Consider the following 113669-nt stretch of genomic DNA (forward strand, 5'->3'; position numbering starts at 1 on the left):
TGCAGAGGAGCTCCATGAGCGATCACGACACCACCCGGCTGCTGCGCACGTTCGTCGACGCCCTCACCGAGGCCGTGCCCCCCGTCGCGGTGTGGGCGCACGGGTCGCTGGCGCTCGGCGACTACCAGGAGGGCCGCAGCGACCTCGACCTGCTCGCGGTGCTGGCGAGCGCGCCCGGCGACGAGGAGAGCGGCAGGCTGCGCGCCCTGCACGAGAAGCTGGACGCCGCCGACCCGCTCGCCGCGAGACTGCACTGCTCCTACCTGGTCGCGGGCGAACTGGCCGACGCGCGGGTGCGGCATCTGACCTGGGCGCACCGCGAGGTGATGCACCGCCAGGTCACCGCCGTGACCAGACGCGAACTTCACCTCGGCGGCCTGACCCTGTACGGCCGCGCGCCCGGTGGCCTGCTGCCCGAGGTGCCCGACGCCGACCTGGCGGACTTCGTCCGGACCGAACTGCGGACGTTCTGGCTGCCCGCGACCGCCAAGACCGCCAACTGGCTGCAGGACGTCTGGGTGGACCTCGGCGTGCTCACCGTGGCCAGGGCCGACGTCACCCTGCGCCACGGCCGCCTGATCTCCAAGCGGGAGGCGCTGGACGTGGCCGCCGACCTGGGCGCGCCGCAGGAGGTCCTGGACGACATCAGACGCCGAAGGTACGGCCACGCCGAGCCCACGACACCCGGCTGGGCGGCACGGCGGGCCGAACTGACCCTCGCCTACCTGCCCGCCGCCATCGAGGCGACCGCCGCGCTCAGCCCAGCAACGCCACCAGTGTCTTCGGCGCCACCACCCGATAGGCGTCGGTGACGATCTCCTTGACCTCGGCCCAGTCCACCGGCACGTCCAGGTAGACGCCGAGCCAGCCCCGGTGCCCGACGTACGGCGGCCGGAAGAACCTCTCCGGCGCCTCGGCCACCAGCGCCTCCTGCACGCCCGGCGCGGCCGCGCACCAGAAGCCGAGCCGATCGTCGTGGTGATGATCGGCGTACATGACGAACGTCTTCTTCCCCCGTACGAACCAGGTCGGCTCGCCGTGGCTCAGCCGCTCGGTCGTCTCGGGCAACGCCAGGCACAACCGCCGCAACTCCTCAAGCGCGTCCATGACGACACGCTACGGCAATCCCCACGATCGGCCCCACGTCCGGCCCCACGTCCGGCCGCCCGCCGAGCCGCGACACGAACGGCTCAGCGCGGTTCGAGCGCCTCCGCGATGAGCTCGTCGAGGCGGCCCACGTCGGCGGGGCGTGCCGCGACCGCCTCGGCGAAGCGGCCGAGCAGCGCGGCCAGGCTCTCGCGGTCCGCCTCGGGCCACTCGTCGAGCAGGCCCTCCAGGTAGGCCCGGCGATACCTGGTGACGGCGTCGAGCACGCGCCGCCCCTGGGCGCTGACCACGAGCCTGACCCGGCGCGCATCGACGGCCGAGGCCTCGCGTACGACGAAACCGGCCCCGATGGCGTCGTTGACCAGCCGGGAGGCCGTCGAGGGATCGACGTCGAGGCGTTCGGCGACGGCCCCGATCGTCACCTCCTCGCAGCAGCGGCCGAGCGCGTCGACGGCGTGCACCACCATGACGTTGGACATGTGGACCGGCCGGTCGCCGCGGGTGCGCAACGGCCTGGCCCACATCCGGCGCAGCCGCAGCAGCGACACGTCGATCGTGGCACTGAGCGAACCGTCCATCAGCCCGAGAGCCTGACCGGGTTGACCAGGTCGGCGTACATGAGCAGACCGGCCATGATGATCATCATGAAGGCCAGCGCGTAGGTCAGCGGGAGCACCTTGGCGATGTCGACATAGGCGGGCTCCGGCTTGCGCCTGACCTTGGCGTAGGCCCGCTTGAGCCCCTCCCACAACCCGCCCGCGATGTGCCCGCCGTCCAGCGGCAGCAGCGGGATGAGGTTGAACATGCCGATCGCCAGGTTGAACCCGGCCAGCAGTTGCAGCAGCGTCGCCACCTTGTTCTCGGTGGGCGCGTCGGAGGCGGCGATCTCACCGCCGATCCGGCCCGCGCCGATGACGCCGATCGGCCCGTTGACGTCGCGCTCCTCGCCGGAGAAGGCGGCGTGCCAGACGCCGACCATCTTCTGCGGCAGGTTGAGCAGCGAGGCGGCCACCTTGCCGACCAGGTCGCCCATGTGCGTGAACACATAGCCGACGCTCTGGCGCTCGATGGCGACCGTGGGCCCGACGCCGAGGAAGCCGACGTTCTTCTCCACGCGCCTGGGGTCGTCGAGCGCGGGCCGGTCCTGGGCGATGAGCGTGACGGCGAGCGTCATGGGCTGCCCGGCGCGCTCGATGCCGATCTGGACCGGCCCGGCGCCGTTGGACCTGATCCGGGTGGTGAGGTCCTCCCAGGAGGTGATCTTCACGCCGTTGAACGCGACGATGGTGTCACCGGCCTGCATCTTGGCCTGGGCGGCGGGGGTGAGCTGGTCGCCGGGCGCGCAGGCGTCGCGCTGCGCGCTGACGGGGATCACGCACTTCTGCGTCTCGGGCGAGACGACCGGCTTGAGCACCTGCACGCCGAAGCCCATGAGCACGATCGCGAACAGGATGAAGGCCAGCACGAAGTTCATCGCCGGGCCGCCGGCCATGATGATGACCTTCTGCCACCACTTCTTGCGGTAGAAGACCCGGTCGGCGTCCTGCGGCCCGACCTCCTCCTGCGCCACGTCGCGCGCCTGGTCGATCAGGCCTTGGAAGGGACCGGTCGAGGCGCTGCGCAGCTTGCCCGGCTCGTCGCCCGGCCTCGGGGGCAGCATGCCGATCATGCGGATGTAGCCGCCGAGCGGGATCCACTTGATGCCGTATTCGGTCTCGCCCTTTCTGCGCGACCACATCGTCGAGCCGAAACCGACCATGTACTGGGTCACGCGGACGCCGAAGATCTTCGCGGGCACGAGGTGCCCGATCTCGTGCAGGGCGATGGAGGCCATGAGTCCGAGGAGGAACACCACGATCCCCACAAGGAAAAGCCAGCTCACTTTGTAGTCTCCCGGCAGGCGAGACGGTCCGGACTGCTCCAGGTTACGCGAAGTCTCAGGCACCGAACGGCTTGCGCGCCCTTTGCCGAATCGAGAGACTGCGTTGACAGTACGGAGTCATCCGATCACCCTGGGACATAAGGGTACGTAGGAGGGAGCGTCTTGATCCGGATCCTGGTTGCCGAGCACCTGCCGTTGGTCAGGCGGGGGCTGGTCGCATCACTCGACGCGGAGGCCGATCTGTCGGTCGTGGCCGACGTCGGTTCCGGTGAGGACATCCTTCCCGCCGCGCTCCTGCACGAGCCGCACGCCGCCGTGATCGACCTCGACCTGCCCGGCGTCGACGGCCTCTCGGCCTCGGCCAGGCTGCACGAGAAGGTGCCGCTGTGCCGCGTGCTCATCCTTTCGGCTCAACCCAATCCCGGCCAGGTACGGCGGGCGTTCGGCGTGCACGCGCTGGGGTTCATGAGCCTCGACGTGCCCACCGAGACGCTGGCCGAGGGGCTGCGCAGGGTCGCGACCGGTCATCGGGCCGTCGACTCCGACCTGGCGGTGGCGGCCATGGAGGCGGCGGCCAACCCGCTCACGCGCCGCGAGCTCGACGTGCTGCGCATCGCGGCGGGCGGCGCCAGGTCGACGGAGATCGCCGACGAGCTGTTCCTCTCGGTCGGCACCGTGCGCAACCACCTGTCGCGCATCATGTGCAAGACCGGCGCCCGCAACCGTCTCGACGCCGTGCGCATCGCCAGCGACTCCGGCTGGCTGTGATCCCCACGGTGCCCCTGCAGCGCCTCCGTAGCCCCCGTGCCGCACTCAGGCGCTCCAGTGCCCGACCAGGTCGCGGTAGAGCTCCGAGCGGGCCAGCAGGCTCTCGTGGTCGCCCTCCACCGCCCGCGCGCCGTCGAGCACGAGCACCCGCCTGGCCCGCAGCGCCGAGCTCATCCGATGGGCGATCACCACGAGCGTGCCCGGCCGCTCGGCGAAGGCCAGTTCGGCCCGCGCCTCGGCCGCCGGGTCCAGGTGGCAGGTCGCCTCGTCCAGCACGACCAGCCGGGCGGGTGACAGGTAGGCCCTGGCCAGTGCGACGAGCTGACGCCTGGCCGGTGAGGTGGCCGCCGGGTCGATCCAGGCGTCGAAGTCGGTGTCTGGGAGGCCGATCGCGCGCGCCGCCTCCCAGACCATGTCCTCGGTGGCGTGCGGGCGCAGGTATCTCAGGTTGTCGCGCAGGCTGGCCCCGAAGACGTGGGCCTCCTGCGGGACCAGCACCCGTCGCCTGTTGAGCACGACCGGGTCGAACGTCGCCAGCGGCGCCCCGGCCAGCGTCACCTCCCCCCTGCCGGGCTGCAGCACTCCGGTCAGCAGGGCGGCGAGCGTCGACTTGCCGATGCCGCTCGGTCCCACGACGGCCAGGTGCTCGCCGTCGGGCACCTCGATCGACAGCTCGCGCACGACCGGCTCGGAGCCGGGCCCGTAGGCGAAGGTCAGGCCGCTGACCACCACGTCGTTGCCGTGCCGCCACACCTCACGCGGGCCCCAGCCCGGCTGCGCCGCGTGTTCGACCGGCGTGGCGTCCAGCAGCCCGCGCACGGCGACCACGAAACCGGCCCCGGAGCCGCCCAGACCGTGCACGAGGGTGCGCAGGGCCGGTTGCACGCCGTACAGGACGAAGACGGTGGCGCCGAGCAGGGCGCCCGTGGTGACGCCGCCGCGCAGCAGCGAGGGGCTCGCGAGCAGCAGCAGGAGCACGGGCAGCCAGCCGCCGACGGCCAGGCAGACGGCCGAGAAGGAGTTCAGCCTGACCACCGCCCTGGCAGCCCTGGCGTGCGCCTCGACGCCGGCGTCCGCCATGGCGGCGACGCCCTCGTCGGCCCCGGCCGCCACCACATCGCGCACACCCGCCACGACACCGGCCGAGGCGGTCGCGACGTTGTCCTCGCACCGCAGCAGGGCCCGCCGCCTGGGCGTCAGTGCGACGAGCAGCCAGGCGAACAGCGCCACGGCCACCGCCACCGGCGCCACGACCAGCGGCGTCACGATCGGCGCCAGGGTCGCCAGGCCGATCACCGCGCCCAGCGTCGTGAACGCGAACGCGCGTACCACCATGATCAGACCGGCGAAGGAGTCGCGGACCAGCTCCACCTGCTGGGTCAGCCGCGCCACCATCGCGGCCCCGCCGATCTCCCTCGCCGGAGTTCCGGCCCCCGTCGTAGCGGCGTGCAGCGTGCCGCCGACCACCCTGCGAACCAGGGCGTCACGCAACGGCTCGACGATCGCGCCCACGCGCGGCACGACCCGGCCTGCCGCCAGCGCCCCGCACACCACCGCCGCCGCGAACACCGCGAGCCACGCCAGTCCCGCCACCGGCGCCCCCACGAGGAACCCGTCGTCCAGCGCCCTGGCCGCGGCATGTCCCGAGACGAACGCGGGCAACGCCTCCACCACCGACCACCACAGCAGCGCCACGTAGTGCCGCCTGTCCCGCCTGACGGAGGCGCCGACCAGCCCGGCCACCGGCCCCCGCGTCACGGGCACCCCCCTTCGGGTACGGCCAGCCGCCGCCGCGCCTGCCCTCTGGGCGTCACGCGTACGGCCGCGAACGGGACGGTGGGCGCCTCCGCCTGGTGCTCGGGCACGGGCGGCGCCGGGCGCGGCGGTGTGGGGACGGTGTCGCCCGGCGGGTCGAACACCGCACGGTAGGCGGGGTCAGACCACAACGTACGGTGCTCGGACAGGGCGTGCAGCCTGCCGTCGCGCAGCCAGGCCACCAGGTCGGCACGCGCCGCCGTCGCCGTCCTGCCGGCGACGATGAGCCGGGTGCGTCCCTTGAGCTCCTCGGTGATCGCCCTGCTGACCTGCAGCTCCGTCGCCGTGTCCAGGTTCGAGACGGCGTCGTCGAAGATCACTACCCGTCCGGGGTGCGCGAACGCCCTGGCCAGGCCGAGGCGCTGGATCTCGCCGCCCGACAGGTGAGCACGCGCGGGCGGCGTGGCGTAGCCGTCGGGCAGCCGCCTGATGAACGCATCCGCCCTGGCCGCACGTGCCGCAGCGCGCACCCCCTCGTCCGGCAGCGCCCGCCCGTCCGGGCCCAGCGCGATGAGGTCGTAGAGAGTACGGCCGAGCAGCGCCGGCCGGTCGAACGCATAGCCGACCGCCCCGCGCAACGCCTCACGCGACAGCTCCGCGATCGGCACGCCGTCCAGCAGGACGCGTCCGGCATCGGGCTCGGCCAGTCGTCCCGCCATCGCCGCGAGCAGGGAGCCGCCCGCGCCGACGACCGCCACGCTCAGCCCGCTGGGCACGGTGAGCGTCACACCGTCGAGCTCGCCGCCCCTCACCCCGGCGAACTCCAGCCTGCCGAGCGCCAGCCGTACGGGGGTGGGGTTGTTGCGGATCGGCCACACGCGGCGGCCGGGCAGCGGGTCGACGGGGGTGTCTGGCAGGTCGCGCGTGCCGTAGGCGATGCGGGGATGGGCCAGCACCTCGGCCGTGCGGGCGACGGCCTTCCTGGCCCCGGTCAGGCGGCCGAGCAGGACGAGCACGGCGCCGAGCCCGGCCCCCACGACGGCGTAGCGCGTGGCGGCCACCAGATCGCCCGGCGAGATCGCCGAGCCGGCGAGCAGCACACCCGCGACGGCGACCACGGCGAACGGCGTGAGCGGACGCAGCAGCGCCGTCCGCACCGCGGCACCGGTGCCCGCCCGCCACCTGCCGTCGCCGTGCCTGCGCAACTCGGGAAGCACGGCCAGCACACGGGCGCGTTCCTCGGCCTGGGTGCCGCAGGCGGCGATGGTCCTGGCGCCCGCGAGCGCCTCGGTCAGCCGCAGGGCGAGCACGCCTTCCACCCGCCGGTAGTGCTCGGCGGCATCCGGGCTCTCGCGTACCAGTGCCCTGCGCAGCAGCGCCGTCGCCAGGCTGCCCGCCAGGAACGCCAGGCCGAGCCGTACGTCGAGGGCGGACAGCATCGCCGTACTGCCGAGCGGCAGGGCGAGCGAGGTCAGGGCGAGCACGGCGGCGGGGGGCGCGTGGCCCGCCTCGTCGGTGTCGCCGGTCATGCGGGTGATCAGGTCCCCGGCGCCGAACCGTCGAAGCGCAGACGGTCCGGCGCCGAGGACATGTCGGATCAGCCGGTGCCGCAGCTCGGCGATGACGCTCACCCGGCTGATCCCAGCGCTGAGGTCGGTCGCGACCTCCCCCACCACCGCCAGGACGACCACCAGCGCGCACACCGCGAACCATCGCGGGTCGGCTGCGCCGGCGATCACGCTGTCGAATGCGGCCCCGAGCGTCAGCGGTAACGCGAGCTCGGCCGCGGCCGTGGTCAGCGAGGCCACGGCCAGTAAGGACGTCCAGCCGCCGGCCCGCCGGACGAGTCCGGCCAGAAGGCGATCGGCGTCCCGCATGTCAGCCTTTCTTGGGGTCGGCCTTTCCAGGGGTTCGGCAAGCAGGGTGCATGGCCGAGTCCCGAGCGAACCGCGCCGCTCACCCGGGACCCGGGTCACACGGGCTTCAGCAGCGCAGCGGGCCCGGTCGGCCCGCTCCACCGCCGTCGCCACAACACCGGCCGCGACAGCTGTCGAAGCCGCCGTAGCCGCCAGGGGTCTCGGCCTTCCTCGCCCGCGGGTCGAGAATCGCCATCCCTACACCTCCACCGGTGAGAACTCCCGCGCCAGGAAAGGCGCGGATCCGTGTGCCGCCGCCATGCCGAGGAAGGGCAGCGTGGCCTCCTCCTCGTGCAGGGCCGCGCCGACCGCCAGCAGCACACCCGCCGTGCCGGTCGCCAGGTCCATGGACAGGCGCAGCAAGCGCTCGCCGGGGAAGGCCAGATGAGCCTGGTACCTGAGCGCGTGCCAGCCCAGCGCGCCGAACTGCCCCTCCGCACGCGGGTCGGCCTCACCCCAGCCGCCCGCCCGATCCCGGCACAGGTAGGCGAGGATGCCCGCCCTGCCGGTGAACAGCCCCGAGTGCGGACAGAACGGCGAGCCTGCGGCCAGGTCGAGCGCCTTGCGCGCGATGGCGAGCTCCTCGTCGGGACGGTGCCTGAGGTAGTACGACAACACCCAGGCCAGGCCGACGCCGCCGCCACCGAGGCAGGGAGTGGCCCGGCCGCCCTCGTCGACCTGCAGCGAGCCGTCCTCCTGTGTGACGCATCGGCGCAGGTCCTGGCGCAGGGCCAGCTCGGCCAGGTCGAGCAGCCGGGTGTCGCCGAGCCGTTCGAACAGCCGCAGGAACAGCAGCGCGGGCCCCGACGAGCCGTGCATGAGGCCCGCGCGCGGCACGTCGCCGACGCCGCCGAGCCGGGATGCGACCGTCTCGGCGACCTGGAGCGCGGAGATCATCATCTGCCTGTCGCCGTACAGCTCCGACAGGTGCGCCAGGTTGAGCCCGATGCCGGCGAGGCCGCCGTGCAGGTCGGTGCCGAGCCGCTCCCAGCGCCCGCGCGAGGCGACGTCGGCCAGCTCCAGCGCCTCCTCCCGCCGCCCCAGATGGGCGAGAGCGTAGGCGATGCCGTGCAGGCCGTCGTAGAAGCCGAGCCTGCTGCCCTCCCGCGGCCTGCGCACGCGTTCGATCAGCCATTGCTCGTGTTCGGGGTATCGGCCGCAGCCGGTCGTCTCCAGCGCGTAGAGCACGCCGGCCGCGCCGTGGGCCAGGTTGAGCCCGCCGGAGGCGAACTGGGCGATGTCGCCGGGGAACAGGCGGTCGTCGCGTTCGGGTGTGGCCGAGGCCAGGATCGCCATCGACATCGACCTGCGCAGCCGGTGCCAGCGTTCGGGGTCGGGCAGGGTCGAGGAGTACCACGCCGGGATGTGCGCGCCCGGCACCCGCTTGGCCCGCCTGCCACCGGTGATGACCTGGACGGCCTCGTCGAGGAAGGCGTCGGGCACGGGAAAGGCGTCTCGGATCGTGTCGGCGAGCTCGGCCGCCTTGTACCTGTCGATGAGCAGCAGCTCCGTCACCGGCAGGAACACGGCCAGACGCAGGCAGGCCAGCGCGTGCCTGTCGATGTCGGTCCCCGTGACGCCCTTGGGCGCGGCGAACCCCGGACGGGCACGCCCGCTCGGCGTCGCCCCCTCGGTCGGGGCCGCCACGCCGAAGCCGACAAGGGCGACGCGACCGTCCGGGCGCACGATCAGGCCTGCCGGGTGCACGTCGCCGAACACATAGCCGCGTTCGTGCAGCTGCGCGAGCGCCTGCTCGGCCTCCGCGCACACGCGCATCGCCCAGTCGGCGTATCCCGCGCGCTCCTGCTTCGGCCGTCGCACCGCCTGCGCGTACCGCTCGGCGAGCATCCGGTCGAGCGGTACGCCTTCGATGTGCTCCATGGCCAGGAAGTGCCGCCCGCCCACGCCGTGCCTGCCGATCAGCCTGGGTACGACGTCCAGCCCGTCGAGCGCGGCCAGGACGTCACGCTCCCGGCCGTGCCCCGCGTCCTTGAGCACCACACGCCCGCCGGTGCGCTCGTCGGTGGCCAGGTAGACGGCACCGCTCGCGTGGGGGAGGACGCTGGTGATGGAGTACGGCAGGGCGGGGGCGGCTTTGGCTGCGGCTTCGGCCTCAGGCGCGGCTACGGCTTCGGCCAGGGCTTCAGCTGCGGGAACGGCCTTGGCTTCGGATGCGACTACGGCCTTGAGATCAACCGTGGTCACGGAACGGGCCTTGACGTCAACCGTGGTCACTGAACGGATGCGCAGGAATCCGGGCGCATCAACGGCGACTCCCTCACGCTCGGGGTCGGCGACGCCGCCGTAGCGGACGCGGAGTACGCCGTGCCCGATGCGCAGGTCGCCCAGCACGCACGGCTCCGCCTCGGGATCGAGTAGGCCACCGAGCTCGGTGAGCGTGCGCTCGAACCGCTGCTCGTCCGGAAATATCGCGACAAGCTCGCCCCCGACCTCCCCGGCCTTCCCGGCCTCCCGGTCGACGCCTCCCGCATTACGTACATGCAGAACGTGCTTTCCTCGGAGAAAAGCGAAAGCAATCCCCTGGCTGCCGCAATAACGCCAGACCTCGTCGACAATTCGCTCGGCCGCGCCGGGAGCAGCCGAGACACGAATCGTCCAGCCCAGCTCAGGAAGCGTTACATCGAGCGGCCGATGCACGACCCAGTCGCCGCACTCACCCCTGCTCCAGCCTGCGGCCTGCGCCCGGCCTGCCTGCTCGAAGTCGAGCCCGGCAGCGGCTCCCTCACGCTGCCCCGGCTGACGAACAAGCGGCGAGTCATAGAAGAGCGGATCGGCAAGACAGTAGAGTTCGTACTGTTTATCCACGATATTTCTACTCCTTTCCGCTCGTGTACGGAGCTCTTCGGATTTCTTGCGGTTGGCTGTATTGAGAATCGCAGGCCACCACCACCGTCGCCAGTGAGCACCTTCACGACAAGTACATGAACGACTACACAGGGTCACCCATGTGATTCGTCACGATCCGCACACCGGCCCGCACAACCGCGCAGGCCCCAAGGCCGACCGGCAGGAGAAGGCGTCAGGGACGCCAGATGAGAACGAGCGCACAGTCGTCGTTGTGCCCGGCCGACATCGAGTTGACCAGCGCACGAGCCCCGTCGCGGAACCCGGACGGCAGCAGACGCTCGGCCTCGCCGAGCAGCCGGTCGAGGCCGGCGTCGATGTCACGGCCGGGCTGCTCGATCAGGCCGTCGGTGTAGAGCATCAGCGCGTCGCCCTTGCGCAGCACACCGCTGTCGGGCTCGCAGTGCAGGTCGGGCACCACGCCGAGCACGACGCCCTTGGCCGTGGCGATCTGCCAGTTGCCCGTGCCCGAGTCGAACTTCACCACCGGCGGATGCCCAGCCGAGGTGATCGTGTAGTCGCCCGTCCGCAGATTGAGCCTGACGTGCACGGCCGTGACGAACCCCTCGTCGCCGCGCTGCCTGTGCAGGTACGTGTTGCAGGCGGGCAGGAAGTCGTCGACCGAGCCGAGCAGCCCGCCGAACGTGCCCGACAGCAACAACGCCCTGGTGCCCGCGTCGACGCCCTTGCCTGACACGTCGACGAGGGCGATCTCCACCATCTCCTCCTGGCGCATCGACACCAGGAAGTCGCCGCCGAAGGAGGAGCCGCCCGCCTGCTTGAGCACCACCTTGGCGCCCCAGTCCTTGGGCAGCGGCGGGAGCTCGCCCTGACTCTTGAGCCGATCGCGCAACTCCAGCAGCATCGCGTCGCCGCGCAACCCCTGCACGCCCAGCTTGCCCCGGGTACGCGCCATGAGCACGGCCAGCACGGTGGTGAACCCGATCGTCACCATCAGTCCCACGCCGATCGCGCCCAGTCCTCGGACCGCTCCAACGTAGACGAGTGCGACGATCACCGCCACGAGCAGTTTGGCCAGGCTGCGCAGCCGTAACTGCAGGCCACCCACAAGGGTCACCAGGACGAGCAGCGAAGGCGAGAACCACTCGATGTCCACGCGCGCCCCGAGCCCGCCGATGAGCAGGGCGAGCAGGCTGAGCGTGATGAGCAGATTGCGGTCGCGGGCCAGCGGCCCTCTGCGCAGGAACCTGACGACGGGCACGAGACCCGGCACCCGTACCAAGAGCGCACGGAGCCCCGGAGGGATCAGCGGCGCCGGACGGGAACTCATGATGGCCCCGACTGTATCGGTCTATCCCGCCTTTGGGCAGCCCACTTGACCAACGCCTTGATCATTAAACAGGGATATTGGATGGCCGTTCCCCTTTGCCCGCTCCTACCCTGGAGGGATGACCTACCCGATCCGTCCGATCTCGACCGATGAGTGGCCTGCTTACAGCGCGGTACTCGGCGAAGCCTTCAACTGGACCCTGGCCCCCGAACAGAACGAACGCCACAAGGCGGGCACCGAGTACGACCGCACCCTGGCCGCCTTCGACGGCGACCTCATCGTCGGCGTCACCGGCATCGACACCTTCAGGATGGCCGTGCCCGGCGGCCCCATCCCGGTCGCGGGCGTCACGGCGGTCAGCGTCCTGCCCTCACACCGTCGGCGCGGCATCCTGTCGTCGCTGATGCGCCGCCAGCTCTCCGACATCCGCGAACGCGGCGAGTCCATCGCCGCCCTCTACGCCTCGGAAGCCGGCATTTACGGACGCTTCGGGTACGGCAGAGCCGCCGACGAGCTGTCCTTCCGCATCCCCAAGCACGGCTCGGCCTTCGTCAGGAACGCCCCGCACGACCCCGCCCTCCGGCTGCGCGTGGTCAAACCGGCCGACGCCAGAGCCGAGTACGAGGCGCTGTTCGCCGCCGTCGCCGCCGACAGGCCCGGCCGCTACGAGCGCAACAAGGGCTTCTGGGACGCCGTGCTCGGCGACGCCGAATACGACCAGCACGGCAACGGCAACCTCCGCTCGATCCTCGCCGAAGACGACCAGGGCGTACGCGGCTACGCCCTGTTCCGCGTCAAGCCCGGCTGGGACGAGAACGGCGTGCCCAACGGCGAACTCAAACTCAACGAGCTGCACGCCAAGGATCCCGCCGCATACGCCGCCCTGTGGCGCAGCGTCCTGGACCGCGACCTCGTCTCGCTCATCACCGCGGGCAGCCGTCCCGTCGACGACCCCCTGCTCGACCTTCTCGCCGAACCTCGCCAGGTCAACGCCCGATGGGGCGACGAACTGTGGATCCGAGTCGTCGACGTCGAGCAAGGCCTGGCCGCGAGGTCCTACGCCGCCCCCGTGGACGTGGTCCTGGAACTCGACGACGACATCTGCCCCTGGAACACCGGCCGCTGGCGCCTGTCCGCCGACACGACATCGGCAACCTGCAAGCGAACCGAGGAGCCCGCCGACATCTCCCTGCCCGTGAGCGCCCTCGGCGCCGCCTACCTCGGACGGGCCGGTCTGGGCGCCGTCCAGGCGGCCGGGCTGCTCCAGGAGCACACCGAGGGCGCCGTGCGCACCCTGGACACAGCCATGACCTGGAACCCGAAGCCTTGGGCGGGGTTGGTGTTCTGACACCTGGCGACGGTGCCCGAGAACGCCGCCGACTCCCCTGCGCGGGCGCGGCGCTGACGACTGTCGTCATTTGCCGGGCGCTCTGAAGGCCCTTCTCACGGAATGCGCCACTCCTCCAACGACACCTCGCATCACGAACGCGTGGCCGTGGTTGACGTCTGCCGCATTCCGTTGGTCGCTTCATGAGTCCCCAGCGGAATGAGCAGCCCCGCCATCGCCCCTTCGCGCGACCTGAACGAACGTGGCGCTGCGCCTGACGCTCACCGCATTCCGTTGGGCTGCTGAACGAGTTCCCAGCGGGATGGGGGCCGCCCGCCCAATGACAACGGCTCGCGCGGTGCCTGCGCGAGTGCGGCTCTGTGGTTGACGCATGGTTCCGGGTACTCAAAGGCAGAGCGACTGGGGAGGGGCGTTTCGGGCGAGGGTGTTCTAGGGTGACGGTATGGCACTGCAGAGCTTGCAGATCACGGCGATCACCGCGATGCGCGCACGCGACGTCTCCCGCCCAACCGTGGAGCAGCAGGACGCCGCCGACCGCCGTCCCTTGCGCGACGAGTCCCCCAAACGCGACCCCAAGCCCAAGCCCCTCCCCCACCGCGACCGCCCCACGCCTCCCCCACCGTGCCCTCGACCCGCACCGCCGCCTTCGTAGGGCACGGGTGTCGTCGTAGGGAGTTGTGTCGTCGTAGGGGGTTAGGGAGTCGCCGCCGGGTCAGGCGGCGGCCGTCCGGGCTCGCGACGCGCGCCTGGGGCTTATCGTGCTGGCCCCAGGAATTGTCCGCTTCCGGACATCACCTGTCTCGGGCCTTCATCGTCCACGTCCGCAAGCCGTGCGCTTCCGAAAGCCGCCCACATCCGGGCCTTCACAGCCCGGCCGATGCGGCGTCGTCGCCCTGGCCTTTTCCTCAAGCCCCCATCGTTTTCCTCAAGCCCCCATCGCATGACACATCGCCGCCCCTCGGACTCCTCGCACCGACCGCACGATGCGCCCTCCTGATCCCCTCAGGCCCGGATGCGTGACACGCCGCCCTGGTCTCGCCAAGCCCGACCGCAGAACACGCCGCTTTCGTCTCGCCAAGCCCGATCACCTAACGCGTCGACGCCTCGGGTTCTCACACCCGACCACACTCCACGCCCCCACACCCCCGACGTCCCCCCGCCCAGCCGAAGTCCCGCTGGAGAAGCGTGATGGACGGCGGCCAGGCGGTGACCACGGTGGGCTGGGGATGGCCTGCCGTGAAGGAACGTAAAGGAGGGCTACAGCGGGGGAAGCTGGCCGATGGTTTCGTAGGTTTCCAGTTGGGCGATGCGGCGGCTGTGGCGGGCGGCACCGGAGTACGGGGTGGCGAGGAAGACGGAGACGAAGCGGGTGGCGTCGTCCTGGGGGTGCATGCGGGCGCCGAGGGAGATGATGTTGGCGTTGTTGTGTTCGCGGGCGAGTTGGGCGGTTTCGTCGCTCCAGGCGAGGGCGGCACGGATGCCCTTGACCTTGTTCGCGGCGATCTGCTCGCCGTTGCCCGAGCCGCCGATGACGATTCCCAGGCTGCCGGAGTCGCCCGCGACGCCCTCGGCGGCGCGCAGGACGAAGGCGGGATAGTCGTCCTCGGCGTCGTAGACGAAGGGACCGGAGTCGATGACCTCGTGGCCTTGGTCCTTCAACCAGGTGACGAGGTGGTTCTTCAGCTCATAGCCGGCATGGTCGGCACCGATGTAGACGCGCACGACCCCAGTTTCGCAGGTCTTGATGGCACGATGGACCGCGACCCGGGATAAAGTAATGGGCGCAAATCCTTACCAGCCCTTACATCACGTCGAGGAGAAGAGCGCTCATGCGTGAGATCCGATTCATCGGCGACCCGGTTCTGCGCACGCCCGCCGAGCCCGTCGCCGAGTTCGACCGCGATCTGCGCCGCCTGATCGACGAGATGTTCACGCACATGTACAACGCCGACGGCGTCGGTCTGGCCGGCCCGCAGATCGGCGTGTCGCGACGGCTGTTCGTCTACGACTGCAGCGGGCGCAAGGGGCACGTGGTCAACCCCACGCTGACCGTCGACGACGACGCGGTCGTGCTCGACGAGGAGGGCTGCCTGTCGGTGCCCTCGCGCGAGACCATGCGCCCGCTGTACGCGCCCACGCCCAGGGCGGCGGGCGTGAGCGTCACCGGGTTCGACAAGCTGGGACGCCCGGTCAGGCTGAAGGCGCGCGGCCTGCTCGCCCGCTGCTTCCAGCACGAGGTCGACCACCTCGACGGCATGTTGTACGTCGACAGGCTGGCCAAGGACGCCGCACGTCAGGTCCTCCTGCAGACCCCCTGAACCGCGGCGGACCCCTGAACCGCGGAAGGCTCACAGCTGCAGGGACTTGACCTCCTGGTACTCCCGCAGGCCGTGCTCGCCGAGCTCTCTGCCGACGCCGGACTGCTTGTACCCGCCGAAGGGCGCCATCGGGTTGAACGCACCCCCGTTGATCGCCACCTGGCCGGTGCGCAGCCGTTTGGCCACCGCGACGGCCCGTTCGGCGCTCCCCGCCCACACCGCGCCGGACAGGCCGTACCTGGTGCCGTTGGCGATGCGCACGGCGTCGTCCTCGCGGGTGTAGGGGATCATCACGAGCACGGGGCCGAATATCTCCTCCTGCTCGATCGCCATGCCGTGCTCGACCCCGGCGAACACGGTCGGCTCGACGTAGTACCCGCGTTCGTGCGGCCGGTCGGTGCCGCCCACGATGAGCCTGGCGCCTTCCTCCTGCCCCCTGTTGACGAAGCGCACGACACGCTCGCGCTGGGCGGCCGACACCAGCGGGCCGAGCCTGGTGGCGGCGTCGAAGGGGTCGCCCACGACGTACTCGCGCGCGGCCTGGCCCGCCAGGCGCACGGCCTCGTCGTACTGGTCGCGGTGCACGATCATGCGGCTGAGCGCCGAGCAGGTCTGACCGCTGTTGAGGAAGGCGCCCGCCACGCCCGCCCTGACGGCCGCCTCCAGATCGGCGTCGGGCAGCACGAGCGCCGCGGACTTGCCGCCGAGTTCGAGCGTCAGCCGCTTGACGCTCTCGGCCGCCAGCGCGGCGACCCTGCGCCCGGCCTTGGTGGAGCCGCTGAAGGAGACCATGTCCACCTCGGGATGAGCCGCGATGGCCTCCCCGACGACCGGCCCGTTGCCGCTGACCAGGTTGAACACCCCGGGCGGCAGCCCGATCTCGTGCAGGACCTCGGCCAGCGCGTAGGCGGCGAGCGGCGCGATCTCGCTGGGTTTGAGCACGACCGTGCACCCGGCGGCCAGGGCCGGAGCCACCTTGCAGACGATCTGGTGCAGCGGGTAGTTCCACGGCGTGATCGCCCCGACCACCCCGACCGGCTCCTTGAGCACGACCGAGTTGCCGACACGGCTCTCGCGCGGATGGCTCTCGGCGAGCTGGGCGTATGAGGTGAGCACACCGATCGGCATCAGCGTGTGCACGTCGAGCGCGAACGCGATCGGCGCTCCCATGTCGGTGGCGATGGTCGCCGCGATCTGGTTGGCCCGCTCGGTCAGCAGCCCGGCGGCGGCGGCGAGGAACTTGCCCCGCTCGGCCGGAGCCGTGCCCGACCAGGCCTCGAAGGCGCCCCGCGCGGCCGCGACCGCCGCCTCCACATCGCCCGGCGAACCTGCGGGCACCCTGTCCACGACCTCTTCGGTCGCGGGATTGACGACGTCGACCCCTTCACGCGATACCGAAGCCGTCCACGCCCCGTTGACGTACAGCTGGCGCATGTCCCCCATCCTTGCGCGCCTGCCGGTCACCTGACGAGGGCACGGCGCATGACACGGTGGGCCTGCTCGACCGCCCGCACGTCGCTCTCGGTGCGTACGTGCGCCACCGCGGTGGCCAGGACCCGATCACCTTCTGCCAGAAGGGTACGGCGAAGCGCCGCCGTTAGCGGGAGATGCCCCAAATCCTGAAAAACTCGAAGGATTCTCACAAGCACCGCCGCATTGTCCTGAGCCGAAAGCCTGATCGTCGCGAACGAACGCTCGGCGAGCGCCGCCGTGTCGGTGCGCCAGGTGACCAGCCGTAGCCGCCCACGCCTGTCGAGATGCCCTTCGGCCGCCTCCGGAATGGGAATGAGCAACCGGAATGCCTCGCCGAGCCATTCGACACAGGCCAGTCCGGTATTGGTGTCGTTGATGGCCGCCGACATGGCCCGCAGGGCGATCTCCACAATGCGATTGACCGGCCCGATCACCGTCGATCCGGTGCGCGGCAACGGGCACAGCGTGATCCACCGGTCGAAGGCCCTGACCTCGCGCCTGCCGAGCGTCACGACCTCCGGCCGGCCCGGCCCGGCGCACACGGTGGCGATCGGCGTGCCCTGGATGACGAAGGAGCCGGGCTGCCTGGCCAGGGTGACGACGACGTCCCGCCTGGCCGCCCATCGCACGAGGCGTCCGGCCGACACACGGTCCAGGTACCCGGTCCTGGCGGCGAGCACGGGCACACCCGGCCTGGCGGGGGCCTCGACCGGCACGCCTTCGAAGTCGCGGTGCAGCAGTTGGGAGGTCTCGCGGATGAGTCTGGGCAGCACGACCGGGATGCGTACCTCGCTCACCACGGCCTGGACGAACAGCACCAGCATGACCAGGCAGGCCCCGGTGAGCAATTGCGTGACCAGCAGGCCGAGCGCGGGGGTGTAGACGCCCCTGCTCATCGAGCTGACCATGCGGTTGCCGAAGATCCAGGTGCCCAGATAGAGGCCGATGGTGAGCTGGACCACCCGGTTGCGCAGGAAGTCGCCGATGAGGCGTGGACCGAGCTGGGAGGAGGCGAGCTGGACGGCGACGAGTGTGAGCGACAGCAGCAGGGCGATCGTGGCGATGAGCGCGCTGGTCAGGGTGGACAGGCTGCTCTTGACGCCGTCCTTGAAGTCGGCGAGCTCCTCGGGATCGGCCGGAAGGTCGAGCTCCCTGAGCTCGTCGGTCGTGAACAGCTCGTACAGGCCGCTGGTCTGCAGCCACTGTTCGAGGTCCTCCGTCAGCCTGGCCGCCACGTAGGCGAGCAGCATCATCAGCAGCGGGACGAACCAGATGGTGTCCCGCATCCGCTCGCCGCGCGGCTTCAGCGACAGGTAGGCGCCGATCCCCCCGAATTGCCCCACCGGGGGGATCTACCCACGTCAGAGGCCTAGTCGAACATCGGCGGCCGGGAACGCGAGCGCTTGAGCTCGAAGAAGGAGTCGAAGCTGGCCACGGTCTTGACGCCGTCCCAGAGCCGCCCGGCGTCCTCGCCCTTGGGCGCGGGGGTGAGCACGGGCCCGAAGAACGCGACGCCCTCGACGGCGATCACCGGGGTGCCGACCTCCTGGCCGACCCGGTCGATGCCGTCGTTGTGGGAGGCGCGCACGGCGGCGTCGTACTCCTCCGACTCCATGGCCGAGACGAGGCCGCGGTCGAGGCCCGCGGCTTCGAGGGCGTCGGCGACCGTGCCTTCGAGGTCGTCGAGCCGCTGGATGGCGCCCTGGGTGTGGAAGCGGGTGCCGAGTTCGGTGTAGAGACGCCCCACGACCTCGTCTCCGTACTTGTCGGCCGCCGCGGCGACGACGCGGACCGGGCCGATCGCCCTGGCGATCAGCTCACGGTAGGCCTCGGGGACCTCCTTGTCCTCGTTGAGCACGTTCAGGCTCATGATGTGCCAGCGCGGCGTGATGGGCCGGACCTTCTCCACTTCCAGCAGCCAGCGGGAAGTGATCCAGGCATAGGGGCAGAACGGGTCGAACCAGAGGTCTACGGGTGTGCGCTCTGTCATATGTCGGCTTCCTCATTCGTGACGACCTTGCCGTGGGCCATAACCTGGGTGAGAGTCATGCCTATTCCGGGAAACGAAATCGGTTTGCCCGGACATGGGAGGATTTGGTCATCCCCGACGTTGTGGTTGATAGGAGCGGATCTTGGCAGGGAACCTGACCCGTGACGAGGCTCGTGAGCGGGCCCGGCTGTTGAAGGTCGAGTCGTACGCGGTCGAACTTGATCTCACCGAGGGTGACGAACAGTTCGAAAGCGTGACGACCGTCCGCTTCAGCGCCACGGAGCCGGGCGCGACGACCTTCATCGATCTGCACGGCGCACACGTGCGGTCGGTGACGCTCAACGGCGCCGAGCTCGACGTCACGACCTACGACGAGGCGAAGGGGCGCTTCCCGCTGCCCGGCCTCGCCGCCGACAACGAGCTACGGGTCGACGCCGACGCCGCCTACATGCGCACCGGCGAGGGCCTGCACCGTTTCGTCGACCCGGTCGACCAGAAGGTGTACCTGCACAGCCAGTTCGAGACCGCCGACGCGCACCGCATGTACGCGTGCTTCGACCAGCCCGACCTCAAGGCCACCTTCGAGCTCACCGTGCTCGCCCCGGCCGAGTGGGAGGTCGTCTCCAACGCCGCGCCCGACACCGTCGACGAGCTGGAGGCGCACGAGGGCAGGCACGGCCTGCTCCAGGCGGCCAAGCGCTGGCACTTCCCCGCCACGCCGGTCATCTCCACCTACATCACCGCACTCGTCGCCGGCCCGTACTTCAAGGTCACCGCCGAGCACGACGGCATCCCGCTGGGGGTGTACTGCCGGGCCTCGCTCGGGGAGTACCTCGACGCCGACAACATCCTGGAGATCACCAGGCAGGGCTTCGACTTCTTCCACAAGGTGTTCGGCGTCCGCTACCCGTTCGGCAAGTACGACCAGCTGTTCGTGCCGGAGTTCAACGCGGGCGCGATGGAGAACGCCGGATGCGTGACCTTCCTCGAGGACTACGTCTTCCGCTCCCGCGTGACCGACGCCGTCGTCGAGCGCAGGGCCGAGACGATCCTGCACGAGATGGCGCACATGTGGTTCGGCGACCTGGTCACCATGCGCTGGTGGGACGACCTGTGGCTCAACGAGTCGTTCGCCACCTACGCCTCCGTGCTGTGCCAGGCCGAGGCCACCCGCTGGGGTCAGGGCTCGTGGACGACGTTCGCCAATGTGGAGAAGGCCTGGGCCTACCGCCAGGACCAGCTGCCCTCCACCCACCCGATCGCCGCCGACATCCCCGACATGCAGGCCGTCGAGGTCAACTTCGACGGCATCACCTACGCCAAGGGCGCGAGCGTGCTCAAGCAGCTCGTCGCCTATGTGGGCCTGGACAACTTCCTGGCCGGCGTACGCGACTACTTCAACGAGCACGCCTGGGGCAACACCGAGCTCAAGGACCTGCTCACCGCACTTGAGCGCACCTCGGGCCGCGACCTGTCGTCGTGGTCGAAGGAGTGGCTGGAGACCTCCTGGGTCAACACGCTGCGCCCGTCGTTCACCCTCGACGCCGACGGCCGCTTCGCCTCGTTCGAGGTGCTGCAGGAGGCGCCCGCCGACTACCCGACCCTGCGCTCGCACCGCATCGCGATCGGCCTGTACTCGCGGGTCGACGGTGTGCTGCGCCGTACCAAGCGGGTCGAACTGGACGTCGTGGGAGCGCGCACTGCGGTCACCGCGCTGGTCGGCGAGACGCAGCCGGACCTCGTACTGATCAACGACGACGACCTGACCTACGCCAAGATCCGGCTGGACGAGCGCTCGCTGGCCACGCTGGTCGACGGCGGCATCACCGAGTTCGAGGACTCGCTGCCGCGTGCGCTGTGCTGGTCGGCCGCCTGGGACATGACGCGTGACGCCGAGCTCGCCACGCGCGACTACGTCAAGCTCGTGGCCTCGGGCATCGGCTCGGTCTCCGACATCACCGTCACCCAGACCGTGCTGCGCCAGGCCCGTCAGGCGCTGCAGCAGTACGCCGACCCGGCCTGGCGCCCGCAGGGCTTCGCGCTGCTGTCGGCGACGCTGCGCGAGCTTCTCGGCTCGGCCGAGGCCGGGTCGGACCACCAGCTCGCCTATGTCAACGCCTTCGCCGCCGGCGCGACGACGGCCGAGGACCTGTCGCTGGTCAAGGCCATCCTGGACGGCGAGGCCGTGCCGCAGGGCCTCAGCGTCGACACCGACCTGCGCTGGACGCTGACCCACGCGCTGGTCTCGGGCGGTGTGCTCGGCGGCGCCGACATCGACGCCGAGCTCGCCCGCGACGCCACCGCGGGCGGCGAGCGCTCGGCGGCCATGTGCAGGGCGGCCATCCCGACCGCCGAGGGCAAGGAGGCGGCCTGGGCCGCGATCACCGGCGGCAAGCTGGCCAACGCCATCTTCCGTGCGACGATCGGCGGCTTCCAGGACGCCCACCACGTCAACCTGCTGCAGCCGTTCAAGGAGCGCTACTTCGCCGAGGTCGGCCGCGTCTACAAGGAGTGGACGTTCGACGCGGCGCAGAGCTTCGCCGTCGGGTGCTACCCCTCGCTGGTCATCGACCCGCTGACGGTCGCCGAGACGCAGGACCTGATCGCGGCCTCGCAGCCGCCGCAGGCCCTGCGCAGGATGTTGCTCGAAGGGGCGGACGGCATCGGCCGTGCGCTCAGGGCCAGGGCCAAGGACGCCTCGCACGCCTAGCCCCCGCAGCTCTCGGCAAGCCCCCGCAGGGCCGGTCCCCGCGGGGGCTTGCCGCGTTTACCGTCACGCCTTGTCATGTTCACACGGTGTAACGTCGTGGTCACAGATTTGTGTCATCCACCCCTCGGTCCCGAAGCCCCGGTGTTAGCCTCGACCAAGGGCCTAGCCAGGGGGTTTGCAGGTGCTCGATGCGGGGACCAGGCTCAACGACCGCTACCTGCTGCAGGGCAGGCTCGGCGGCGGCGGCATGGGCGAGGTGTGGCGGGCCGAGGACACCGTGCTCGGTCGCACGGTCGCGGTCAAGGTGCTGCTCGCGGCCCTGATGGAGGACCCCAGGTTCGCACTCAGGTTCCAGCACGAGGCACGTGCGATGGCCACCCTGCGCCACCGGGGCGTCGTCGACGTCTACGACTACGGGTCGTGCTCGCTCGGCGAGGGGCGCGAGGTCAGCTTCCTGGTCATGGAGTATGTCGAGGGCGACTCGCTCGACCGGCTGCTGCGCGACGATGTGCTCGCTCCCACGGCCACCATGCGACTGGTCGCCGATGTGGCCGACGCCCTGGCCGCCGCACACGCGCAGGGCATCGTGCACCGTGACGTCAAACCGGCCAATCTGATGGTCAGGGCGGGCGGCGGGGTGGCGCTGACCGACTTCGGCATCTCGCGCTCGGTCGCGGGCGACCAGCTCACCGCGACCGGCATGATGGTGTGCACGGTCGGCTACTGCGCGCCCGAGCAGGCCACGGCCGGTGAGCCGAGCGCCGCCGTCGACGTCTACGCGCTCGGCGTCGTCGCCTACCAGTGCCTGACCGGACGGCTGCCCTTCGACGGCGACACGCCGATCCAGATCATCTACAAGCATCTCAACGCCCCGCTTCCGCCGCTGCCGCCCGAGGTGCCGGCCGCCGTGCGCCATGTCGTGGCCAAGGCGCTGGAGAAGGACCCGCACAAGCGGTGGGAGTCGGCCGCGCTGATGGCGCAGGCGGCCAGGCAGGCCGTCGAGTCGCCCGAGGTCGCGCCCGGCGCCGAGCGCTCCTTCCGGGTGCGGCGCCGTGCGCTCACGGTGTCGGTGAGCGTGGTCGTCGCCGTGCTGGCGACCGTGGCCGCCCTGGTCGTCGTGCTGGTCAGGCCCGAGATCATCACGGTCATCGTGCCCGGTCAGCGCGCCGTGCAGCCGATCGCCGAGACCAGCGTGCCCACGGCGGGCACGACCGAGCCCGGCGCCAGGCCCGGCCGACCGGTGCAGCCGCAGCAGATCGGCGTCTCGGCCGCGCCGAGCGCCGGGCAGACGAAGGGCCCGGCGCCGACGACCTCGCCCCGCGGTCCGAAGGCGACGCCGTCGGCGAGTCCCACTCCGGCGCCGAGCGAGCCGCCGACGAAGGAGCCCGCGCACGGCACCCCTTCGCCTCAGCAGCCCTCGCCCGATCCGGCCGAGCCCACGCCCGAGCCGCCCACCCAGGAGCCGACGCCCGAGCCCACCGTGTCACCGGCGTCGGCCGAAGGTTGAGGGGCGTCCGTCACTCGTGGGTGATCACCAGGATGGGAGCGTGCTCACCGGTCTCGGACGAGGCGAACCTCTTCCAGCCGAAGGTGTCCTTCTCGTCGCTCGCCCTGATGCCGACATAGCCGGTCTGGGCCCTGGTGTCGGCCCAGGCCTGCACCACCTCGCGCAGGTCGGCCTCCACCCAGCCGTCGGCGCAGCCCTCGCCGTACCCTGTGGTGGCGTCGGAGACCTCGTGCGGGTCGGTGAGCGCCGGGCCGGGCCAGCGGGTGGCGGAGGAGACCTGGGCGGTCGTCCAGACCTGCCAGGCGCGGGGCTGACACGACCAGGAGTGGTGGTTCCACAGCTTGAGCGTGGCCGAGGTGATCTTCTTGCCGGCGAGCGCGGTGGTGTCCCACGCCAGGAAGGAGCGGAGCACGTTCTCCCCGTTGAAGCCGATCTTCAGCTCGCGGGCGGTGGAGTGGTCCCTCGTGCTCCCTTCCTGGACGAAGGCGTCGTAGGTCGGCCTCAGCTCGACGGTGCTGTCCACGGGAGCGAGCAGCGCCAGGGCCGCGAGCGCAGTGATCATCATGAGCCGAGCGTAGGCACACGGTCACGGGGACGATATCGGCAGACACACCGGCTTTCCCTCGCCGTGAGCTCGTCGTGAGAGAGTGATCACGTGGAATCGACCCGCGACCTGTACGTCGCCCTCGCCCGCAGGTACGCGTTCGCCGACCTCGGCGCGCTCGCACCGACCGAGGAGGTGGCGCTGGTGTGCGAGTTCGGCCAGCGGGTGCTGTCGCTCGACGCCGAGGACTTCGCCGCCGAGGCCAAGGCCGTGCCGAGCGACATCAAGCGCAGGGCACGCGCGTGCAGCATGCCGCAGACCCCGCGCGAGCAGCCGCGCGGGGCCCTGGAGTCGCTCAGGCCCGCCTACGCGCTGCTTCTTGAGGTGATCGCCATCCGGTGGCACCGCAGGGAGCTCAGCCCGATGATCGCGGCCGTGCACATCGCCAGCGAGTACCTCCCGCTGCTCGCCTTCGAGCCGCAGCTCGGCCATGCGGGCGACCCGGCGCGCTGGCCCGCCGGGCTCAGCGCCGAAGGCAGCAGGTTCGGCGTCATCGGCGAGCGCGAGTGCGACCACACCAAGTCCGAGCAGTCGGCCACCAACCGCACGCTCAGGGTCGCCGGTGAGCCCGCCGAAGGCTGGCGCGCCTACTTCGACCGCCAGCACAGCCAGGTCGCCGGAGCCCTGGCCGTCTGCGTGGCCACCTGCCGTACCCCGTGCACCGCCATGGACTGGATCCCCGCCGACCCCCGCGCCCGCCTCGGCGTCCGCGCCCGCACGGCCCTGGCCTTCGCCGAGACCCCCCTGGTACGGCTACGCCACGCGGCCCCCGTCGGCCACGGATTCGGCGTGCCCTCGCCCGAGGAGGTGCTCGACGCCTGGCAGCGCAGCCGTTCGGCGCTCGACAAGAACCCGGTGGGCGCCAAGGCACGGGTGGAAGACGGGTTCCCGCTGCCCGGTCTGGCCTCGCTGTTCTCCGCCGTCGCCGACGCGCCGATCGCGCCGTCCGCCCTGCTCGCCGACATCAGCGCGCACGTCGCCAAGCTCCTGCTGGAGACCTGAACCTCCTCACGCGGTCGATGCGCGCGCCTGTCCCACCAGGGCGGCGATGCCGTGCAGCAGGCCGCCGACGAGGTCGCCCGAGCTGAACGCGGTGGCCATCGACATGGCGGCCAGCCTGCACGCGCCGTCGGGCAGCCTGCGCCTCGCGCCCTCGCCGGTGACGAGTTCGAGCGCCCTGCTCGACGGGTCCACATAGACCAGCACCGCGTGCGCGGACTCCTCGTCCATCGCCGCGTGCAGCCGTTCGGCGTAGTGCCGTCTGGGACCGGGCGGCGGGCCGACATAGACGGCGAAACGCAGGCCCGTACGGCGTTCGGCGCGTAGCAGTGCGGCCCTGATCTCGTCGGCCTGGCCCGGGGTCATCGTGCGCATCGCGGTCACCATCCCCCCGAGGCGCCGCCGGTGTGCCCGCCCGGTTCGGCGGTCGCCGCCCGCTCGGGCCAGTCGACGTCGGGCACACGCGCCCAGTGCGCCCTGCGCTCGGTCAGGACCAGGCGCGAGGTGCTCACGCCGTGCTCGCTGCGGCCCGGACCGCCGAGCCAGACCACACCGGAGGGCGTTTCGCCCGCTCCGTCCCCGCCTCTGCGGCCCGGCAGCAGGACGAACAGGGCGATCAGCAGCGACAGGCCCACCGCCGCCCCGACGAGCAGGCCGAGAATCTCCAGCGCGCTGTCCACACCAGGAACGTAAACCCGCATTCCGCGCTCGGCCAGACCTCAATGCGCTTTCACCACACAGCAGGCCGTCGTTCGCGGGCCGGCAGCGTGGCCTCCTCGGGCCTTCACCACACAGCAGGCCGTCGTTCGCCCCAGAAGCCGCCACACGCGGCCTCGATCTGGGCCGAGAGCTCGATCAGGGTGGCCTCGCCGCCCATCCGGCCGGCCAGCATGACGCCGATCGGCAGGCCTTCGTCGCTCCAGTGCAGGGGCAGGTTCACGGCGGGCTGGCCGGTGATGTTGTACATCGCGGGGAAGGGCGCGAACTCCTTCATGCGCTCGAACGTCTCCGACGGGTCCCGGACGTCCTCGAACCAGCCGACGGGGACAGGCGGCCGTGTGACGGTCGGGGTGAGCACGGCGTCGTAGGCGTCGGTCACCAGCAGGGCGAAGCGCGTGGCCAGTTGCAGCGCCGACTGGGCCTGCAGGAAGGTCGGCGCGGGCGTGGCGAACCCGCGTTCGCGCAGCCAGGCGGTGAGCGGGCGCAGCCGGTCCTGCCGGTCGAGCGCGACCGGGTGCATGCAGGAGAAGGCGAACCACAGGTGCTCGAACTGCGGCACCAGGTCGGCGCCGAACGGCGGGTCGATCTCCTCGACGTCGTGGCCGAGCGACTCCAGCGTCTTGGTCGCGTACTCGTAGGCGGCCAGCACGTCCGGATGCAGGGCGCTGCCCTCGACGACGGGACGGCTGTAGCGCGCCACACGCAGCCGGCCGGGGTCCCTGCCGACGTGCTCGCGGAAGGTGCCCTCGTGCCGGGGCGCGAGGTAGAGGTCGCCCGGGTTGTTGTGCGCCATGACGTCGAGCAGTGCGGCGGCGTCGGCGACGGTCCTGGCCAGCGGCCCGTTGGTGGACAGTCCGGCGAGGTCGGGGATGACCGGGGCGAAGCTGATCCTGCCCCTGCTCGGCTTGATCCCGAACAGGCCGCAGACCGAGGCGGGGATGCGGATGGAGCCGGCGCCGTCGCTGCCCTGCGCCGCGGGCGCCAGCCCGGCCGCCACCGCGGCTGCGGCCCCGCCGCTCGACCCGCCCGCCGAGCGCGTCAGGTCCCACGGGGTACGCGTGGGAGGCGCGATCGCGGTCTCGGTGTAGCACGGCATGCCGAACTCGGGTGTCGCGGTCTTGCCGAGCATGATCGTGCCGGCGTCGCGCAGCCGTTCCACGACGCTGTCGTCGACCGGTGCGACGAAGCCGTCGTAGGTGGCCGAGCCGAACGAGATCGGCACGCCTTTGACCAGGTTGAGATCCTTGATCGGGATCGGCACGCCGTACAGGGGGCCCTCGGGGGTGCCGCGTTCGAGGTCGCGGGCCTGGGCCAGGGCGCGGTCGGCGGTGACGGTGACGTACGCGCCGATCTCGGGGTCGAGGCTTTCGATGCGGCTCAGATAGTGCTGGGTGATCTCGACGGGTGACAGTTCCCCGCGTCGCACGGCTTCCGCCTGGTCACATGCGGTGAGATCATGAATTTGCGCCACTCACGCCACAGTAGCCCGAGTTATCTAGAGAGGAAAGGAATAGATACCCGAAAATGGGGCGGGCACACCGATGGGCTGGGCCATAAAAGTATGGACTACCTAACACTAGGCATCCCCGGAAAAGCTCAGCTACCGTGAGTCACGTGGACTCCGGGCAGCAGCGCGAAGACGGTAACAACGCGTCACCGATCTGGGTGAGCGACAGGCCAGAGGTGACCGAAGAGGAGCGCCATGAGCGCCCCTCCCCCGCCGCGACCTCGTCCTACGCCCCGATCGAACGCGCCAACCTGCGCGCCCTCGTGATGGAGCCGAAGTATCGGCATCTGCGGGTGCGGGCGCTGATCGCCGTGGCCGGAGGCATCCTGGCCGGCATTCTGCTGTCGGACGTGCGCTGGGGTCTGACCGGCGCGGTGCTGGCGGCCATCGCCGACACGGTCTACCGCAACCGCTCCTCCTCCACCGTGCCCGCGTGGCGGCGTTCCTCGGTGGCCGAGCGGCGCACCGAGCAGCAGCTCAGGAAGTTGCAGCGCAGCGGTTACCGCACCCTGCACGCGCGTGCCATTCCCGGCAGCGAGGCGCAGATCGACCATCTCGTCATCGGCCCGACCGGTGTCTACGCGGTCGACTCCGAGAAGTGGGACAAGCGCCTGCCCGTGCGCGTCGTGTCGGGCAAGAAGCTCTTCCACGGCCCGTTTGACATGAAGGGCCGCCTCACCGAGGCGCGCTGGGAAGCCGCGCAGGCCAGCGAGCTGATGACCAAGGCGTTCGGCCGTGAGGTCACGGTCGTGCCTTCGCTGGCCATCTACGGGCCGCAGGTGCCGTGGAAGATCATGACGATCCGCGAGGTCGACGTCTACGACGGCGCCCGCGCCCGCAAGTGGATCACCAAGCGCGAGCGGGCGCTGACCGAGGAAGAGATCGACAAGCTCTACGACATCGCCGCCCAGGTCCTGCCGCCGCGCTACGGCGAGAGCGACTGACCGCCCGTCAGGCCGGTTCCCTGACGCCCGCGCACCAGGCCGGCTCCTGACGCCGGTCGGCATGGGTGCCGCAGAAGCCGAGTTCGACCGGCTGGCGCCCGTTCTCGATGCGCAGCACGGTCACCGGCTTGTTGAGCGGCACCTGGCGTGACAGGTCGCCGCCGAAGTCCACCACGCCCGTCGCGCCTTCGAGCGCGCCCTGGCCCTGCAGCGTGGTCAGCTGACGCCACACCGCGCCCGGCGAGACCGGCACCGGGTGCGAGCCGCCGCGCAGCCGCTGCACGGCGGTGATCATCGTCCTGGTCGCGTCGTGGGCGAGCGCCGCGTGCCCGTCGAGCGAGCGCCCCTGCCCGTTCGTCCGGCACTCGAAGGGGAACAGGCGATACAGCGGCCCGTAGAAGGCGTCGGGCACGTCGGCGCTGCACCGCTCGGGCGCCACCGCGAACGACTGGAACGAGAACGACACCTTCGGAATCCTGCTCACCAGCTGCCGATCGGCGACGTACCTGGTCACGTCATCACCCCCCAGGATGTACGGCTCCGCCGCCGAGCACGTGTCGGCCACACCGGACAGGAAGTCCTTGAAGTCCGGAATGCCGCGCCCGGCGAAGTACACGAGCCCGCCGAACCCGCAGGCGTCGCGCCCGGCCGCCTTCGCATCGCCCACGACCGGGCCGGCCAGCTCCTTGACCGGGCCGGACGGCCGGAAGGCGCTCTCCTCGACGCTCCAGCCCGCCTCGGTGAAGGAGGCGGCCACGTCCTGTCTGAGGTTGTCGGCGTACTCGTCCTCGGCGTCGCCCGAGAAGTACACGTGCACCGCCTTGTCCGACAGGCCGGCCTGGCCCTTGGCGTACAGGTCCTGGGCGAAGGCCGCCGCGACCTTGGCCTGACGGGCGTTCTGCGGGGCCACCTGGTAGAACAGCGGCGACTGGGCGATCAGCGTGTCGGCCGACAGCGTCGAGGCCACCATGGGCCAGCCCGCCCTGCCCAGGGCCACGACGGCGTCCATCGTGGGCTTCCTGCTCTGGTCGAGGCCGACGATGCCGACCAGCGGCGCCTCGCCCTCACGGTAGCGTTCGAGCAGCGGCGGCAGGTCGTCGCCGTACTGCATCTGGCCGCCGCCGTTGGCGATGATGATGCGCACGATGGGCTCGGTCTGCGCGGTCTCCTCCAGCTGGCGGCGCTGGGCGACGGCGACGCCCTCCAGGCCCTCGCGTGCCGCCGACAGGTCGTCCTCTCGCGTCTGCGACGACAGCGCGGCCACATAGGCGATGGTGACGTAGGGGCGTTCGGCGTCACTTTCGTGCAGGCTGCCGGCGAGCCGGTTCTGCTCGTGGATGACGGCCTGGACCTGGGCCATCGTCCGGTTGTCCGCCTGGAAGCTGAAGTGCTCGTCGCCGATGCCCACGCACTCGCCGTCCAGCAGTTCCCTGCCGCTGTCGGCCCACGGCGTCCACAGGCCGCTCGCGCAGTGGTCGCGGTTCCAGGCGTGGGTCTGGCCCAGGTAGGAGGCGACGCCGCACACGAGGAGCAGCATGAGCAGCGCCGCGGCCGGTCTGGTCGACCACAGCGGCACGCGCCTGGCCGGAGGCACCCACGGCCGGTGCGACACCGGGTCGAGCTCGCCGATCGTCTCGGGAAGCGCGGGCGCCTGGAGCACGACGGGTGTCTCCAGCACCTCCAGCGGGTCCTTGGCCGACACCAGTGCCCTGCGCCATCGGATGACCGCCCAGAGCTGGCCGCCGCTGAGATCGGCCACACCGGGCACGGCGCCGTACCTGGCCACCACCAGCGGCACGAACCTGCCGTGCCCGGCCCGCCTGCGCTCGACGAGCAGCTCGCTCAGCCGCTCCCCCGTGTCGTCGAGCAGCACCAGCGGGTAGAAGATGCGACTGCCGCCCAGCAGGAACGGAAAGCGCCTGCGATAGGCCCTGCGCAGGTCGTCACAGAAGGCGTCGACAAGCAGCCTGTCCGCGTACGGCGCCGCCGCGTTCATCAGGTGCGCACGCTGGGCCAGGGACCTGATCCGGCCGAGCTCCGGCTGGTCGGCCGTCGCCCTGCGCAGCCATCGGAACCTGCCGCCGATGCCGGGCACCAGGCCGGACATGCGCATCGCGTGCAGCAGGCCGGGCAGCAGGCGCAGCACCCACAGCAGCGGTCCTGGCAGCGGCGATCCGCCTTCGGCCGCGCCCTGCGTGCCGCCGACGAACCTGCTCCAGCCGGGATCGGCCGAGCGCAGCAGCTCACGTGCGGCCTGCGCGCTCCACTGCCCGCCGTACGGGGGCTCGTGCGGGTCGGTGCCCGCCTCCCACGGCGTGCGGCGCAGCACCGACTGGGCCAGCCACAGGCGCGGGAAGCGTATGCCCTGGCGTTCGAGGTCGGCGGCGACGAGCGCGAGCAGGTCGGCGACGGAGGCGTCGGCGGGGGGCGAGGGGTGCGAGCGCGGGATGCCGGGCGAGATGACGCCCTTGGCCCGGTCGGCCAGGACCTCGGGCCAGCCTCGCGCGTCCTTGACGTAGACGGTCGGCAGGCCCTGGCGGCGGCTGTGCTCACGGCTGTCCCTGGGCACGTGCGGCGAGTCCTGCACGCCTTCTCCACGGGCCGGGCGGCGGCAGAGCCGGTCGACGGTGTGGATGAAGTTGCCGACGCCGTCGCTGACCGGCTCCCAGCCGTGGTCGTGCATGTGACCGTTGGGCATGGCAGATCTGTAGCAGGACATAACGGATCTTGTCAGTGCCTTGACCGGAAATCCGTACTACCGGAAGTCCGCCGACTGGACAGCTGTCTCAGCTGCCGGGCGATGGTCGTACCATGGGAAGCTCATCGATGATGGGAGAACCTCATGCCCGCCCTCAGGTCACGCACGGTCACGCACGGCAGGAACATGGCCGGAGCCCGCGCCCTCCTCCGCGCGACCGGCGTAGCGGGCGGCGACTTCGGCAAACCCATTATCGCGGTGGCCAACAGCTTCACCCAGTTCGTCCCGGGCCATGTGCACCTGCGGGAGGTGGGCGACGTCGTCGCGGGCGCGATCCGCGAGGCGGGTGCGATCCCGCGTGAGTTCAACACGATCGCCGTCGACGACGGGATCGCGATGGGCCACGGCGGCATGCTCTACTCGCTGCCCAGCCGCGAGCTCATCGCCGACTCGGTCGAGTACATGGTCAACGCGCACTGCGCCGACGCGCTCATCTGCGTGTCCAACTGTGACAAGATCACGCCGGGCATGCTGCTGGCCGCCTTCAGGCTCAACATCCCCACCGTGTTCGTCTCGGGCGGGCCGATGGAGGCGGGCAAGACGCCGACGAGGAAGCTCGACCTCGTCGACCCGATGATCGCCGCGGCCGACGACTCCGTCTCCGACGCCGAGCTGCTGGAGATGGAGGAGAACGCCTGTCCGACCTGCGGCTCCTGCTCGGGCATGTTCACCGCCAACTCGATGAACTGCCTGGTCGAGGCCATGGGCCTGGGACTTCCCGGCAACGGCACGATCCTGGCCACGCACAAGCGCCGCAAGCAGCTCTTCCAGGACGCCGGTCGTCAGCTGGTCGAGATCACCAAGCGCTACTACGAGCAGGACGACGAGTCGGTGCTGCCGCGCTCGATCGGCACCCGTGAGGCGTTCGAGAACGCGATGGCGCTCGACGTGGCGATGGGCGGCTCGACCAACACGATCCTGCACATCCTGGCCGCCGCCCGTGAGGCCGAGGTCGACTTCGGGCTCAAGGAGATCAACGAGATCTCGCTGCGCGTGCCGTGCCTGTGCAAGGTGGCGCCGGCCACGGCGAAGTACCACATCGAGGACGTGCACCGGGCGGGCGGCATCCCCGCCATCCTGGGCGAGCTCGCCCGCGCCGGAGTGCTGCACACCTCCCTGCCCACGGTCAGCGGCGGCACGCTCGGCGAGGTCATCGCCGCATGGGACCCCAAGTCGCCGACCGTGCTGCCCGAGGCGCTCGACCTCTGGCACGCCGCTCCCGGCAACATCCGCACCATCAAGCCGTACTCCCAGGACAACCGCTGGGACGACCTCGACCTGGACCGCGAGCAGGGCTGCATCCGCGACCTGGCGCACGCCTACACCGCCGACGGCGGCCTGGCCGTGCTCTACGGCAACATGGCCCGCGACGGCGCCGTGGTGAAGACGGCCGGCGTCGAGGAGGAGATCTGGACCTTCAGCGGCCCCGCCGTGGTCTTCGAGTCGCAGGAGGACGCCGTCGAGGGCATCCTCGGCAACAAGGTCAAGGCGGGCGACGTGGTGGTGATCCGCTACGAGGGTCCCAAGGGCGGGCCCGGCATGCAGGAGATGCTCTACCCGACCTCCTTCCTCAAGGGCAAGGGCCTGGGCAAGGTCTGCGCGCTGATCACCGACGGGCGTTTCTCGGGCGGCACCTCCGGGCTGTCGATCGGTCACGCCTCGCCCGAGGCGGCCGAAGGCGGTGTCATCGCCCTCGTCGAGGACGGCGACGTCATCGACATCGACATCCCCAACCGCGGCCTTGAGCTGCGCGTGCCCGAGGCCGAGCTGGCGGCCAGACGTGAGCGCCTGCTCGCCGACGTCGGCGGCCACCGCCCCCGCGAGCGCAACCGCCCGGTGACGGCGGCGCTGCAGGCCTATGCCGCGATGACCACCTCGGCCTCCACCGGGGCGTCGAGGGACCTGTCGCAGCTGTCGCGCTAGCGACGTCCGGCCCCCTGCGCGTCGCGGCGTGCGGGGGGCCGTCTGACCATGAAGACGTCGATCTCGTCCTCGGTCTCCACGACGAAGCCGTGCCGTTCGTACAGTCGCCGGGCCTGGCTACCTGCCAGCACGTTCAGCCGCACGGTGAGCGCGCGGGCGTCGGTGTCGTCGAGCAGGGCGCGCAGCACGGCCGAGCCGAGACCTCGGCCCTGGTGGCCGGGCGACAGGAAGAAGTGTTCCAGCCAGTGCTCGCTCTCGGCCGGTCGCACGGCCACGCATCCGGCGAAGCCGCCGCCGGATGTGATGATCGACATGTGCTCGATCCCGGCCCGGCGCACGCGCTGCCTGACGTGGTGCTCGTCGTAGCGGCCCAGGCGTTCGAGGTCCTCGCGCAGCACCACGGCGCGCAGCTCGGCGATCGCGTCCATGTCGCCGGGCACGGCCGGTCGCAGGCTCCACGCCTCTGTCGAACACCTGTTCTCTTCACGGTAGCCTGACATGGGCGACAGCATGCCAGGCGACCTGGCCCTACAGGTCACCGGGGTATGTTCAGGCACTCACGTCACAGGACGAACTCCCGTACAGGCATTCGAAAAATGTCGGTGCCGGAGGCTATGGTTGGGGTATGGCTACAGTCGTGAAGCCCCTCGCCACAGCTCCGCTGAAGACCGCACCGCTGACGACCGCCGAGATCGCCGCACTCGCCCTGTCCCTGGCTCATCTGGGATCGGGCCCCCAGGCCGTCACCGCACGCCGAGGCCTGCGCCACGCCTTCGCACATCTGGACCTCGACGACGACGTCGTCGCGGGCACACTCGCCACCCTGACCGACCCCCTGCCCGCCGACGTCGCCTCCCGGGCCAGGGTGATCGCCGATGCCATCACCAGCCGCCTGGTCATCCGTCTGCACTACCGTGACGCGGGCGGCCGGGTCACCACGCGTGACGTCGAGCCGGTGACCTGCCTGGTCCACCGCGAGTTCTGGTATCTCGTGGGCATCTGCCGCCTGCGGGGCGCCATCCGGGCCTTCCGCTTCGACCGTGTGGTCGCGGTCGAGCCCACCCTCACCCCCAGCCGTCCGCATCTGGCCGAGCGTTTCCTGCCGTTCCAGCGCCGCAAGGCCGCCTGACCTCGTCCGGCGGGGGAGGCGCCTCCCCCGCCAAGCTTGACCCGGGCTCGACGATCTCTCGAACGGCTCTGTACGGCGGGGCTGACAGGCTCCGCTCATGCGTGCTCGGGGGTTGTCTCTCATCGTCGTGCCGGTCGTGGCCACCACCCTGGCCGGGTCCGGTTGTGCCCAGGTCAGGGCCAGGAACGCACCGGCCAGGCCGCCCGTGCCCAGTCCGTCGTCGGCGTCGGCCTCGGCGGTTTCGGTGTCACGCGCGGCCGTGGGAGGCGCCTCCCCGGCCCCCTCCCCGGCGGCGCAGCCCGCACGCGCCGAGTCGTTCCCGCCCGCCGCCAAGGCCAGGCTCGACCGGGCGATCGGCGCGTACCTGTCCACCAGGCACGGCCGCGCCGCGGTCGCCGTGTACGACAGGGCGACATCGGCGCGTTACGCCTCCAGGCCGGGCGGGCACTTCCTGCTGGCCAGTGTCGCCAAGGTGGACATCCTGCTGGCCGTCATGCTGAAGGCCCAGCACGAAGGCAGGGCGCTGAGCGGCGCCGAGAAGCGCCTGGCCGGGCCGATGATCAGATCGAGCGACAACGGCTGCGCGCACGCCCTCTACCGCTCGATCGGCGGCAAGCGCGGCCTGACCAGGACCCTGCGCTCGCTCGGCGTGGCCGACACCTGGCCGGGCACGGCGCCGTACTGGGGATCGACGAGGAGCAGGCCGTCCGAGCAGGTCGAGGTGCTCCAGCGGCTGACCGACCCCTCGGGCCCGCTGACGGCGGCGCACCGGCACTACGCGCTCAAGCTGATGGGCTCGGTCGACCCCGGTCAGGCGTGGGGCGTGAGCGCGGCGGGCGCGGGCGGCAGGGTGGCGTTGAAGAACGGCTGGATCCCGTTCCGGGTGCACGGCGGGCTGTGGACGGTCAACAGCATCGGCCGGATCCAGGTGAAGGGGCACGACCTGCTGATCGCCGTCCTCTCGGAGCACAGCAGGTCGATGCGGGGCGGCATCACGACGGTCGAGCGGGTGGCCAGGCTCGCCGTCGAGGAGTTCACCGGCGCGGCGTAGCGCCTCAGCCGCAGCAGCCTCCGCCGCAGCACCCGCCGCCACCGCCGCCGCTGGGCACGGCGGGCGCGGAGGAGCCGCCGGTCATCGCGACCGTGGACAGCAGCTTGACGGTGTCGTCGTGACCTTCGGGGCAGGACGCCGGGTCACCTGAGGCGGCCATCGGCCGGGTGAGCTCGAAGGTGGAGCCACAGGCACGGCAGCGGTAATCGTAGCGAGGCATGCAGCCAGAATACGACGCTACTCGGGATCGAACGTCAGATGCGCGTAGTCCCCGACCGGCTCGAAGCCGATCGACCGGTACACCGCATTGCTCGTCGCATTCGCCAGGTCGCTGAACAGCACGACCTGCTCGCACCGTTCGCTCAGCGCCGTGCTGCTCGCCAGGGCCGTCACCGCGGCGCCGTACCCCTTGCGGCGCCGTTCGGGTGGCGTGTAGACCGGGCCGATCCGGCACACTCCGGCGGCGGGGGTGGAGACGGCCGCCATCGAGACCGGCTCCTGGTCCGCCTCCCAGAGCACGACGTCGCCGTGCTCCAGCCTGCGCCTGACATGCGCCTCCAGGTCGGGGTGCAGGTCGCCGCGCGCCTCGTCGGCGAAGGCGAGGAACCACGCGGTCACCACGGCGGTGTCGTCGGCCCCGGCGACGCGTCCGGCGCCCGAGGTCTGCGGGGTCCTGAGCTCGCCGAGACGGTACAACCGCTCCGAACGCACGTGCGCCAGGTCGAGCGGCCACAGTGCGGCGAACTCCTCGGTCAGGGCGAGCGGCCCCATGAGCTCGGGCACGTCGATCTCGTCGGCGTGCAGGGCGTCGACGAGGTCGCCGACCGCCTCGACCGGCATCCTGGTCATGGCCAGCGGGTAGGACGGCGTGAGGCAGACCGCGCCGCGGACACGGCCGTCGCGCCTCCACCAGCCGAACGTGGAGGGGCTGATCTGCAGTCCGGCCCGCACGTTGGCCAGCACGGTGAGCGGCACCGTGTTGCGCACCGGATCCTCGGCCAGGAACGGCTCGACGGCCGCTGCGTACTGCTCAAGGTCGGTGCTGAAGGTCCACATGGTTGGCATCTTGCCAGGTCGCACCCCTCGCATCCCTCAGCGCACCCGGCGGCGCGGCCGCGGGACCCGATGGGAACGGGCCCCGCGCCCGCGCGTGCTCAGGCCGCGGCGGCGTTGAGGTACGGCGCCCACTGGGGGTCGCCGACGAGCTGCGCGCCGATGAGCCGCCAATGGGCCCCTCTCGGTACGGCGGGCGCGACGCGGAGCGTCCACCCCAGCTCTTCCAGGAACTTGTCCGCCTTCCTGTGATTGCACGGCGTGCAGGACGCCACGCAGTTCTCCCATGTGTGCGTGCCGCCCTTGGACCTCGGGACGACATGGTCGATGGTCTCCGCCTTGAGGCCGCAGTAGGCGCATCGATAGTCGTCACGGCGCATCAGGGCGGCCCGGGTCAACGGGATCCGCGAACGATAGGGGATACGGACATATCGGCGAAGCCGGATGACCGACGGCACATCGACCGTGCAGGAGGCGGAGCGCAGCACCGCTCCCCTGCCGTCTCGGTGGACGACGTCCGCCTTCTCGCACATCACCAGGATGACGGCCCGGTGCAGCGAGAGAGTGGTCAGCGGCTCGTAGGTGGCATTGAGCAGAAGGACTTGGCGCATCAGGAGGCCACCTCCCGTGCACAGGTCAGTTGAAGGGACATGCCGTGGCATGTCCCGGTTTGCGGCCCCTCCTGGGGCCCGGACGCTTCCGTCACGAGGACCTCCGCCGGACGGCCCAGCGGATGGTCACCACGGCACCGTCCTTCACCAAGCATGGCGTTACCTTCGCGCTCCCCGCCACCCCATAACTGACGGGAGGGACGCACGGTACGTCTTATGCCCGCTTCACCGCGGCTTTACGCTTACGGAGCCGTAACGTCGTAAGGTCGAGTCATGACGCGACCGCCGTACCCGACTGCCCGCCGTGACGAGATCGTCGACGACCTGCACGGCACTCCCGTGCCCGACCCCTACCGCTGGCTCGAGGACGGCGACTCCCCCGAGACCAAGGGGTGGCTGCATGCGCAGGAGGAGCTGTTCAGGGCCCAGGCGGAGCCCCAGTTGTTCAAGGCGCGTGTCGCCGAGCTGATGCGTTCGGGCTCGATCGGCGCGCCGATCTGGCGGGGCGAGCGGCGTTTCTTCATGCGGCGCACGCCCGACCAGGAGCACGCCGTTCTCTACGTGGTCGACGCCGACGGGAGCGAGCGCGCGCTCGTCGACCCGATGGCGCTCGACCCCTCCGGCCTGACCACGCTCGACTCCTGGCAGCCCGACAAGGAGGGCAGGCTGCTGGCCTACCAGATCTCGGTGGGCGGCGACGAGGAGTCGGTGCTGTACGTGATCGACGTGGCCACCGGCGCCCGGGTCGAAGGACCGATCGACCGCTGCAGGTACACCCCGGTCGCCTGGATGCCGGGCGGCGAGTCGTACTACTTCGTGCGCAGGCTGCCGAGCACCGAGGTGCCCGAGGACGAGCGGCAGTTCCACCGCAGGGTCTACCTGCACCGGGTCGGCTCCTCCACCGAGGAGGACGAGCTGATCTTCGGCGAGGGCCTGGAGAAGACCAACTACTACGGCGTCTCGGTCTCGCGCGACGGCCGGTGGCTGACCGTCTCGGCCTCCAGGGGCACCGCGCCGCGCAACGACCTGTGGCTGGCCGACCTGCACGCCTCCTCGCCCGAGCGGCCCGACCTGCTCGTCGTGCAGGAGGCCGCCGACGACGCCCAGAGCGGGCTGGTGATCGGCCGCGACGGCAGGCTCTACGTGCACACCGACAGGGACGCCCCGCGCGGCCGCGTCTGTGTGAGCGACCCCGAAGCTCCGGGCGTCGACGGCTGGCGCGACCTGATCCCGCAGGACCCCGAGGCCGTGCTGTCGGACTTCGCCATCCTCGACGACCTGGAGCGCCCGGTCATCCTGGTCGGCTGGACCCGGCATGCCATCAGCGAGATCACCGTGCACGACCTGGCCACGGGCGAGCGCGTCGGCGAGGTGCCCACGCCCGGCCTCGGCACGATCGGCGCCCTCATCGAGCGGCCCGAAGGCGGCCACGAGGCGTGGTTCGGCTACACCGACAACACCACGCCGCCGAGCATCCAGCGCTACGACGCCCGCACCGGCGAGACCTCGCTGTGGGCCGCCTCGCCCGGCGCCGTCGAGGTGCCGCCCGTGCGCACCGAGCAGGTGGTGTACTCCTCCAAGGACGGCACCCAGGTCCACATGCTGGTCATCTCGCCCGTCGACGGCGAAGGGCCGAGGCCGACGATCCTCAACGGATACGGCGGCTTCGGCATCTCGATGACGCCCGGCTACTCCGCCTCGATCCTGACCTGGGTGGAGGCCGGAGGCAGCTACGCCATCGCCCAGCTGCGCGGCGGCGGCGAGCAGGGCGAGCAGTGGCACCGCGACGGCATGCTCGGCCACAAGCAGAACGTCTTCGACGACTTCCACGCCGCCGCCGAGCACCTCGTCGCCACCGGCGTGACGACCTCGCGGCAGCTGGCCATCTCGGGCGGCTCCAACGGCGGCCTGCTGGTCGGCGCCGCGCTCACCCAGCGCCCCGAGCTCTACGCCGCCGTCGCCTGCTCGGCCCCGCTGCTGGACATGGTCCGCTACGAGCTGTTCGGGCTGGGCGCCACCTGGAACGTGGAGTACGGCTCGGCCGAGGTCGCCGAGGAGTTCGGCTGGCTGCACGGCTACTCGCCCTACCACCACGTGCGTGCGGGCACGGCCTACCCGGCCACGCTGTTCACCGTCTTCCAGTCCGACAGCCGGGTGCACCCGCTGCACGCCTGGAAGATGTGCGCGGCGCTGCAGCACGCCCAGAGCGCCGACCGGCCGATCCTGCTGCGCAACGAGGCCGAGGTGGGCCACGGCGCCCGTTCGGTCAGCCGCACCCTCGATCTGGCGGCCGACCAGCTCACCTTCCTGGCCAGGAACACCGGCCTCGTATAGTCGAAGGCGTGCGGACCAGCGGCCTGACGATGACGGAGGTCGAGCCCGAAGCCGGGCTCGGGCCGTACGTCAGGTCGCTGTGCGCCTATCGGGAGCACTACGGCGGGCCGCTGGTGCGGCCCGAGTTCCCCGGGGCCGGGGTGGTGCTGATCCTCGGGTTCGGCGGGCCGATGGTCGTGGACGGCGCGCGGGTGACGTCGTTCACCGGCGGCATGTCCGACAGGCCGGTCCAGACCCGCACCGACGGCATGTGCGAGGGCGTGCAGGTCGATCTCACACCGCTCGGGGCACGACGGCTGTTCGGCCTGCCGATGGACGAGCTGACCAATCTCACCGTGCCCGTCGAGGACGTCCTGGGCGGCTGGGGCACGCTGGTCGTGCAGCGGCTCGGCGACGTGCCCGGGTGGGGCGAGCGGCTGGCGCTGCTGCAGGAGCTGCTCGGGCGGCGCCTGGCCGAGAGCGACGAGCTCGGGCCGCAGGTGCCGTGGGCGTGGCGTCGGCTGCTCGACTCGGGCGGCGCGGTGAGCGTCGCGGAGCTGGCCGAGCGGCTCGGCTGGAGCCACCGGCATCTGGTGACCAGGTTCAGGGACGAGGTCGGGCTGACGCCGAAGACGGCGGCGCGGGTGATCAGGTTCGAGCGGGCCAGGCGGCTGCTGGGCGCGGGCGTCGGGCTGGCCGACGTGGCCGCGCGGTGCGGCTTCTACGACCAGGCGCACATGAACCGCGAGTTCAGAGCCCTGGGCGGCGCCACGCCCGGTCAGATTCGTCCAATACCTTTCGCCGCGACCGCGCCAGACTTGGCCCCATGAAACGCACCGTGTATCCGCTGGTCCGCTATCCCGATCTGCCCTCCGGCCTGGAGTTCCTGACCACGGCCTTCGGCTTCGTCGTGCACGAGGCCTCCAAGAACGACCAGGGCGTGCTCAGCCATGCCGAGGTCCTGGTCGAGGACGACATGATCATGCTCGGCGAGGGCAAGGCCGGAGGCCCCGGCATCTACGTCGCCGTCGACGACCCCGACGCCCACCACGACCGTGCCAAGGCCGCGGGGGCCACGATCACGATGGAGCTCGTCGACCAGCCCTACGGGTCGCGCGAGTACGCCTGCACCGATCCGCAGGGCAACTCCTGGTTCTTCGGCACCTACCGCGCCTGAGCACCCGGCCGACGGGGCTAGCGGGGGAAGACGATCGTCTTGTGGCCGTCGAGCACGACGCGCTGCTCGGCGTGCCACTTGACGGCCCTGGCCAGCGCCACGCACTCCACGTCACGGCCGAGTGCGACCAGGTCGGCGGGCGAGTGGCTGTGGTTGACCCTGGCCACCTCCTGCTCGATGATCGGCCCTTCGTCCAGGTCGGAGGTGACGTAGTGCGCGGTGGCGCCGATGAGCTTGACGCCCCTGGCATGGGCCTGGTGGTAGGGCTTGGCGCCCTTGAACGACGGCAGGAACGAGTGGTGGATGTTGATCGCCCGTCCGGCCAGCTTGGCGCAGAGCTCCTCCGAGAGCACCTGCATGTAGCGGGCCAGCACCACGAGGTCGACCTGGTAGTGCTCGACCAGGGCCAGGATCTCGGCTTCCTGACGTGGCTTGGTCGCGGGCGTGACCGGCAGGTGGTGGTAGTCGATGCCGTAGGACTGGGTGAGCGGGCGCAGGTCGGGGTGGTTGGAGGCGACCGCGACGATCTCGATGTCGAGCAGGCCTGAGCGCACCCGGTAGAGCAGGTCGTTGAGGCAGTGGTCGAACCTGCTGACCATGATCAGCACCCGCGGCTTGACCGCGACGTCGCGCAGCGTGAACTCCATCCCGAACTCGGGCACCAGCGCGGCGAAGGCCGCCGACAGCTCGTCCGACGACAGCGGACCGCTGAACTGCACGCGCATGAAGAAGCGCTCGCCGTCCTGGTCGCCGAACTGCTGGCTCTCGCTGATGTTGCAACCGTGGCCCGCCAGCAGACCGGAGACGGCGGCGACGACGCCCGGCCGATCGGGGCAGGACAGGGTCAGAACATACTCGGCAGAACTCATGCCTTCACTCTCGACGAGGCCGGGTCGTACGGCGCCTTCAGGCTGACCTGGGCAGAGTACATCTCCCCGGCCACATCGACGTCGACCTTCCCAAGGGCTGGACCGGTGAGAAAGCCGAGTGCGACCGCACGACCGAGCTCCGGGCTGTGGGCGGCCGAGGTGACCCGCCCCGCCACGACCCCATCGGCCAGCAGCGACTCCCCTCCCCACAGCCGGGCGCCGGGGTCGTCGAGCACGATCGAGACCACACGCCTGGCCGGTTCGGCCGTCGGCATGCGCTCCCGCTTGCAGGTGAAGGCGAGCCCGGCCTCGGCGGGCGTGACGCCGGGGCCGAGCTCGGCGCCCCAGGCCCGATGGCCCCTCTCGATCCGCATGGTCTCGGCGGCGTAGTGCCCGGCCTGGGTGAGCGCGCCGGTCGCCATCAGCGTCTCGTACACGGTGACGGCCTGTTCGGCGGGGACGCAGAGCTCCCAGCCGGGCTCGCCGACGGAGGTGATCCTTGAGGCGCGTACGGTCGCGTGGCCGATGCCGACCATGCGGGAGGCGGCGAGCGGGAAGGCGGTGAGGTCGGCCGTCGACACCGAGGCGAGCACCTCGCGCGAGCGCGGTCCCACGACGTCGAACAGCGCGTAGGCGCCGGTGACGTCCACCACGACGGCCCGCTCCTCGCCCACGGCCCTGGTCAGCACGTCGAGGTCGCGCGTGCTCTGCGCCGGTCCGCTGACGACGAGGTACTCGCCCGCCGCCACCCTGGTCACCGTCATGTCGCTCTCGTAGCCGCCGCGGTCGTTGAGCAGGCCGGTGCGCACGACCGTGCCGACCGGCACGTCCACGTCGGCCGCGCAGACCCGCTGCAGCACCCGGCAGGCGTCAGGCCCCTTGAGCGTGAACTTCGCCAGCGGCGTCCGGTCCAGCAGCGCAGCCCCCGCCCGGCACGCGCGCACCTCGGCGTCCACGACGTCCTGCCACCCCGGCCTGCCGAACGTGTACGGCACGGCGGGCCCGAAGTGGTTCACCCGCTCCCAGCCCATCACCGACCCGAAGCACGCCCCCGAAGCGGCCAGCAGGTGATGGACGGGCGAGCGGCGCAGCGGCCTGGCGCTGTCCGGCTCGCGGCCCGGCCAGGCCATGGCGTAGTGCAGGCCGAGCGTCTCCTTGACCCGGTCGCGCAGCCAGGAGGCGTTGCCCGCCCAGGGGGCGAAGCGGCGGATGTCGACCGGCCACAGGTCGCTCGTGGGCGAGCCCTCGACGATCCACTCGGCCAGCGCCCTGCCCGCCCCTCCGGCCGACGCGATGCCCGCCGAGTTGAACCCGGCCCCGACGAAGTACCCGCCGACCTCGGGCGCCTCGCCGAGCAGGAACATGTTGTCCGGCGTGAAGCTCTCCGGCCCGTTGTAGAGCTTGCGCACCCCGGTCGTGTCCAGCGCGGGCACCCGGTGGATCGCGCTCTCCATGAGCACGGCGAAGTGCTCCCAGTCCTCCTCCAGCAGCTGGAACTCGAACGGGTCCGGGATGCCGTCCATGCCCCACGGCTTGGCGTCGGGCTCGAACCCGCCCACGACCAGGCCGCCGACCTCCTCCTTGAAGTAGGTGAAGCCGTCGGGGTCGCGCAGGACGGGCAGGTCAGGCCGTACGCCTTCGATGCGTTCGGTGACGGCGTAGAAGTGCTCGGCCGAGTGCAGCGGAACGGTCACACCGGACAGCAGGCCGAGCTCCCTGGCCCATTGCCCGGCGCAGTTGACGACGATCTCGGCCTCGATGAGGCCTTCGGCCGTGCGCACACCGGTGACCCTGCCGTCCTTGACCGGGACGCCGATGACGCGCACGCCCTCCAGGACCAGGACGCCGCGTCGCTGCGCCCCTCTGGCCAGGGCCTGGGTGAGGTCGGCCGGATTGGCCTTGCCGTCGCCCGGCAGCCACACAGCGCCCACGAGGTCGTCGGTGCGCATGAGCGGCCACAGCTCGGCCGCCTCCCCTGGGCCGATGAGCTCGGCCGTGACGCCGAATCCCCGTGCGGTGGCCGCGGTGCGCCGTAGCTGGGTCATGCGCTCGGGGGTACGCGCCACGCTGATGCTGCCGCACTGCTTCCAGCCGGTGCCGAAGCCGGTCTCGGCCTCCAGGCGGGCATACAGGTCGGTGCTGTACTGGATCAGCCTGGTCATGCTCTCGGTGCTGCGCAGCTGGCCGACGAGCCCGGCGGCGTGCCAGGTGGTGCCGCACGACAACCGGCCCTGCTCCAGCAGCACGACGTCGCTCCAGCCGAGTTCGGCCAGGTGGTAGGCCACACTGCAGCCGACGATGCCGCCGCCGATGACGACGGCCCTCGCCCGTGCGGGCTGCGCCTTGCTCACGAGATGCTCCTGAGACGATTGATGCCCGGCCACCCGCGCACGGTGCGCAGCATGGCGATGAAAGCCTGTTCGGCCGGTCCGAGCAGCCGGTCCCTGCGATGGGCCAGCACGATCGGCCGGGGCTGCGGAGCGGGCGCCACCTCGACGGCGGTGAGCCTGCCGTCGGCGATCTCCTGCTCGACGCAGTGCTCGGAGACCAGCGAGACGCCGAGCCCCGCCGCGACCGCCTGCTTGATGGTCTCCGGCCCCCAGATCTCCGTACGGCCGGCCTCCGCCAGCCCCCAGCTCTCCAGGGCCTCCACCTGCAGCTCACGGGTGGAGGAGCCGGGCTCCCTGATGAGGAAGAGCTCACCGGCGAGCTCGGCGGGCTCGGCCGTGCCGCAGTCGGACAGGCGGTGACCCGGCTGGGTGATGACGACGAGCCGGTCCTCGAGGATCGGCTCGCTGACCAGCTGCGGGGCCGACGGCAGTCCGGCGAGCACGGCCACGCCGATCTCGCCGTCGACCAGGCCGCGTTCGACCTGCTGGCCGTTGCCGACGTGGATGCCGACCTCGATGCCGGGATGGCGGTCGCGGAAGGCGGCCAGCAGCGAGGGCAGCAGGTAGGTGCCGACCGTGGTGGTGCCTCCGGCGACCAACCGGCCCGTCTGCAGGCCGGAGACCTGGCGGATGGCGGCGACGGCCTCGTCGGCGAGCAGGAACACGCGCTTGGCGTACTCCAGCATGACCTCGCCCTCGGGGGTGAGCCTGATCCTGGCTCCGCTGCGGTCGATCAGCGTCGTGCGCAGCGACTGCTCAAGCTGCCTGACCTGGTGGGAGACCGACGGCTGGCTGAGGTAGAGCTTCTGCGCCGCGGCCGAGAAGCCGCCGCACTCGACCACCGTCATGAAAATCCACAGTCTGTGCAGGTTGAGCTGCATGTCTGACTAACCCCTAGCTGCTGCTATCGACTCGCGGAGCGCGTCCTCGAGCTGTTCCAGCCGGTGCCAAGGGATCTCGCCCATCGTGCAGATCCTGAAGAAATCTGCCGAAAGTCGCCCTTGTCCGGCGTAGATAACGTAGCCACGGGATTTGAGCTGGTCATGAAGGGATTCGTACGTCACGCCGTCCGGCAGATGAAGCATCGTGACCGTGTTGGACCTGAATCGTTCATCCACGAGCACGCGCAGGCCGAGCCGGTCGAACTGCCCCCTGACCAGCCTGGCCCGCTCGCGGTAGAGCGCGGTGCGCGCGGCGAAGCCACCGGCCTCCTCGTACTCGGCGATGGCCTCCTCCAGGGCGTAGCAGACCTGGACGGCGGGGGTGAAGGGCACATCGCCCTTGCGCTGGCCCTCGAGGTAGCTCGCGGCGTTCAGGTACAGGCTCCTGACCGGAACCTGGGGGATGCGCTCGATCGAACGCCTCCCGCAGAGGATGAACGCCATGCCGGGCTGGCCGTGCAGGCCCTTGTTCGCGGTGCCGCAGATGACGTCGGCCTGGACCTCGGCCAGGTCCTGGTCCTCGATCGCGGTGCCGCTGATGGCGTCGACGACGAACAGCGCGCCCGATCCCGACGCGGCCACCACCTCGCCGATCTCCTTGATCGGGTTGATCAGGCCGGTCGTCGTCTCGTGGTGCACGCACACCACGGCGTCGATGTCGTCGTGCTCGGCCAGCGCCGCCCTGACGGCCTCGGGGTCGGCGGGGAGCGTCCACTCGCCCGGCACCTGGTGGCAGGGGATGCCGTGCGCCCGGGCGACCTTGATCATGCGCTCGCCGTACACGCCGTTGTTGACGACCAGGACGCCTCGGCCCTCGCGTACCGAGCTGATCACCGCCATCTCCATGGCGGCCGTGCCCGAGCCCGTGACCAGCAGGGCCTCGTGGGTGGAGGCGAGGTTCAGGGAGCGGGGCAGGGCCTGGCGGATCCTGGACAGCAGGTCGGTGAACTCCGGCTCCCTGTGGCACAGGTCGCCGCGCAGCAGTGCGTCCTTGACCCGCTGGGAGGTGCACGCGGGTCCCGGGTTCAACAGAATGAGCTCTTCGTCCATCATCCACTCGATCTTGGGTAGGTATCAGGCGCCTTGGACGCTAGCGGCGGCCCCCACCGCCCGACAGCCGTCTTTTCGCTATGACCCCCATAAGCGAATCGGCCTTGTTGCCGTTGACCAGGGCGGATGGGATGGAACGCGTGCCGCTGGAGACCGTCGTGCTCGTCGTCGTCTCGGGACTGTTCGCGGTCGTGTCCGGGATGAACGACGGCGGCGCCCTGCTGGCGACCGGACTGAAGCTGCCCAGTGTGCGACCGGCCACCGGGATCGTCACCATGGTCGTGCTCATCGCCGTCGTGCCGCTGCTCTCGCACCAGGTCGCGACCACGTTCGTGACGCGGCTGGCGACGCTCGACGGGCCCGGCGGGCGGGCGGCCATGGGTGTCGCGGTGCTCGCCGCGATCACGGTCGTCACCGTGCTCTCGGCCAAAGGGCGGCCGACCAGCCTCACTCTGGCCGTGGTCGGCGGGCTGACCGGGGCCGGGCTCGGCTGGGGGCTTCAGGTGTCGCTGCCCGCCGTCGCGCTCGTGCTGGCCGTCGGGCTGGCCGCGCCGTTCGCCGGGGCGCTGGCCGCCTGGTTCGCCACCCGGGCGCTGCTCTCCCTGGCCACGGGCAGGAGCCTGCCGCACTGGCATCGCGCGGGCTTCGCCGTACAGTGCCTGGCCTATGCCGCCAACGACGGGCAGAAGATGCTGGCCGTTTTCATGGTCGCGCTCGGCTTCTCCGGTGCGCCGCTCACCGTCAGCGCGCTCACCGCACTGCTCTTCGGGGCGGGAGCCGTGTACGGCCTGCCTCGGGCCGGGCGGACGCTCAGCAGGGAGATCATCGTCTCGCGCCCGCTGCACGGGGTGTCGGCCGAGTGGGCCTCCGGCGTGACGGTGATCGGCTGTGCCGCGGCCGGGATGCCGGTGAGCATGACGCAGTCGATCGCGGGCGCGCTGATCGGCGCGGGGGTCTCGGCCGGAGGCGGCCGGGTGCGGTGGTACGCCGCTGTGAAGATCGTGCTGGCCTGGTTGCTGACCCTGCCCGCGAGCCTGCTGCTGGCGGGCGCCGCGGCCTGGATGGTGAAGGGAGTGAGCGCTTGAGCATCGGCTCCCGGCTGGTGAACCGGCTCAGACGCGTGGGCGACCTGCTCACGGGACGCATGGACGGGGCGCTCGTCGACGCCCTGATGGGACAGCTGGCCGCCACCAAGGAGGGCGCCTGGCTGGCGATGGCCATGATCGGCGGCGAGGTCGGCCGGACGGGCGCGCACGAGCAGATGCGCGCGATCGAGCACCTCGGCGACGAGGAACGCGCCCGCCTGGTCGACGAGCTGAAGTCCGCCCTGGTCACGCCGATCGACAGGGAGGACCTGTTCCGCCTGTCGCGCTCGATCGACGACGTGCTCGACTCCCTGCGCGACTTCGTACGCGAGTCCCACCTGTACCGTGTGCCGGACCAGATCAGGTTCGCGCCGCTGCTCGACCAGGTCGTGGTCGGCATCGAGGCGTTGGAGAGCGCGGTGCAGGACCTGGCCAAACGGCCCTCCGCCGTGGTGCACGACGCCCTTGAGGCCAAGAAGGCGGGTGGCGCCGTGCGCAGGATGTACCAGTACGAGATCGCGCGCATCTTCGCGGGCGCCGACGAGGGCGGCGGTGAGATCACGGCGAACGCCCTGAAGGAACGCGAACTGGTACGCCGCCTGGAGATCGTCGGCATCGCGATCGGCGACGCGGCCAACGCCATAGCGGACGGAGCGATGAAACGGTGAACGGATGAGCGAGCACGAGGTGAGCGAGCGGCCGGCCGCGAGGGTGGTCTGCGTCGACGCGGACGGACGCGTCCTGCTCATGCACTGGCGCGATCCGGTCGGCGGCGAGACCGTGTGGGAGCCGCCGGGCGGTGGCCTGGACCCAGGTGAGACGCCGCTGCAGGCGGCCAGGCGCGAGCTGACCGAGGAGACCGGGCTGCCGGGCACGGCGGTCGTCGACCACTGGATCATGGTGCACAGGGACTTCTGGTGGATCGGTGTGCACTATGTGAAGAGCGAGCCGTTCTATCTGGCCCGTTTCGCGGCTGCCAGGCCCGAGGTTGATCCTGGCGAGCTCACGGAGGAGGAGAGCGAGGCCTGTCTCGGCTGGGGCTGGTTCACACCCGCGGAGATCGCCGCGCTGCCGGGCCGGGTCGACCCGCCGGAGCTCGTCGATGTCGTCAGGAAGCTGCTCTGACCCGTTCGGCCACATAGTGGGCGGCGCTCTCCGCGTCGGCGAAGTTCGCCGAGCGGTCACCGGCCTCCACGTGGTAGCAGCCCTCGACGCTGATGCTCATGTCGCCCGCCACCAGCACCGGGCCGCGGCGCTCGGGCGGATCGTAGCGGTTCTGCACGAGCGTGAGGTGAAAGTGGCGGACCAGAAGGGCCCTGACCCCGCGCGTCGAGAGGTAGTCCTGCACCCAGGCGAGCTGCTGGAGTTGCTCCTCCTCCAGTCGCTGGGTGAACACGGCAGACATACGCACCACATGTCCTTACTCGGTTGGATTCTCCTGTCGCGACCCCAGACTGCATTCAAGTGACTACTGTATGTAGGAAATCCGCCGCCACACAGCGACTGTGCGGGAACGGGTCGCGTTTGTAGAACCGTGTAGAACGGAAGGGCACCCCCGATGCCGGCGCCACGCGAGCTAGATCCGACTGCGAGCCCATTGGCGTTCTTCGGCGCCGAGCTGCGGGAATACCGGACGAAGGCCGGGCTTTCACAGGAGCAGCTCGCCGAGCGGATCAGCTATTCCCTTTCTCTGGTCAATGCCGTCGAACTGGCCAGGCGCACTCCTTCACGCGACTTCGCCGAACGGGCCGACCAGGTCCTGACCACCAACGGCGCCCTGCTGCGCCTGTGGCCCCTGGTACGGCAGGCCGCCTATCCGGCGTGGTTCCGGCCGTGGCTGGAGATCGAGCACGCGGCGAGGACCCTGCAGACGTGGCAGCCGCTGCTGGTGCCCGGCCTGCTGCAGACCGAAGACTATGCCCGCGAGGTCTTCAGGCGTGAGCCCGGCGCGACGGCCGAGCAGGCGGAGGAGGCGGTGTCGGCGCGGATGACCCGCCAGGCGGTGCTGACCGGGCCCAATCCGCCGATCTACTGGGTCGTGCTCGACGAGTGGGTGCTGCACAGATCGGTCGGGTCGGCCTCGGCGATGCGCGGTCAGGTTCGCGCGCTGCGGGAGCGGGCCAGGCTGCCGAATGTCACCATTCAGATCGTTCCAGTCGATGCGCAGGCTACACCGGGGCTCACGGGAGCCTTCGTGATCGCCAAAGTGCCGGGCGAACCCGATCTCGCCTATCTAGAGTCGGCAGGGGCAGGGTACGTGACTGACAGGCCACTCGACGTTGAGTCAATTGTCCGAAGATATGACGTCATCCGGTCGCTCGCCCTGCCTGTCACAGCAAGTCTAGATTTACTTAAGAAATTGGAGGAATCCATATGGAGCTGAGCGACATCACGTGGCGCAAGGCCCTGCGCAGCGGCGGCAACGGCGGCGACTGCGTCGAGGTGGGCGTGCTCGACGCGCCCCAGGCCACACTCACCGACAAGGCCGACGAGAACCGGCTGTTCGTCCTTCGCGACTCGAAGGACCCCGAAGGGCCGACGCTGTTCTTCACCGAAACCGAGTGGGAGGCGTTCCGGCTCGGAATGAAGGACGGCGAATTCGACGACCTGATCTGATGTAAGCAGTTCCGGCGGCGTGCCGGTCACGATCGGCACGCCGTCCCCGCCCCCTCGTCCAGCGGAGGAATGGTGAAAGAAGAGTTCGCACGTGCATTGCACGGCTTCGGCATCAGAGTGCACCAGATCACCCCTGAACAATGGCATCAGCCCACCCCCTGCACCGAATGGGATGTCAAAGCCCTGGTCGGCCACATGGTCTACGAGGCCGTCTGGGTCCCCGCCCTGTTCGAGGGCGCCACGATCGAAGAGGTGGGCACCGCGTTCGACGGCGACCTGCTGGGCGACGACCCCGTCAAGGCGTTCGACACCGCCGCCATCGCCGCCGTGTCCGCCGTCCAGGCCGCCGACCTGAGCGCCACCGTCCACCTGTCCTTCGGCGACGTGCCCGGCTCCCTGTACCTGGAGCAACTCTTCGCCGACGCCCTCATCCACACGTGGGACCTCGCCCGCGGCATCGGCGCGGCCGACCTCCTCGACCCCGAACTCGTCGCCCTGTGCGCCGCCTGGTTCCCCCAGCACGAACAGACCTACCGCACCGCCGGCATCATCGCCCCCCGCCCACCCGCCCCCGCGGACCCCACCCCCCAATCCCACCTCCTCACCGCCTTCGGCCGCACCCCCTGACGGCCTTTCCCGCCTTTACGGCCAAGCCACCCCCAGCCCTCCGCAGTCACTTGGCCGCCCCCCATCCATCACGCCCCTCCAGCCGACTCCGGCCGCCCACCGCCACATCGCCCGAACGACACCTCGACGGGAAAGCGCTCCTTCGTTTCCTGGAACGTCGTGGAAAGCCCGTGCGGAGACTGCGACTCTCCCGGCCCTCGGTCTGGCAAAGGGGCTGCGGTGGTGGGCGACCGGCACCGGAAAACCGTTGACGTCCGGGGCGTGCCCGGTTGCAGGGGTCGGACAATCGCCGAACAGGATCAAGTAGGCCTGCCCCCGCTCGCAAGCGGCACGCGCGAAGACCCATCCGGCGGCTTCAAACGGTTCCCACCGCAATCCTCCGCTGCCAGGCCCACAGCTTGAACGACCTGACGAGTTAGCCGGCCGCCGCGCATGCACAGGGCACCATCGTCATGGTCATCGTGGCAGTGTCGATGCCTGACAACTGGCCGGCGTCCAAGCAGTATGGACAGGCGAATGCCGCCCTGGTGACGGAATCCTTCCAGCTTCGGTCCTCCCACACGGGTGGGGGCTCCACCGGAATCGCGGGACGAACCTCGGCTGGATCGCTCGCCCCACCTACGATCCCGGTGCCGAGACAGAATCCGCACTCGACGTTCAGCGGTCCCAGCATCTCAGCGCCACTCCCGCCGCATTGCGGGCAAGGAAGCGGATCACTCACGCTGGTCCACCCACCCCGTGCCCTTGCATACTCTGCATTTGGTCCACTCCTTCTTCCTTCCGGGCTGACCGTTAGGGTTCTTCCACTCCCCTCCTTCGCCGAAGCAGGCACCGCACTTGTGCTTCTTCTGCCGCCTGTCGTCGTCGCCGTTCGTTGCCGTGCGAGGTTTCATGGCGAAAACGCTAGGTTGCGGACTAGTACGTACATAGCACGTTTGCGTGTCTGGGGTCCTACAGACAGTGAAGGGGGTTCCTCCGAACACAAAGAAGCCCTCAGCCTGAACTGAGGGCTTCGCCATCGGTGCGCCAATCGGCTTTGCGGTCTCCGCTGTCTGCGCCTTTGGCGCCGGACCCGCCTTCCTTGTGCCACGCGGCTGTGATCAGTTCATCGTCGTCGCTCCATAAGCAACCATCTTTTTGCGGATTAACTCCCCCGATTCCCGCAAAGGGTGCGCCCACGCACGTATTGCCTCGAACCTCATGTTGACCGCTTTCACTCTGTCCATGCGATCAGTGACCTGCCCGTCTGCGGCCGTGTCCAGGTAGAGCGTGGTGGAGCGGTCGCCACGGGCGATGGCGAAGCCGCCGAGCAGGCCGACCGGCGGTACCACAGCGCTGGCCACCACCTGCAAGGTGACACGAGGATGCTCCATCATGCGCAGCAGATGAGCGCACTGCTCATTCATGACTCCCGCTCCGCCCAAGGGCCTTTCCAGGACGGCCGCGTCCATCAGGGCGTAGTACATCGGGCCCTCAGCCTGCCGAAAGATCTGTTGACGTTGAAGTCGCGCTTCGACGTTCTCCTCGACCTGGCTCTGCGGCACGCCTGGGACTCCGCCAAGGACGCTGCGGGCGTATGAATCGGTCTGCAGGAGTCCGGGAATGACCAGCGGCTGCCACGTACTGAGCGTGTGAGCTTGCGCCTCCATCTCGGGCCACTGCGGAAAGCACTGCGGACCTGCTTGTCCGCTCACGAGTGGCCAGGTCCGCATGAGCTCGCCTGCCAGGCCCAGAACCTCCTCACATCGTTCGGTGAAATCGCGCTGTGGTGTGCGCTTTCCCCTCTCGATCGCACTGACAAGGCTTTCGCTGAACCGAATGCGCGCGGCCAACTGCTCCTGGGTCAACCCCGCGTTCTGCCGTTGTCTGCGCAGCTCGGCTGCATAGAGCTCCAGCGGCGACGGACTGGGATCGAACTCGCTGCCGCTCACGTGCCCCTCCGAATCTGCGAGCCAGTCATGGGACGGCTGCTCCCTCATGAAGCCGTCAGTTGTGCGAATGCCGTCATCTCCGCCGGAGGGTCGACGACCGGATGGATGACGAGGTCGGTGACGCCTGCCTGTCGCAGGGCCGTGATGCGGAGGAGGAGGGCGTCGCGGGAGCCGGTCAGGGTCAGGGTGTCGATCAAGGAGGGCGGGATCAGGGCGCGTTCGGCGGGTGGGATGCGCTGCAGGTAGGTGGGGTAGAGGGCGAGGTGCCGGTCCGGGGCGGTGGGGGTGGTGCCTCGCCGGGCGAGGAGGGTGCGCACGGCTTCGCGTACTTCGGTGTCGAGGACCTCGGCGAAAGCGGGGGTGTCGGCGGCGAAGGTCAGGAACGACATGACGATGTGGCCCGTGGCGTCCAGGGTCGCGTCGCCGTACGGGGGGTCGGGCTCGTCGAGGATGTGCAGGGCGGTCATGACGTAGGAGTCGGCCCGGGGTGCGCCTCCGGCCTGGCGACGGGCGTGGTCGCGGGTGTGGCAGGCGGCGGGGTCGAGGGCGGCGAAGGAGATGAGGCCGACGCCTCGGCGTCCGGCGACGGCGGCGGCCTTCGAGCCGTTCGCGGCCACCAGGAAGGTGATGGGGTCGGTGGTGTTCACATGCGGCCCGGCGTGCGGGAAGCGGATGGCGTGGGACCGGTCGCCCTCGCGGTACTCGATGGCGCGTCCGGCGCACAAGGCCTGCAGAGCCGCGGTGAAGCGTTCGAGTTCGGCCGTCGTGGTCGGCGGCAGGCCCAGGGTGCGTCTGGCGGTGTTCCCGGTGCCGACGCCGCAGACGATCCGGCCGGGCGCGCGTGCGTTGAGGCTGGCGAGGGCGCTCGCCGCGGCCGGGACCGAGCGCAGGGCGGGTGACGTCACGCCGATGCCGAGCTTGATCCGGCTGGTGGCCTTCGCACATGAGGCCAGGGCCACGAAGGGATCGCCGTGGAGCATCGGCGTGTCATAGACCCAGAAACTGCTGAAGCCCAGTTCTTCGGCCAGTACGGCGAGCTCTTCCACTCCGGGTCGCGCCGTGAGCACGACGCCTTTGCGCATGACGCCTCCGTGAGGTCGTCTTCCGCTCATGTCAGCGGAAGCCCCATGCACATCCTGCTGCACGATTATCGCGTCGTCAGCGCTGACAGAATCGTGCCGACGTTCCCCCGCAATTCCTCGGCCGCGTCTCCCACGCCCGACAGATGCCGAAGCAGGCCCTGCTGGAACACCCCGTCGAACAACGCATAAGCCAGCGACGATTCCACCCTCAACGGCAGCCGGGCCAATTCCCCGTAACGCATGACCACACGCCAGATCATCTCCTCCAGGCTGCGATCGATCTCCAGGACGTCGGCCCGGAACGACGCCTCGAACAGACTCTGGTTGCGCAGGTCGTACCAGAGTCGGTGCAGGGGGGCGTCCTGGACGAGGGTCGTGGCCATGGCGGCGGCGAAGCCGGTCCTGAGGGCGTCGGCGGTGGAGGCGGTGTCCACGATCTGGTCGTATCGGGTGACGCATTCGGACTTGTACAGCCGGACGCAGTGGGTGATGAGGTCGACCTTGTCGCGGAAGTAGTAGTGCAGGACGCCGTGGGAGAACTCGGAGTTCTGCGCGATCTCGCGCAGGCTGGTGCGGGCGTAGCCGAGTTCGGAGAGCGTCCGCAGGGCGGAGGCGGCCAGCTGGGTGCGCCGTTCGGCGAACTTGTCCACCTGGCGGCGCGAGATGCGGTCCTGGCGCGCGACCTCGGTCACCGTGAGCCTTCCCCTCGCCCCGTCGACTCGCGGGCAGTGTGCACCACCCGTGCCGCCATTTTATCCGATATGTCCACTCCGACCAGGGACAATAGCCTCATTTGGGCAAAAATCTTGACGATCGTCCAAGAAAATCTTGACGACTGTCAAGGAAGTGACGAACCCTGGTCCGTACGCCACCACGACGTGCCCCCGACAACGACCAAGCCCGAGACCAAACCACCCCGGAAGACCAGCAGCAGGAGGCGTCCCCCATGAGTGTGTTCGACCTGACGGGTAGGAAGGCGCTGGTCACGGGCGGAGCGCGTGGGCTGGGCGCGGGGATGGCCGTGGCGTTGCGCCAGGCGGGGGCCGAGGTGGTGATCGCCGACATCCAGGAGGACGTCGGCAGGGCCACGGCCGAGGCGATCGGCGTGCGGTTCGTGGCGCTGGACGTGACCGATGACGGGAGCTGGGAGCGGGCCGTGACGGCCACGGTGGCGGTGCTCGGCGGGCTGGACATCGTGGTCAACAACGCGGGCGTGGAGATCTCCGGCCTGGTCGTCGACCTGGACCCGGGCGACGTGCGCCGCATGCTTGAGGTCAACGTGCTGGGCGTCGCGCTCGGCGTCAAGCACGCGTTCAGGGCGATGCGGCCGGGCGGCATGGCGGGCGGCGGCGGCGCGGTCGTGAACATCTCGTCGGTCGCGGCGACCATCCCGTTCCCCGGCATCGCCGCCTACTCGGCGACCAAGTCCGCCATCGACCGGCTGACCAGGGTGGCGGCGCTGGAGTCGGGCAAGCTCGGCTACGGCGTCCGGGTCAACTGCATCTATCCCGGACTCGTGCCGACCGAGATGGGCGCGCAACTCGCCGAGGACATGGTCACGCTCGGGCTCTGGCCGAGCGCCGAGGCCGCGGTCGGGGACGTGATCGGCCTGACGCCTCTCGGACGGCTCGGCGAGGTGGGCGACATGGCGGACGCGGTCGTGTTCCTCGCCTCCGACGCGGCCAGGTTCATCACCGGGGCCGGGCTGCCCGTCGACGGCGGCATGGGCATGTGACCACGACCGCCGGAAACCGGCCCTCCTCCGACTGATCGACTCCTACATCTGACAAAAAGTCAGGCGATATACCCAACGCGCCTATCCCCCACGACCTTGGACACACCCCGCAAGGGTGAATCCCATGCGTACATCCCCCGTGCACCTTTCCTCCCTGATCATGCTCCTGCTCCCCCTCACCCCCGCCACCACCTCCCAAGCCCCCGCGCCGGCCCCCTACGGCATCACCTACCAGCGGGCCGCCTTCACCGCGGGCACCGCCGAAGGCGTCAAGGCCACCGCATCGGCCCTCACCTTCGCCACCCCGATCGGCATCCGCCGCCACACCGACGGCCTGGGCGCCAAGACCTGGGAGTACGCCCGCTGGACAGCCCCGGAACGGCGTACCACCTTCCCGGCGACCGAGCTCATCGCCTCCTGGACGGCGGACACGCCGAAGGGCAGCTGGCTGCAGGTCGAGGCCAGGACACGCAACAGCAGCGCCCTGAGCAGGTGGTACGTCCTGGGCCGCTGGGCCTACGGGGACGCCGACATCCAGCGCACGTCGGTGTCGGGCCAGAGCGACGCCGATGCCAAGGTCTCGGTCGACACGCTGGTGGCCGCGACCGGCAAGCCGATCACCGCCTACCAGCTGCGCGTCACGCTCCTGCGTACGCCCGGCTCCGCCGTACGGCCGAGGGTGCGGACGCTCGGGATGATGGCGTCGGCGGTGCCCAGGCGGGCGAGTGTGCCGGTGAGTCCGGCGGGAGGGGCGTGGGGCACCGAGCTGCATGTGCCGCGCTTCTCGCAGAACGTGCACAAGGGGCACTACCCGGAGTGGAACGGCGGCGGCCAGGCCTGGTGCAGCCCGACGTCCACCGCCATGGTCATGGCCTACTGGGACAGGCGTCCGAGCCGGGCCGATCTGGCCTGGGTGGACCCGGCCGACCCCGACCCCGAGGTGGACCACGCCGCCAGGCACACCTACGACCGGGCCTACGACGGGACGGGCAACTGGCCGTTCAACACCGCGTACGCCGGGCGGTTCGGGCTCGACGGGTTCATCACCAGGCTGCGCTCGCTGGCCGAGCTCGAACGCCTCATCTCGGCCAGGGTGCCGGTCATCACCTCGCAGTCGTTCGAGGAGGAGGAGCTGCCGGGCGCCGGGTACGGGACGGACGGGCACATCATGGTGGTCGTCGGGTTCACGACGAAGGGCGATGTGATCGCCAACGACCCGGCGTCGCCGAGCGACCAGGCCGTGCGCAGGGTGTATCCGCGTGCCGCGTTCGAGAACATCTGGCTGCGCAGCTCCAGCAGCGGCGGCATCGCCTACATCATCAGGCCGCCCGGCCACCCGCTGCCCACGAGCCCCGGCAACTGGTAGCACACGATCGTTTCGGCGGGCGGCGAACCGGCGCACGCCTAGCCTGACCCTCACGACGACGACGTGGAGGACGACCGTGAGCAGCGAAGAGATCCCCGAGACCGACGAGCGAGCCCCCGGCGACGTGGTGAACGCGATGGTGGAGCGTGTCCTCGACCTGGCCTCCACCTGGACCTCGTGGAACGGCGAGCCCATCGAGTCCGGCGAGCGCCACTACACCCCGCACAAGGCCGTGCGCCGGGTCGCCGACCACATGGTCGACCACCTCGCCGAGCTGGAGGCCAGACTGGCCGGCCTGCCGACGATCCCGGACCGCTGGCACGCCTCGGCCGTCACCACGCCCGCCGACCTGGCCGTCTTCACCGCCGACGATCTCGACGAGGCACACAGCCGGTTGCGCAGGCTGGCCCTGATCTGGCGGGTGCGCCTGGACTCGCTCGACGACCGGCTGCTCGACCGGTCGCCGGGGCGGGGATGGACGTTCCGCCAGATCGCCTTCCACGTCGGCGAGTCCGACTACTACGCCGACGCCGTCGGCAGGCTGCCCCTCCACTCGGGGGCCAGGATCGAGTGGACGACGGAGTCGCGATAGTCAGCGCCGATACGGATATGTCCTCTGATACGGCCTTCCTCGATCATGCCGAGGCCGGTCATCAGCCGCCGTGACGCCTCGTTCGCCGGACTGCGCGCACCCCACACGCGGTGCAGGCCGAGCTCGCCGAAGCCGAGTGTCAGCAGCAGCGAGACGACCTCGCGGCCCAGGCCCTGGCGGTGGCGGTCGGCGCGCAGGGCGAAGCCGATCTGGCCGCTGTTCTGCGCGGGATGCTGGGTGTCGACGGCCAGCCTGGCGAACGCCACCAGCTCGTCGCCGACCACACCCGCCAGGGAGTACTCCCTGCGCGGCACGGCGACGGCGGCCGTGACGACACTGCCCACGATCGACTCCACCTGACCGCGGTCGCGCGGCTCGAAGCTCATGTGCTCGGCCACGACCGGATCGCCGTAGACGGCCAGCAGTCCGTCGACGTCCTCGATGCGAAACTCGCGCAGACGGACCCGCTCGGCGGCGAGCTTGACTGGATGCATAGCCGCCGACCCTAGCGCCATGGAGCGTGCCGCGACCCCGCCCTTGGGTGATCGCGGTGGGTGCCCCATCTGCTCGGAGCGCAGTCGAGCAGAGGGGGACGTCTTCCAGAATCGCTGGTCAGCGGCCTCGGCGAGAGCCCGCTGGGCAAAGTTCCCAGCCAATCCCCATGAACTCTCCCGGACAATTACCCCCACATCCCGCTCAAAGCCCACCGAAATTCGGGGAACGGAGCGCCAGGAAATACCACAAAGGGGCCAGCCGAAGCTCCAGGTCCCAGCCCCAGTCGCCGTCGCCGTCGCCGTCGCTAGAGGGTGCGGTCGGCCGGACCGTCGTAGTGGTCGGGCCCCTGCATCGACAGGTCGAGCGGCTGGACCATGTGGCTGTTGGCCGAGGCCCGCCAGCCCTTCTCCCTGGTCGCCTCCTCGATGGAGTGCGCGCACAGTGACAGCGAGCGGCACACGATGAACAGCGCCTTGAGCTGCAACGGCGCATAGCCCATGTCGAGGCCGATGCAGCCCATCGCCCCGGGTCCGTTGAGCCAGACGCGACGGCCGAACACGTCCTCGGTCGCCTCCTCCATCGCCCGTGCGATGCCGACATAGCGCCCGGTGACGCCGAGCTCGTCCGAGACCTGCAGCAGCCTGGCCGTACGGGGGTCGCGGATGTGCTGGGCGTGGTGGAAGCCGGGCATGCGCTCGCGGCGTGCGCGCATCTCGGCGACGACCTTCGCCGCGGCCTGGGCGTCGTCGAGGCCGTCACGGTCGGCGCGCTCGGCCACCGCGAGGAACATCTCCGCCGGGCGGTCGGCGGTGCCGTGCAGGCGGCCGATGCCCGCCACGCCCGCGGCGACGGCGGAGTTCAGCTCGGCGCCGCCCGAGGTGGCGAAGCGCACGGTCGCCGACGAGGGCGACATGGCGTGCTCGGCCATACTGACCATGATGGCCTCGGTCATCGCGCCGACGGCGGGCGTGGGCAGCTCGCCGCGCAGGACGAGATGGAAGTGCTCGCCGAAGGAGATCGCGCCGGTCAGCTCGTTGACGTCGTAGCCGCGCACGACGATGCGGTCCCGGTTCTTCCAGGCGATCGCCGTCTCCCAGGCGAAGGCCTGCTTCTGCTGCTCGGTCATCGGGTGATCCTTTCCGGGAAGTACACGCAGGCCGGGTCGATCTCTTCACGCAGGAGGCGAAGCTCTTCGGAATCCGGCGGCGCGGTGGTGGTGAGGTCGGCGGCGAAGGCCGGGATGAAACCGGTGCGTTCGAGTACGGCACGGCGATCGGCGCCCGGCATGAGGGCGGTGACGACGAGCGCCGAGTCGGCGGCCTCCATCACACACAGATCGGTGACGACCTTGACCCGCAGGGGGCCGAGCCCGGCCTTGGCCCGTTCGCCGGGCCCGCCGAGAAAGCCGGGGCTGGTGACGTAGTCGCAGCGGGCCGGGAAGCGGCGGCGTTCGTGGTCGGTGAGCACGACGACCTGTGCGCAGTGGCTGGCGATGTCGTTGGCGCCGCCGCTGCCCGGCAGCCGTACCCGGGAGCCGTCCTGCCTGGCGACCCAGGTGGAGTTGATGTTGGCATACTCGTCGACCTGCGCACCGCCGAGGAACCCGGTCCTGACCAGGCCGCGCTGCACCATCCCGCCGAGCGCCTCGAACAGCGACCCGTGCCGTGAGGCGCCGCGCATGAGCCGGGGGTCGACCACGGAGACCGGCGTCGGCACCACCTGGGGGAAGACCACGCCGGACTCGATGACCAGCTTGGCGCCGGGCGCGTGTGTGCGCTGGGCGAGTGTGGCGGCCAGCAGGGGCAGCCCGGTGCCGACGATGACGAGGTCGCCGTCGCGGATCTGCCTGGCACCCTCGACGACGAGCAGTTCGCGCGGCAGGGCGTCGTGCGCGCTCACACCAGCCTCCTCATCCGCTCGACGAGCCCGGCGCGCATCTCGCCTGAGGCGTCCCGCCGGTCGAGGTGGTCGGCGAAGGCGGCGCCCAGGTTCGCCTCGATCCAGGCGCGCAGGTGCTCGTCGCCCTGCCTGCCGAGCGCCTGGTACTCCTTGATCTCGGACTCGGCGAAGTCGTAGGCGCGGTAGACCGAGGTGGGGAAGGCGCCGAACGGCTGCTCGACCACGGCCGTGACATACGCCTCCGAGATCGTCACATGCTCGGGCCGATCGGCGAACGCGCCCGCGGGCAGCACCTCCTCGGCCGAGACGATGGTGACCTTGGCCGCCCTGACCATGTCCACCTCGTGCGAGGTGACACCCTCGACGACGACGTTCCCGGCCTCGTCGGCGCGGTTGGCGTGGATCAGCGCCACGTCCGGCGTCATCGCACGCACCAGCACCAGCGGCCTGCCGCTCCACGGGTCGACGGCCTCGACGGCGTCCCCGTCGGCGACCATGTCGGCCAGCAGGCCGGTGCCGAGCAGACTGAACGTCGGCAGGTACGGCAGGCCGAGCGCTCCGGCGGCGAAGCGGCTGGCCATGGCCAGGTGGGAGTGGTCGCCGACCGACACCTCGCCGCGCTCGACCGCACGCCGCCAGGCGAACAGCGTGCCGTACCTCTCCAGGTTGCCCGTGCCCTGTTCGGTGCGGACGACCAGACCGGCGGCGACCAGCAGGTCGAGGGGCAGCGACAGGTTGCAGCCGACCACGGTCAGGCCGCCGATCCGCTGGCGTACGACCTCGTGCACCAGGGCCATCGGGCAGCGGTTGATGTTCTGGCCGCCCATGCCGATGACCGCGCCCGGCTTGAGGTACCTGGTGATGGCCTGCTCGGCGGTGAGCCGCTTGGTCAGTAGCTGATGCATGCCGACCGCCACTCGGTGTAGAAGTCCCAGACCTGCGGCGAGCACTCGGGCGGGCCGAACTGCGAGAGCTTGGCCCCCATATGCGGCAGATGTGCGTAGGCGCCGACGCCGGGCCGGTTGACGTGCAGCATTCCGGCCTCGAACCGGTCGAGCGCCTCGAAGATCGTGGCCGGGTCCTGGGTGAAGATCGTGCCGCTCATGCCGTACCTGACGGAGTTGGAGATGCGCATGGCCTCGTCGAAGCCGTCGCAGTCGATGACCGACAGGACCGGGCCGAAGATCTCCTCCTGGGCGATCTCGCTGTCCCAGGGCACGTCGCGCAGCACGGTGGGCTGGACGTAGCAGCCTTCGGGCAGGCCTTCGGTGGCGCGGACGCCGCCGACGGCGACCTTGGCGCCCGCCTCCTGGGCGTTCTTGATCGCATCCAGGCAGGCGCGCATCCTGGCCTCGTTGATCACCGGGCCGACCGAGGCGTGCTCGTCGGCTCCGCCGCCGACCCTGAGGGCGGCGACCGCCTCGACCAGGCGGGCCAGGAACTCCTCCTTCACCGCCACGTCCACGACGACGCGCGAGGTGGCCGAGCAGCGCTGCCCGGACTGGCCGAACGCGCCGAACACCGTGGCCTCGACCGCCTTGCCCAGATCGGCGTCGGCCAGGACGAGCACGGCGTTCTTCCCACCGAGTTCGAGTTGGGTACGCAGCAGCCTGGGCGCGCCCGAGGCGTGGATGGCCAGGCCGACGGGCAGCGAACCGGTGAAGCTGATGCCGCTGACACCGGGATGGGCGACCAGCGCCTCACCTGCCGCGATGTCGCCCTGGACCAGGTTGAGCACACCGGCGGGCACACCCGCGTCGGCGAACACCTCGGTCAGCAGCGCGGCCGTCAGCGGTGTGAACGGCGAGGGCTTGAGCACCGCAGTGCACCCGGCCAGCAGCGCGGGCGCGACCTTCCACATCGGGATGGCCAGCGGGAAGTTCCACGGGGTGACCAGCCCGACCACGCCGATCGGCGCGCGGAAGGTGTAGGAGAAGGTCCTCGGCTCCTCCGCGGGCAGCGTCTCGCCCTTGAGCCTGCGACCCTCCCCTGCGGTGAAGTCGAGGATGGCCAGCGCCCGCCTGACCTCGCCGCGCGCCTCCTTGAGCAGTTTGCCCTGCTCCCTGGTGATGGCCCGGGCGAAGTCCTCGGCCCGCTCCTCGATGAGCCGCTCGGCCCTGCGCAGGTACTCGGCTCGCTTGATCGGTCCGAGCGCCTTCCAGGCCGGCATCGCCGCTCCGGCCGCCTCCACCGCCAGGTCCACATCGGCGCCGCCCGACTCGGCGAAGTCCCCGAGGTGGTCGGCGAGGTCGCCGGGATTGAGGTTCGGCCGGGTCTGCCCGCTCTCGGGGGCACGCCATTCGCCGCCGATGTGGTTGAGCAGGTAGCGACTCGGGATCGTCGCCATCGGTTTCCTTTCCTGTCGGATACGAGTCCCCCAAAGCCTCACTGTCCGCCACCATCCGGACAAGTGGGTATAGACCGATGCCCCCGATAGGCAGCGGCTATATGGCTGCTCCTATGGCCCCGATAGGCAAATGCCGCATTGGCCGACCCCGTTCCCTGCACTAGACATTGCGGGAAAAGACCAGGTCACAGCGCCTGCGGAGTTCACCGCGAATTCACCCGGCCGATACGCCCGAGTGGCGAAACAGTCGATCGACGACACCCGACATAGGCCAACGTTCGGTGCGAAAACACGCAGAAGGGTCATTTAAATGAAAAACCTCCGCATTGGCGCCATAGCCATCGCCTCACTTCTCGCCCTCACCGCCTGCGGCAGCTCCAGCGCCGACTCCTACGACTGGAAGGCCGCCCCCGACACCGGCAAGATCGCCGAACAGGGCAAGGACCTCCCCACGTACGGCCTGGCCCCCGACTGGGCCAACTACGGCGAGGTCGTCAAGACCTTCTGCGCCAAGCACGGCGGCGCCTGCGCCCACAAGGACACCGACATGTCCTCCTCCGAGGAGATCGTCAAGTTCGACGCCGAGAAGGAGAACCCGGTCGCGACCGCCAGCGACATCGGCCTGATGTGGGGCCCGATCGCCGAGGCCAAGGGCGTCGTGCCGGACTACCTGCCGCCCTCGGCGAGCAAGCTCAAGGACTGGCAGAAGGGCAAGGGCGGCTGGGTGGCCACCTTCGTCGGCGCCCCCGCCTTCGTGGTGAACGTCGACAAGGTCACCAACCCGCCCAGGACCTGGGCCGACCTGCTCAAGCCCGAGTACAAGGGCCTGATCGCCACCAAGAACCCCACCTCATCGGGCACCGGCCAGGCCATGGTGGTGGCCGCGGCCGTGGCCAACGGCGGTTCGGTCGACGACCTCGCCCCCGCGTACGCCTACTTCAAGAAGCTCAAGGACGCGGGCAACATCAGCGACGTCAAGATGAGCGAGGAGACGCTGGAGAAGGGCGAGGCGCCCATCCAGATCAACTACGACTTCAACGGTCTGGCCCAGCAGGCGGCGTTGAAGGAGAAGAACGTCAACGTCGAGGTGATCATCCCTGCCGACGGCTCGGTCTGGTCGCCGTCCGGCATGATCATCAACAAGTACAACACCGCCAAGGGCGACTTCCTCAAGGGCTTCATCGACTACGTGCTCTCCGACGAGGCGCAGATCCTGTTCGCCAAGTTCGGCGCCAGGCCGATCCGCACCCTCAACGGCGACCTCACGCTGCCCGCCGACGCCAAGGCCAACTGGCTGCCCGACACCGCGTACGCGCCGGTGAAGGAGATCGAGATCACGAAGATCAACCCGGAGCAGATCGTCGCCGACTGGGAGGCCAAGGTCCTCGCGTGACGACCAATCCCATCGACGTGGCGGCGGGGAGCACCCTCTCCCCGCCGCATGCGGCTCCCGCGCCGGGTGAACAATCCTCTACGAGGAGCGAGAAATCCCCAAACATCGGGGGAAAGTTCTCCACCCGCAGCTTTCTCACCCGGTGGGGTCCCGCTCTACCGCTACTGGTGTTCACCAGCGCACTTCTCGTCCTGCCCGCACTGCGACTGATCCACGACACGTTCGCTCTGCGTGAGGGCGGCTACGGGCTCGACCACATCGTCAAGGTGGCGGGCAATCCCGTCGACCGGCAGGCCATCGGCGGTTCGCTCGCCCTCGGGTTCGTCCAGGCGACGCTGGCCACCGCCATCGGCGCGCCCGCCGCCTGGCTCATCACCCGGATGCGGCTCGGCGGCAGGGCCTTCTGGCTCTCGCTGATGAACGTCGCCTCGAACTTCGCCGGAATCGGCCTGGCCTTCGGCTTCGTCGCCCTGATCGGCTCCACGGGGATGCTCACGCTGGTCCTGAACGAGGCCTTCGGGATCGGCAATCCGTTTCCCTCGACCGGGTCGTTCAACGGGATGAACCTCGTCTATCTGTACTTCAACGTGCCGATGTTCGTGCTGCTCACCCTTCCGGCCTTCGGTGTGCTCAAGGACGACTGGCAGGAGGCAGCGGCCGTCTGTCATGCGAGCAGGATGCAGTTCTGGCGGTATGTCGGGCTGCCGGTGCTCTCGCCGTTCGTCGTCGCGGGCTGGCTGCTCATCTTCACCTGGACGATCGGCGTCTACGCCGTCGCCTACGCGGTCGCGGCCTCGCCCGGCAGTCAGAAGCTCATCACCCTGCAGATCGGCAGCACGCTGGAGTCGTCGGTGTTCGGCCTGGAGCGCGCCGCCGTACTGTCGGTGCTGCTCATGTTGCTGGCGATCCTGGCGACCGTGCTGTATCGGCTCTCACTCAAGCGCGCGGCGAGGTGGCTGTGACCAGACGGATCTTCCTCGGCCTGCTGGCCGTGTACTTCGGGCTCCCGCTGCTGGCCGCCCTGCTGTACTCGCTCGCCACCCGCTGGACCGACACGCCGCTGCCCGACGGCTACACCGCGCAGCACTGGATCGGCGTCTTCACCGCTCCCGACGTGCTGGCCGCACTCGGGCGCTCGTTGCTGCTCAGCGTGGTCGTCGTGGCCGTCGACATCGTGCTCGTCGTGCCCGCCGCGTACTGGTCGGTCGTGCGCAATCCCCGGATCGGGTCGGTGGTGCAGACGATCGCCGTCATTCCCTTCGCCATTCCCTGGGTGGTGGTCGGGGCGGGCATCCAGCTGGTCACCGCCTCGGTCGCGCCCGATCTGTTCGGCACCTTCGGGCTGCTGGCCGCGGCCAGTGCGGCGATCGCCTTCCCGTTCATGTACTGGGCCGTCGAGAGCGCGTTGATCGCGGCCGGGGCGCTGCAGCTCAGCGAGGCGGCGGCCACGTGCGGGGCCAGTCCCTGGCAGGCGCTGACCCGCGTCGTGCTGCCCGCCGTACGGGGTGGGGTGGTCTCGGGGGCCCTGCTGGTCGTCGCGACCGCGATGAACGAGTTCGCGCTGGCCAAGATCCTGGGTGGGGGGCGGTTCGAGACGTTGCCGATCTGGTCGGCCAGGCAGTTCGTCTCGCGCACGCTCGGCGATCCCAATGCGCTGGCCGTCGTCACCGTGTTCACCTTCGGCTTTCTTTTCGCGCTCTCCGCCCTGGTCGTACGGCTGGGCCGGGGGCGGGTCAGCACTATCGGAAGGACCCTCCGTTGAGTCACGTCGTCCTGCAGGGCATCACCAAGCGATACGCGGGTCACACCGCGCTCGGCGGCGTGGACGTCGGCGTCGAACAGGGGGAGATGCTGGCCCTGCTCGGGCCTTCGGGCTGCGGCAAGACCACCCTGCTGCGCTGCGTCGCCGGGCTCACCGGCTACGACGAGGGCCGGCTGACCATCGGCGGGGCCGACATGTCCGGCGTACCCGCCAGGAAACGGCCGATCGGCATGGTCTTCCAGTCCTACGCGCTGTTTCCCAACCTGACCGTGCGCGGCAACATCGCCTTCCCGCTCACCGTGCGCAGGACGCCCAAGGCCGAGATCGCCGAACGCGTGGAGGAGATGCTCGGCCTCGTCGGCCTGGAACACCTGGGCGAGCGGCTGCCCAACCAGCTGTCCGGCGGTCAGCAGCAGCGCGTCGCCCTGGCCCGCGCCCTGTCGCCCAGGCCCGAGGTCCTGCTGCTCGACGAGCCGCTCTCCGCCCTCGACGCCCAGGTACGCCACCGGCTGCGCGACGAGGTACGCCGCATTCAGCACCAGATCGGGATCACCACCATCTTCGTCACCCACGACCAGGCCGAGGCGCTGGCCATCTCCGACCGGGTCGCGGTGATGAACGCCGGGCAGATCGAGCAGTGCGGGCCGCCCGCCGAGATCTACACCGCCCCCGCGACCAGGTTCGCCGCCGGGTTCGTCGGCAACCGCAACACACTGGAACTGTCGGCACGCGACGGCCGTGTCACCGCGGGCGGCGCCTTCGACGTGGCCGCGCCGTCGGAGCGTGTGCTGTGCATGTTCCGGCCCGAGGACGTCTCGCTCAGCGCGGGCGGGCCCGGCGCACCGGCCGTCGTCGACGTCACGGTCTTCCTCGGCGCCACCACCCGCGTCTACGCCCAGGCCCGCATCGACGGCCACACCGCCACCGTGTTCGCCGACCTGCCCAGCCGCACCGCCGCCCACCTGTCCCCCGGCAGCCCGGTGCACATCACCGTCGACCCGGACCACGTCCAGACCTATCCCGCGTGACTGCCGCGCCCCCGGCGGGGACGCGGCAGCATCGCGAGGAACTACGGGTTGGTGAGCAGGGTGACCGGTGCGGTGCCCGCGCTCCATTCGTTCAGCAGACGCTTGGTCTCGGTGAACAGCAGGCACCGGAAGCCGGTGGGCTCGCCCTGCGCGTTCCATTCGGTGGGGGTGTGACCGGCGCTGACGATGCCCCGGCTCTGCAGCTTGCCGTCACCCCACCAGTTGTAGACGGGACCGCCGCTGTCTCCCCTCCTGACAGCGGTCTGGCCCGGGTTCGCACACGCCTCGACGCCCACGGTGCCGCCCCACGAGGTGAAGGCGTCGGTGACCCAGATGCCGCACGTCGCATTGATGGCGACACCGCTCTGACACACCTCGCCGTTGAAGGTCCATGCCGAGTCGCGGTAGTGCGTCCAACTGGTGTCGCTGGTCCACACCCCGCTCCACGCGCTGGTGGGGCCGATCGTCGCGGCGTCGTTGCGCCACTCCCATCCGGCCACGTTCCCCACGTGGTACACGGCGCCGCCGGAGTACACCGGCTGCCCGCTGGAGAAGCAGTGCGCGGCGGTCACCAGGAACTGCTGGCCGTTCTGGGCGACGCCGAACGCGCTGCTGCAGATGGAGCCGTTGGCATTGGGCGCCAGGTGGGTGCCTCCGGCGTGCGGCGGCCCGTCGTTGTAGCGGTTGAGCAAGACGATCGGCTCGCCGCGCTCGAAGGTGGTCGGCGGCTCCTGCACCACGCCCTTGCCGCTCACCGCGGCGGCCAGGGCGCCCGCCTTGACCGGATCGGCGACCGAGGCGACCAGGCCGCTGCCGTCCGGTTTGATGGAGATCTTGTAGATCTCGGCTCCCCGCCGCTTCCAGCCGCTCGCCCGCTCCAGCAGCGCCTGCCGCGCCGCGTCCAGCTTCTTCTGCGTGTACGCGGCCTGGCGCACGACCACCTTGATCTGGGCGGCCTCGCTCACCTCCGAGGCCCCGGCGGCGGCCAGGGCTCTGCCACGCGCCTGGTCGGTGGCGTAGAGGGTGATCCGGGAGGTCTTCGTGTCCACCGTGAGCCCGCCGAAGACGTCGGCGAAGTCGCCGTGTCCCCGGTCGGCGATGGCACTGGCTAACCGGCTCGCCGGAGAGACCGTGGGTGCGCCTTGCGGTGCGGCGGTCACCCGGATGCCCGGCTTGGTCACCTCTTCGGGCACCGCCGCCGCACCGGCGACGAGCGGGGTCAGCACTGTCACGGCGCCCGCGACGAGCAGCGCCTTGGGCCAGCTCCTGATCGATCGAGATCGAAGGAACGACATACGACGTCCTTTCCTTTCCTATCACTGAAATGATCCGAAGCTTTGACGGATCACTTCAATGAAGGTAGGTCGCCGCTCACACGTGTGTCAATAAACTGATTTGAGGAGATCGACCTCCTACTCAAGTGACACGCGCGAGCCGTCCAGCGGAGGTACAATCACCGCAGTGACACAACGGGGGCGACGGTCATTCTGCTGACAGCACGGAGAGACGCACGATGAGCGACCACTCGCCACGGACACTGCAGGACAAAGTGGACCACCTGTTCCGGCAGGTACGTCCAGAAGGCAGCAAGCCCTACACCCACCCCGCCGTGGCGGCGGCGACGGGCCTGTCCACAGGCCTGCTGTCGGCCCTGCGCTCGGGCCGCAACACCAACCCGACCAAGGACACGCTCGAACGACTCGCCAAGTTCTTCGGCGTGCCCGTGGCCTACTTCTTCGACGAAGAGACCGCCGAACACGTGGACGCACAACTCGAACTCTCCTCCGTCATGCGCGACGCCGAGATCACCCACATGGCCAGCCGGATGGTGGGCCTGTCGAAGGGCAGCCTCGAAGCCGTCACCCACCTGACCGAGCAGCTGCGGAGGCTGGAAGGCCTGGAGCCCCGCGAGCGGGGAGACGGCCCTCGTTGAGGCGCTGGAGCGGCCGCCGCAGGGTCGAACGCCGATGCCGGGAGCTGCTCGGCGGGTTCGACCTCCCTTCCTGCGACACCCGGGAGCTGTGCCGGAGGGTCGGGGTGACGCGCGGCAGGCCGATCGTGCTCGCGCCGCTGTCGCTGGCCCCGATCGGCGCCAGCGGCCTGTGGCTGGCCGGGCGCTCCTGCGACTACATCTGCTACGAGGAGAGCACCTCCGCCACCCATCAGGACCACATCGTCCTGCACGAACTCGGCCACATCCTGTTCGGCCACCAAGGCCACACGACGCCCGTCGAGAGCCTCGTGGGCACGGTGATGCGGCGCCACGCGCTGGACTTCGGCGACCGGCACGAGAGCGAGGCCGAGACCTTCGCCTATGTGGCCGCGCTGCAGCTCGACCTGCGTCGGACGGCGCCACCCCCACGGCCCGCGGGCGGGACCCCGGCCGAGAGGCTCGCCCAGATCTTCGAGGCCTGAGGCCCGGCATGGCCGACCTGATCCATCGGTGCCTGCTCGTCCTGCTCCTCGCGGCGCTCGCCTACCGGCTGGTCCTGATGGCGCGGCGGCCGGGCGACGCCGCCGCGCGGGCGCTCGTGATCATGCTGTCGGCCCTGCTGGTGGTGCTGCTGCTGGGGCTGCCCGCGGTGTACTGGTGGATCCAGCGCCACACCGGTGGCGTTCCCATGCTGCCCCTGCTGCTTCAGCACGCCGTCGTCATCGTCATGGCCTACCACGGTGAGGCCTTCCTCGCCGGGGTCGTCGCCCCTGACCGCGCCTATGCCATGGCCGGGCGGCGGCACCTGCTCGCGGGCGGGCTCATGCTGCTCGGGCTGTGTTACCTGGCGGGTCCCTACCGGCTGGGCGCGGAGATCCCGGGCAGCGCGGGGACCCGCGATCCGGCGCTGGCCGCCTATCTGCTGGTGCCGCAGGTCTATCTCGTCCTCACGCTGGCCGCCGTGCTGCGTCACGGGTGGCCCGCCGTACGGATGGACAGCCGTCATCTGCGGGTGCGTGTCGGGCTGATCAGGGCCGCCTGCGCGCTCGGGCTGCTGCACAGTCTGCACAAGATCGTGTACCAACTGGCCGTGCTCGCCGGAGCCGCGCTGCCCTGGCACGACAACGGTCCTCGCGGGGTGCAGATGCTCCTGCTCGCTCCGGTCGTGGTCTGCGTGGCCGCCGCCCTGGCTTTCCCGGCGCCCGGATCCAGGGCCGCGGCGAGCTGGGCCGACCGTCTCGCCCTGCGCAGGCTCGCACCGCTGGCGGCGGCGCTCGACGTCGGCGCAAGGAACGCTCCCGTGCGGGCACGAGGGCCGAGGGCCAGGTTACGGGCCAGGGTGATCGGCATCAGGGACGCCGTCATCGGGCCGCTCTACCACCATTTGGACGCCGAAGCCCATGACCTGGCGCACCGGCGCGGCCTGGCGCACGGGCTGGACCCGGACGAGGCGCTGGTCGTGGCCGAGGCGGTGTGCATCGCACTGGCCCTGCGCCGCCTGCGTGCCGGAGCCGCCCCCCTGCCCACCGCCCCTCCCCCACTGCACACGGCCGCCGACCTCACCGGCGAGGCCAACTGGCTCGCGGCCATCAGCAGAGCAACCCGCCACTGCCCCCTCGTGCACACCCTGCTCACCGAACTCGCACCGCAACCTCCCTGACCGACCCAGCAGGTACGGCTCCGCCCTCCCCTGCTCCCCGGCCCGGCACAGGGCGGGGCCCCTCCGCTCGACGCTCCTCGTGCGCACATGGCCGGGCGGCCGACATCACCCGTGGCGCATCACCCGTGCGACAGGGCCTCGTCCTGCTCGGCCTGGGAGGTCAGGCCCAGTGCCCGGTAGGCCACCGCGCGGTTGGCATGCAGGTCGGGTGCGGGCGCCAGGGTGATCGCCTGCGTGAGATCGGCCACCGCCCCCTCGGCGTCCCCGGTGTCGAAGCGCAGGATCGCCCGATTGGCCCAGGCCGAGGCGAGACGGGGATCGGCGGCCAGTGCCTCCTCGAAGGCCAATGCGGCCTGGTCGTGCCTTCCGGCCGTGGTTTCGAGCTGGCCCAGCACCGCGAGCAGATGCGCGTGGCGGGGCGACAGGGTCAGGCCGGTCTCGACATCGGCCCTGGCCTGCTCGTCGAGGCCGAGCGCGGCCAGCAGCCCGGCCCTGTTCACATAGGCGTCCAGGTAGCCGGGGTCGAGCTCGATCACCCGGTCCAGATCGGCACGCGCCGCCTCCAGCTCACCCAGCGAAAGGCGCAGCTCGGCCCGGTTGTAGTACGCCTCGGGCAGCGGCGGGCTCAGCGCGATGGCCTGCTCGTAGTCGGCCAGCGCCTCCCGGGGCCGGTCCCGGCGAAACCACAGGTTCCCCCTGTCGAGGTAGTGGTCGGGAAAGGCGGGATCCAGGGCGATCGCGGCCGTGTAGTCGGCCAGCGCCTCCTCCTGCCTGTCCAGGCCCGCCAGCAGTTGCGCCCGGTTGGCCAGCAGCACCATGCGATGCACGGGATGGCGATCGCCCAGCTCACCGGCCAGGACGATCGCCGACTCCACCAGGGCGAGCGCCTCGGCCCTGCGACCTTCGCGCAGCTCGATCAGGGCCAGGCCGTTGCGGTCGAAGCCCAGCTTGAACGCGCGCTCGGCCGGGTCGGGCAGCAGGGTGGAGATGGCGACGGCCTGGTTGATCCAGCCTCGTGCCCTGCCCAGGTCGCGCCTGGCCGGATCGGGATGCCTCGCGTCCAGCATGGCGGTGCCGTACGCGGAGGCGGCGTGCACGGCCGGGTCCTGGCTGCTCCTGCGGGCGCGTTCCCACCAGGTGCGGGCCTCGTCGTGGCGGCCGAGGCCGCCGAGTGCCGTCGCGGTGCGCTGCAGGAGCCGCCACCACAGCGGGTGCTCGCCCGTGACCTGCGACAGGGCCAGTTCGCCCAGCTCGGCCACCGTGTGCAGGAAGCCTTCGCGGGTGCACCGGTCGACCTCGGTCCACAGCTCGTCGGGCCCGCGCGGGTCGGGCGGTGCGGACGGCCCCTCCTCGAAGACCGTCAGGCGCAGCACCGCAGGCGGCATCCTCCGGATGAGAACGTCGAGGAACTCCTGGTCTGTCGCATCGGCATGCGCCGCGTTGCACACGGCGAGCGTGTGTCCGGGTGGCGTCGCGGCCATGGCGTACTCGGCCAGGCCGTTGGCGATGCGCAGGGTACGCCGGGGAGCCGGCACCAGGATGCGTTCGTCGTCCGGCAGTGCGGCCTCGACGCCGGTGCGGCGGGCGGGCACCCGATCGTGCAGGTCGGGTGCCGCCGCACGGATCTCGATGTCGTGGGCGTCGAGCAGCCCCGGGGAACGTTCCAAGGTCACCAGATGTCGCAGAAGTGCTCGCGCGACCGTGTACGGCCCGCCTGGCCTGCGATGAGCGTCGATGAGGGGCAGAAGAAGGGAGTCGCCCACCTCCCACGAGCCGTCAGGGGCGCCCTTGACCCTGGTGTGCCCGGAGGCGCTCACCCCTTGTGGATGACGCTCGCGGTCCCCGTGAGCTTGGCGGTGCCAGGTTTCCTGACGATGATCCTTTTCATGCTTCCCCTTTTCCGCGCCGGGTAAAACACAAACTTATTCGGACAAATCAGCGATTATCAAGGTTTATATCGAGCAAGGATGATTACCAGATAGACATAAGGCCAGGCCCTTGATGGGCCTGGCCTTAGTGATATGGGAGGTGCGTTGGTTAAGTGATGAGAGCGGGGCTGAGGTGCTTCTCGCCGTAGACGACGATCAGGTCACCGACCTGCTGCCGGGACGTCTCCCGCCAGCCGAGCTTCTCATACAGCGACATGGCGGCCTGCTGGTTGAGCGTGGTGTCCCCCCGCACGGTGCGGAAGCCCAGCTCGGTGGCGCGCTGTTCGAGCCTGGCGACCATCGTGGCCGCGAAACCCCTGCGCTGGAACTCCGGATGCACGCGGAGCCTGCACATCTCCGCGACGGCCGCGTCGATCGGGCGAAGTCCTGCCATCGCCACGACCCTGCCGCCGTCGACCTCCCCTACGAGAAAGTCCCCGCCTGCGGCGAGATAGATCTCGTGAATCCTCGGGAAGTCGTCCTCGTAATAGACCCCGTCCCCTGGAGCCAGCCCGACTTCGGCGAGACAGATCTGGTGCAATGCCCAGACGGCCTCAAGATCGGACCAGCGATACCTCCTGATCTTCAGCGTCATGCAAGATTCCCTCTTCCGTCGAACACCGCGGTGGTAGGCCGCATCTCGTCGCGGAAATCCTGCCAGCCAGGCACGACGTCGCCGTACTTGCCCTGGATGACCTTTTCCAGGTCTCCGGCTCTCCGCATGATGATGTCGGTCCGATACTCCGGATCGACGAGGCGCAACGCCTCGACGGCCATGCGCACCGCTTCCTCGGGATCACCCTCAAGGAAACGACACTGCGCGCGGTCGAACCTGATCAGCGTCTGGTCGAGCAGATCGCCGGAGTACTTCTCCAGCGCCTGTTCAAGAATGACCTCCGCCTCCAGGGTCTGGCCGAGCTTGGTCAGCACGTCACCCTGGTAGAAGTAGAGCTGACGTTCGGTGTAGCCGAAGGTGGCATCCTCCTGCTCGTGGCTGCCCAGCTGGGCGAACGCGGCCCTCGCCCGCGAAAGCGCCCGCTTGGCCTGGTCGACGACGTCCTTCTTGCCGTTGCCCGAGAGCATGGCAAGCGCCCTGGCCTCGACGACCGGTGCCATGGCCTGAGCCGCACAGGACGTCTGCCCTGCCAGGTCGCGACTCTTCTTGGCCAGATTGAGTGCCTCGCGCGGGTCCCCGTAGTAGAGCGGGACCAGCGCCTCACGTGCTGTCACCCATGCCCGGAGCGCGCGGTCGCCGGTTTCGTCGGCGGCGGTGCGTCCGGTGCGGAAGAACGACCTGGCGAGCCTGTGGTCGCCCAGGTCGATCATGATCATCCCGCTGAGACCCGCAAGCTGCGCGGACATCCGGCACAGCCTCTCCTGCAGGTCGACGGGCTGTCGACGGTCGATGGCCTTCCGAACAGCGCTGAACTCCAGCAATACGTCGCAGAGCAGCCGGAGTGGTGGAGTGTTCATGTACTGACGGCCGAAGCCGACGGTTGATTCCTCCCACTGGTCCAGCATCGCCGGCGAGACACTGGCCGACACCAGGGTGTCGTCCATGCGCCGCCTGATGCCTTCGACAGCGCCCAGCACTTGGCCGTCCAGCGCGACGCCAGTGCCGGCAAGGAGCTGTAAAAGCGTCCTCCGTAGCACGTTCTCGTCCTCCTCGCCCCCACTCGCGGAGGGGTCGCTGCTGATCGGCTGGATCCACAGCTCGCGCGAGTTAGGGGGAATGTCGGGTCTTCCCTCTTGGAGGTCGCCTCGGACGACACCGGGCATCCGATGGCCGTGGCCGCAGATGCACGGGCCCTCGTATCCGAGGGCGACCGGTTCAACCCGGTAGACGGAGCACAGATAGTGGAGATACTCGGGCCCCGGCCTCTTCAGTCCGCTCTCGTAGGCGGACAGCAGCGTCTCCCCGATTCCTGGCGGAGGCTTCTCGTCGCGCTCGAACAGCGCCCTGACCTGCTCGATGACATCGGCTAGGGCGATGCCGTGCGATAGACGATGGCTTTTGATCTTGGTCGTGCCGAACTGCGGGCTGCACGCCTCATGGATCTCCTCAGCGATCTGAGGAGACGTGCGACCTGCGGCGAGACCCTTGGCTCTGATCCGCCGGGCTATCTCCGTTTCCCTGTGCTGCCTGCCGGACATACCGGCCCCTCTCTCGTGAGCAGCTGGGCGGGCTGACTCACATGTCCCGACCGGTCCACTTCCGCTGACGCAGCGTAGCTTTCGGGTTGCACTGCGCCTACTGAGAATGATGGACCATGCATGACAGGTTGAAAATGTGCCCTTGAAGCTTACGGTTAAGAATCCTCCGCCGCCGGGCTGTTTCTTAATACCCGCTTGGGACAAGGCCCATCCTCGTGACCCCCTAAGTCGCGTTGACCGCCGCCCCCTAGTGGGCGATGGTTGGCCAACCAGCAACGATTCGAGGGAGGGTCACGAGGTGGGGGACGACAATTTCGGTCACCTGGAGCGCCTGGTGCAAGAGCTCGGCGATCGCGGGCTGCTCGCTCGGGTGGTGCGCACATCGTCCGGACGGCTGTTCGTTCGAGTGATCAACCCCAACGCGACCAGCCTCGCCGAGAACGTCACCTGCCGCGCGACCACGGTGCCCGACGAGCTTCGCGACTGGTGGTACTGCTGGTCCTGGGGGGAGCCCATGCACACGGCCGACGATCCGGCCGGTGCCGCGACCAAGGTCGCACGCGTGCTTGCCGCGGTGGGAGAGTGAGGCAGGCGGTGACCCGGATGAAGCGCAGTCATCTCGGCTCATCGCTCCCGTCGCGGTCACACGGAACCGGCGGAGTGTCCGGTGCGGAGGGCCTCGTCACAGAGCCCCAGGCCGCTCCGCCGGTTCCGTATCATCTCTGCGCGTTTCACCTCTGCGCCCCGAAGGCGGGATCGGCGCAGGCCTCCGTGCGGGAGGCTTCGCCCGATCCGTCGCGCGAGCATCTCGCACGATCCGCTTCGCCCGCCGTACTCCCGGGATCCGGTGAGGTCACGGTGGGTCACAGCTCGCACGGCGGCGACGTCGTGCGGACAGAGCCGCTCTCCGGGTCAGCCCGGGGGGCGTTCGGGGGATCCCTCCCGGAAACGGCACGGGACATGCTTCCGGGTGTGTGTCCCGTCCGAGCCGTCCGTCACCGGAGCGTCAGGTCCCGCCCTCCGCGGCCCCGGTACCTGACGACCCCGTCTTCCCCGGCGTGATGTGACGGCGGCCGGTTCGATCGGCGGAGGGCATGGGTCATAACAGCCTAAAATCCCTTTGCCGATCGAACTGCTTCCGGAGGGGATCTACCTCGTGTTTTTCGCGCCGACGCCGTCGCCGACGCCCAGTAGTACGACATCGCCCACTGCTCCGTCGTTCGACCCGTTCGACACCGAGACGGCGGTCAGCAATGTGGAGGGATGGGTGAAGGACTTCCTGCCGGGCGGCGTCTACGCCACCATCGTCGCGGGCGCGATCATCATCGTGGTCATCCTGGTCCTGGCCTTCGTCGTACGCGGCCTGGCGCACCGGCTGATCAGCCGGATCGTCAACCGGGCCGGGTCCGGCACCTCGATCACCGGCAGGCTGCGCCGCAACCCCGGCGCCACCGACGGCATCGACGCCCTCCTGCACGAACGCCGCAAGCAGCGCGCCGAGACCATGGGCTCGGTCCTGCGGCACATCACCTCGATCGTCATCATGGGCATCGCGATCCTCACCGTCCTGGAACGGCTCTCGGTCCCGATCGCCCCCCTGCTCACCAGCGTCGGCATCCTCGGCGTCGCCATCGGCTTCGGCGCGCAGGAACTCGTCAAGGACTTCATCGCCGGAATGTTCATGCTGATGGAGGACCAGTACGGCGTGGGCGACGTCATCGACGCCGGAGCCGCCATCGGCACCGTCGAGGCCGTCACCCTGCGCGTCACCCGCCTGCGCGACCCCGACGGCCGCGTCTGGTACGTGCGCAACGGCACCATCACCCGCGTCGGCAACGAGTCGCAGGGCTGGTCCCGCGCCTACCTCGACGTGCCGGTCGGCTACGACGCCGACATCCCCGCCGTGCGGGAGGTGCTCAACGAGGTCGCCGAGCAGATGTGGGAGGACACCGAGTACAAGGAGTCGGTGATCGTCGAACAGCCGGTCGTGTGGGGCCTCGAACAGCTCTCCGACACTTCGATGATCTTCCGCATCTCGGCGAAGACCGTACCGTCACGCCAGGCCGAGGTCGCCCGCGAACTCCGCATCCGCGTCAAGACGGCGCTGGACAGGGCGGGCATCGCGATCACGGCGTAGGCGGCCGGGGTGGGGACGTGGTCGCCTGCGGCCGGGTCGAGGTGGCGGGCGACCTGGCGGAGATCGCCATCTCAGGCTCGGGCGGGGTCGCCTGCGGCCGGTATGGTGTGGCGGGCGACCGCGTAGATCGCCCGAGGCCGGTGCGACGCGGTGGGCGACCTGGCGGGCATCGCCATCACCGCGTAGACCATAGGCTTGGAAGGTGACCGAGCCCTCCTCACCCGCATCCTCCTTCTACGACGCCGTCGGGGGCGAAGAGACCTTCCGGCGGCTCGTGCACCGCTTCTACGAAGGCGTCGCGAGCGATCCGATCCTCCGCCCGATGTACCCGGAGGACGACCTCGACGGGGCCGAGGACCGGCTGCGCCTGTTCCTCATCCAGTACTGGGGCGGCCCCAACACCTACAGCCAGGAGCGAGGCCATCCGCGCCTCCGCATGCGCCACAACCCGTTCGTCATCGACACCGCCGCCCGCGACGCCTGGCTGCAGCACATGCACGACGCCGTGCAGTCCCTCGGTCTTGACGCCGAGCACGAGACCCGGCTGTGGGACTACCTTGTTTACGCGGCCCAGAGCATGGTCAACGCGCACGGGTGACGCGGGCGGGGGCGTATGGCTGGGCGCTGGGTTGCTGCGCGCCTGGTCGGCTGCCGAGCTGAACGGTGGGTACGCATAGCCCGACTGCCGAGCCGGGTGGCGGCGCGCATAACCGGCTGTCCTCCGGGGCAAGGCATCGCGTATGGACATCCCCTGGTGGCGTGACGCCGTCGTCTATGAGATCTACGTCCGCAGTTTCGCCGACGCGTCGGGCGACGGCATCGGCGATCTGGCGGGCATACGCTCGCGCCTGCCGTACCTCGCCGAGTTGGGTGTGGACGCCATCTGGCTCACCCCGTTCTACACCTCGCCCATGGCGGACGGCGGGTATGACGTGGCCGACTACCGCGATGTCGATCCGATGTTCGGCACGCTGGCCGACTTCGACGCCATGGTGGGCGACGCGCACGCGCTCGGGTTGAAGGTCATCGTGGACATCGTGCCCAACCACAGCTCCTCGGCCCATCCATGGTTCCAGGAGGCGCTACGCGGGGTGGGCCGCGACCGCTACATGTTCCACGAGCCGGACGGTTTCCAGGAGTCGGGCGCCTCCCACGAGCCGGACGATTCTCACGCGACGGGCGCCTCCCACGAGCCGGACGATTCTCACGCGAAGGACCGCGACGCCCCTCCCAACGACTGGCAGTCCACCTTCGGCGGCTCCGCCTGGACGCGTACGCCCGACGGCCGCTGGTACCTGCATCTGTTCGCCCCCGAGCAGCCGGACTTCAACTGGCGCAACCCCGTCGTGCATGCCGAGTTCCTGGACGTCCTGCGCTTCTGGCTGGACCGCGGCGTCGACGGCTTCCGTATCGACGTCGCCATGGGCCTCTACAAGGCCGAGGGCCTGCCGGACATAGGCGATCAGTCGTTCAAGTCCGTATCGCCGATCTGGGGCCGTCCAGAGGTGCACGAGGTGTACCGGGAGTGGCGCAAGGTCCTCGACTCCTACCCCGGCGAACGCATGGCCGTAGGTGAGGTGTGGACCGACTCCCCCGAGGACCTCGCCCTCTACGTCAGACCGGACGAACTCCACCAAAGCTTCAACTTCGCCTGGCTTGAAGCCCCCTGGTCCCCCACCGCCTTCCGCACGGTCATCGACAACACCCTCGCCACCGTCCCGTTCGCCACCTGGGTCCTGTCCAACCACGACGTCGTACGGCACCGCACCCGCTACGGCACCGAGGAGCCCGGCACCGGCCTCATGCGGGCCAAGGCCGCCCTGCTGACCATGCTCGCACTGCCCGGCTCGGCGTACCTCTACCAGGGTGAGGAGCTCGGCCTTCCGGAGGTGAAGGACATTCCGGCCGAGGCGCGCCAGGACCCGATCTTCTTCCAGTCCGGCGGCACCCTGCCCGGCCGCGACGGCTGCCGCGTCCCCCTCCCCTGGTCCGGCGACGCCCCACCGTACGGCTTCGCACCGCAGGGCAGTACGCCATGGTTGCCGCAGCCCGCCGAGTTCGCCGATCTCAGCGCCGCACACCAGGACGGGGACCCGTCCTCGACGCTGGAGTTCTACCGCGAGGCCCTCGCCATACGCCGTGACCTTCGCGAATGGCTCCCTTACCACCTGGAGTGGCTGGACTCCCCCGAAGGTTCACTTTTCTTCGCCCGTGGGCCGTTGATCTGCGCCATCAACTGCGGTCTCGGCCCTGTGCCGCTTCCCCCGCACAGCCGTGTCGTCATGGCCAGCGCCGCACTGCCCGACGACGGCTTTCTTCCCCCCGACACCGCCGTCTGGCTTCACGTCAAGCGATAGGTCGATCACATACTGTGATCATCATGAAACGCCTGATCTTCATCATGCCCATAGCCGTCCTGTCCCTGCTGGGCGCCGCCGCCCCCAGCGGCCCCTGCGCCTGCTCCGAAGGCCGCCTGTGCACGTGGGAGTCGCCGTACTACAGCGGCTCCCACGAGGAACACCCCGAAGGCGACCACACCCACACCGGCGAAACCACCGTCACCCGCTCCATCCTCAACAAGACCCTCACCACAGTCACGGTGACCGGGCAACTCGCCGGCAACCCGGCGACACCGAAGTCGTTCTGCCTGGACCCGTTCGAGGGGGTACAGGACACCAAGGGCGCATTCCTGGTGGAGTCAGTCACCACCAGCACCACGGCCTGCACACCGTAGGCCTCTTTGGCAGGCTGCGCTTCCTGGGGTTTCTTGGGGCTCCTCGGGGCTCCTTGGGCTCCTCGGGGCTCCTTGGGCTCCTTGGGCTCCTTGGGCTCCTTGGGCTCCTTGGGCAGCCTGCGCTTCTTCGAGCTTCCCGACAGCCTGCGCTCCTCGGGGCTCCTTGGGCTCGGGAAACTACGCTTCGTAGGACTCTCCGGGCGGGCTACGCCTCTTGGGCTCCTTGGGCTTCGGGTAGCCTGCGCCTCTTCGGGCTTCCCGACAGCCTGCGGTCCATAGGGCGTTCCGACAGGCTGTGCTCCTTGGGGCATTCCGGCGGCTTGCGCTCCTTTGGGCTTTGGCAGGGTGGGGCGCCCATTCGGTGACAGCCCGCGCGGCCTGCGCGGGGGTGGCGCTGCGTCTGACGCCTACCGTCGCATTGTGTTGGGCGCTCCTAGAGCTCTCCGACCGCCTGCACCCTTGGAGCTCCTCACGGAGTGAGCCGCCCCGCCCGACACAACCCAGGCGATCTGCACGGACGCGACACCGTGGCGGACGCCCCCTGCCGAGCGCCATCAGGGCTCCCATCGGGGTGAGCTGCTCCTCCAGTGACATGTTGCACGACCTGGGCGAATGCGTCGCTGCAGCTGACGTCTACCCCATTCCGTTCGGCGCTCTCATGGGAGCTCCTGGCGGGGTGAGTGGCGTCTTTCTGGAGGAGTGGTGGCACTGGGTAGGCGGGAGTTCTTGGAGGACATTGGACCGCCTACCTGGAGCCGTTGAAACAGGTGCAGGTGCAGGACACCTGGAGTGCCATCTTGGTGAAGCCGACGAGGCATCAGCAGTCCGAAACCTGCACCGTTCGGACCTGCCCCCTGGAGCTGGGGCACTGGGGCTTGAGAACTGGGGCTTGGGACCCTGGGCCCCGGGGGCCCGGGGGCCCGGGGGCCCGGGGGCCTGGAGCCCGAGGCCTGGAAGCCCGAGGCCTGAAGCCCTGGGGGCTTGAGGGCTGAGGGCTGAGGGCTGAGGGCTTGGGCCCGGGGCTTGAGGGCTTGGGCCCAGGGGCCTTAGGGCTTGAGAGCCCAGGGGCTTGGGAGCTTGAGGCTTGGCTCCTTGAGGGCCTGGAGCCCGCGCGACCTGCTTAGACGTCTGGCCGACCTGCCTCCCAAGCCCCCTGTGCCCTGGCGCCCTTGGGACTCCCACCAGAACGAGCCACCCGCCAGCGATGTCCCGCCTCCATCTCCCCAGACCACATCAGGATCGACGCCAAGCTCGGCCCCAGACTCCGCCCCAGCCCCCGCCGGAAGGCCTTGAGCTCAAACACCCACCCCGACCAGCGCTAACAAGCACCCCACCAAGCAGTAACTCACGCGACCACAGCCCATCCCCCGCCGACTTCAGGCCACGCAGTAACGCTTGAGATAGTCCAGCTCCTCCTGCACCAGTCGCCTCGGCCGCGACTCCGCCACGTCATACGCGACCATCACCGACGACGCGGCGACAAACACCTCACGCTCATCCCGAATCTCATAATGCAAGGTGAACCGAACCGCCCGAACCTCACTCACCCACGTCTCCACACGCACCGGCTCAACCCGAAACGTCAAAGGCCGCCGATAATCAATCTCATGCCGAGAAACAACAAGCCCCCGATAAGGCTCCCGCCCCTCTTTAACGGGATCGACATAAAACATCGCCGCCCGCGCATCTTCCAGATAGTCAAAGAACCGCACATTGTTTACATGCCCCAGCGAATCAATATCCGCAAACCGCACGGCCCGCTGATAAACATGCCGCCCAACACCAAGACCCGAGTCAACCATCCGGCCAAACTACCGGGTCCCCGAGGCTACTCACGTCTTGGGTGAGCGAAGAACCTCAGCAACGTCAACGCCGAGGACGACCAACTCCCGGAGGACTACCAACTCCCAAGGCCGGGCTCACACCTGAGGTCGGGCTGAGGCTAGCCCGCCGGTCCCTCAACGACTCACCCCTGACGCCCCCCACCTTCCCCTCCCTCGCTCCCGCCTTCCCTCCCCTCTCCCGCTCACGATCTCCCGCCCACCCATCCCCATCCGCCCGCCCGCCTGTCCACCCGTCCATTCACCTACGCACCAATCCACCTACGCACCAATGTGTCCATGCGCCCACCATGACGACTCGATCGAGACAACCAGCCCATAGCCACACCCCCACGACGACTCGCCCATAGCCAGTCGCCCAAGCCATGACCGTTCGCCCACACCGTCTACCCCCGCCCCGTCCGTCTGCCTCCACAGGCGAAGTCCACTGGAGAAGCGTCCCTTCAGCAGACCTCAACCACGCTCCCACGGAGGCGCAGGGAACGGCTTGCCGTAGTGGTTAGCCCTAGAGACTTGCGCACTGGTTCGCCGTAGAGGTTGCACAGAGGTTCGCCGTACTGGTTCACCATTGGGCTCGCCGTACCGGCCGACGCAAGGACCGGGACGAGCCGTGCGAGTGTCGTGATGTCGGCATGGTTCACCATTGGGCTTGCCGTACCGGCCAACTCAAGAGCCGCCTCACACCCCACTCCCACCCACGCCAACTACACATCTCCGCAAGCGACTCCTCCCCCATCCCGCCCTTCCATCCGCAAGCCCCTCCCTCAACACCAGCCCCCACCCCGACACAAACAGCCAGCTCGACGCAGACAGCCGGCCCCGCAGTGCAGACGACCTTGCCCCCCGACTGCCCCGCCCCTCCTCACGCCGCCGTTCCCCGAGCGCACTCCGCTCATCTCTCCCACTACCGCACCCGAAACCAACACATCCCACCGCCCCCACCGCCGATCCACCCATTGGACCCAACCGCACGCCACCTCCACACATCCACACCCCCGCCTCCCCCAACGCCCCCGCCACACCCACACCCACACCCACACCCACACCCACACCCACCAAAGCGAAACTCCCCCGCCAACCCACCGACGGAGGAGCAACGCCACGCCACACAGAACCCAATCAGCCGATCAGTCCCGATGCAGCTTCCGATAAGTAACCCGGTGAGGCCGAGCCGCGTCGGCGCCCAGCCGCTCGATCTTGTTCTTCTCGTAGTCGGCGAAGTTGCCCTCGAACCAGTACCAGTTCGAGCCTTCCTCCCACGCCAGAATGTGTGTCGCGATCCGGTCCAGGAACCACCGGTCGTGCGAGGTGATCACAGCACAGCCGGGGAAGTCGAGCAGTGCGTTCTCCAGCGAGGACAGCGTCTCGGTGTCGAGGTCGTTGGTCGGCTCGTCCAGCAGCAGAACGTTGCCACCCTGCTTCAGCGTGAGCGCCAGGTTGAGCCGGTTGCGCTCGCCACCGGACAGCACGCCGGACTTCTTCTGCTGATCCGGACCCTTGAACCCGAACGCCGCGATATACGCCCTGGACGGCATCTCGACATGACCGACCTTGATGTAGTCGAGCCCGTCGGAAACGACTTCCCAGACGTTCTTCTGCGGGTCGATGCCACCACGGCTCTGGTCCGCGTACGAGATCTTGACCGTGTCGCCGATGATGATCTTTCCGGCGTCCGGCTTCTCTCCACCCGTGATCATCTTGAACAGCGTCGTCTTACCGACACCGTTGGGACCGATCACACCGACAATGCCGTTACGGGGCAGATCGAACGTCAGCCCCTCCATCAGCACCCGGTCCTCGAACCCCTTGGTGAGCTGCTCCGCCTTGATCACCGTCGTGCCCAGACGCGGGCCCGGCGGAATCTGGATCTCCTCGAAGTCGAGCTTGCGGTGCTTGTCCGCCTCGGCGGCCATCTCCTCATAACGCTGGAGACGTGCCTTGCTCTTGGTCTGACGCGCCTTCGGATTGGAGCGAACCCACTCAAGCTCATCCTCAAGCCGCTTCTTGCGCTTGACGTCCTTCTGGCCTTCGACCTTCAGACGCTGCGCCTTGGCTTCGAGGTAGGTGGAGTAGTTGCCCTCGTACGGGTAACAACGTCCGCGGTCGAGCTCCAGGATCCAGGTGGCCACATTGTCGAGGAAGTACCGGTCGTGGGTCACGGCCAGCACAGTCCCCGGGTACTTCTCCAGATGCTGCTCCAGCCACTGCACACTCTCGGCGTCGAGGTGGTTGGTGGGCTCGTCGAGCAGCAGCAGGTCAGGCGCCTCAAGCAGCAGCTTGCACAGCGCCACGCGGCGACGCTCACCACCGGACAACTGTGACACATCGGCGTCGGGCGGCGGGCAGCGCAGCGCGTCCATAGCCTGTTCGAGCTGGCTGTCGAGGTCCCAGGCGTTGCGGTGGTCAAGCTGGTCCTGCAGCTTGCCCATCTCCGCCAGCAGATCGTCGCTGTAGTCGGTCGCCATCAGATCGGCGATCTCGTTGAACCTGTCGAGCATCGCCTTGGTCTCGGCGACCCCCTCCTCGACATTGCCCAGCACGGTCTTCGACTCGTTGAGCGGCGGCTCCTGCTGCAACATGCCGACGGTGAACCCCGGCATCAGCTTGGCATCGCCGTTGGAGGGCTGCTCCAAACCGGCCATCATCTTGAGCAGCGTCGACTTGCCGGTGCCGTTAGGACCGAGCACTCCGATCTTGGCTCCGGGAAGAAACGACAGCGTGACGTCGTCGAGGACAACCTTGTCTCCGTGCGCCTTGCGCACACGCTGCAACGTGTAGATGTACTCGGCCATGCCCTCTAGCTTAGGGCGTCCCCATAGCCCTTCCACCCGCCCACTCCAACCCCCAACACCCCCAAAACCCCCAAGTACGGCAAGCCCTCCCCAGCGCCTCCCCAGTCACCCCCACCGCATCCGAAGGGACGCTCCTCTCACGACTCCGCTCCCCACCCCAACGCCCCCCGTTCAGCCCGCACCTCCCCAATCAGGCGACAGGCGACAGGCGACGAAGAGCCTCGCCCACGCCGCACATCCTCCTCACCCTCCAGTGATCAACGGCGCCAGCAACAACCGAACGAAGACCAGATTCACCACCACATGAATGAAGACGATCGCCCAAATGTTGCGATACCGGGCCCACAGATACCCCTGCATCACCCCGAACACCCCTTGAAAAGCCACGATCGAAGCCACCCCCAACAAGGGTGCGTCAAGATCAACCCGAGACGAATGCATAGCCGCGAACAGCAACGCCGACCCCAAAATCGCCACCCACCGCCCGTACAGCACCTCCAGCCTCGTCTGCAGCCACCCGCGATAGAACACCTCCTCCAGCACCCCAGCCGTCAGCAATGTGAAGACCGAGGCCACAACAAGCGTCACCATGTCCGGCAAGTCCGGCGAAGCAGGCACCGCCAACGGCCCCACCTGCGACAGCACGAACCACGCGACCACCGCAGGAACCGGCGCAAGCCAAGCAACCGGCACCGGAATCGCCCCGGCCCTGGCTCCATCCCCCCTGATCACCCGGAACGCCACCAACGGCACCACCAGCAGCAACACCACCTTCACCACCGCATACAGCAGCCCCATATCCGGCCACACCAACTGCACGAACGCGAACACCAGCGCCAGCCCAACCAGCAGCCACGCCTCCCTGAGAAGACGCCGACGAGGCAAGTCCACCAACGGCAACGGCACATCCCGCTTGGCGGCCACCAGCCAAGCCAGCCCCATCGCAGCCGCCGCAGGCACCACAGCCCCCCACAAGGAGAGCCGGTAAGCACCCGGATCAGTAGACGTGACGATCTCGCCATGCCCAGTAGCCACCAGCCATCCATAGGCAAGGACGAATACCGCCACCCCTGCCCCAACAACCCAACTCCGAGAAGAACCCATACAACGATCCTCCTCCGCCCCGAACCGCCCAACCTCCCCCTCAAGCCCGGTCACCAAGTCATCCTTTGTATGCGCCCCAGACTCCTCCCCAGGCACCCCTCAAAGCCCCACCAGGAACAACCGCCCCCACACACAACTCACCCGCGAACCGGTCAGGCGGAAGCGTCCTCAGCAGAAGTCGTCTCCGTCTTGGGCGGACGCGAAGGCTGAGGAAGCTGAGGCTGAGCCGGTAGGCAGATACGGTCGCGCCCAAGCTCCTTCGCCCGATACAACGCCAGGTCAGCAGCCGCAAGAAGCTCGATGAGGTCATTGCCGTGCGTCGTCATGAGCGCCACGCCGGCAGAAATCGTAACGGTGATCATGGCATCGTCAGCGGGTACGGCCATCCGACCGATCCGAGTACGGAGTCGCTCAGCCACTCGGCGGGCCTCAGAGATGTCCGCCCTGGGCAGCAGCACCACGAACTCCTCGCCGCCGAATCGCCCGACGACGTCGTAGTCACGCAACTGACTACGCAATGTGGCGGCCACACCGATCAACACCTGGTCGCCCACCAAATGACCATAGGTATCGTTCACGCGCTTGAAGTGATCGATGTCGATGATGAGCAGCGCAAGCGTCTCCCCAGTACGGCGAGCCCGAACGATCTCGGTATCGGCCTCACGTTGCCAAGCCGCAGCGTTGAGCAACCCGGTCTTGGGATCAGTCCTGGCGGCGGCCTGGAGCTGAGCGTGCAAGAGGCTTCGCTGCAGCAGCACCACGGGCGGCAGGGTCAACACGAGAAGCGCAAGATTCAGGCCGCAGGCGATGGCGACCATGATGCCGAGGCAGAGCTCCACGACGTCCAGGAGCGCGCTCTCCCGATCCCAGAGCACCTCACGCCAGCGTATGTCCGGGTCGGCGGTATGCGCGGCGATGGCGATCAGCCCCGTATTGAGCAGAGCGAACAACGCGGCACACCCGATCGCCAACGCGATGGACGCCCCCTTGCCGCTCGACAACACCGAGATGTCGGGAACCGCAGTGTGAAACACCACCGACGCCGTGCACGCCGCCAGGCCGATCGCCGCCGAACTGAACACACGCCGGTAGAGCACCGTGGCTCTGACCCGTACTTGCAGCAGCGCCTGGAGCAGGATCGGTGCGAACAACGCATAGACCGGCGGCAGCAACAACGCCACCGGCAACCACCAGGCGGACAGGAGATCGCGAGCCACGCCCGCCGGCATCCCCAGACGCCTGGTCGCCTCTATGCAGACCGCACCACATCCCATCAACGCCGCAAAGGTCAGCAGGTCAGGCCAACGAAAGGGGGCCGATGCCACGAAGTACACGATGGCGACAAGATCCAGCGCTACGATCCCGCTGATATAGGCGACGAGCGCACGGCGCTGCCCCAGGAGTGGCCACCGGCCAGCCAGGGTGGACACACCGTCACGAGGCTGGACCGAGGTGTGACTGGTCGCCGCCATCTCGCCTCCTACTCGACTAACGATGTGTAACACAATAGTTGCGGAGTGTGCGTCGCGCGACGGGAACCGCTACCTTTGGCAGCGTGGCCACGTGTGACCAGCGGCCACCGACAGGGGACCGCCCACACCGCGGGCGGACCGTGCGGGAAAGGAGCCAGCCATGGTGCGGGGCGTGACCTGGACCTGACAGGTGCTCTAACCAGCTGACGAAAGCACCATCGGCCGATCCCCCGGGACTCCGGCAGGCCTAGCCACCGGGATCCAGCGTGCGGCCGATGCCCCCGCCCTCCACGTTGCGCTTCGTCATGCCCAAAAACCAATCTCTGCCACCTTCCCTCATCTCCTCCCCCAACCGCCACCCCTGCGCCTTTCTTCTCTCCTTTTTCTCCAGTGAATTCCTCCCCCGTATAGCTACCGGTGTCGGGATAGGCAATCGGTATGGACATCCGGAACACCCTCGGTATCACCTCGATCGACGACCACAACGCCGGTATGTGCATTTGTTGCGAACGCCCGCTCAACCACTCCGATTGAGCAGCACAGGCGGAGCGCCCCAAGCCCCAGCCGTTCACAAAACGGACACTCGGGATCCTCGTCACACAAGAGTTGACCTGCCACCAGCAAAAGACCTCAAAGGTAAACCCCCTTCCTGGACGCAAACCCTCAAGCATGAAGCCCTACGGGCCGAACACCTTCAGGGCCACACCAGCCAGGCCTCAACACCCGCCCCGAAAGCCGAAGGCCAACTTCGACCCGCCGTCCAGCCACCCCGGTGACCGCCCAGCCCCCCGGCGACGCGATGTCTCATCCCGGACTGCGGTAGCGACTGAAAACTCCGCTCCAGGAACAACACTGAGCGAGCGGCACTGCAGCGCACCCCAAAGGCTTGAGGACGCTTGCAAGCGTTGACTACGCGCGAACCCCCTGACGCCGTAAGCAACCAACCCACCCTTAGCCACGTCACGGCGTCACAGCAGCGATTGTGCTGGATGCACGCACCTACTGCAGTCGGCGAACGACGCTTCCCCGGTAGGTAGGCAGCAACGGAAGCCGGCGAAGGAAGACGTAGTGTCGGGAGCACCTCCTGGAGGCAGTGAAGTACGCGTAGCAACACACGGAAGGCGACTACACTTCGGAAGTTCGATGGCGTTTGGGATCAAATGAGCAGATAGATGGCTATTGGCGAGACTGCAGGCGATAGAGGGCTTTGAAGGGTGGTTTCGCTCACTTGTTTCGTGCGACTAGTCGATGAATGTTTGGTATGGCCGTGGTGAGAGGTAGTTGAACGGGCGGGCTGGCGGTTGACGCTGAGGAAATGGGAGTGGGAGCAGGTGCTTGGCGACGTGGTTGTGTGGTTGGACGTGCTATGTGATGAGCGCGGCATTTGGAGGAGTGAGCAGGCCGAGCGGGTAGGCAGGTGAACAGGTGCTCCGAGGTTGAGGGAGTGAGCGAAGGGAGGTGTGGTGGCTCTGGCCCTCTGGAGGCAGGTTGTACAGGGGTTGCGGTTGAGCAGATCGGCTTGCGAGAGGTGGGGATGCAGGGAGCTCAGCAATGCGGAAGGCAGGGGGACGGGCTGGGAGGCTGGATTCGCGATGGATGCAGTGGGTGAGGTGGAAGCGGTAATCGGGATGGAGAGCTGTAGGCGGCATGGGAAGCGGCCGGGTACAGATTCGGGAGCCAGCGCCAAGTACCTCAAGGCCGTCGCCAAGGTGATCGATGACCTGCCTGGCCTGATCGAGTTCTTCAGCTACCCGGCTGAGCACTGGCGGCACCTGCGCACTACGAATCCGATCGAGTCGACGTTTGAGACCGTCCGGCAACTCACCATTGCCACCAAGGGCCCCGGATCTCGTACCGCCGGCCTGGCCACGGCGTTCAAGCTCATCGAGTCCGCCCAGGCCCGTCCGCGCCTGGTGAACGCACCGCACCTCGCCGCGCTCGCACGCGCCGGAGCCCAGTTCACGAACGGCAGGCTCGTCGAACGACCGGCGAAGGCGGCCGCGTGAGCACCTCCCCTCACCCGGCCAGCGACGGCCCCGGCTGGCCCGCCGACAAGCTGACCGCGCTGCGACTCGGCCAGCCGCTGGTCACAGAAGTCCCGGCGTCCGGACCCACTCGGCGAGCTTTCGTCACCATCACCCCACAGACCACGCCCGCCGACACCCACGCACGCATGCAGGGATGGAAACGCGCCGACCACACGCGCACCTTCCTCCTAAAGCACTGGGACTACGACGCCAGCCTCCTCGACGGCTTCGACTACGACCTCGGAGCCGCCCTCATCCGGGACACCACAGCCACCGGCGAGCCGCAGCTACTCACCACGATCCAGGCATGGGGCCTGCACCCCGACCAGTTCCTCTACCCCTGGCAGACCGACGACCCCAGATAACCCTCGAGCACACGGCCCACCCACAGGTCTTGGCTATTCCTCCAGATTCAGCGCCATGGTGGGGGTGCAGAAGAGAGGTGAGTGGGTGGGTTACACATTCCTGGGGCTGCAGCACGAAGTCGGGTGCTAGGGGCCGCCGGTGATGAGCCTGCATGGCTGAGTCTGTGAGCGCTGAGGGTGTGGGGACTGAGCCTGCAGGGCTGAGCGTGTGAGTGCTGAGCGTGCGGCGGCTGAGTCTGGGGGTTGAGCCTGTGGATACGGGCCAACCCCGGTGGGTTTTGTTAGGCGGCGGGCTGTTCCTCTGTGGGCCACTTTTCTTCGCCGTCGTCCTCGTGGTTGGTGTTGCCTGCGTCTCCTGGGGATTCGGAGTGGGCGGCGGTTCTGAGGAGTTCGAGGGGGGCCAGCGTGGGGGTGGTGGATGTGGTGGCCAGGGCCCAGTCGCTGGTGTCGTTGTCGAGGCGGTCTCGGATGTCGGGTGAGAGGCTGCTGGTGCCGGTGCCTCGTTCGGGGCGGGCGAAGGTGCCGATGCCCCAGCGGAGGTCGTGGCCCATGGCCATGGCTTCGATTTCGGGCATGAAGCGGCGGTCACCTTCTGGGCCGAACTCTCGGAAGCGGAGTTTGCCTTGGATGACTACCGGCTGGCCGACTCGTATGGACTGGGCGGCGTTGTCTGCCAGGGCTCGCCAGCAGCGGATGGCGTAGTAGACCGTGTCACCGTCGGTCCATTCTTGGGTCTTCTTGTCGTAGTAGCGGTGGCGGGTGGCGACGCGTAGTGAGGTGACGCGAGCGCCGTCGGGGAATGTGTGCTGGCGTGGCTCGGCGGCGACGTTGCCGGTGATCGTGACGTAGATGTCGTTCATCGCTGTCTCCCATCGGGCGGGTGGGCCGGGATGCCCGTGGGATGAAGGGTGGCTTGGCGGGTGGGGGGCGGGGGACTCCGAGCGGCATTCTGTGGAAGAGGGGGATGCGGGTGGGTGGGGTTGTGGATGAGGGAGGAGAGCTGTGGATGAGGGAGGAGCTTGGAGGGCTGGTGGTGGGAGGCGAGAGGAAGTGGGCCTTGGCGCCGTATGTGAGGGAGCCTGTGTCGCCACACGTCTGCTGAGGGGCGAGGACGGCGAGGGCATGAGGGAGGTGAGGGAGGTGAGGGAGGTGAGGGAGGTGAGGGAGGTGAGGGAGGTGAGGGAGGTGAGGGAGGTGAGGGAGGTGAGGGAGGTGAGGGAGGTGAGGGAGGTGAGGGAGGTGAGGGAGGTGAGGGAGGTGAGGGAGGTGAGGGAGGTGAGGGAGGTGAGGGAGGTGAGGGAGGTGAGGGAGGTGAGGGAGGTGAGGGAGGTGAGGGAGGCGGGAGTCTAGAGGCGGAAGTTTCCTCGCATGGCGAGCTTGGGTGTGGATGGGACGGGGAGCGGCTGGCCTGGAAGGAGGGGTAGAGCAGGCTGGACTGGTGGGGCCGCCGACGTGGCGTAGGGGGTGCGGCCTTGACATACAGCGAGACCAGTGCGAGCTCCGCGCATCCGGCAAGGATGGTCGGAGCGGGGCAGAGCAGGTCGGAGCAGGTCGGGGTGGGGTGGGGTGGGGGAGGTCGATGCGGGCCAGGTCGGGCAAGGAGGGTCAGTGCAAGGCAAGGCAGGTCAGGCCAGGCAAGGATGGTCGGCGCAAGGGCAACGCAGGGCAGGGCAGGTCGGGGCAAGGGTGGTCGGTGCAGTGCAGGTCGAAACGGGGGGCGAGGCGGGCCAGGTCGGGCAAGGACGGTCAGTGCAGGCCAGGTCGAGGCGAGGCGGGGCAGAGCGGGGCAGGGTGGGGCGCAACGTACCCCGGCAGGGACGCACATACCTGACCCAAGCCTCATGCCTCGCCCGAGGTGCCGCAGCCCAGATCAATGCCACAGCGCCCCAAAGCCCAAGGCCCAACGTCCCTCGTCAAGACCTGAGCCCCTCAAAGCCCCACTCCGACCAAGCCCCTCACACCAGCCGAAGCTCCCGCCAACGAAACCCCGCCACACCACCGACAGACGCCACCACCACCAAAACCCCACCGCGACAAACCCCGCCACCACCAACCCTCACCCCCCAAACCTCCCCCAACACTCACAAACCCCCGCCACCAACACCACCCCCAAAACCCAAAAACCCAAAACCCAAAACCAACCCCACCTACCGCCCCTGCAACCCGCTGAGCGCCGCGTAGAACTCGTGGTGCCGAACGAGCTCTCGCTCCACCGGCTCGATCACCAGTGACTCCGCCACCGCCGACACCCGTCGCCGCATCTCCAGCTCCAGCCTCTCCCGCTCGTTCGCAGCGCCGAGCACCACGAAGTTACGACTGGCCACAGCCGACAGAACCCCCAGCCCAAGCACGGATGCCAGCATCAACCCCACCCAGGGAAGCGACCCCACATCCCCGAACACAGCCAGCGAAGCGGGAAGCGACCCCACCGAGAAGACGCCGACCACCACGCCGACGACCAGCCACACAAGGGCGGCGGTGAAGGCCGCGACCAGGAGGTACTGCCAGTACTTCAGCAGCCGCCACCAGCCGGGCACCCGGTCAAGGCGGGGGGCGATCTCCGACAGCTCCTCGGACAGCACCTGCGGCAGCTGCGACGCGCGGGAGCGTGCGGCGTCGTGCAGGGCGGTGCGCCAGGTGTCGTGCATGCCGACCGACAGCCCGTCGGACAGGGCCTGGACGGCGTTGGCGACCTCGGCGGACTGGGCGGTGACGGTGCCGCCGACCAGGCCGCGTACCTCGTCGCGTACCTCGGCCAGGCGCAGGGTCTTCAGCGGGTCGGGGCCGAGGCGGCGGGCCCAGCGGGCGAACGGCCAGCCCACCCACTCCTCCGACCGTACGGCGTAGCCGTTCTCCATGGCCTCGCCGACGGCGGGTACCCCGACGGCGTCGCAGAGGGCGTCGGTGAGGCCGACGCGGCGGGCGGCGTCCACGGCGGCGGGGGCGGGCTGGGCGCCGGATTCAGGCAGGACCGAGGAGAGCTTGCGGTCGACCCTGTCGAGGTCGGCCTCCAGGCGCAGCAGGGCGGCCCGGCGACGCGAGACGGCTTCGGCGAGCACCCCCTTCAGGCTGTCGACGCCGCGTCCGCTGAGGGCCGACGTGGCCACGACGGAGGGCCGGTCGACGCCTTCGCGGCGCAGCAGTTCGCCGAGGTCGGCCACGCACTCGGCGAGGTCCTCCTGGGTGAGCTTGTCGGCCTGGTTCAGCACGAACACGGTCACGGCGTCGTGCCCGGCCAGTTCGGTGACGTAGCGGCGGTGGGTGGAGGCGTCGGCGTACTTCTGCGGGTCGAGTACCCACACGATGAGGTCGGCCAGGCCGATCAGCCGGTCGGCCTCGTGGTCGGTGAGCGCGCGGATGGAGTCGTGGTCGGGCAGGTCGAGCAGGATGAGGCCGTGCAGCTGGCTCTCGCCCTTGTCCAGCGCGCTTGCCCTGGCGAAGCGGTGACGCCACTGGATCTGCAGCCAGTCGAGCAGCGGCGCCGCGCCTTCGAGCCCCCAGACGCACGCGTGGGTACGCGCGGTCGTCGGACGGCGTACTCCGGTGGGTGACAGTTCGAGGCCCGAGATCGAGTTGAACAGCGACGACTTGCCGCTGCCCGTGCCGCCGGCGAGTGCGACGACGGTGTGCTCGCTCGACAGCTTGAGCCGGTCGCCCGCCCGCAGCAGCAGCTGCCCCGACTCGGCGACGAGCTTGGGGTCGATGCGTCCGTTGCCCAGCTCGACGATGCGGCCCAGCGCCGCCAGACGCGTGCCGAGCGGCGGCTTGGCACGTCCGGCCCCGAGTCCGCGGCCCTGGCCGGGGCCCGAGGTGTACGGCGAAGCTGAGAGGCTCATCGGGCCACCTCGAGGTTGTACGTCGCCTGGTAGAGGCGAGTCGCTGCCGACTCGTCGGGGATTCCGGCGGAGTCGAGGGCCTGGGTGTAGCGCAGGGATTCCTCGTCGAACAGCATGCCGACCCTGGCCCGCAGGTCGCTCATCGCCTTGGCGCTGATGGCGCGCAGCGACTCGGCCCCGAGCAGGGCCCGGACCATGCGTTGCGGGAGCTGGCTGGTGCCGCTCTCGGCGGCCACCTCGGACGAGCCGTAGCCGAACAGGCCGACCATGAAGATCAGCGAGAGCGACTCGGCGTCGAACGAGACGACCTTCGACACCGAGCGCTTGGTGACGCCTTCGGTGCGGATCAGCTCGGCCATGTGCTCCTGCCAGGCGCCGACCGCCCTGGTCGTACGGCGTACCAGCTCGTCGGAGGGCCGTTCCAGGCCCGCGCCGAGTGTCGCGCCGAGTTCGGAGCGGCGGGTCCAGCGGCCGACGACCTCCTCGGCCGCCTTGTGGGCCGCCGAGACGATCACCGACTCCAGCCCGGAGCGCAGGGCGGCCTTGAACGCCATGATGCGTTCGGGAGCGTTCGGGGAGCCCTTGGGGCGCTTGCCGATGTGCAGGGTGCGCATGAGGTCGCCCGATCCGGCGAAGTCCTGCCAGCGGGCGAGTACCTCACCGTGCAGCAGGGCGCCGCTGCCCGCCGCCTCGTCGATCTGGTGCAGCGCGCTCATGTACGCGGCGTCGACGTCGCCGCGCAGTTCGCCCCTGAAGGCGACCTGCGCCTCGAGGTGGCGGGCGAGGGCGGGCACACGGGTACGGAAGCTGTTGAGCACGCCGTCGAGGGTGGCGTTGACCGCCTCGGTCCTGCGTTCGTCGTCGACCGACAGCTCGGCCAGCCACAGGCGCAGTTCGGTGACGGCGCTGTCGGGCAGCTTGCCGTCGTCGACCTCCGTCTCCTCGATGACGAACCGGTCGACCTCGCCCATGCCGTACTCGGTGAGCATCCTGACGAAGTGCTTGAGCACGACCTCGCGCGACTTGGCGGGAACGCGGGACAGCACGATCGCCAGGCGGGCGCCGCGCTCCTTGGCCAGGCGCAGCAGCTTCCACGCGGGGGCGTCGGCGTAGCGCGCGGCGGTGGTGACGAAGATCCAGAGGTCGGCGGCGTCGAGCATGCGGTGCGCGATCTCGTGGTGCTCCTCGACGACGGAGTCGATGTCGGGGGTGTCGAGCAGCGCGACGCCTTGGGGCAGGCGTTCGGTGGGGACCAGGACGAGGGCGTCGAGCCCGGCGTCGGGGCCCGGCCTGTCGATGCGCTGCAGGGAGCCGAGCAGGTCGCCCTCGGCGTACCAGCGGTGGTCGTCGGGGTGGCAGGCGAGTACGGGGGTGCCGGTGGTGGGGCGGCGCACGCCGGTCTTGCTGACGTTCGCATTGGCCAGGGTGTTGACCAGGGTCGACTTGCCTGCGCCGGTCGATCCGGCGACGACCACGAGGGCGGGTGCGGTGCTGCGCCTGACGCGCGGCAGGACGTAGTTGCCGAGCTGGGCCAGCAGTTCGGCCCGCGCCTGGCGTGCCTCCTTGGCGCCGGGGAGCTCCAGGCCGAAATGCAGGTCGGTGATGCTGTCGCGCAACGCGTTCAGCGCGGCGCCCAGCGCCTCGGCCGCGGCGTCGGGCAACTCCTCCTCGACGACCCTGTCCTCGGGGGCATCGGGGTCCTCGGACTCCTCGGGATCAGCCTCAGGGGCATCATCCTCCTCGGAATCGTCAGGCTCCTCGGATTCAGCCTCAGGGGAATCGTCGTCGACGGAATCGTCGACAGGTTCCTCCGCGTCCCTGATGGGACTGAAGGTCAGGGTCTGTTCCCCCACCGACTCGGGGTGCTCAACCGGCTCGTCGGCATCGCCGACGGACTCGGCGGCGTTGTCAGCAGCCGATTTCACGGGACCCGCTCCGCTCGAACCATCTCGACCTCCTGGCCGACCTTCACGACATCGCCGACGACCACGATCGCCGGGGGCCGTATACCAGCCGCTGTCACACGGTCGGCCACGGTGGACAGCGAGGCGATAACAGCTCGCTGGGTGGGAAGAGTACCGTCCTGTACCACCATTACGGGAGTTTCCGGCGAACGTCCGTCTTTGACCAGAGTCTCGGCGACCTTGGCCAGCCGCTCGACGGCCATCATGAGCACCAGCGTGCCGTTGGAGCGCGCCATCGCGGGCCAGTCGACGGTGGACTGGGGATGGTCGGGCGCCACGTGCACGGAGATCACGTGGAACTCCTGGCTGACCCCGCGATGGGTGACGGGCACCCCTGCGGAGGCGGGCACGGCGACCGCGCTGGTGATGCCGGGCACGACGGTCACGGGGATGCCCGCCTGCGCGCAGGCGATCACCTCTTCGCCGCCCCTGCCGAACACGTACGGGTCGCCGCCCTTGAGCCTGACGACGAACTTGCCCTGCCTGGCATGCTCGACGAGCAGCTCGTTGATGCGTTCCTGGGCCAGCGACCTGCCGTAGGGCACCTTGGCCGCGTCGATGAGCTCCACGTCGGGCGCGAGCTCGTCGAGCAGGGCGCGAGGGGCGAGCCTGTCGGCGACCACGACGTCGGCCTGGGCCAGGAGCTGGCGTCCGCGCACGGTGATGAGCCCGGGGTCGCCTGGCCCGCCGCCGACGAGCGCGACGCCGACCGGCTTGGTGCGGTTGCGCCTGGCGTCGACGGTGCCGTCGCGCAGGGCGCCGACGACCGCGTCGCGGATGCCCGCCGCCCGTCTGGGGTCGCCGCCCGCGGTGATCGCGACGCTGATCTCGTCGACCTTGCCGCTGGCGGGCGTCCAGGCGGCGGAGGCGTCCTTGTCGTCGGCGCGTACGCACCAGACGCGCTTGGACTCGGCCTCGGCCGCGATGGCGGCGTTGGCCGCGGTGTCACTGGTGCAGGCCTGGACCAGCCAGGCGCCGTCGCAGTCGCCCTCCTGGTAGGCGCGTGCCTGCCAGGTGACTCGTCCGGCGGCGATGAGGTCGTCGAGGGCGGGGGTGACGCTGGTGGAGACGATGACGACCTCCGCGCCCGCTTCGAGCAGCGCGGGAACCCGCCGCTGCGCGACCCTCCCGCCGCCCACGACGAGGACCCTGCGGCCTGTGAGCCGCAGGCCAAGGAGGTAGGGGCCCATGTCGCCGAATCTCCCGTTCGCGAAGAATGGTGTGTTGGTAGGTAAACCTACCGGGTCACGTCTCCTGCTTCTCCGACACGCCCGCCGAGTCGAACGTCGCCACCTCGTGCATCACCCGTACGGCCGCGCACACCAGCGGGTGCGCGAGCAGGCCGCCGGTGCCTTCGCCCAGGCGCAGTTCGAGGTCGACCAGCGGTCTGAGGCCCAGGTGGTCGAGCGCGGCGGCGTGTCCGGGCTCGGCCGAGCGGTGTCCGGCGACGCAGTGGTCGGCGGCGGCGGGCGCGATGGCGGCAGCCGCGAGTGCGGCCGCTCCCGCGATCACGCCGTCCAGGATGACGGGCACCCGGCGTGCGGCGCCTCCCAGGACGAACCCGGCGATGGCCGCGTGCTCGAACCCGCCCAGCGCGCTCAGCACCTTCCAGGGGTCGCTGTCGGCCGTGATCGTGTTGACGGCGAGCGCCTCGCGGACGACGGCGACCTTGCGGGCGTGGGTGGCGTCGTCGATGCCGGTGCCCCTGCCGGTCACGGAGGCCGCGTCGCGGCCGGTGAAGGCGCAGATGAGGGCGGCGGAGGCGGTGGTGTTGGCGATGCCCATGTCGCCGGTGACCAGACAGCGGGCGCCGTCGTCGATCAGGGAGGCGGCGACCGCGATGCCGGCCTCGACGGCGGCCACGGCCTGTTCGCCGCTCATCGCGGGACCGGCGGACAGGTCGGCGGTGCCGTATCCGATCTTGTGGATCAGCAGGCCGGGGGCCGGGTCCAGGTCGGTGGCGACGCCGACGTCGACCACGGTGACCGTCGCGCCGACCTGGGCCGCGAAGGCGTTGGCGACCGCGCCTCCGGCCAGGAAGTTGGCCACCATCTGGGTGGTGACCTCCTGCGGCCACGGGCTCACGCCTCGGGCGTGCACGCCGTGGTCACCGGCGAAGATGGCCAGGGCGGCGGGCTCGGGCATCGGCGGCGGCGAGAGGGCCGCGGCCCCGGCCAGGCGGATCGCGACGTCTTCGAGCACGCCCAGTGCGCCTGGCGGCTTGGTCAGCCTGTCCTGGTGCGCTCTCGCCTCGGCGAGCGCCGCCGCGTCTGCGGGGCGGATCGCGGACAGGGTCTCGGCCAGCAACGTCCCGGCGGGCATTCGACGGCCTCCTAGGCCAATCACACGGGAAATCCCATGATTTCCAGCCATAACGATAACGCGAGCCGAGCCGGGCTAAGCCGGGCGCAGCGCCTCCTCGTAGCGGTCGATGACCACGTCGGCGAGCGTCTCACAGTCGCCGATCACCTCGGCGCACCGGATGTCGAGCTCGGGATGCCCGGCCCCGTAGGACAGCGCCTGCCCCCAGACCCGCTCCAGCAGCCCACCGGCGAACAGGAGGTACGGGACGACGATCACGCGCTTGGCGCCGAGCCTGCGGCACCGTTCGAGGCCGCCCGGCACTCCTGGCGGCGTCAGCGAGACGAACGCGGTCTCGACCGTCATGAAGTCGTAGGCGTGCGTCTCCCAGAACAGCCGCGACACCCGATGGATCTCGGCGTTGGCGACGGGATCGGTCGAGCCCTCCCCCACCAGGACGACCGCGGTCTCGGCCGGCTCGACGTGCTGCGAGGGCTCCTCGACCGGCACCGAGGGCACGGCGCGCAGCCTGGGTCTCGGCCTCGGCTCGGCGAGGAGTTCGAGCGGGCGCAGCCTGGGGATCTCGGCGGCGGCGTCGGCGAGCCTGTCGGCCAGCAGGGCCAGCACGCGGGGGTCGGGCCCGAGCGGCCTGCCGTAGTCGTACATCAGCGTGGGGTGCCGCTCGGCCATCAGGGCGAGCGCCGAAGGGTACTCCTCGCCCGCCTTGCCGAGGCTCAGCGGCAGTGCGACGAGGCGGTGGTGCCCCCTCGCGACCAGCGAGGCGACCGAGTCGCTCAGCCTCGGCCTCGACTTCTCCAGGTAGCCGCCTGAGACGTCGGCGGCCGTCTGGTCGAGCCGACAGCGGAGCCTGTGTACGAACCTGCCGAACTCTGCGGCGCCGGTGTCGTCGTTCGAGCCCTGCCCGATGAGCAGGAGCGGGGGCTTCATGTAGGGATCTCCACGGCTTTGACCTGGGGCTACCTAGACAAGACGAGTGAGGATATCCGATGCCCAGGGGTTCGCGACAGGTCACACTACGTGATGTGGCACAGCATGCAGGACGAAAACCGGATCCGCGGCCACCAGCGCGTGCGACCCGTCGGCCCTGACGACCAGCCTGGACGCCTGGATCTGCGTGCCCTCGGCCCGATACCCGTGCAACCGCAGAAGATCGAGTACGGCGGGCACGTGTTCGAGCGAGGCGGGCGTGCAGACCAGCGAACGCGGCCCCCGCGCGGCGCAGGCGGCGATCACGTCCGGCCCGCCACCGCCCACGAAGACGGCGTCGGGGTCGGGCAGCGGTTCGAGCGCGGGAGGCGCCTGACCCTTGGTGAGCGCGACCTTCACACCGTGGGCCAGCACGTCGGCGCGCAGCAGGTCGCAGCGGGCCTGGTCGCGTTCGACGGCGACGACGGCGGCGCCGAGCCTGGCGCACTCGACCGAGATCTCGCCGGTGCCCGCGCCCACGTCCCAGACCAGGTCGCCGAGCCTGGGGCCGAGCTTGGCCAGGATGAAGGCGCGTACCTCTGCCGGTCGCTCCTGGCGCAGCGGCAGCGCCCATTCGGCCGGGCCTGGCCCTCCGCCCGCCAGCCAGCCGCGCCCGGCCGCCTTGTGCAGCGGGTCGAGGACCAGCACGACGTCCGGCCGGTGCCAGGGCCTGGTCGTGGCCTCGCCCATCCGCGAGTGCGAGACGCGTTCGGCGGGTCCGCCGAGGTCCTCGCAGACGATCAGGGCGCGTGGCGTGGTCGGGGCCAGTTCCCTGGCCAGCTCGCCGGGGCCGATGCCGTCGACGGCGAGCACGGCGACCTTTGGCCTGGCCCGGCAGACGTTGACGGCCCTGCGCAGGTCTTCGGGGCCGCGGGGCGCGACGACGAGCGCGTCGTCCCACGGCAGGCAGGCGGCGGCGAAGGCCCGGGTGGCCAGCGACGGGGCGGGAAGCACGCACGGCTTGATGCCGTGGGCCCGCAGGGCGCGCAGCACGCCGAAGAAGCCGGGGTCGCCGTCGGCGAGCACGACCGCGTGCCCTTCGCCGCGTTCCAGGTGCTCGTCGAGCACACCGAGCAGGGCCTGCTCGCCCACGGCCGGCACCGCCTCGCCCGCGTCCGGGGCGCTCGCCCGGCCGAGCAGGTGCGGGGGGCCGGTGAGCAGGGCCGCCTTCGCGACGAGGTCTCGTGCCCGCTCCGGCAGCCCGGAACCGTCCCACCCGATCACCGTGATCATCGCGCCTCCCGCCTCCCCTTCAGCCTGACGGCTCGACGCCGATCACACCAGCCTCACTCCAGGTCGCCGGGCAGCAGGCTGTAGACGACCAGGTCGCCGCCCTTGTGCACGCCTCTGGCGACGCCCTCCCTGGTGAACCCGGCCTTGTACGCGACCCGCTGCGAGGCCTCGTTGGCGGGTGCGGCGCGCAGGACGAGCCGCTGGAAGCCGTGCCTGCCGAACAGCCAGCGGGCCACGCCCAGGACCGCCTCGCCGGTGAAGCCGTTGCCCCTGGCCCAGGGCGCGGCCATGTAGCCGATCTCGGCCGAGCCGTTGGCCCAGTCGGCCGCCTTGAGCTCGATGTTGCCCGCGTAGCGTGCCGTGGCACGTTCCTCCACGGCCCAGACGATGCCGTCGCCCGCCATGCGGTGCTGCTCGGCCGTCGTCAGGGCGTACAGGCGGGCCTGGGCCTCGGTGTAGCCGCGGGGCAGGCCGGTGCGGGCCTGGGTGAGCTCGTCGGCCCCGGTGGCGGCCAGGGCGGGCACGTCGGACTCGGCGTAGCGCCTCAGCAGCAGCCTGCCGGTGTGGATCTCCTCCATGGGGAAGATCTCGGCGACGGCCCCGCCTTCGCCGCAGTCGCCGCGCAGCCTGCCGAAGACGACCAGGTCACGCCGTCCCGCCTCGCCGTGCTCGGCGCCGCGCAGCACGCCCTCCCGGGTGAACCCGGCCTTCTCGGCCACCCTGAGGGAGGCCAGGTTGTCGGCGGCGGCGCGTAGTTCGACCCGTTCGAGCGGGGTGACGGCGAACAGCCAGGCGACCAGCGATCTGGCCGCCTCCGAGGCGTATCCCCTGCCCCTGTGGACGGGGTGCACGCCGTAGCCGATCTCGGTGGTGCCGCCTGGCCACGACGTCCTGAACAGGCTGACGGCGCCGATGACGAGACCGTCCCCGTCGGTCATGGCCAGGTGCATGCCCTGGCCGGAACGCCGCAACTCGTGCACGCCCGTGGCCAGCCAGCGCTCGGTGTCGGCGGCACGCGTGGGCGCGCCCGGCGGCAGGAAGCCGACGCCCGAGCGCACGATCGCCCTGATGCGATCGGCGTCCTCGGACCCGAAGGGCCGCAACACCAGGCGTGGCGTCGTGATGCGCACGCCGGGCTCGAAAGCGCTCATGTCTCTCCCAGGACATCCCGATCTCAGCCGAAGACTACGACGGGTTGTCCCGCCTCCTGCCGGGTAGGGGCGGTTCCTGCCGGACGGGAGGACGGGTGGCGAGGTGAGACTGGACTTCTTCAGGCCGATGTACGAACGCAGAGGCCCCTTCGTCTCGGTCTACGTCGGCGGGCACGGCTGGCCCGAGCTGCGCGGGCGGCTGGGCGCTCTGCCGGGCGACACGCTCGCCGCCCTGGACGAGGCCGTGGCCGAACCGGCGCCCGGTCACGCGCTGTTCGCCGCCGAAGGCGAGGTCGTACACGCCGAACGCCTGCTCGCCCCGCCCGGCCGCGACCTCGTGCACCGCTCGCCCCTCCCGCTGATCACCCCGCTGCTGCTGCGCCGCGGCGAGAACGTGCCGCACGTCCGCGTCCTGCTGGAGCGCGCCGTCACCCGGGTGAGCGCGTACGGCAGAGCCGCGCCCAGGCACACGGCGCTTCCCGCCTCCGACCGGCCGATCCGGTGCACCGGCCAGGGCGGCCGTTCGCACCGGCGTTACGCGCTCGGCCTCGAAGCCGCCAGGCAGGCCCAGGCCGCCGCCGTCGCGCAGGAGGTGGACGAGCAGGTCAGGCGGACCGACGCCGAACTGGTCCTGGTGGCGGGCGGCCCCAGGGCCAGGTCGGTGCTCTGCGACAGGCTGACCACCCGTTCGGCCGATCGCGTGGTGATGGTGGAGGCGGCCGGGCGGGACGGCGAGGGCCTTGAGCGCGGTGTGGAGACCGCCCTCGACGACTGGATCGACAGGCGGCGCGCCGATCTGCTCGGCCGGGTGTGCGAGGCGGGCTGTCACCGGGGCATGTGGCCCTCGGTGCTGGCGTTGCGCGAGGGCAGGGCGCAGGCGCTGCTGACGCCGGGCGAGCTGGACGTGCCGGTGTGGATCGGGCCCGGGGCGGTCCAGGTGGCGCCGGACGCCGCCGTGCTGCTGGGAGGACGCGGGGTGGCCGCGCCGGTGGTCGAGCGCGCCGACTCGGCGCTGGCCAGGGCCGCGGCGATGACGGACACCGAGCTGTGGTTCGCACCCGAGCTCGGCGGGGTGGCCGCGGTGCCGCGCTTCTGAACGGCGACGGGGTCGGACCAGCGCGGGCGCGCCGAGGCGCCGCCCAGGGTCGAGCCGCGGTGCCCCGCCTCTGAACGGCGACGAGGTCAGACGGTCACGACGACCTCCAGGGTTCGCGGACCGTGCACTCCCTCGACGCGGTCGAGTTCGATGTCGCTCGTCGCCGAAGGGCCGCTGATCCAGGTGAGCGGGCGTGCGGGGTCCAGGCGGCCGAGCGCCTGCGGCACGCCGTACACGATCTGGGGGGAGGCGACCACGCACAGGTGGTAGTCGGGCACGAGGGTGAGCGCCCGTGCGCCCTGGCCGGGGCCGGTGTCCAGGATGATGGTGCCGGTCTCGGCGATGGCGGCGGCGCAGCCGGTGAGCACGCCGTCGGCGCTCATCAGGTCGGCCTCGGTCAGCGGCCGTGCCACGCGCCAGGACTCGGGCAGGCCCTCGGGGATGATCAGTCCTCTGCCCTGCGAGAGCCTGAGCAGCGTGGCGGGCAGGTCGGCCTCGGGCACGACGTGCACGGCGGCGCGGTAGTCGCCGACGCGCTCGGCGAACAGCTCGACCAGGCCTTCGGCCGGGCCCGTCGTGCGGTAGTCGCGGACGATCCCGGTGTCGGGCGCGTGTGCGACGGCCTGCCTGATCCTGGCGAGGATCTCCTCACGGGCGTTCATGCTTGAGCCACCAATCCCTGAACGACTCCTGCGGGATCTCCGGCAGGTCCCTGGTCTCGGTCCACGCCGACAGCGGTCCGGGCAGCCGATCGGGCACGAAAGAGCGCAGGCGCGTGGCCAGGCGCTGGGCGCGCGTCAGGCGGGCCTGGTCGCCGAACAGCCATCCGGCCACGGCCATCCCGGCGCGTTCGGCCACGGGATGCCTGACCTTGGCCCGCAGGTCGACCAGGACCTCGGGGATGTCGATGGCGACCGGGCACACCTCGTAGCAGGCGCCGCACAGGGTGGAGGCGTAGGGCAGGGAGGCGTCCATGGGCGTGGACATACCGCGCAGCTGGGGCGTGAGGATGGCGCCGATCGGCCCGGGGTACACCGAGCCGTAGGCGTGGCCGCCCGCGCGTTCGTACACGGGGCAGACGTTGAGGCAGGCCGAGCACCGGATGCAGCGCAGCGCCTGGCGGCCCGTCTCGTCGGCGAGCACGCCGGTGCGGCCGTTGTCGAGCAGCACGAGGTGGAAGTCCTGGCCTTCGGCGGCGCCGGTCCAGGTGGAGGTGTAGGGGTTCATGCGCTCGCCGGTCGAGCTGCGCGGCAGCAGCTGCATGAAGACCTCCAGGTCGCGCCAGGCGGGCAGCAGTTTCTCGATGCCGACCACACTGATGAGCGTCCTCGGCAGCGTCAGGCACATCCGCCCGTTGCCCTCCGACTCCAGGACGACGAGGGTGCCGGTTTCGGCGATCATGAAGTTGGCGCCGGAGATCGCGACCTTGGCGGAGAGGAAGCGTTCGCGCAGGTGCAGCCTGGCGGCCTCGGCCAGCGCCGCGGGTTCGTCGCCCAGCCCTTCGGGCGCCGGTCTGCCCCACTCGCCCATCTTGCTGAGGAAGATGTCGCGGATCTCGGCCCGGTTGCGATGGATGGCGGGCACCAGGATGTGCGAGGGGAAGTCGTCGCCGAGCTGCACGATGAGCTCGGCCAGGTCGCTCTCGTATGCGGTGACGCCTTCGGCGGCCAGGTGCTCGTTGAGGCCGATCTCCTGGGTGGCCATCGACTTGACCTTGACCACCTCGCGCTCGCCCGTCGCCTTGACCAGCGCCGTGACGATCGCATTGGCCTCGGCGGCGTCGCGTGCCCAGTGCACGTGCCCGCCCGCCCTGACGACCTGCTCCTCCATCCGCACCAGGTAGGTGTCGAGGTGGCGCAGGGTGTGGTCCTTGATCTGCCTGCCCGCCTCGCGCAGTTCGGCCCAGTCGGGCAGCTCGCCGACGACGCCCGCGCGTTTGCCCCGGATGGTGTGGGTGGCCTTGCGCAGGTTGCGGCGCAGCTGGGCATCGCCCACGGCTCGTTCGGCGTTGGCGGGGAAGGGGCCCGGCATGCCGAGGAAGGTGGATCCGGCCATCAGGGCGCCGCCGTGGTGGCGAGGATCTCGGCCAGGTGCATGACGCGTACTCCGTTGTTCTGGCGGCGCATGGCGCCCGCGATGTGCATCAGGCAGGAGTTGTCGGCCGCGCAGAGCACCTCGGCGCCGGTGTCCACGACGTTGCGGATCTTGTCGGCGCACATGGCGGCCGACACGGCCTTGTTCTTGAGTGCGAACGTGCCGCCGAACCCGCAGCACTCCTCGGCCCCGCCGAGCGGCACGAGGTCCAGGCCGCGTACCTCGGCCAGCAGCCTGGCGGGCCGGTCGCCCAGGTGCAGGCCGCGCAGCGAGTGGCAGGTCGGGTGGTAGGTGACGCGGTGCGGGAAGCTCGCCCCGACGTCGCTCACACCGAGCACGTCGATGAGGAACTCCGACAGGTCGTACACCTTGGCCACCACCCCGGCCGTGCGCTCGGCGTCGAGCCTCGGGTACTGCTCGCGCACCATCGCCGCGCACGAGCCCGACGGCGCGACGATCGCGTCATAGCCGTCGAAGACGTCGGCGAAGTGCCTGGCGAGCTTGACGCCCTGCTCGCGGTAGCCGGTGTTGACGTGCATCTGCCCGCAGCACGTCTGGGCCGAGGGGAAGTCGACCTCGCAGCCGAGCCGCCGCAGCAGGCGCACGACCGCACGCCCCGTCCCGGGGAAGAGCGTGTCGTTCACACACGTGATGAACAGGGCTACGCGCACGGTTGTCCTTTTCCGATGGCCATGAATGGTCAGACCACAGTATGGTCAGACCATACACATCGGACAAGAGGGGACGCCGTGACGGCCAACGCCTGGCAGCCGGTCAAGAAGAAGCGCACGTTCGAGGACGTGCTCGCCCAGATCGAACGGCGCATCGTCGAGGACGGCCTCACCCCCGGCGACCGGCTGCCCCCCGAACGCCAACTGGCCGAGCAGCTCCAGGTCGGCCGCTCGTCGGTGCGCGAGGCCCTGCGCGTGCTGGAGACGCTCGGCGTGGTGGCCTCCCAGGCGGGCAGGGGGCCGGACGCGGGCGCCGTGCTCGTCGCCAGGCCGGACAGCGCGCTCACCGACCTGCTCAGACTGCACCTCGGCCTGGCCAGCCTCTCCCTCGACGAGGTCGTCGACACGCGGCTGATGATCGAGCAGTGGGCGGCGGGCCGGGCCGCCGGGCTCGGCGCCGACACCTCGGCGCTGGAGCGCGCTCTGGCCGCCATGGACGCCTCGACCTCGGCCGAGGAGTTCGTCGAGCACGACACGGCCTTCCACGTGGCCATCGCGGAGGCGTCGGGCAACCGGCTGGTCGCGGCCGTGATGCGCTCGTTGCGCGAGGCCGTGCGCAAGCACGCGGTGCGGGCGGTCGAGCGGCTCGGCACGACCGAGGGCCTGCGCGCCGACCACGCCCGCATCCTGGCCGCCGTGCGGGCCGGGGACGAGGCCGAGGCGGCGCGTGCCGTCGCCTCGCACCTCGCCCGCGCCTACCCGGACCACAAAGCGCCGGGCGCGGTGACCGGGTCAGTGGAACTGGTCGGTGACACGGCAGCCGGGGCCTGAGCACAGCTGCATGAGGTTCAGCCTGAGGCGCAGGTTGCGGATCAGCGAGCGATCGGCGCCCTTGTAGACGTTGCGGAGCTGGTGCGGGTCCTTGACCAGGTCGTAGAGCTGGTGCTCCCCCGTCGCGTAACGGACGAACGTATGCCGCTCGGTCCGCAGGGCGGCATAGGCGGGCACCGGCGTCTGCGCGGCCGACGCCTTCTGGGCAGGCCGGGTGAACTCCACCAGAATGTTGCGCCGCCACCTGTCCACCCGGTCGCCACGCAGGAACGGCAGCAGCGACCTGCCTTCGGCGAACAGCGGCGGCACGCCCGAGCCGATCGCGGCGAACGTCGGCGCGAGGTCGACGGTCGAGGTCAGCGCCGAGACCGTGCGCCCGGCGCGCACGCCCGGCCCCCTGACGACAAGCGGCACCCTGATCGCCTCCTCGAACGGTGTGGTCTTGCCCTGGGCCAGCCGGTGCTCGCCCTGGTGGAAGCCGTTGTCGGAGGCGAACACGAGATAGGTGTCGTCCAGCTTGCCGCTCTCGGTGAGCGCCTTGACCAGGGCCGCGACCATGTCGTCGACGCCGAGCATGGCCCGCATCCGGTTGCGGTAGCGCTTGTCGATCTTCGCTTCGGCCTTGGCGTCGAGCCTGGGGCGCTCGCGCAGCCACTGCGGCTCGCGCTTGAGGTCGGCCTGGTCGAACGCCTTGCCCCTGGGCGCCCTGGCCTCGGCGAACGCGCCCGCGTGCCTGGCGGCGTGCGCGGCGGGCAGGTGCGGGGCGATGGGCGCGAGATAGAGGAAGAACGGCGAATCGTCCTTGCCGGCGATGAAGTCGACGGCCTTGCCGGTGAGCACGTCGGCCAGGTAGTCGCCCGGGGCCGTGCCGTACGTCCTGAGGGCGCCGTTGTCGTTGAGGGTGTAGTCGTACTCCTCGTAGAGCCTGCGCACGGGGACCGCCCACTGGTCCCAGCCTTCGGGCACGTGGGTGGGCTGGGTGACGCCGCCCGGGTAGTGGTTGAGGTACTTGCCCATGAGGCCGGTGCGATACCCGGCGGCCTTCATCCAGGTGCCCAGCGTGGAGCGCTCGAGGCCGGACCGGAAGAACCTCTCGAATCCCCCCTCCGGCGCCGTGTTGGTGAGCACGCCGTGGCTGTGGACGTACTGCGAGCGCAGGATGGAGGAGCGTGAGGGGCAGCACCAGGAGTTGGTGACGAAGAAACGGTCGAACGAGGTGCCCTTGGCGACCAGTTCGCGGTTGATGACGGGGAAGTGCCGCAACGAGGCCGCGTCCAGGTCGTCGGCCAGGATGAAGACGATGTTGGGGCGGGCCGCCCGCCCGGCCGGCAGCGCGAGCGCCGACGGCACGGACAGCGACGCCAGCGACAACGCCAGGAGCAGGCAGGCGAGACGGCGAAGACTCTTGATCACAGAGTTCACGTTCTCCCGAAGATCGACGATTGACACCCGAAGTCACAGGATCACTACGGAACGTGCCCATCATGACGACCGACCATCTCACAGACGCTCCTTCTCCGCCCCCGGACACCGCGAACGGGCGGGCGGCTCAGTCGGGCCTGGGCGCCGGGTTCTCGGTGACCGAGCGCAGCAGCGGCCTGCTCAGCGCGCCCGCGCCGAGCACGCCCGCGAAGCCCAGCGTGACGCAGACCAGCAGGGTGAGCGCGCCGCTGACGTCCATCGAGCCGATGACGAACGGCGAGGCCACCGCCATGCCGACCGCGATCGAGCCGCCGCCCATCACGGTCAGCGGGATCACGGTCTCGGCCCTGCGCGCCCGGTCCAGCACCTCAAGCGGCGTGCCCGCCAGGCGCAGCAGGGCGAACGTCTGCCGCCTGTCCAGGATGGACGAGGCCGCCGTGATCCCGGCGCTGGCGATCGCGACCAGGAACGACACCGAGAGCACCACGATCGTGCCGGTGCGCACGTCGCCGATGATCGTGGCGCCCCAGAGGTTCTCGTCCGCCTCGCTCGCGGCGACGCCGCCGGGGACCAGACCGGTGAGCGCGGTGCGCGCCCTGTCGGCCGTGACCTGGTCGTCGGTGCCGAGAGCGGCGACGACCGAGAGCTTCTCCTCGCTCACCTCCGCCTTGAGCCCGGCCTCGGCCAGCGCCGTGCGGGCCCGCTCGGCGACGGTGGCGACCTGGGCGGCGGGGACCGCGATCCGCAGCCGGTCGGCCGGATGGTCGCCCACGAGCGCGTCGCTCGGGCTCAGCAGGCCGATGAACCCGGCCACGAATCCGGTCAGCGCCACCCCGCTGACCGTGCGCCAGGCGGCTCGCGGGTCGTCGACGAGCCTGCGGCCCGCCAGCAGCATGGCCGGTCGCCTCGCCGTGCCCGCGGTGATCCGGCCGATCACGCCGACCACCCACGGCCCGGCCACATTGATCGCCAGGAACGCCCCGCCGACGACCACGGCGATCACGCCCACCCCGACGCCCATCCCGAGCATGGGCACCGCGGCCAGCGCCGCCACCAGCATCAGCAGCCTGACCGCCCGCATCCCGGGAGGCGTCTGCCGCTTGGCCACCCCCAGCGGGCTGACCACGACCCGCCTGAGCCCCACCACGGCCGACAACCCCACCAGCAGGGGTACGGCCAGCAGCAGCCCGGCGACGGCGAGCGGCGGCGGCCACAGATCGGCGGTGTACCAGGCGCCGCCCGCGATCTCGATCCCGGCCAGCAGCGGAGCCGCGAGGGCGTAGAGCACGGTGCCGAGCGACGCCCCGGCGAAGGCGACGATCATGGCCTCGGCCACGGTCATCCACACGACCTGTCCAGGCGTCGCACCGACCAGGCGCAACGCGGCCAGTCGCTGGTCGCGGCGGGCGACGGTGAGCCGGGCCGCGGCCCCGCCGAACACCAGCAGCGGCACCACCATCAGCACCGTGGCGACGATCCCGAGCGCCTGGTAGGCACGCGCGTCCTCGGTCGGCTCACCGGCGAGCGAGGCCACCTTCGTCGGGGAGGCGCCCCTCAGCCAGTCGCCGGAGCGCGAGGCGGCCAGCGCCGGGTCGCCGGGCGCACGGCCCAGCACCGCGACCAGTTCGCCCGGCCGTACCAGGGCCTGTTCGCCGAGCAGGCCCGTCACCTTGCCGTACCTGGCGGCCAGGTGGTCGGCGGGCAGCTCACGGGCCAGGGCGGCCAGCGCGGGCGACAGCCACACCTCGCCGGGCGCGGGCATGCGCGCAAGGCCGGGCGGCGGGGTCACGCCCGGCTTGAGCGCGGCCAGGTCGACGACGGTGATCGGCAGGCCGCGCACGTGGTCGTAGGCCAGGGCCTCGATCGCGACGGCGTTCTTCGTGGCGGCGACCGGGTTGCGCCAGGCGCCGCGTTCGGCCCTGCCGTCGAAGGCGAAGTTGACCGCGACGGCGAACATCAGCAGCATCGCGGACACGGCGACCGCGCCCAGGGTCAGCGCGGTGCCCAGCGCGCCTTTGCGCCCGCCGCCTTTGAGCAGGCGCCAGCTCAGCCTGAGCAGGTTCACACCATCACCCCGCTGACCAGCCTGCCGTCGCGGACCTCGACCGTGCGGTCGCACCAGCGGGCGACGTTCGGGTCGTGCGTCACCACGATGAGCGCGGCGCCGTTGTGCTTGGTGGCCTCGACCAGCAGCCGCATGGTGTCGTGGCCCGTCGTCTGGTCGAGCGCGCCCGTCGGCTCGTCGGCGAACACCACGGCTGGCCTGGTGACCAGTGCCCTGGCGATCGCCACCCGCTGGGCCTGGCCGCCCGACAGCTCGCCCGGCCTGCGCGTCTCCATCCCGGCCAGGCCGAGCGGCGCGAACCAGTCGCGGGCCTGGCCGACCGCCTTGCTCCTGCTCACGCCGCCGAGCATCAGGGGCAGGGCGACGTTCTCGTCGGCGGGCAGCTCCGGCAGCAGCTGGCCGAACTGGAAGACGAATCCGAACCTGGTGCGCCGCAGGGCGCTGCGCTCGCGCTCGCTCATGGCGTCGATGCGGGCGCCGAGCAGGTGCACCTCGCCCGCGTCCGGCTTCATGATCCCGGCCAGGCTGTGCAGCAGGGTCGACTTGCCCGATCCACTCGGTCCCATGATCGCCACGGCCTCGCCCCGGCCGATCGACAGGTCCACATGGTCCAGCGCCACGGTCGCGCCGAACCTCTTCACCAGCGCCCTGCCTGAGAGTACTTCGTTCATGTGCCGAGCCTCTCCCGCACGGCGGGCACGCAGGATCGGCCGGGTGTCCGGTTCCCATCGGCCGAACGACTGATCTTAGAGTGGGGGCCGTGACTATTCGGGTGCTGATCGCCGACGACCAAGAGCTGGTGCGCACGGGATTTCAGATGATCCTCGACGCCCAGCCGGACATGGAGGTCGTCTCGGCCGTCCCGGACGGCGCCGCCGCCGTCGAGGCGGCCAGGCGGCTGCGGCCCGACGTGTGCCTGCTCGACATCCGCATGCCCAGGCTCGACGGCCTCGAGGTGACCAGGATCCTGGCCGGGCCCGGCGTCGAGAACCCGATGCGCGTCGTCATCGTCACCACGTTCGACCTCGACGAGTACGTCTACGGCGCCCTGCGCTCCGGCGCCGCCGGGTTCCTGCTCAAGGACAGCGGGCCGACGCTGCTCATCGAGGCGATCAGGGCGGCGGCGGCCGGTGACGCGCTGGTCTCGCCCTCGGTGACGGTACGGCTGCTGCAGCATCTGGCCCAGCCCAGAGCCGGTGTCGGCGGCGCGCAGCCTGCCGATCCGCTGACCGAGCGCGAGCTCGACGTCGTCCGGCTGGTGGCCAGGGGCCGGACGAACCAGGAGGTGGCCGCCGAGCTCTTCGTCTCGCTTTCGACGGTGAAGACACATCTGGGGAGCATTCAGGGGAAGCTCGGTGCCCGTAATCGTGTGGAAATCGCCGCATGGGCGTGGGAGTCCGGCGTGGTGCGCTGATTAGAGAGGGGTCCGGCGGGATACAAGTGATTCAGGTCCCGCAGCGCATGCACGGGGGGAGAGATCCATGCGCTTTACCCCGTCGAAGAGGCACGCGACAGTCGTCCACGTGACGCTCGCCGCCCAGGTCCTTTCCTTTGCCGCCCTCGTCGTGTTCGAGGAGGCCAGGGGCCGCAGGCTGGCCACCGAGATCGCCGCGCTCGGCGGCGATCCCCGTTCACCCGGAGCCGCCGCGGTCGTCGGTGCGGTGACGGTGTTCGCCGTGCTGGTCATGGCGCTCATCGCGACGACGGCCGCCGCCGCCTACGCCTACCTGTCGTGGCTGAGCAGGGCCAGGCAGGTCAACAGGCAGAGCGGCTCGGTGCTGACGGCGTGGCTCGCGCCCTTCTACAACCTGCTCGCGCCCGCCGTACTGGTCGACGAGACCTGGCTGGGGGCCAAGCCGCCCTTCGACCGGCGCGGGCGCTGGCTGGCGCTGGTCGCGGCCTGGTGGCTGAGCTGGCTGGCCACGCTGGCGCTGCTGGTGATCAGGCTGTCGGGCGCCTCCGAAGGGCTGACCGGGCTCGGCGGCGCCGAACTGGCCGCGGTGTCGATCTCGGCGCTGCTCTGCGGGCTGACGGTCAGGGAGATCACCCGTATCCAGACCGCGCCCGCCCGCCGCCGCCAGCCGGCGGGCCGGGCGATCCCCGCCGTCCAGTAGGGCTCAGCCCGCCTCGATCGAGGTCCAGCCGGGCAGCGTCAGGCCCAGCAGGGTGAGCGTGCCGTCCTTCTCGTGCGCCGATCCCTGCCACGAGGCGCGCCAGGTGAGGCTGCGCGCGGCCTCCTGCCTGCCGAGCAGCGCGCGGGCCTCGTCGTTGAGCGTGAGGGCGAAGGCGTGGCCGGTGTTGACCGCGGCCAGTTCGTGCTTGACGACGTACCACGACACCACGCCGCCGTCGGCCGTGCGCAGCGCGTGGCCCTGCTGCTCGTCGCTTCGCTCCTTGGCCGTCCAGCGGGAGCGGCGCAGCAGGTCCCGCACGTCGCCCAGCGCCTCGCGCAGCCTGCCCGACGCCTTGTCCGGGGCCAGGTCGTCGCCCGCTTCGCCGGTCAGGTAGTCGGCGTGCCTGGACGGTGCGCGCGCCGTACCGGCCTCGGCCGCGTAGCCCTCCGGGTCGAGGGCGAGCGCGGGCATCGGCTCGCTCTGCGCGCTCCACTGGGCCAGCCGCCACGGCGTGCCCTTCGCGTCCTGGACGAAGATCCCCACATCGCCCGTCATGCCCTCGCCGACGGCCCCGGCGGCGAACCAGCGTGGATAGCCGCTCGTCCTCGGGATCGCGAACCGCTCGTCGAACTCGGGCCCGGCGCCCGGCAGCAGCCGCTGCAGCGCCTTGTACACCCTGAGCGCCGCCGCCGTGCGCCGCTCGGTCCCCCTGAGCACCTGCAGCGCACCGGCTGGAGTGATCGCCGGCTGGTCCTGGCGTACGAGCCCCGAAGGCGTGGCGCCCTCGCGCTCCGCCGTACACCCGGCCAATCCGACGCACACCCCGACAACGGCGCACACCACCATCAAACGCACCCGCATGATGGACAGTGTGCTGTACGGCGGGCCCGAGATCACCTATGCCCGCCGCCGGGGTCAGCGGCGGGCCAGCCCCTCGACGGCGACGGCGAGCAGCCTGGCCACCGCGTTCTCGCCGGGCAGCCGCTCGCCCGCCCAGGCCACGCCCGCGGCCATGGCCAGCAGCTCGCTGCCGGTGAGATCGGCCCTGACCTGCCCGGACGCCTGCGCCCTCGCCAGCAGGGCGCCTCCGGCCGCGCGCATGGCATGGCAGGAGTCGTGCAGGTCCGAGCCCTCGTCGCGCAGCGCCGCGAGCACCGATTCGGGCAGGCCCTTGTAGGCGCCCGATCCCACGGCGAACTCCTGCAGCCACTCCACCAGCGCCGCCAGCGGGTCCGGCGCCCGCAGCAGGTCCTCCGCCCTGGCCTTGAGCCGGTCGAAGCCGCTGCTCATCAGCGTTTCGAGCAGCGCCTCCCTGGTCGGGAAGTGCCGGTACAGCGTGCCGATGCCGACGCCCGCACGCCTGGCGACGTCACGCAGGGAGGCGTCGGTGCCGTGCTCGGCGAAGGCCTGGCGCGCGGCGTCGAGCAGCAGGTCGTAGTTGCGCCGCGCGTCGGCGCGCATCACCTCGGCCATCGCCGCCTCCCCACCCGCCCCGGTCGCTATCGGAGCAATGCTCCGGATAGCCTACCAGCGCTCATGCGGCCTGGGTGGGGCCCGAGCTGCCCTGACTGGCGTGCCAGAGCCTGCGCGGCGGGTCGACCACGCCGGGCGCGGGACCGATGTCGGCGTAGGGCGAGAGCAGATAGCCGTTGGCGTACTCGATCCGCCTGCCGCCCACGCCGCCGCCCGAGCGCACCGGCGGGGCCAGCAACGCCTCGACGGCGCCGAGCCCCTCCCTGCGCCAGACGGCGTCGAGGTCGGCCAGGTTCCAGCAGTCGAGCGCCCGCATCGACAGCGCCCTGGGCCCGGTGCGCCTGACCACTCCCCTGGCGACCAGCAGCCACGAGCCGAACACCGTGGCCGCGCACCGGCCCTGCACCGACTCGAAGAAGGTCAGGTCCACCGGCCCCGTCGAGTCGTCGAGCGTGGTGAAGATGACCCGCTGGCCGCTGCGCACGGCCGGGGTCTGGGTGGCCACCTTCACCCCCGCCACCAGGACCTCGGCGCCGTTGCGCTGACGCAGCAGATCCGCCGATCGCACCACGCCGATCGCGTCGAGCAGCTCGTCGTGGAAGCTGATCACGTGCTTGCTGACGTCGATGCCGAGGATCTCCAGCTCGGCCTCGACCATCTCGCTCGCCGTCATCTCGGGCAGTTCGCCCGCCTCGACGTGCTCGGTGAAGCCCAGCGGCAGCTGCACGGCCTCCTGGCGCGCGGCGGGCGCGGGGGGCGCCGCATAGCCCTTCCTGGCCCTGGAGGGGCGCGTGAGACCCGCCGACGAGGCTCGCTCCAGCGCCCCCGTCCTGGCGATGAGGTCGCGCCTGGTCAGCTCGCCGGGCCGCCAGCGCGGACCGCCCGGCGACAGCGCGTGCAGGTCGTCGAGCCCGCCCACCTGGACGATGCGCTCCATCGTCGGCCGTGAGGGCCTGGCCCGGTCCCAGAGATCGGCCAGCGAGACGTAGGGGCGGCCCGCGACCAGCCTGTCGACCTCGGCCTCGGTCACCCCCTTGATCGCCGAGAACGGCACCCGCAGCCCGTAGCCCCTGCCCAGCTCCTCCGCCCTGAACTCGCCGGACGGCCTGCCCCGCCGTGCCCGAGGCTCGCCGTGCCCGCCCGGTCCCACGCGTTCGACCTGCCACTGCCGTCCCGAGCGGTTCACGTCCAGCGGCAGGATCGCCACCCCGCACTGCCTGGCCTCCTCCACGATCACCCGTTGCGGGTACATCCCGGGCTCGTGGGTGAGCACACCGGCGAAGAAGGCGGCGGCGTGATGGCGCTTGAGCCAGGCCGACTGGTAGGTGGGCAGGGCGAACGCCGCCGCGTGCGCCTTGCAGAAGCCGAACGCGCCGAACGCGTCGAGCACCTGCCAGGCCCGCTCCACGGTCGCCTCGTCGAACCCGTGGGCGAGCGCCAGCGGCGTGAACGCCGCCCTGACCCGCTCGCGCCCCTCGGCCGTGCCCAGCGTGCGGCGCATCCGCTCGGCCTCCGACAGGCTCTCGCCGGTCATCACGGAGATCATCCTCAGCACCTGCTCGTGGAAGACCACGATGCCCTGCGTCTCGGTCAGCGCCGGGCGCAGCCGCTCGTGCGGGTACACCGGCTGCCGCCACCCGTGCCTGGCCTGCAGATAGGGCGTGACCATGTCGGAGTTGACCGGCCCCGGCCGAAACAGCGAGATGTCCACGATCAGGTCGTGCATCGTACGCGGCTCCAGCTTGGCCACCAGCTCCCGCTGCCCCGGCGACTCGATCTGGAAGCACCCGAGAGTACGGCTCGCGCAGATCATGTCGTAGGTCGCGACGTCGTCGTGCGGCACCTCGTCCAGGACCACGTCGAGGTCGTCGACCCGCTTGATCTCCTTCAGCGTGTAGGCCATCGCCGACTGCATCCGCACGCCGAGCACGTCGAGCTTGAGCAGCCCGGCCTCCTCGACGTCGTCCTTGTCGAACTGCGACATCGGGAACTCCAGCATGCTGCGTTCGACCGGCGTGCGGTCGCGCAGCGCCGAGTCGCCGACCAGCACGCCGCACGGGTGCAGCGCGATGTGCCTGGGCAGCCCGTCGAGCTTCTCGGCCAGCCTGAACACCCGGTCGAGCGCCCCGTCGCCGAGACCGCTGTCACGAAGCTCGGGCAGGTCCTCCAGGGAGGCCCGGATCTGCCGCGCCCTGATGTGCGGGAACGCCTTGGCGATCACGTCGATCTCGTACGGCGGCAGCCCCATCGCGGCCCCGACGTCGCGGATGGCACTGCGCGCCCGGTAGGTCTCCATCATCGACACGCAGGCGACGCGGCGCTCGCCGTACCTGGTGAAGATCGCCTGGTAGCAGTCGAGGCGGCGGGCCGACTCCACGTCGAGGTCGATGTCGGGCAGGCCGATGCGGCCCTCGGACAGGAAGCGCTCCATCAGCAGGCCGTGCTCCAGCGGGTTCACCTCGCCGATCCGCAGCAGGTAGTTGACCAGGCTCCCGGCGCCCGAGCCCCGGATCGCACAGCGGACGTCCATCTTCCTGATCATGTCGGTGATCCCCGCGACGGCCACGAAGTAGCCGGACAGCCGCTTGCGCTCGATGATCTCCAGCTCGGCGGCGAGCCGGTCGCGGGCCTGGCGTGAGCGGGTCAGGCCACGCCCGGCCAGGCCGTCCTCGCAGCGCACGCGCAGCATCGGCACGGGGTCGCCGCCGATCTCCGGCAGGTTCAGCCGGGCGGGGTCGCCGTGCCGCAGTGCGAGCAGGTCGAGCGGGTCGGCCGCGCACGCCTCGGCCAGCTCGCGCGTGGTGCGCAGCAGCCTGTTCACGCGTTCGGGGTCGCCGCCGCAGATCCTGGCCGCCACCCTGGCCATCTCCTCGCCGCTCTTGAAGTAGGCGTGCGAGGTGGCGCGTTCCAGGTGCCTGGGGTGCAGCGGGACGAGCTGGCGCGCCGCGTCGAGCACGTCGCCCACCTGGTGGTCGGCCGGGTCGAGGTAGCGCACGGCGTTGCTGAGCACGGCGGGCACGCCCGACGCCTCGGCCAGGGCCAGCATGCGCGTGGCCGTGGTGGCGTCGCGGTAGCCGTGCTGGTCGACCAGCTCGACCACGACGCAGGGCACCGCCGCCTGCCAGACGCGCAGCAGCGCCCTGGCCCGGTCGTCGCGCCGTGCGGCCACCGCCCTGCCGACGTCGGAACGCGGGCCGAGCAGCACGACCAGGCCGTCGGCCGCGCCGAACCTGCCGCCGCCGCTCCCCTCGCCCGCCGCCGGTGCGGCCACCAGCGCGTGGGTCACCTCGGGGCTGCCGCGCTCGCCCGCGGCGTGCGCGGCCGTCACCAGGCGCGAGAGCGCGGCCCAGCCGCGGG

At 70.2% G+C, this 113669-nt stretch carries 100 protein-coding genes and 1 pseudogene (1 of these 101 running past the window's edge); 43 read left to right on the forward strand and 58 right to left on the reverse strand.

Features of this window, described 5'->3' with window-relative positions:
• Positions 1–14: 14 nt before the first annotated feature.
• Positions 15–812: a nucleotidyltransferase domain-containing protein gene (locus ACTWNK_RS34205; RefSeq protein ID WP_474309041.1), complete on the forward strand. Its 798-nt coding sequence runs from the start codon at positions 15–17 to the stop codon at positions 810–812.
• Here ACTWNK_RS34205 and ACTWNK_RS34210 read toward each other — a convergent pair.
• From ACTWNK_RS34210 to ACTWNK_RS34220, 3 genes are all read right to left on the reverse strand, one after another.
• On the reverse strand, positions 757–1107 hold the full coding sequence (locus ACTWNK_RS34210; protein WP_474309042.1) for an MmcQ/YjbR family DNA-binding protein: 351 nt from the start codon (positions 1105–1107) through the stop codon (positions 757–759). The two genes, ACTWNK_RS34205 and ACTWNK_RS34210, sit on opposite strands and share 56 nt — an antisense overlap.
• A gap of 83 nt (positions 1108–1190) precedes the next feature.
• Positions 1191–1685: a MarR family winged helix-turn-helix transcriptional regulator gene (locus ACTWNK_RS34215; RefSeq protein WP_474309043.1), complete on the reverse strand. Its 495-nt coding sequence runs from the start codon at positions 1683–1685 to the stop codon at positions 1191–1193.
• Positions 1685–2989: a M50 family metallopeptidase gene (locus ACTWNK_RS34220; RefSeq protein ID WP_474309044.1), complete on the reverse strand. Its 1305-nt coding sequence runs from the start codon at positions 2987–2989 to the stop codon at positions 1685–1687. Before ACTWNK_RS34220 ends, ACTWNK_RS34215 begins: the two co-directional genes overlap by 1 nt.
• A 162-nt stretch (positions 2990–3151) precedes the next feature.
• On the opposite strand from ACTWNK_RS34220, the gene ACTWNK_RS34225 reads away from it, so the two are divergent.
• Complete coding sequence (locus tag ACTWNK_RS34225; protein WP_474309045.1) at positions 3152–3757, forward strand: LuxR C-terminal-related transcriptional regulator; 606 nt, start codon at positions 3152–3154, stop codon at positions 3755–3757.
• A 45-nt stretch (positions 3758–3802) separates the two neighbouring features.
• On the opposite strand, the gene ACTWNK_RS34230 is transcribed toward ACTWNK_RS34225, so the two are convergent.
• The 4 genes from ACTWNK_RS34230 to ACTWNK_RS34245 form a co-directional block, all read right to left on the reverse strand.
• Positions 3803–5515 (reverse strand): ATP-binding cassette domain-containing protein, encoded by a 1713-nt coding sequence (locus ACTWNK_RS34230; protein ID WP_474309046.1) that lies wholly within the window; start codon positions 5513–5515, stop codon positions 3803–3805.
• Positions 5512–7389 carry an ABC transporter transmembrane domain-containing protein gene (locus tag ACTWNK_RS34235; protein WP_474309047.1) on the reverse strand — a complete coding sequence of 626 codons (1878 nt, stop codon included), beginning with the start codon at positions 7387–7389 and terminating at the stop codon, positions 5512–5514. Before ACTWNK_RS34235 ends, ACTWNK_RS34230 begins: the two co-directional genes overlap by 4 nt.
• A gap of 237 nt (positions 7390–7626) precedes the next feature.
• The gene (lanKC, locus tag ACTWNK_RS34240) at positions 7627–10254 is read right to left on the reverse strand and encodes a class III lanthionine synthetase LanKC (RefSeq protein ID WP_474309048.1); all 2628 of its coding nucleotides are present in this window, start codon (positions 10252–10254) and stop codon (positions 7627–7629) included.
• 214 nt (positions 10255–10468) lie between these two features.
• Entirely contained in the window at positions 10469–11584 is a 1116-nt protein-coding gene (locus ACTWNK_RS34245) for a PP2C family protein-serine/threonine phosphatase (RefSeq protein WP_474309049.1), read from the reverse strand.
• Positions 11585–11702: 118 nt separating this feature from the next.
• Here ACTWNK_RS34245 and ACTWNK_RS34250 point away from each other — a divergent pair, with 118 nt between their 5' ends.
• Both ACTWNK_RS34250 and ACTWNK_RS34255 read left to right on the forward strand, forming a co-directional pair.
• Positions 11703–12932, forward strand: a complete 1230-nt coding sequence (locus tag ACTWNK_RS34250) for a GNAT family N-acetyltransferase (protein ID WP_474309050.1) — start codon at positions 11703–11705, stop codon at positions 12930–12932.
• A gap of 442 nt (positions 12933–13374) precedes the next feature.
• Positions 13375–13584 carry a hypothetical protein gene (locus ACTWNK_RS34255; protein ID WP_474309051.1) on the forward strand — a complete coding sequence of 70 codons (210 nt, stop codon included), beginning with the start codon at positions 13375–13377 and terminating at the stop codon, positions 13582–13584.
• Between the two features lie 605 nt (positions 13585–14189).
• On the opposite strand, the gene ACTWNK_RS34260 is transcribed toward ACTWNK_RS34255, so the two are convergent.
• On the reverse strand, positions 14190–14654 hold the full coding sequence (locus tag ACTWNK_RS34260) for a ribose-5-phosphate isomerase (RefSeq protein WP_474309052.1): 465 nt from the start codon (positions 14652–14654) through the stop codon (positions 14190–14192).
• A 107-nt stretch (positions 14655–14761) separates the two neighbouring features.
• Here ACTWNK_RS34260 and def point away from each other — a divergent pair, with 107 nt between their 5' ends.
• Positions 14762–15250 carry a peptide deformylase gene (gene def, locus ACTWNK_RS34265; RefSeq protein ID WP_474309053.1) on the forward strand — a complete coding sequence of 163 codons (489 nt, stop codon included), beginning with the start codon at positions 14762–14764 and terminating at the stop codon, positions 15248–15250.
• A gap of 30 nt (positions 15251–15280) precedes the next feature.
• Here def and ACTWNK_RS34270 read toward each other — a convergent pair whose 3' ends face one another.
• Genes ACTWNK_RS34270 through ACTWNK_RS34280 form a run of 3 tightly spaced genes read right to left on the reverse strand, consistent with a single transcriptional unit; the run spans position 15281 to position 18713 of the window.
• On the reverse strand, positions 15281–16684 hold the full coding sequence (locus ACTWNK_RS34270; RefSeq protein ID WP_474309054.1) for an aldehyde dehydrogenase family protein: 1404 nt from the start codon (positions 16682–16684) through the stop codon (positions 15281–15283).
• A 26-nt stretch (positions 16685–16710) separates the two neighbouring features.
• The gene (locus tag ACTWNK_RS34275; RefSeq protein WP_474309055.1) at positions 16711–18066 is read right to left on the reverse strand and encodes a DUF2254 domain-containing protein; all 1356 of its coding nucleotides are present in this window, start codon (positions 18064–18066) and stop codon (positions 16711–16713) included.
• A 26-nt stretch (positions 18067–18092) separates the two neighbouring features.
• Complete coding sequence (locus ACTWNK_RS34280) at positions 18093–18713, reverse strand: mycothiol-dependent nitroreductase Rv2466c family protein (RefSeq protein ID WP_474309056.1); 621 nt, start codon at positions 18711–18713, stop codon at positions 18093–18095.
• 142 nt (positions 18714–18855) lie between these two features.
• Between ACTWNK_RS34280 and pepN the strand changes: the two genes are divergently transcribed.
• A complete protein-coding gene (gene pepN / locus ACTWNK_RS34285) occupies positions 18856–21423 on the forward strand; it encodes an aminopeptidase N (RefSeq protein WP_474309057.1) in 2568 nt (855 codons plus the stop codon).
• A 181-nt stretch (positions 21424–21604) separates the two neighbouring features.
• Positions 21605–22930 (forward strand): serine/threonine-protein kinase, encoded by a 1326-nt coding sequence (locus ACTWNK_RS34290; protein ID WP_474311067.1) that lies wholly within the window; start codon positions 21605–21607, stop codon positions 22928–22930.
• Positions 22931–22940: 10 nt separating this feature from the next.
• Here ACTWNK_RS34290 and ACTWNK_RS34295 read toward each other — a convergent pair whose 3' ends face one another.
• Positions 22941–23495 carry a DNRLRE domain-containing protein gene (locus tag ACTWNK_RS34295; RefSeq protein WP_474309058.1) on the reverse strand — a complete coding sequence of 185 codons (555 nt, stop codon included), beginning with the start codon at positions 23493–23495 and terminating at the stop codon, positions 22941–22943.
• A 90-nt stretch (positions 23496–23585) separates the two neighbouring features.
• On the opposite strand from ACTWNK_RS34295, the gene ACTWNK_RS34300 reads away from it, so the two are divergent.
• Positions 23586–24536, forward strand: a complete 951-nt coding sequence (locus ACTWNK_RS34300; protein WP_474309059.1) for a hypothetical protein — start codon at positions 23586–23588, stop codon at positions 24534–24536.
• 6 nt (positions 24537–24542) lie between these two features.
• Here the strand turns inward: ACTWNK_RS34300 and ACTWNK_RS34305 are convergent, their stop codons facing one another.
• From ACTWNK_RS34305 to ACTWNK_RS34315, 3 genes are all read right to left on the reverse strand, one after another.
• Entirely contained in the window at positions 24543–24908 is a 366-nt protein-coding gene (locus tag ACTWNK_RS34305) for a DUF5130 family protein (protein WP_474309060.1), read from the reverse strand.
• A 5-nt stretch (positions 24909–24913) separates the two neighbouring features.
• Positions 24914–25213 (reverse strand): hypothetical protein, encoded by a 300-nt coding sequence (locus tag ACTWNK_RS34310; protein ID WP_474309061.1) that lies wholly within the window; start codon positions 25211–25213, stop codon positions 24914–24916.
• A gap of 104 nt (positions 25214–25317) precedes the next feature.
• Positions 25318–26724 (reverse strand): amidase, encoded by a 1407-nt coding sequence (locus ACTWNK_RS34315; RefSeq protein ID WP_474309062.1) that lies wholly within the window; start codon positions 26722–26724, stop codon positions 25318–25320.
• Positions 26725–26867: 143 nt separating this feature from the next.
• Here ACTWNK_RS34315 and ACTWNK_RS34320 point away from each other — a divergent pair, with 143 nt between their 5' ends.
• A complete protein-coding gene (locus ACTWNK_RS34320) occupies positions 26868–27704 on the forward strand; it encodes a nuclease-related domain-containing protein (protein ID WP_474309063.1) in 837 nt (278 codons plus the stop codon).
• A gap of 7 nt (positions 27705–27711) precedes the next feature.
• Here the strand turns inward: ACTWNK_RS34320 and ACTWNK_RS34325 are convergent, their stop codons facing one another.
• Entirely contained in the window at positions 27712–30402 is a 2691-nt protein-coding gene (locus tag ACTWNK_RS34325; protein WP_474309064.1) for a type 1 periplasmic-binding domain-containing protein, read from the reverse strand.
• 144 nt (positions 30403–30546) lie between these two features.
• Here ACTWNK_RS34325 and ilvD point away from each other — a divergent pair, with 144 nt between their 5' ends.
• Positions 30547–32385: a dihydroxy-acid dehydratase gene (ilvD, locus tag ACTWNK_RS34330; protein ID WP_474309065.1), complete on the forward strand. Its 1839-nt coding sequence runs from the start codon at positions 30547–30549 to the stop codon at positions 32383–32385.
• Here the strand turns inward: ilvD and ACTWNK_RS34335 are convergent.
• Complete coding sequence (locus tag ACTWNK_RS34335) at positions 32382–32885, reverse strand: GNAT family N-acetyltransferase (protein ID WP_474309066.1); 504 nt, start codon at positions 32883–32885, stop codon at positions 32382–32384. The two genes, ilvD and ACTWNK_RS34335, sit on opposite strands and share 4 nt — an antisense overlap.
• A gap of 125 nt (positions 32886–33010) precedes the next feature.
• Here ACTWNK_RS34335 and ACTWNK_RS34340 point away from each other — a divergent pair, with 125 nt between their 5' ends.
• Together ACTWNK_RS34340 and ACTWNK_RS34345 are read left to right on the forward strand one after the other, a co-directional pair.
• Positions 33011–33514, forward strand: coding sequence for a helix-turn-helix transcriptional regulator (locus ACTWNK_RS34340; protein ID WP_474309067.1), 504 nt, complete (start codon positions 33011–33013; stop codon positions 33512–33514).
• 97 nt (positions 33515–33611) lie between these two features.
• On the forward strand, positions 33612–34565 hold the full coding sequence (locus ACTWNK_RS34345; RefSeq protein ID WP_474309068.1) for a serine hydrolase: 954 nt from the start codon (positions 33612–33614) through the stop codon (positions 34563–34565).
• A gap of 4 nt (positions 34566–34569) precedes the next feature.
• Here the strand turns inward: ACTWNK_RS34345 and ACTWNK_RS34350 are convergent, their stop codons facing one another.
• From ACTWNK_RS34350 to ACTWNK_RS34360, 3 genes are all read right to left on the reverse strand, one after another.
• Complete coding sequence (locus ACTWNK_RS34350) at positions 34570–34785, reverse strand: FmdB family zinc ribbon protein (RefSeq protein ID WP_474309069.1); 216 nt, start codon at positions 34783–34785, stop codon at positions 34570–34572.
• A 17-nt stretch (positions 34786–34802) separates the two neighbouring features.
• Positions 34803–35621, reverse strand: coding sequence for a GNAT family N-acetyltransferase (locus ACTWNK_RS34355; RefSeq protein ID WP_474309070.1), 819 nt, complete (start codon positions 35619–35621; stop codon positions 34803–34805).
• 98 nt (positions 35622–35719) lie between these two features.
• Positions 35720–36229, reverse strand: coding sequence for an HNH endonuclease (locus ACTWNK_RS34360; RefSeq protein WP_474309071.1), 510 nt, complete (start codon positions 36227–36229; stop codon positions 35720–35722).
• 273 nt (positions 36230–36502) lie between these two features.
• On the opposite strand from ACTWNK_RS34360, the gene ACTWNK_RS34365 reads away from it, so the two are divergent.
• Genes ACTWNK_RS34365 through ACTWNK_RS34375 form a run of 3 tightly spaced genes read left to right on the forward strand, consistent with a single transcriptional unit; the run spans position 36503 to position 39719 of the window.
• Entirely contained in the window at positions 36503–38563 is a 2061-nt protein-coding gene (locus tag ACTWNK_RS34365; protein ID WP_474309072.1) for a prolyl oligopeptidase family serine peptidase, read from the forward strand.
• A gap of 8 nt (positions 38564–38571) precedes the next feature.
• Positions 38572–39372, forward strand: coding sequence for a helix-turn-helix domain-containing protein (locus ACTWNK_RS34370; RefSeq protein ID WP_474309073.1), 801 nt, complete (start codon positions 38572–38574; stop codon positions 39370–39372).
• A complete protein-coding gene (locus ACTWNK_RS34375; protein WP_474309074.1) occupies positions 39369–39719 on the forward strand; it encodes a VOC family protein in 351 nt (116 codons plus the stop codon). Before ACTWNK_RS34370 ends, ACTWNK_RS34375 begins: the two co-directional genes overlap by 4 nt.
• Positions 39720–39736: 17 nt before the next feature.
• On the opposite strand, the gene purU is transcribed toward ACTWNK_RS34375, so the two are convergent.
• From purU to ACTWNK_RS34395, 4 genes are read right to left on the reverse strand one after another with little or no spacing between them, the layout of a single operon-like run.
• Entirely contained in the window at positions 39737–40588 is an 852-nt protein-coding gene (gene purU, locus ACTWNK_RS34380; protein WP_474309075.1) for a formyltetrahydrofolate deformylase, read from the reverse strand.
• Positions 40585–42939, reverse strand: a complete 2355-nt coding sequence (locus ACTWNK_RS34385; RefSeq protein WP_474309076.1) for a GcvT family protein — start codon at positions 42937–42939, stop codon at positions 40585–40587. The genes purU and ACTWNK_RS34385 overlap by 4 nt, the downstream gene beginning before the upstream one ends.
• Positions 42936–43859, reverse strand: a complete 924-nt coding sequence (locus ACTWNK_RS34390) for a LysR family transcriptional regulator (RefSeq protein ID WP_474309077.1) — start codon at positions 43857–43859, stop codon at positions 42936–42938. The genes ACTWNK_RS34385 and ACTWNK_RS34390 overlap by 4 nt, the downstream gene beginning before the upstream one ends.
• A 6-nt stretch (positions 43860–43865) precedes the next feature.
• Positions 43866–44972, reverse strand: coding sequence for a pyridoxal-phosphate-dependent aminotransferase family protein (locus ACTWNK_RS34395; protein WP_474309078.1), 1107 nt, complete (start codon positions 44970–44972; stop codon positions 43866–43868).
• A gap of 128 nt (positions 44973–45100) precedes the next feature.
• On the opposite strand from ACTWNK_RS34395, the gene ACTWNK_RS34400 reads away from it, so the two are divergent.
• Genes ACTWNK_RS34400 through ACTWNK_RS34410 form a run of 3 tightly spaced genes read left to right on the forward strand, consistent with a single transcriptional unit; the run spans position 45101 to position 47179 of the window.
• Complete coding sequence (locus ACTWNK_RS34400; protein ID WP_474309079.1) at positions 45101–46054, forward strand: inorganic phosphate transporter; 954 nt, start codon at positions 45101–45103, stop codon at positions 46052–46054.
• Entirely contained in the window at positions 46051–46722 is a 672-nt protein-coding gene (locus ACTWNK_RS34405; protein ID WP_474309080.1) for a DUF47 domain-containing protein, read from the forward strand. Before ACTWNK_RS34400 ends, ACTWNK_RS34405 begins: the two co-directional genes overlap by 4 nt.
• A gap of 4 nt (positions 46723–46726) precedes the next feature.
• Positions 46727–47179, forward strand: a complete 453-nt coding sequence (locus ACTWNK_RS34410) for an NUDIX hydrolase (protein ID WP_474309081.1) — start codon at positions 46727–46729, stop codon at positions 47177–47179.
• On the opposite strand, the gene ACTWNK_RS34415 is transcribed toward ACTWNK_RS34410, so the two are convergent.
• Positions 47163–47459 carry a hypothetical protein gene (locus tag ACTWNK_RS34415; protein ID WP_474309082.1) on the reverse strand — a complete coding sequence of 99 codons (297 nt, stop codon included), beginning with the start codon at positions 47457–47459 and terminating at the stop codon, positions 47163–47165. The two genes, ACTWNK_RS34410 and ACTWNK_RS34415, sit on opposite strands and share 17 nt — an antisense overlap.
• 192 nt (positions 47460–47651) lie before the next feature.
• Here ACTWNK_RS34415 and ACTWNK_RS34420 point away from each other — a divergent pair, with 192 nt between their 5' ends.
• From ACTWNK_RS34420 to ACTWNK_RS34430, 3 genes are all read left to right on the forward strand, one after another.
• Positions 47652–48437 (forward strand): helix-turn-helix domain-containing protein, encoded by a 786-nt coding sequence (locus tag ACTWNK_RS34420; RefSeq protein ID WP_474309083.1) that lies wholly within the window; start codon positions 47652–47654, stop codon positions 48435–48437.
• Complete coding sequence (locus tag ACTWNK_RS34425; protein ID WP_474309084.1) at positions 48428–48670, forward strand: DUF397 domain-containing protein; 243 nt, start codon at positions 48428–48430, stop codon at positions 48668–48670. The genes ACTWNK_RS34420 and ACTWNK_RS34425 overlap by 10 nt, the downstream gene beginning before the upstream one ends.
• Positions 48671–48739: 69 nt before the next feature.
• Positions 48740–49297, forward strand: a complete 558-nt coding sequence (locus ACTWNK_RS34430; protein ID WP_474309085.1) for a TIGR03086 family metal-binding protein — start codon at positions 48740–48742, stop codon at positions 49295–49297.
• A gap of 1100 nt (positions 49298–50397) precedes the next feature.
• Here ACTWNK_RS34430 and ACTWNK_RS34435 read toward each other — a convergent pair.
• From ACTWNK_RS34435 to ACTWNK_RS34445, 3 genes are all read right to left on the reverse strand, one after another.
• A complete protein-coding gene (locus ACTWNK_RS34435) occupies positions 50398–51228 on the reverse strand; it encodes a helix-turn-helix domain-containing protein (protein ID WP_474309086.1) in 831 nt (276 codons plus the stop codon).
• Between the two features lie 44 nt (positions 51229–51272).
• On the reverse strand, positions 51273–52310 hold the full coding sequence (locus tag ACTWNK_RS34440; protein ID WP_474309087.1) for an LLM class flavin-dependent oxidoreductase: 1038 nt from the start codon (positions 52308–52310) through the stop codon (positions 51273–51275).
• Positions 52311–52375: 65 nt separating this feature from the next.
• On the reverse strand, positions 52376–53002 hold the full coding sequence (locus tag ACTWNK_RS34445) for a TetR/AcrR family transcriptional regulator (RefSeq protein ID WP_474309088.1): 627 nt from the start codon (positions 53000–53002) through the stop codon (positions 52376–52378).
• A 254-nt stretch (positions 53003–53256) separates the two neighbouring features.
• Between ACTWNK_RS34445 and ACTWNK_RS34450 the strand changes: the two genes are divergently transcribed.
• The 3 genes from ACTWNK_RS34450 to ACTWNK_RS34460 all read left to right on the forward strand — a co-directional run bounded on the left by ACTWNK_RS34450 (position 53257) and on the right by ACTWNK_RS34460 (position 56003).
• Positions 53257–54045, forward strand: coding sequence for an SDR family NAD(P)-dependent oxidoreductase (locus tag ACTWNK_RS34450; protein WP_474309089.1), 789 nt, complete (start codon positions 53257–53259; stop codon positions 54043–54045).
• Positions 54046–54169: 124 nt separating this feature from the next.
• The gene (locus tag ACTWNK_RS34455) at positions 54170–55411 is read left to right on the forward strand and encodes a peptidase C39 family protein (protein ID WP_474309090.1); all 1242 of its coding nucleotides are present in this window, start codon (positions 54170–54172) and stop codon (positions 55409–55411) included.
• Between the two features lie 76 nt (positions 55412–55487).
• Entirely contained in the window at positions 55488–56003 is a 516-nt protein-coding gene (locus ACTWNK_RS34460; protein ID WP_474309091.1) for a hypothetical protein, read from the forward strand.
• Here the strand turns inward: ACTWNK_RS34460 and ACTWNK_RS34465 are convergent.
• The 5 genes from ACTWNK_RS34465 to ACTWNK_RS34485 all read right to left on the reverse strand — a co-directional run bounded on the left by ACTWNK_RS34465 (position 55931) and on the right by ACTWNK_RS34485 (position 60744).
• Positions 55931–56497 (reverse strand): GNAT family N-acetyltransferase, encoded by a 567-nt coding sequence (locus ACTWNK_RS34465; RefSeq protein WP_474309092.1) that lies wholly within the window; start codon positions 56495–56497, stop codon positions 55931–55933. The genes ACTWNK_RS34460 and ACTWNK_RS34465 overlap by 73 nt on opposite strands.
• A gap of 305 nt (positions 56498–56802) precedes the next feature.
• Positions 56803–57624, reverse strand: coding sequence for a citrate/2-methylcitrate synthase (locus tag ACTWNK_RS34470; RefSeq protein WP_474309093.1), 822 nt, complete (start codon positions 57622–57624; stop codon positions 56803–56805).
• On the reverse strand, positions 57621–58397 hold the full coding sequence (locus tag ACTWNK_RS34475; protein ID WP_474309094.1) for a CoA-transferase subunit beta: 777 nt from the start codon (positions 58395–58397) through the stop codon (positions 57621–57623). The genes ACTWNK_RS34470 and ACTWNK_RS34475 overlap by 4 nt, the downstream gene beginning before the upstream one ends.
• Positions 58394–59302: a CoA transferase subunit A gene (locus tag ACTWNK_RS34480; protein ID WP_474309095.1), complete on the reverse strand. Its 909-nt coding sequence runs from the start codon at positions 59300–59302 to the stop codon at positions 58394–58396. Before ACTWNK_RS34480 ends, ACTWNK_RS34475 begins: the two co-directional genes overlap by 4 nt.
• Positions 59287–60744 (reverse strand): aldehyde dehydrogenase family protein, encoded by a 1458-nt coding sequence (locus ACTWNK_RS34485; protein ID WP_474309096.1) that lies wholly within the window; start codon positions 60742–60744, stop codon positions 59287–59289. The genes ACTWNK_RS34480 and ACTWNK_RS34485 overlap by 16 nt, the downstream gene beginning before the upstream one ends.
• Before the next feature lie 310 nt (positions 60745–61054).
• Between ACTWNK_RS34485 and ACTWNK_RS34490 the strand changes: the two genes are divergently transcribed.
• From ACTWNK_RS34490 to ACTWNK_RS34505, 4 genes are all read left to right on the forward strand, one after another.
• Positions 61055–62137 (forward strand): extracellular solute-binding protein, encoded by a 1083-nt coding sequence (locus tag ACTWNK_RS34490; RefSeq protein ID WP_474309097.1) that lies wholly within the window; start codon positions 61055–61057, stop codon positions 62135–62137.
• A gap of 167 nt (positions 62138–62304) precedes the next feature.
• On the forward strand, positions 62305–63099 hold the full coding sequence (locus ACTWNK_RS34495; protein WP_474309098.1) for a hypothetical protein: 795 nt from the start codon (positions 62305–62307) through the stop codon (positions 63097–63099).
• The gene (locus tag ACTWNK_RS34500; protein ID WP_474309099.1) at positions 63096–63899 is read left to right on the forward strand and encodes an ABC transporter permease; all 804 of its coding nucleotides are present in this window, start codon (positions 63096–63098) and stop codon (positions 63897–63899) included. The genes ACTWNK_RS34495 and ACTWNK_RS34500 overlap by 4 nt, the downstream gene beginning before the upstream one ends.
• Positions 63896–64927: an ABC transporter ATP-binding protein gene (locus ACTWNK_RS34505; RefSeq protein ID WP_474309100.1), complete on the forward strand. Its 1032-nt coding sequence runs from the start codon at positions 63896–63898 to the stop codon at positions 64925–64927. Before ACTWNK_RS34500 ends, ACTWNK_RS34505 begins: the two co-directional genes overlap by 4 nt.
• 41 nt (positions 64928–64968) lie before the next feature.
• Here the strand turns inward: ACTWNK_RS34505 and ACTWNK_RS34510 are convergent, their stop codons facing one another.
• The gene (locus ACTWNK_RS34510; RefSeq protein WP_474309101.1) at positions 64969–66222 is read right to left on the reverse strand and encodes a chymotrypsin family serine protease; all 1254 of its coding nucleotides are present in this window, start codon (positions 66220–66222) and stop codon (positions 64969–64971) included.
• A 218-nt stretch (positions 66223–66440) separates the two neighbouring features.
• On the opposite strand from ACTWNK_RS34510, the gene ACTWNK_RS34515 reads away from it, so the two are divergent.
• Genes ACTWNK_RS34515 through ACTWNK_RS34525 form a run of 3 tightly spaced genes read left to right on the forward strand, consistent with a single transcriptional unit; the run spans position 66441 to position 68520 of the window.
• On the forward strand, positions 66441–66860 hold the full coding sequence (locus tag ACTWNK_RS34515) for a helix-turn-helix domain-containing protein (RefSeq protein WP_474309102.1): 420 nt from the start codon (positions 66441–66443) through the stop codon (positions 66858–66860).
• Positions 66857–67342: an ImmA/IrrE family metallo-endopeptidase gene (locus ACTWNK_RS34520; RefSeq protein WP_474309103.1), complete on the forward strand. Its 486-nt coding sequence runs from the start codon at positions 66857–66859 to the stop codon at positions 67340–67342. Before ACTWNK_RS34515 ends, ACTWNK_RS34520 begins: the two co-directional genes overlap by 4 nt.
• A gap of 8 nt (positions 67343–67350) precedes the next feature.
• A complete protein-coding gene (locus tag ACTWNK_RS34525; RefSeq protein WP_474309104.1) occupies positions 67351–68520 on the forward strand; it encodes an MAB_1171c family putative transporter in 1170 nt (389 codons plus the stop codon).
• Positions 68521–68639: 119 nt separating this feature from the next.
• On the opposite strand, the gene ACTWNK_RS34530 is transcribed toward ACTWNK_RS34525, so the two are convergent.
• The 3 genes from ACTWNK_RS34530 to ACTWNK_RS34540 all read right to left on the reverse strand — a co-directional run bounded on the left by ACTWNK_RS34530 (position 68640) and on the right by ACTWNK_RS34540 (position 72602).
• Positions 68640–70337 (reverse strand): tetratricopeptide repeat protein, encoded by a 1698-nt coding sequence (locus tag ACTWNK_RS34530; protein WP_474309105.1) that lies wholly within the window; start codon positions 70335–70337, stop codon positions 68640–68642.
• A 220-nt stretch (positions 70338–70557) separates the two neighbouring features.
• On the reverse strand, positions 70558–71043 hold the full coding sequence (locus tag ACTWNK_RS34535) for a GNAT family N-acetyltransferase (protein ID WP_474309106.1): 486 nt from the start codon (positions 71041–71043) through the stop codon (positions 70558–70560).
• The gene (locus tag ACTWNK_RS34540) at positions 71040–72602 is read right to left on the reverse strand and encodes an XRE family transcriptional regulator (protein WP_474309107.1); all 1563 of its coding nucleotides are present in this window, start codon (positions 72600–72602) and stop codon (positions 71040–71042) included. The genes ACTWNK_RS34535 and ACTWNK_RS34540 overlap by 4 nt, the downstream gene beginning before the upstream one ends.
• 298 nt (positions 72603–72900) lie before the next feature.
• Between ACTWNK_RS34540 and ACTWNK_RS34545 the strand changes: the two genes are divergently transcribed.
• From ACTWNK_RS34545 to ACTWNK_RS34565, 5 genes are all read left to right on the forward strand, one after another.
• The gene (locus ACTWNK_RS34545) at positions 72901–73188 is read left to right on the forward strand and encodes a hypothetical protein (protein WP_474309108.1); all 288 of its coding nucleotides are present in this window, start codon (positions 72901–72903) and stop codon (positions 73186–73188) included.
• Positions 73189–73758: 570 nt separating this feature from the next.
• Positions 73759–74739: a mechanosensitive ion channel family protein gene (locus ACTWNK_RS34550; protein WP_474309109.1), complete on the forward strand. Its 981-nt coding sequence runs from the start codon at positions 73759–73761 to the stop codon at positions 74737–74739.
• Between the two features lie 202 nt (positions 74740–74941).
• On the forward strand, positions 74942–75337 hold the full coding sequence (locus tag ACTWNK_RS34555; protein ID WP_474309110.1) for a globin: 396 nt from the start codon (positions 74942–74944) through the stop codon (positions 75335–75337).
• A gap of 142 nt (positions 75338–75479) precedes the next feature.
• Positions 75480–77096 carry a glycoside hydrolase family 13 protein gene (locus ACTWNK_RS34560; RefSeq protein ID WP_474309111.1) on the forward strand — a complete coding sequence of 539 codons (1617 nt, stop codon included), beginning with the start codon at positions 75480–75482 and terminating at the stop codon, positions 77094–77096.
• 23 nt (positions 77097–77119) lie between these two features.
• Entirely contained in the window at positions 77120–77473 is a 354-nt protein-coding gene (locus tag ACTWNK_RS34565) for a hypothetical protein (RefSeq protein WP_474309112.1), read from the forward strand.
• Between the two features lie 1376 nt (positions 77474–78849).
• Here ACTWNK_RS34565 and ACTWNK_RS34570 read toward each other — a convergent pair.
• From ACTWNK_RS34570 to ACTWNK_RS34585, 4 genes are all read right to left on the reverse strand, one after another.
• Complete coding sequence (locus ACTWNK_RS34570) at positions 78850–79275, reverse strand: acyl-CoA thioesterase (protein WP_474309113.1); 426 nt, start codon at positions 79273–79275, stop codon at positions 78850–78852.
• A gap of 1166 nt (positions 79276–80441) precedes the next feature.
• A complete protein-coding gene (gene ettA, locus ACTWNK_RS34575) occupies positions 80442–82106 on the reverse strand; it encodes an energy-dependent translational throttle protein EttA (RefSeq protein WP_474309114.1) in 1665 nt (554 codons plus the stop codon).
• A 243-nt stretch (positions 82107–82349) separates the two neighbouring features.
• Complete coding sequence (locus tag ACTWNK_RS34580; protein ID WP_474309115.1) at positions 82350–83174, reverse strand: lysostaphin resistance A-like protein; 825 nt, start codon at positions 83172–83174, stop codon at positions 82350–82352.
• A 188-nt stretch (positions 83175–83362) separates the two neighbouring features.
• Positions 83363–84682 (reverse strand): GGDEF domain-containing protein, encoded by a 1320-nt coding sequence (locus tag ACTWNK_RS34585; RefSeq protein WP_474309116.1) that lies wholly within the window; start codon positions 84680–84682, stop codon positions 83363–83365.
• Between the two features lie 1682 nt (positions 84683–86364).
• Between ACTWNK_RS34585 and ACTWNK_RS34590 the strand changes: the two are divergent.
• Both ACTWNK_RS34590 and ACTWNK_RS34595 read left to right on the forward strand, forming a co-directional pair.
• Positions 86365–86688: pseudogene (locus ACTWNK_RS34590) on the forward strand (transposase); the annotation flags it as partial.
• Positions 86685–87074: a hypothetical protein gene (locus ACTWNK_RS34595; protein ID WP_474309117.1), complete on the forward strand. Its 390-nt coding sequence runs from the start codon at positions 86685–86687 to the stop codon at positions 87072–87074. The pseudogene ACTWNK_RS34590 and the gene ACTWNK_RS34595, both read left to right, overlap by 4 nt.
• A 281-nt stretch (positions 87075–87355) precedes the next feature.
• Here the strand turns inward: ACTWNK_RS34595 and ACTWNK_RS34600 are convergent, their stop codons facing one another.
• Positions 87356–87934 carry a single-stranded DNA-binding protein gene (locus tag ACTWNK_RS34600; protein ID WP_474309118.1) on the reverse strand — a complete coding sequence of 193 codons (579 nt, stop codon included), beginning with the start codon at positions 87932–87934 and terminating at the stop codon, positions 87356–87358.
• Positions 87935–88196: 262 nt separating this feature from the next.
• Between ACTWNK_RS34600 and ACTWNK_RS34605 the strand changes: the two genes are divergently transcribed.
• The gene (locus tag ACTWNK_RS34605) at positions 88197–88424 is read left to right on the forward strand and encodes a hypothetical protein (protein ID WP_474309119.1); all 228 of its coding nucleotides are present in this window, start codon (positions 88197–88199) and stop codon (positions 88422–88424) included.
• Between the two features lie 797 nt (positions 88425–89221).
• Here the strand turns inward: ACTWNK_RS34605 and ACTWNK_RS34610 are convergent.
• The 7 genes from ACTWNK_RS34610 to ACTWNK_RS34640 all read right to left on the reverse strand — a co-directional run bounded on the left by ACTWNK_RS34610 (position 89222) and on the right by ACTWNK_RS34640 (position 98546).
• Complete coding sequence (locus ACTWNK_RS34610; protein WP_474309120.1) at positions 89222–90910, reverse strand: GTPase; 1689 nt, start codon at positions 90908–90910, stop codon at positions 89222–89224.
• Positions 90907–92835: a dynamin family protein gene (locus ACTWNK_RS34615; RefSeq protein ID WP_474309121.1), complete on the reverse strand. Its 1929-nt coding sequence runs from the start codon at positions 92833–92835 to the stop codon at positions 90907–90909. The genes ACTWNK_RS34610 and ACTWNK_RS34615 overlap by 4 nt, the downstream gene beginning before the upstream one ends.
• Entirely contained in the window at positions 92832–94064 is a 1233-nt protein-coding gene (gene cobA, locus ACTWNK_RS34620) for a uroporphyrinogen-III C-methyltransferase (protein ID WP_474309122.1), read from the reverse strand. Before cobA ends, ACTWNK_RS34615 begins: the two co-directional genes overlap by 4 nt.
• Before the next feature lie 55 nt (positions 94065–94119).
• Positions 94120–95196, reverse strand: coding sequence for a nicotinate-nucleotide--dimethylbenzimidazole phosphoribosyltransferase (gene cobT, locus ACTWNK_RS34625; protein ID WP_474309123.1), 1077 nt, complete (start codon positions 95194–95196; stop codon positions 94120–94122).
• A 75-nt stretch (positions 95197–95271) separates the two neighbouring features.
• Positions 95272–96123 carry a sirohydrochlorin chelatase gene (locus ACTWNK_RS34630; protein WP_474309124.1) on the reverse strand — a complete coding sequence of 284 codons (852 nt, stop codon included), beginning with the start codon at positions 96121–96123 and terminating at the stop codon, positions 95272–95274.
• Positions 96124–96204: 81 nt separating this feature from the next.
• Complete coding sequence (locus ACTWNK_RS34635) at positions 96205–97395, reverse strand: bifunctional cobalt-precorrin-7 (C(5))-methyltransferase/cobalt-precorrin-6B (C(15))-methyltransferase (RefSeq protein WP_474309125.1); 1191 nt, start codon at positions 97393–97395, stop codon at positions 96205–96207.
• 53 nt (positions 97396–97448) lie between these two features.
• On the reverse strand, positions 97449–98546 hold the full coding sequence (locus tag ACTWNK_RS34640) for a GNAT family N-acetyltransferase (RefSeq protein ID WP_474309126.1): 1098 nt from the start codon (positions 98544–98546) through the stop codon (positions 97449–97451).
• Between the two features lie 103 nt (positions 98547–98649).
• Between ACTWNK_RS34640 and ACTWNK_RS34645 the strand changes: the two genes are divergently transcribed.
• Positions 98650–99642, forward strand: coding sequence for a baeRF2 domain-containing protein (locus tag ACTWNK_RS34645; RefSeq protein ID WP_474309127.1), 993 nt, complete (start codon positions 98650–98652; stop codon positions 99640–99642).
• A gap of 86 nt (positions 99643–99728) precedes the next feature.
• On the opposite strand, the gene ACTWNK_RS34650 is transcribed toward ACTWNK_RS34645, so the two are convergent.
• The 3 genes from ACTWNK_RS34650 to ACTWNK_RS34660 are packed head-to-tail and all read right to left on the reverse strand — an operon-like array spanning position 99729 to position 102407.
• Positions 99729–100304 carry a LutC/YkgG family protein gene (locus ACTWNK_RS34650; RefSeq protein ID WP_474309128.1) on the reverse strand — a complete coding sequence of 192 codons (576 nt, stop codon included), beginning with the start codon at positions 100302–100304 and terminating at the stop codon, positions 99729–99731.
• The gene (locus tag ACTWNK_RS34655) at positions 100291–101697 is read right to left on the reverse strand and encodes a lactate utilization protein B (RefSeq protein ID WP_474309129.1); all 1407 of its coding nucleotides are present in this window, start codon (positions 101695–101697) and stop codon (positions 100291–100293) included. The genes ACTWNK_RS34650 and ACTWNK_RS34655 overlap by 14 nt, the downstream gene beginning before the upstream one ends.
• Complete coding sequence (locus ACTWNK_RS34660; RefSeq protein WP_474309130.1) at positions 101697–102407, reverse strand: (Fe-S)-binding protein; 711 nt, start codon at positions 102405–102407, stop codon at positions 101697–101699. Before ACTWNK_RS34660 ends, ACTWNK_RS34655 begins: the two co-directional genes overlap by 1 nt.
• Positions 102408–102485: 78 nt before the next feature.
• Here ACTWNK_RS34660 and ACTWNK_RS34665 point away from each other — a divergent pair, with 78 nt between their 5' ends.
• A complete protein-coding gene (locus tag ACTWNK_RS34665) occupies positions 102486–103238 on the forward strand; it encodes a FadR/GntR family transcriptional regulator (protein ID WP_474309131.1) in 753 nt (250 codons plus the stop codon).
• Here ACTWNK_RS34665 and ACTWNK_RS34670 read toward each other — a convergent pair.
• The 3 genes from ACTWNK_RS34670 to ACTWNK_RS34680 all read right to left on the reverse strand — a co-directional run bounded on the left by ACTWNK_RS34670 (position 103200) and on the right by ACTWNK_RS34680 (position 107396).
• Positions 103200–104651: a sulfatase family protein gene (locus tag ACTWNK_RS34670; RefSeq protein ID WP_474309132.1), complete on the reverse strand. Its 1452-nt coding sequence runs from the start codon at positions 104649–104651 to the stop codon at positions 103200–103202. The genes ACTWNK_RS34665 and ACTWNK_RS34670 overlap by 39 nt on opposite strands.
• Before the next feature lie 136 nt (positions 104652–104787).
• The gene (locus ACTWNK_RS34675) at positions 104788–106725 is read right to left on the reverse strand and encodes an FtsX-like permease family protein (RefSeq protein ID WP_474309133.1); all 1938 of its coding nucleotides are present in this window, start codon (positions 106723–106725) and stop codon (positions 104788–104790) included.
• Positions 106722–107396 (reverse strand): ABC transporter ATP-binding protein, encoded by a 675-nt coding sequence (locus tag ACTWNK_RS34680; protein ID WP_474309134.1) that lies wholly within the window; start codon positions 107394–107396, stop codon positions 106722–106724. The genes ACTWNK_RS34675 and ACTWNK_RS34680 overlap by 4 nt, the downstream gene beginning before the upstream one ends.
• An 89-nt stretch (positions 107397–107485) precedes the next feature.
• Between ACTWNK_RS34680 and ACTWNK_RS34685 the strand changes: the two genes are divergently transcribed.
• Positions 107486–108139 (forward strand): response regulator, encoded by a 654-nt coding sequence (locus ACTWNK_RS34685; protein WP_474309135.1) that lies wholly within the window; start codon positions 107486–107488, stop codon positions 108137–108139.
• Positions 108140–108248: 109 nt separating this feature from the next.
• Positions 108249–108839, forward strand: coding sequence for a DUF4328 domain-containing protein (locus tag ACTWNK_RS34690; RefSeq protein WP_474309136.1), 591 nt, complete (start codon positions 108249–108251; stop codon positions 108837–108839).
• Positions 108840–108842: 3 nt separating this feature from the next.
• On the opposite strand, the gene ACTWNK_RS34695 is transcribed toward ACTWNK_RS34690, so the two are convergent.
• From ACTWNK_RS34695 to ACTWNK_RS34705, 3 genes are all read right to left on the reverse strand, one after another.
• Complete coding sequence (locus tag ACTWNK_RS34695) at positions 108843–109700, reverse strand: DUF8094 domain-containing protein (RefSeq protein ID WP_474309137.1); 858 nt, start codon at positions 109698–109700, stop codon at positions 108843–108845.
• Between the two features lie 54 nt (positions 109701–109754).
• Positions 109755–110312, reverse strand: a complete 558-nt coding sequence (locus ACTWNK_RS34700; protein ID WP_474309138.1) for a TetR/AcrR family transcriptional regulator — start codon at positions 110310–110312, stop codon at positions 109755–109757.
• Positions 110313–110373: 61 nt separating this feature from the next.
• Positions 110374–113669 carry the 3' portion of a DNA polymerase III subunit alpha gene (locus ACTWNK_RS34705; RefSeq protein WP_474311068.1) on the reverse strand. 301 nt of this gene lie beyond the right edge of the window, so the window shows 3296 of its 3597 coding nt (coding positions 302–3597); its start codon lies off the right edge, out of view; the stop codon is at positions 110374–110376.

Source organism: Nonomuraea sp. IBHARD001 (genome assembly GCF_056106265.1).

Excerpts from the sequence above, each read along its gene's own strand:
- ACTWNK_RS34350 (WP_474309069.1), bottom strand. The coding sequence starts at position 34,785 with ATGCCTCGCTACGATTACCGCTGCCGTGCCTGTGGCTCCACCTTCGAG.
- ACTWNK_RS34345 (WP_474309068.1), top strand. The coding sequence starts at position 33,612 with ATGCGTGCTCGGGGGTTGTCTCTCATCGTCGTGCCGGTCGTGGCCACC.
- ACTWNK_RS34415 (WP_474309082.1), bottom strand. The coding sequence starts at position 47,459 with ATGTCTGCCGTGTTCACCCAGCGACTGGAGGAGGAGCAACTCCAGCAG.
- ACTWNK_RS34650 (WP_474309128.1), bottom strand. The coding sequence starts at position 100,304 with ATGAACGCCCGTGAGGAGATCCTCGCCAGGATCAGGCAGGCCGTCGCA.
- ettA (WP_474309114.1), bottom strand. The coding sequence starts at position 82,106 with ATGGCCGAGTACATCTACACGTTGCAGCGTGTGCGCAAGGCGCACGGA.
- ACTWNK_RS34560 (WP_474309111.1), top strand. The coding sequence starts at position 75,480 with ATGGACATCCCCTGGTGGCGTGACGCCGTCGTCTATGAGATCTACGTC.
- ACTWNK_RS34485 (WP_474309096.1), bottom strand. The coding sequence starts at position 60,744 with ATGGCGACGATCCCGAGTCGCTACCTGCTCAACCACATCGGCGGCGAA.
- ACTWNK_RS34600 (WP_474309118.1), bottom strand. The coding sequence starts at position 87,934 with ATGAACGACATCTACGTCACGATCACCGGCAACGTCGCCGCCGAGCCA.
- def (WP_474309053.1), top strand. The coding sequence starts at position 14,762 with ATGCGTGAGATCCGATTCATCGGCGACCCGGTTCTGCGCACGCCCGCC.
- ACTWNK_RS34655 (WP_474309129.1), bottom strand. The coding sequence starts at position 101,697 with ATGGCCGGATCCACCTTCCTCGGCATGCCGGGCCCCTTCCCCGCCAAC.
- ACTWNK_RS34410 (WP_474309081.1), top strand. The coding sequence starts at position 46,727 with ATGAGCGAGCACGAGGTGAGCGAGCGGCCGGCCGCGAGGGTGGTCTGC.
- ACTWNK_RS34605 (WP_474309119.1), top strand. The coding sequence starts at position 88,197 with ATGAGGGAGGTGAGGGAGGTGAGGGAGGTGAGGGAGGTGAGGGAGGTG.
- ACTWNK_RS34270 (WP_474309054.1), bottom strand. The coding sequence starts at position 16,684 with ATGCGCCAGCTGTACGTCAACGGGGCGTGGACGGCTTCGGTATCGCGT.
- ACTWNK_RS34215 (WP_474309043.1), bottom strand. The coding sequence starts at position 1,685 with ATGGACGGTTCGCTCAGTGCCACGATCGACGTGTCGCTGCTGCGGCTG.
- ACTWNK_RS34425 (WP_474309084.1), top strand. The coding sequence starts at position 48,428 with ATGGAGCTGAGCGACATCACGTGGCGCAAGGCCCTGCGCAGCGGCGGC.
- ACTWNK_RS34490 (WP_474309097.1), top strand. The coding sequence starts at position 61,055 with ATGAAAAACCTCCGCATTGGCGCCATAGCCATCGCCTCACTTCTCGCC.
- ACTWNK_RS34335 (WP_474309066.1), bottom strand. The coding sequence starts at position 32,885 with ATGTCAGGCTACCGTGAAGAGAACAGGTGTTCGACAGAGGCGTGGAGC.
- ACTWNK_RS34455 (WP_474309090.1), top strand. The coding sequence starts at position 54,170 with ATGCGTACATCCCCCGTGCACCTTTCCTCCCTGATCATGCTCCTGCTC.
- ACTWNK_RS34535 (WP_474309106.1), bottom strand. The coding sequence starts at position 71,043 with ATGACGCTGAAGATCAGGAGGTATCGCTGGTCCGATCTTGAGGCCGTC.
- ACTWNK_RS34465 (WP_474309092.1), bottom strand. The coding sequence starts at position 56,497 with ATGCATCCAGTCAAGCTCGCCGCCGAGCGGGTCCGTCTGCGCGAGTTT.
- ACTWNK_RS34565 (WP_474309112.1), top strand. The coding sequence starts at position 77,120 with ATGAAACGCCTGATCTTCATCATGCCCATAGCCGTCCTGTCCCTGCTG.
- ACTWNK_RS34695 (WP_474309137.1), bottom strand. The coding sequence starts at position 109,700 with ATGCGGGTGCGTTTGATGGTGGTGTGCGCCGTTGTCGGGGTGTGCGTC.
- ACTWNK_RS34430 (WP_474309085.1), top strand. The coding sequence starts at position 48,740 with ATGGTGAAAGAAGAGTTCGCACGTGCATTGCACGGCTTCGGCATCAGA.
- ACTWNK_RS34340 (WP_474309067.1), top strand. The coding sequence starts at position 33,011 with ATGGCTACAGTCGTGAAGCCCCTCGCCACAGCTCCGCTGAAGACCGCA.
- cobA (WP_474309122.1), bottom strand. The coding sequence starts at position 94,064 with ATGGGCCCCTACCTCCTTGGCCTGCGGCTCACAGGCCGCAGGGTCCTC.
- ACTWNK_RS34360 (WP_474309071.1), bottom strand. The coding sequence starts at position 36,229 with ATGCGCCAAGTCCTTCTGCTCAATGCCACCTACGAGCCGCTGACCACT.
- ACTWNK_RS34375 (WP_474309074.1), top strand. The coding sequence starts at position 39,369 with ATGAAACGCACCGTGTATCCGCTGGTCCGCTATCCCGATCTGCCCTCC.
- ACTWNK_RS34400 (WP_474309079.1), top strand. The coding sequence starts at position 45,101 with ATGGAACGCGTGCCGCTGGAGACCGTCGTGCTCGTCGTCGTCTCGGGA.
- ACTWNK_RS34355 (WP_474309070.1), bottom strand. The coding sequence starts at position 35,621 with ATGTGGACCTTCAGCACCGACCTTGAGCAGTACGCAGCGGCCGTCGAG.
- ACTWNK_RS34540 (WP_474309107.1), bottom strand. The coding sequence starts at position 72,602 with ATGTCCGGCAGGCAGCACAGGGAAACGGAGATAGCCCGGCGGATCAGA.
- ACTWNK_RS34305 (WP_474309060.1), bottom strand. The coding sequence starts at position 24,908 with ATGCGCACGATGACCCCGGGCCAGGCCGACGAGATCAGGGCCGCACTG.
- ACTWNK_RS34570 (WP_474309113.1), bottom strand. The coding sequence starts at position 79,275 with ATGGTTGACTCGGGTCTTGGTGTTGGGCGGCATGTTTATCAGCGGGCC.
- ACTWNK_RS34295 (WP_474309058.1), bottom strand. The coding sequence starts at position 23,495 with ATGATGATCACTGCGCTCGCGGCCCTGGCGCTGCTCGCTCCCGTGGAC.
- cobT (WP_474309123.1), bottom strand. The coding sequence starts at position 95,196 with ATGCCCGCCGGGACGTTGCTGGCCGAGACCCTGTCCGCGATCCGCCCC.
- ACTWNK_RS34640 (WP_474309126.1), bottom strand. The coding sequence starts at position 98,546 with ATGAGCGCTTTCGAGCCCGGCGTGCGCATCACGACGCCACGCCTGGTG.
- ACTWNK_RS34480 (WP_474309095.1), bottom strand. The coding sequence starts at position 59,302 with ATGCATCAGCTACTGACCAAGCGGCTCACCGCCGAGCAGGCCATCACC.
- ACTWNK_RS34700 (WP_474309138.1), bottom strand. The coding sequence starts at position 110,312 with ATGGCCGAGGTGATGCGCGCCGACGCGCGGCGCAACTACGACCTGCTG.
- ACTWNK_RS34610 (WP_474309120.1), bottom strand. The coding sequence starts at position 90,910 with ATGAGCCTCTCAGCTTCGCCGTACACCTCGGGCCCCGGCCAGGGCCGC.
- ACTWNK_RS34235 (WP_474309047.1), bottom strand. The coding sequence starts at position 7,389 with ATGCGGGACGCCGATCGCCTTCTGGCCGGACTCGTCCGGCGGGCCGGC.
- ACTWNK_RS34245 (WP_474309049.1), bottom strand. The coding sequence starts at position 11,584 with ATGAGTTCCCGTCCGGCGCCGCTGATCCCTCCGGGGCTCCGTGCGCTC.
- ACTWNK_RS34450 (WP_474309089.1), top strand. The coding sequence starts at position 53,257 with ATGAGTGTGTTCGACCTGACGGGTAGGAAGGCGCTGGTCACGGGCGGA.
- ACTWNK_RS34280 (WP_474309056.1), bottom strand. The coding sequence starts at position 18,713 with ATGACAGAGCGCACACCCGTAGACCTCTGGTTCGACCCGTTCTGCCCC.
- ACTWNK_RS34510 (WP_474309101.1), bottom strand. The coding sequence starts at position 66,222 with ATGTCGTTCCTTCGATCTCGATCGATCAGGAGCTGGCCCAAGGCGCTG.
- ACTWNK_RS34630 (WP_474309124.1), bottom strand. The coding sequence starts at position 96,123 with ATGAAGCCCCCGCTCCTGCTCATCGGGCAGGGCTCGAACGACGACACC.
- ACTWNK_RS34585 (WP_474309116.1), bottom strand. The coding sequence starts at position 84,682 with ATGGCGGCGACCAGTCACACCTCGGTCCAGCCTCGTGACGGTGTGTCC.
- ACTWNK_RS34515 (WP_474309102.1), top strand. The coding sequence starts at position 66,441 with ATGAGCGACCACTCGCCACGGACACTGCAGGACAAAGTGGACCACCTG.
- ACTWNK_RS34680 (WP_474309134.1), bottom strand. The coding sequence starts at position 107,396 with ATGAACGAAGTACTCTCAGGCAGGGCGCTGGTGAAGAGGTTCGGCGCG.
- ACTWNK_RS34440 (WP_474309087.1), bottom strand. The coding sequence starts at position 52,310 with ATGCGCAAAGGCGTCGTGCTCACGGCGCGACCCGGAGTGGAAGAGCTC.
- ACTWNK_RS34635 (WP_474309125.1), bottom strand. The coding sequence starts at position 97,395 with ATGATCACGGTGATCGGGTGGGACGGTTCCGGGCTGCCGGAGCGGGCA.
- ACTWNK_RS34365 (WP_474309072.1), top strand. The coding sequence starts at position 36,503 with ATGACGCGACCGCCGTACCCGACTGCCCGCCGTGACGAGATCGTCGAC.
- ACTWNK_RS34390 (WP_474309077.1), bottom strand. The coding sequence starts at position 43,859 with ATGCAGCTCAACCTGCACAGACTGTGGATTTTCATGACGGTGGTCGAG.
- ACTWNK_RS34250 (WP_474309050.1), top strand. The coding sequence starts at position 11,703 with ATGACCTACCCGATCCGTCCGATCTCGACCGATGAGTGGCCTGCTTAC.
- purU (WP_474309075.1), bottom strand. The coding sequence starts at position 40,588 with ATGAGTTCTGCCGAGTATGTTCTGACCCTGTCCTGCCCCGATCGGCCG.
- ACTWNK_RS34325 (WP_474309064.1), bottom strand. The coding sequence starts at position 30,402 with ATGCCCAACGGTCACATGCACGACCACGGCTGGGAGCCGGTCAGCGAC.
- ACTWNK_RS34255 (WP_474309051.1), top strand. The coding sequence starts at position 13,375 with ATGGCACTGCAGAGCTTGCAGATCACGGCGATCACCGCGATGCGCGCA.
- ilvD (WP_474309065.1), top strand. The coding sequence starts at position 30,547 with ATGCCCGCCCTCAGGTCACGCACGGTCACGCACGGCAGGAACATGGCC.
- ACTWNK_RS34395 (WP_474309078.1), bottom strand. The coding sequence starts at position 44,972 with ATGATGGACGAAGAGCTCATTCTGTTGAACCCGGGACCCGCGTGCACC.
- ACTWNK_RS34205 (WP_474309041.1), top strand. The coding sequence starts at position 15 with ATGAGCGATCACGACACCACCCGGCTGCTGCGCACGTTCGTCGACGCC.
- ACTWNK_RS34210 (WP_474309042.1), bottom strand. The coding sequence starts at position 1,107 with ATGGACGCGCTTGAGGAGTTGCGGCGGTTGTGCCTGGCGTTGCCCGAG.
- ACTWNK_RS34470 (WP_474309093.1), bottom strand. The coding sequence starts at position 57,624 with ATGACCGAGCAGCAGAAGCAGGCCTTCGCCTGGGAGACGGCGATCGCC.
- ACTWNK_RS34525 (WP_474309104.1), top strand. The coding sequence starts at position 67,351 with ATGGCCGACCTGATCCATCGGTGCCTGCTCGTCCTGCTCCTCGCGGCG.